The 115,343-nt window shown below is 56.8% G+C and carries 89 protein-coding genes and 1 pseudogene (2 of these 90 cut by a window edge); 49 read left to right on the top strand and 41 right to left on the bottom strand.

Annotation, left to right across the window (positions count from 1 at the left end):
* Both ABRP31_RS02875 and ABRP31_RS02870 read right to left on the bottom strand, forming a co-directional pair.
* Positions 1–72 carry the 5' portion of a response regulator transcription factor gene (locus tag ABRP31_RS02875; RefSeq protein ID WP_032624876.1) on the bottom strand. The gene continues 489 nt to the left of window position 1, outside the view, so 72 of the gene's 561 nt are visible here — the first part of the coding sequence; its start codon is at positions 70–72; its stop codon lies off the left edge, out of view.
* A complete protein-coding gene (locus ABRP31_RS02870) occupies positions 69–1,328 on the bottom strand; it encodes an ATP-binding protein (protein WP_087266588.1) in 1,260 nt (419 codons plus the stop codon). The genes ABRP31_RS02875 and ABRP31_RS02870 overlap by 4 nt, the downstream gene beginning before the upstream one ends.
* A gap of 250 nt (positions 1,329–1,578) precedes the next feature.
* Here ABRP31_RS02870 and ABRP31_RS02865 point away from each other — a divergent pair, with 250 nt between their 5' ends.
* From ABRP31_RS02865 to ABRP31_RS02810, 12 genes are all read left to right on the top strand, one after another.
* Positions 1,579–2,295 carry an SIMPL domain-containing protein gene (locus tag ABRP31_RS02865; protein WP_349971412.1) on the top strand — a complete coding sequence of 239 codons (717 nt, stop codon included), beginning with the start codon at positions 1,579–1,581 and terminating at the stop codon, positions 2,293–2,295.
* A 218-nt stretch (positions 2,296–2,513) separates the two neighbouring features.
* A complete protein-coding gene (locus ABRP31_RS02860; RefSeq protein WP_349971413.1) occupies positions 2,514–4,115 on the top strand; it encodes an HET-C-related protein in 1,602 nt (533 codons plus the stop codon).
* Positions 4,116–4,401: 286 nt separating this feature from the next.
* Positions 4,402–5,997, top strand: coding sequence for an HET-C-related protein (locus ABRP31_RS02855; RefSeq protein WP_372489327.1), 1,596 nt, complete (start codon positions 4,402–4,404; stop codon positions 5,995–5,997).
* Positions 5,998–6,082: 85 nt separating this feature from the next.
* On the top strand, positions 6,083–7,681 hold the full coding sequence (locus ABRP31_RS02850) for an ABC transporter substrate-binding protein (protein WP_087266595.1): 1,599 nt from the start codon (positions 6,083–6,085) through the stop codon (positions 7,679–7,681).
* Positions 7,682–7,963: 282 nt separating this feature from the next.
* A complete protein-coding gene (locus ABRP31_RS02845; protein WP_349971414.1) occupies positions 7,964–9,592 on the top strand; it encodes an ABC transporter substrate-binding protein in 1,629 nt (542 codons plus the stop codon).
* Between the two features lie 363 nt (positions 9,593–9,955).
* Positions 9,956–11,554, top strand: a complete 1,599-nt coding sequence (locus ABRP31_RS02840; protein WP_349971415.1) for an ABC transporter substrate-binding protein — start codon at positions 9,956–9,958, stop codon at positions 11,552–11,554.
* 174 nt (positions 11,555–11,728) lie between these two features.
* The gene (locus ABRP31_RS02835) at positions 11,729–13,111 is read left to right on the top strand and encodes an OprD family porin (RefSeq protein WP_349971416.1); all 1,383 of its coding nucleotides are present in this window, start codon (positions 11,729–11,731) and stop codon (positions 13,109–13,111) included.
* Positions 13,112–13,196: 85 nt separating this feature from the next.
* Positions 13,197–14,792, top strand: a complete 1,596-nt coding sequence (locus ABRP31_RS02830) for an ABC transporter substrate-binding protein (protein ID WP_349971417.1) — start codon at positions 13,197–13,199, stop codon at positions 14,790–14,792.
* A 72-nt stretch (positions 14,793–14,864) separates the two neighbouring features.
* Positions 14,865–15,875 (top strand): ABC transporter permease subunit, encoded by a 1,011-nt coding sequence (locus ABRP31_RS02825; RefSeq protein ID WP_087266605.1) that lies wholly within the window; start codon positions 14,865–14,867, stop codon positions 15,873–15,875.
* A gap of 11 nt (positions 15,876–15,886) precedes the next feature.
* Positions 15,887–16,798, top strand: a complete 912-nt coding sequence (locus tag ABRP31_RS02820) for an ABC transporter permease subunit (RefSeq protein ID WP_087266607.1) — start codon at positions 15,887–15,889, stop codon at positions 16,796–16,798.
* 10 nt (positions 16,799–16,808) lie between these two features.
* Positions 16,809–17,777, top strand: a complete 969-nt coding sequence (locus tag ABRP31_RS02815; protein WP_087266609.1) for an ABC transporter ATP-binding protein — start codon at positions 16,809–16,811, stop codon at positions 17,775–17,777.
* Positions 17,777–18,751 (top strand): peptide ABC transporter ATP-binding protein, encoded by a 975-nt coding sequence (locus ABRP31_RS02810; RefSeq protein WP_087266611.1) that lies wholly within the window; start codon positions 17,777–17,779, stop codon positions 18,749–18,751. The genes ABRP31_RS02815 and ABRP31_RS02810 overlap by 1 nt, the downstream gene beginning before the upstream one ends.
* 136 nt (positions 18,752–18,887) lie before the next feature.
* Here ABRP31_RS02810 and ABRP31_RS02805 read toward each other — a convergent pair whose 3' ends face one another.
* On the bottom strand, positions 18,888–21,413 hold the full coding sequence (locus tag ABRP31_RS02805; protein WP_349971442.1) for a sulfite reductase flavoprotein subunit alpha: 2,526 nt from the start codon (positions 21,411–21,413) through the stop codon (positions 18,888–18,890).
* Between the two features lie 432 nt (positions 21,414–21,845).
* On the opposite strand from ABRP31_RS02805, the gene ABRP31_RS02800 reads away from it, so the two are divergent.
* Together ABRP31_RS02800 and ABRP31_RS02795 are read left to right on the top strand one after the other, a co-directional pair.
* Positions 21,846–24,095, top strand: a complete 2,250-nt coding sequence (locus ABRP31_RS02800) for an alpha-xenorhabdolysin family binary toxin subunit A (protein WP_349971418.1) — start codon at positions 21,846–21,848, stop codon at positions 24,093–24,095.
* Positions 24,096–24,166: 71 nt separating this feature from the next.
* Positions 24,167–25,015: a hypothetical protein gene (locus ABRP31_RS02795; RefSeq protein ID WP_349971419.1), complete on the top strand. Its 849-nt coding sequence runs from the start codon at positions 24,167–24,169 to the stop codon at positions 25,013–25,015.
* A 146-nt stretch (positions 25,016–25,161) separates the two neighbouring features.
* On the opposite strand, the gene ABRP31_RS02790 is transcribed toward ABRP31_RS02795, so the two are convergent.
* On the bottom strand, positions 25,162–26,325 hold the full coding sequence (locus ABRP31_RS02790) for a type III PLP-dependent enzyme (protein ID WP_087266615.1): 1,164 nt from the start codon (positions 26,323–26,325) through the stop codon (positions 25,162–25,164).
* A gap of 803 nt (positions 26,326–27,128) precedes the next feature.
* Between ABRP31_RS02790 and ABRP31_RS02785 the strand changes: the two genes are divergently transcribed.
* Positions 27,129–27,317: a DUF6124 family protein gene (locus tag ABRP31_RS02785; protein ID WP_349971420.1), complete on the top strand. Its 189-nt coding sequence runs from the start codon at positions 27,129–27,131 to the stop codon at positions 27,315–27,317.
* A gap of 293 nt (positions 27,318–27,610) precedes the next feature.
* On the opposite strand, the gene ABRP31_RS02780 is transcribed toward ABRP31_RS02785, so the two are convergent.
* Genes ABRP31_RS02780 through ABRP31_RS02765 form a run of 4 tightly spaced genes read right to left on the bottom strand, consistent with a single transcriptional unit; the run spans position 27,611 to position 31,063 of the window.
* Complete coding sequence (locus ABRP31_RS02780) at positions 27,611–28,777, bottom strand: ABC transporter ATP-binding protein (RefSeq protein WP_349971421.1); 1,167 nt, start codon at positions 28,775–28,777, stop codon at positions 27,611–27,613.
* Positions 28,774–29,427: an ABC transporter permease gene (locus ABRP31_RS02775; RefSeq protein ID WP_087266619.1), complete on the bottom strand. Its 654-nt coding sequence runs from the start codon at positions 29,425–29,427 to the stop codon at positions 28,774–28,776. Before ABRP31_RS02775 ends, ABRP31_RS02780 begins: the two co-directional genes overlap by 4 nt.
* A gap of 13 nt (positions 29,428–29,440) precedes the next feature.
* Positions 29,441–30,334, bottom strand: coding sequence for a glycine betaine ABC transporter substrate-binding protein (locus ABRP31_RS02770; RefSeq protein WP_087266621.1), 894 nt, complete (start codon positions 30,332–30,334; stop codon positions 29,441–29,443).
* A gap of 15 nt (positions 30,335–30,349) precedes the next feature.
* Positions 30,350–31,063: an ABC transporter permease gene (locus ABRP31_RS02765; RefSeq protein ID WP_349971422.1), complete on the bottom strand. Its 714-nt coding sequence runs from the start codon at positions 31,061–31,063 to the stop codon at positions 30,350–30,352.
* Positions 31,064–31,407: 344 nt separating this feature from the next.
* On the opposite strand from ABRP31_RS02765, the gene ABRP31_RS02760 reads away from it, so the two are divergent.
* Positions 31,408–32,991 (top strand): peptide chain release factor 3, encoded by a 1,584-nt coding sequence (locus ABRP31_RS02760; RefSeq protein ID WP_349971423.1) that lies wholly within the window; start codon positions 31,408–31,410, stop codon positions 32,989–32,991.
* Positions 32,992–33,135: 144 nt separating this feature from the next.
* Here ABRP31_RS02760 and ggt read toward each other — a convergent pair whose 3' ends face one another.
* The 4 genes from ggt to ABRP31_RS02740 all read right to left on the bottom strand — a co-directional run bounded on the left by ggt (position 33,136) and on the right by ABRP31_RS02740 (position 37,565).
* A complete protein-coding gene (ggt, locus tag ABRP31_RS02755; protein WP_349971424.1) occupies positions 33,136–34,803 on the bottom strand; it encodes a gamma-glutamyltransferase in 1,668 nt (555 codons plus the stop codon).
* Between the two features lie 284 nt (positions 34,804–35,087).
* Positions 35,088–35,984 (bottom strand): LysR family transcriptional regulator, encoded by an 897-nt coding sequence (locus tag ABRP31_RS02750; RefSeq protein WP_349971425.1) that lies wholly within the window; start codon positions 35,982–35,984, stop codon positions 35,088–35,090.
* A 96-nt stretch (positions 35,985–36,080) separates the two neighbouring features.
* Complete coding sequence (locus ABRP31_RS02745) at positions 36,081–36,665, bottom strand: NAD(P)H-dependent oxidoreductase (RefSeq protein WP_349971426.1); 585 nt, start codon at positions 36,663–36,665, stop codon at positions 36,081–36,083.
* A gap of 138 nt (positions 36,666–36,803) precedes the next feature.
* Positions 36,804–37,565 carry a sulfite exporter TauE/SafE family protein gene (locus ABRP31_RS02740; RefSeq protein ID WP_349971427.1) on the bottom strand — a complete coding sequence of 254 codons (762 nt, stop codon included), beginning with the start codon at positions 37,563–37,565 and terminating at the stop codon, positions 36,804–36,806.
* 258 nt (positions 37,566–37,823) lie between these two features.
* Between ABRP31_RS02740 and ABRP31_RS02735 the strand changes: the two genes are divergently transcribed.
* Together ABRP31_RS02735 and ABRP31_RS02730 are read left to right on the top strand one after the other, a co-directional pair.
* On the top strand, positions 37,824–38,726 hold the full coding sequence (locus ABRP31_RS02735) for a LysR substrate-binding domain-containing protein (protein ID WP_349971428.1): 903 nt from the start codon (positions 37,824–37,826) through the stop codon (positions 38,724–38,726).
* Between the two features lie 241 nt (positions 38,727–38,967).
* A complete protein-coding gene (locus tag ABRP31_RS02730; RefSeq protein ID WP_349971430.1) occupies positions 38,968–39,909 on the top strand; it encodes an NAD-dependent epimerase/dehydratase family protein in 942 nt (313 codons plus the stop codon).
* Positions 39,910–39,983: 74 nt separating this feature from the next.
* Here the strand turns inward: ABRP31_RS02730 and ABRP31_RS02725 are convergent, their stop codons facing one another.
* From ABRP31_RS02725 to ABRP31_RS02715, 3 genes are all read right to left on the bottom strand, one after another.
* Positions 39,984–41,237 (bottom strand): OprD family porin, encoded by a 1,254-nt coding sequence (locus tag ABRP31_RS02725; protein WP_349971431.1) that lies wholly within the window; start codon positions 41,235–41,237, stop codon positions 39,984–39,986.
* Between the two features lie 212 nt (positions 41,238–41,449).
* The gene (locus tag ABRP31_RS02720) at positions 41,450–42,376 is read right to left on the bottom strand and encodes a glyoxylate/hydroxypyruvate reductase A (protein ID WP_349971432.1); all 927 of its coding nucleotides are present in this window, start codon (positions 42,374–42,376) and stop codon (positions 41,450–41,452) included.
* Positions 42,373–43,149 carry a class II aldolase/adducin family protein gene (locus ABRP31_RS02715; RefSeq protein ID WP_349971433.1) on the bottom strand — a complete coding sequence of 259 codons (777 nt, stop codon included), beginning with the start codon at positions 43,147–43,149 and terminating at the stop codon, positions 42,373–42,375. The genes ABRP31_RS02720 and ABRP31_RS02715 overlap by 4 nt, the downstream gene beginning before the upstream one ends.
* Before the next feature lie 120 nt (positions 43,150–43,269).
* Here ABRP31_RS02715 and ABRP31_RS02710 point away from each other — a divergent pair, with 120 nt between their 5' ends.
* The gene (locus ABRP31_RS02710; protein ID WP_087266645.1) at positions 43,270–44,241 is read left to right on the top strand and encodes a LysR family transcriptional regulator; all 972 of its coding nucleotides are present in this window, start codon (positions 43,270–43,272) and stop codon (positions 44,239–44,241) included.
* 73 nt (positions 44,242–44,314) lie between these two features.
* Here ABRP31_RS02710 and ABRP31_RS02705 read toward each other — a convergent pair whose 3' ends face one another.
* Positions 44,315–45,229: a LysR family transcriptional regulator gene (locus ABRP31_RS02705; RefSeq protein WP_349971434.1), complete on the bottom strand. Its 915-nt coding sequence runs from the start codon at positions 45,227–45,229 to the stop codon at positions 44,315–44,317.
* A 233-nt stretch (positions 45,230–45,462) separates the two neighbouring features.
* On the opposite strand from ABRP31_RS02705, the gene argH reads away from it, so the two are divergent.
* From argH to ABRP31_RS02670, 7 genes are all read left to right on the top strand, one after another.
* Positions 45,463–46,890 carry an argininosuccinate lyase gene (argH, locus tag ABRP31_RS02700; RefSeq protein WP_087266650.1) on the top strand — a complete coding sequence of 476 codons (1,428 nt, stop codon included), beginning with the start codon at positions 45,463–45,465 and terminating at the stop codon, positions 46,888–46,890.
* An 18-nt stretch (positions 46,891–46,908) separates the two neighbouring features.
* A complete protein-coding gene (locus ABRP31_RS02695) occupies positions 46,909–47,784 on the top strand; it encodes an amino acid ABC transporter permease (protein WP_087266652.1) in 876 nt (291 codons plus the stop codon).
* Between the two features lie 18 nt (positions 47,785–47,802).
* On the top strand, positions 47,803–48,567 hold the full coding sequence (locus tag ABRP31_RS02690; protein WP_087266654.1) for an amino acid ABC transporter ATP-binding protein: 765 nt from the start codon (positions 47,803–47,805) through the stop codon (positions 48,565–48,567).
* Between the two features lie 28 nt (positions 48,568–48,595).
* Entirely contained in the window at positions 48,596–49,432 is an 837-nt protein-coding gene (locus ABRP31_RS02685) for an ABC transporter substrate-binding protein (protein ID WP_372489325.1), read from the top strand.
* Between the two features lie 59 nt (positions 49,433–49,491).
* Complete coding sequence (locus ABRP31_RS02680) at positions 49,492–50,340, top strand: polysaccharide deacetylase (RefSeq protein WP_349971436.1); 849 nt, start codon at positions 49,492–49,494, stop codon at positions 50,338–50,340.
* A complete protein-coding gene (locus ABRP31_RS02675; protein ID WP_349971437.1) occupies positions 50,333–51,235 on the top strand; it encodes a polysaccharide deacetylase in 903 nt (300 codons plus the stop codon). Before ABRP31_RS02680 ends, ABRP31_RS02675 begins: the two co-directional genes overlap by 8 nt.
* Before the next feature lie 131 nt (positions 51,236–51,366).
* On the top strand, positions 51,367–52,728 hold the full coding sequence (locus ABRP31_RS02670; protein ID WP_349971438.1) for an MmgE/PrpD family protein: 1,362 nt from the start codon (positions 51,367–51,369) through the stop codon (positions 52,726–52,728).
* 151 nt (positions 52,729–52,879) lie between these two features.
* Here the strand turns inward: ABRP31_RS02670 and mmsB are convergent, their stop codons facing one another.
* From mmsB to ABRP31_RS02655, 3 genes are all read right to left on the bottom strand, one after another.
* Positions 52,880–53,767: a 3-hydroxyisobutyrate dehydrogenase gene (gene mmsB / locus ABRP31_RS02665; RefSeq protein WP_349972442.1), complete on the bottom strand. Its 888-nt coding sequence runs from the start codon at positions 53,765–53,767 to the stop codon at positions 52,880–52,882.
* 169 nt (positions 53,768–53,936) lie between these two features.
* The gene (locus ABRP31_RS02660) at positions 53,937–55,463 is read right to left on the bottom strand and encodes a CoA-acylating methylmalonate-semialdehyde dehydrogenase (protein ID WP_349972441.1); all 1,527 of its coding nucleotides are present in this window, start codon (positions 55,461–55,463) and stop codon (positions 53,937–53,939) included.
* A gap of 36 nt (positions 55,464–55,499) precedes the next feature.
* On the bottom strand, positions 55,500–56,828 hold the full coding sequence (locus ABRP31_RS02655; protein ID WP_349972440.1) for an MFS transporter: 1,329 nt from the start codon (positions 56,826–56,828) through the stop codon (positions 55,500–55,502).
* 372 nt (positions 56,829–57,200) lie between these two features.
* Between ABRP31_RS02655 and ABRP31_RS02650 the strand changes: the two genes are divergently transcribed.
* Positions 57,201–58,148, top strand: a complete 948-nt coding sequence (locus tag ABRP31_RS02650; RefSeq protein ID WP_349972439.1) for a LysR family transcriptional regulator — start codon at positions 57,201–57,203, stop codon at positions 58,146–58,148.
* A gap of 81 nt (positions 58,149–58,229) precedes the next feature.
* On the opposite strand, the gene ABRP31_RS02645 is transcribed toward ABRP31_RS02650, so the two are convergent.
* A complete protein-coding gene (locus tag ABRP31_RS02645) occupies positions 58,230–60,170 on the bottom strand; it encodes an EAL domain-containing protein (protein WP_349972437.1) in 1,941 nt (646 codons plus the stop codon).
* A gap of 166 nt (positions 60,171–60,336) precedes the next feature.
* Complete coding sequence (locus ABRP31_RS02640) at positions 60,337–62,967, bottom strand: EAL domain-containing protein (protein WP_349972435.1); 2,631 nt, start codon at positions 62,965–62,967, stop codon at positions 60,337–60,339.
* 296 nt (positions 62,968–63,263) lie between these two features.
* On the opposite strand from ABRP31_RS02640, the gene ABRP31_RS02635 reads away from it, so the two are divergent.
* The 9 genes and pseudogenes from ABRP31_RS02635 (at position 63,264) to ABRP31_RS02595 (ending at position 73,875) form a co-directional block, all read left to right on the top strand.
* Positions 63,264–63,608, top strand: a complete 345-nt coding sequence (locus ABRP31_RS02635) for a hypothetical protein (protein ID WP_349972433.1) — start codon at positions 63,264–63,266, stop codon at positions 63,606–63,608.
* Between the two features lie 395 nt (positions 63,609–64,003).
* On the top strand, positions 64,004–65,893 hold the full coding sequence (locus ABRP31_RS02630; protein ID WP_372489416.1) for a methyl-accepting chemotaxis protein: 1,890 nt from the start codon (positions 64,004–64,006) through the stop codon (positions 65,891–65,893).
* A 271-nt stretch (positions 65,894–66,164) separates the two neighbouring features.
* Positions 66,165–67,229 (top strand): annotated as a pseudogene (locus ABRP31_RS02625) (methyl-accepting chemotaxis protein); the annotation flags it as partial.
* Positions 67,221–68,084, top strand: a complete 864-nt coding sequence (locus tag ABRP31_RS02620; RefSeq protein WP_372489415.1) for a methyl-accepting chemotaxis protein — start codon at positions 67,221–67,223, stop codon at positions 68,082–68,084. The pseudogene ABRP31_RS02625 and the gene ABRP31_RS02620, both read left to right, overlap by 9 nt.
* Positions 68,085–68,331: 247 nt before the next feature.
* On the top strand, positions 68,332–68,715 hold the full coding sequence (locus tag ABRP31_RS02615) for a hypothetical protein (RefSeq protein WP_087266685.1): 384 nt from the start codon (positions 68,332–68,334) through the stop codon (positions 68,713–68,715).
* Between the two features lie 339 nt (positions 68,716–69,054).
* Positions 69,055–69,771, top strand: coding sequence for a class I SAM-dependent methyltransferase (locus ABRP31_RS02610; protein WP_349972429.1), 717 nt, complete (start codon positions 69,055–69,057; stop codon positions 69,769–69,771).
* Between the two features lie 203 nt (positions 69,772–69,974).
* On the top strand, positions 69,975–70,991 hold the full coding sequence (locus tag ABRP31_RS02605; protein ID WP_349972427.1) for a glycosyltransferase family 2 protein: 1,017 nt from the start codon (positions 69,975–69,977) through the stop codon (positions 70,989–70,991).
* Positions 70,988–71,326 carry an EamA family transporter gene (locus tag ABRP31_RS02600; protein WP_349972425.1) on the top strand — a complete coding sequence of 113 codons (339 nt, stop codon included), beginning with the start codon at positions 70,988–70,990 and terminating at the stop codon, positions 71,324–71,326. Before ABRP31_RS02605 ends, ABRP31_RS02600 begins: the two co-directional genes overlap by 4 nt.
* A complete protein-coding gene (locus ABRP31_RS02595; RefSeq protein WP_349972424.1) occupies positions 71,323–73,875 on the top strand; it encodes a hypothetical protein in 2,553 nt (850 codons plus the stop codon). The genes ABRP31_RS02600 and ABRP31_RS02595 overlap by 4 nt, the downstream gene beginning before the upstream one ends.
* Here ABRP31_RS02595 and ABRP31_RS02590 read toward each other — a convergent pair.
* Genes ABRP31_RS02590 through ABRP31_RS02575 form a run of 4 tightly spaced genes read right to left on the bottom strand, consistent with a single transcriptional unit; the run spans position 73,872 to position 81,551 of the window.
* Positions 73,872–78,239: a glycosyltransferase gene (locus ABRP31_RS02590; RefSeq protein WP_349972423.1), complete on the bottom strand. Its 4,368-nt coding sequence runs from the start codon at positions 78,237–78,239 to the stop codon at positions 73,872–73,874. The two genes, ABRP31_RS02595 and ABRP31_RS02590, sit on opposite strands and share 4 nt — an antisense overlap.
* A complete protein-coding gene (locus ABRP31_RS02585) occupies positions 78,199–79,596 on the bottom strand; it encodes an ABC transporter ATP-binding protein (RefSeq protein ID WP_349972422.1) in 1,398 nt (465 codons plus the stop codon). The genes ABRP31_RS02590 and ABRP31_RS02585 overlap by 41 nt, the downstream gene beginning before the upstream one ends.
* Complete coding sequence (locus ABRP31_RS02580; RefSeq protein WP_349972421.1) at positions 79,586–80,413, bottom strand: ABC transporter permease; 828 nt, start codon at positions 80,411–80,413, stop codon at positions 79,586–79,588. Before ABRP31_RS02580 ends, ABRP31_RS02585 begins: the two co-directional genes overlap by 11 nt.
* Positions 80,414–80,459: 46 nt before the next feature.
* A complete protein-coding gene (locus ABRP31_RS02575; protein WP_349972420.1) occupies positions 80,460–81,551 on the bottom strand; it encodes a glycosyltransferase family 2 protein in 1,092 nt (363 codons plus the stop codon).
* A 313-nt stretch (positions 81,552–81,864) separates the two neighbouring features.
* Here ABRP31_RS02575 and ABRP31_RS02570 point away from each other — a divergent pair, with 313 nt between their 5' ends.
* Complete coding sequence (locus tag ABRP31_RS02570) at positions 81,865–82,656, top strand: substrate-binding domain-containing protein (RefSeq protein ID WP_087266707.1); 792 nt, start codon at positions 81,865–81,867, stop codon at positions 82,654–82,656.
* Positions 82,657–82,792: 136 nt separating this feature from the next.
* On the opposite strand, the gene ABRP31_RS02565 is transcribed toward ABRP31_RS02570, so the two are convergent.
* Positions 82,793–83,251, bottom strand: a complete 459-nt coding sequence (locus tag ABRP31_RS02565) for a metallophosphoesterase family protein (protein WP_349972419.1) — start codon at positions 83,249–83,251, stop codon at positions 82,793–82,795.
* Between the two features lie 494 nt (positions 83,252–83,745).
* Between ABRP31_RS02565 and ABRP31_RS02560 the strand changes: the two genes are divergently transcribed.
* The 8 genes from ABRP31_RS02560 to ABRP31_RS02525 all read left to right on the top strand — a co-directional run bounded on the left by ABRP31_RS02560 (position 83,746) and on the right by ABRP31_RS02525 (position 92,015).
* Positions 83,746–84,999 carry an OprD family porin gene (locus ABRP31_RS02560; protein ID WP_349972418.1) on the top strand — a complete coding sequence of 418 codons (1,254 nt, stop codon included), beginning with the start codon at positions 83,746–83,748 and terminating at the stop codon, positions 84,997–84,999.
* 312 nt (positions 85,000–85,311) lie between these two features.
* Positions 85,312–86,139: an NAD(P)-dependent oxidoreductase gene (locus ABRP31_RS02555; protein WP_087266716.1), complete on the top strand. Its 828-nt coding sequence runs from the start codon at positions 85,312–85,314 to the stop codon at positions 86,137–86,139.
* Between the two features lie 33 nt (positions 86,140–86,172).
* Positions 86,173–87,060, top strand: a complete 888-nt coding sequence (locus ABRP31_RS02550; protein ID WP_349972417.1) for an SMP-30/gluconolactonase/LRE family protein — start codon at positions 86,173–86,175, stop codon at positions 87,058–87,060.
* A 55-nt stretch (positions 87,061–87,115) separates the two neighbouring features.
* Complete coding sequence (locus ABRP31_RS02545) at positions 87,116–88,126, top strand: TRAP transporter substrate-binding protein (protein WP_349972415.1); 1,011 nt, start codon at positions 87,116–87,118, stop codon at positions 88,124–88,126.
* A gap of 82 nt (positions 88,127–88,208) precedes the next feature.
* Positions 88,209–88,736 (top strand): TRAP transporter small permease, encoded by a 528-nt coding sequence (locus ABRP31_RS02540; protein ID WP_087266726.1) that lies wholly within the window; start codon positions 88,209–88,211, stop codon positions 88,734–88,736.
* Entirely contained in the window at positions 88,737–90,017 is a 1,281-nt protein-coding gene (locus tag ABRP31_RS02535; RefSeq protein WP_087266729.1) for a TRAP transporter large permease, read from the top strand.
* Positions 90,018–90,175: 158 nt separating this feature from the next.
* Entirely contained in the window at positions 90,176–91,090 is a 915-nt protein-coding gene (locus tag ABRP31_RS02530) for a DMT family transporter (protein WP_087266732.1), read from the top strand.
* Between the two features lie 31 nt (positions 91,091–91,121).
* Positions 91,122–92,015 (top strand): aldose 1-epimerase, encoded by an 894-nt coding sequence (locus ABRP31_RS02525; RefSeq protein WP_349972414.1) that lies wholly within the window; start codon positions 91,122–91,124, stop codon positions 92,013–92,015.
* Between the two features lie 109 nt (positions 92,016–92,124).
* Here the strand turns inward: ABRP31_RS02525 and ABRP31_RS02520 are convergent, their stop codons facing one another.
* Positions 92,125–92,838, bottom strand: a complete 714-nt coding sequence (locus ABRP31_RS02520; RefSeq protein WP_349972413.1) for a cupin domain-containing protein — start codon at positions 92,836–92,838, stop codon at positions 92,125–92,127.
* A gap of 22 nt (positions 92,839–92,860) precedes the next feature.
* Between ABRP31_RS02520 and ABRP31_RS02515 the strand changes: the two genes are divergently transcribed.
* Entirely contained in the window at positions 92,861–93,151 is a 291-nt protein-coding gene (locus tag ABRP31_RS02515) for a hypothetical protein (RefSeq protein WP_349972412.1), read from the top strand.
* A 90-nt stretch (positions 93,152–93,241) separates the two neighbouring features.
* Here the strand turns inward: ABRP31_RS02515 and aroA are convergent, their stop codons facing one another.
* The 3 genes from aroA to ABRP31_RS02500 are packed head-to-tail and all read right to left on the bottom strand — an operon-like array spanning position 93,242 to position 96,512.
* A complete protein-coding gene (gene aroA, locus ABRP31_RS02510; RefSeq protein ID WP_349972411.1) occupies positions 93,242–94,504 on the bottom strand; it encodes a 3-phosphoshikimate 1-carboxyvinyltransferase in 1,263 nt (420 codons plus the stop codon).
* Between the two features lie 52 nt (positions 94,505–94,556).
* Positions 94,557–95,510, bottom strand: coding sequence for a GGDEF domain-containing protein (locus ABRP31_RS02505; RefSeq protein WP_087266743.1), 954 nt, complete (start codon positions 95,508–95,510; stop codon positions 94,557–94,559).
* A 3-nt stretch (positions 95,511–95,513) separates the two neighbouring features.
* Complete coding sequence (locus ABRP31_RS02500) at positions 95,514–96,512, bottom strand: response regulator (RefSeq protein WP_349972410.1); 999 nt, start codon at positions 96,510–96,512, stop codon at positions 95,514–95,516.
* A gap of 492 nt (positions 96,513–97,004) precedes the next feature.
* On the opposite strand from ABRP31_RS02500, the gene ABRP31_RS02495 reads away from it, so the two are divergent.
* On the top strand, positions 97,005–98,528 hold the full coding sequence (locus ABRP31_RS02495) for an ATP-binding protein (protein ID WP_349972409.1): 1,524 nt from the start codon (positions 97,005–97,007) through the stop codon (positions 98,526–98,528).
* Positions 98,529–98,538: 10 nt separating this feature from the next.
* Complete coding sequence (locus tag ABRP31_RS02490) at positions 98,539–99,174, top strand: response regulator transcription factor (protein WP_238599561.1); 636 nt, start codon at positions 98,539–98,541, stop codon at positions 99,172–99,174.
* Between the two features lie 229 nt (positions 99,175–99,403).
* On the opposite strand, the gene ABRP31_RS02485 is transcribed toward ABRP31_RS02490, so the two are convergent.
* From ABRP31_RS02485 to bcsE, 10 genes are all read right to left on the bottom strand, one after another.
* Positions 99,404–99,775 carry a response regulator gene (locus ABRP31_RS02485; protein WP_349972408.1) on the bottom strand — a complete coding sequence of 124 codons (372 nt, stop codon included), beginning with the start codon at positions 99,773–99,775 and terminating at the stop codon, positions 99,404–99,406.
* 183 nt (positions 99,776–99,958) lie between these two features.
* A complete protein-coding gene (gene bcsC, locus ABRP31_RS02480; RefSeq protein WP_349972407.1) occupies positions 99,959–103,573 on the bottom strand; it encodes a cellulose synthase complex outer membrane protein BcsC in 3,615 nt (1,204 codons plus the stop codon).
* Positions 103,561–104,688: a cellulose synthase complex periplasmic endoglucanase BcsZ gene (bcsZ, locus tag ABRP31_RS02475; protein WP_349972406.1), complete on the bottom strand. Its 1,128-nt coding sequence runs from the start codon at positions 104,686–104,688 to the stop codon at positions 103,561–103,563. Before bcsZ ends, bcsC begins: the two co-directional genes overlap by 13 nt.
* A complete protein-coding gene (gene bcsB, locus ABRP31_RS02470) occupies positions 104,678–106,951 on the bottom strand; it encodes a cellulose biosynthesis cyclic di-GMP-binding regulatory protein BcsB (RefSeq protein WP_349972405.1) in 2,274 nt (757 codons plus the stop codon). Before bcsB ends, bcsZ begins: the two co-directional genes overlap by 11 nt.
* Positions 106,948–109,542 (bottom strand): UDP-forming cellulose synthase catalytic subunit, encoded by a 2,595-nt coding sequence (gene bcsA, locus ABRP31_RS02465; RefSeq protein ID WP_372489324.1) that lies wholly within the window; start codon positions 109,540–109,542, stop codon positions 106,948–106,950. Before bcsA ends, bcsB begins: the two co-directional genes overlap by 4 nt.
* A complete protein-coding gene (gene bcsQ / locus ABRP31_RS02460) occupies positions 109,539–110,261 on the bottom strand; it encodes a cellulose biosynthesis protein BcsQ (protein WP_349972404.1) in 723 nt (240 codons plus the stop codon). Before bcsQ ends, bcsA begins: the two co-directional genes overlap by 4 nt.
* Entirely contained in the window at positions 110,258–110,515 is a 258-nt protein-coding gene (bcsR, locus tag ABRP31_RS02455) for a cellulose biosynthesis protein BcsR (protein WP_087273997.1), read from the bottom strand. Before bcsR ends, bcsQ begins: the two co-directional genes overlap by 4 nt.
* The gene (gene bcsG, locus ABRP31_RS02450; protein WP_349972403.1) at positions 110,485–112,125 is read right to left on the bottom strand and encodes a cellulose biosynthesis protein BcsG; all 1,641 of its coding nucleotides are present in this window, start codon (positions 112,123–112,125) and stop codon (positions 110,485–110,487) included. The genes bcsR and bcsG overlap by 31 nt, the downstream gene beginning before the upstream one ends.
* A complete protein-coding gene (gene bcsF, locus ABRP31_RS02445) occupies positions 112,112–112,312 on the bottom strand; it encodes a cellulose biosynthesis protein BcsF (RefSeq protein ID WP_349972402.1) in 201 nt (66 codons plus the stop codon). Before bcsF ends, bcsG begins: the two co-directional genes overlap by 14 nt.
* A complete protein-coding gene (gene bcsE, locus ABRP31_RS02440; RefSeq protein WP_349972401.1) occupies positions 112,309–113,856 on the bottom strand; it encodes a cellulose biosynthesis protein BcsE in 1,548 nt (515 codons plus the stop codon). Before bcsE ends, bcsF begins: the two co-directional genes overlap by 4 nt.
* 57 nt (positions 113,857–113,913) lie before the next feature.
* Here bcsE and ABRP31_RS02435 point away from each other — a divergent pair, with 57 nt between their 5' ends.
* Positions 113,914–114,261 (top strand): hypothetical protein, encoded by a 348-nt coding sequence (locus tag ABRP31_RS02435; protein WP_349972400.1) that lies wholly within the window; start codon positions 113,914–113,916, stop codon positions 114,259–114,261.
* 49 nt (positions 114,262–114,310) lie between these two features.
* Here the strand turns inward: ABRP31_RS02435 and ABRP31_RS02430 are convergent, their stop codons facing one another.
* On the bottom strand, positions 114,311–115,343 hold the 3' portion of the coding sequence (locus tag ABRP31_RS02430; RefSeq protein ID WP_349972399.1) for an MltA domain-containing protein. It continues 140 nt past the right edge of the window; only the last 1,033 of its 1,173 coding nucleotides appear in the window; its start codon lies off the right edge, out of view; it ends in the stop codon at positions 114,311–114,313.

Genomic DNA, 115,343 nt, shown 5'->3' with positions numbered 1-115,343 from the left:
GAAAGTGGCGTCATCATCGACCAGCAACAAATGCGGCAGTTCTTCGCCTTCAACCTGGATTTCGTCACTCATGCATCATCTCCTCGGGCGTCACGTGGCAGGCGCAGCTCGGTGAGCGTGCCGCCGTCCTCATGACTGTAGAGTTTTACCGAGCCGCCCGCGCGGGTCACGCTGGCCTTGCTCAAGAAAAGGCCGAGGCCGAAGCCTTTGCCTTTGGTCGTAAAGAAAGGTTTACCGATTTGTTCGGCAATTGCCAGTGGCACGCCGGGGCCGTGGTCGCGGATGCTGATACAGATTTCTGTACTGTCCCAGTTCAGATTCACTTCCAGCCCCTCTGGGCAGGCATCGGCGGCATTATTAAGCAGGTTCAGCAGCGCTTGAGTCAGATCAGGCGGCGGCGCAAGCATGGGCGCTGCGTCCTTGCCGAGCAACTGAAACCGGTAGCTGGCCTCGGGACGCATCAAATGCCAGCGGTCCAGGGCTTCATTGAGCCAATGGCTGACGGTCTGCATCTCCACTGCCAGACGGCGATTGGCCTCTGCAGCGCGCACCAACTGTTGCAGTGTCTGCTTGCACTGTTTGACCTGTTCCTGCAGCACCTCCAGATCGTCCTGCAAGGCCGGGTCCTTGTGGTCCTGACGCATTTCCTTGAGCAGCACGCTCATGGTTGCCAGAGGCGTGCCCAACTCGTGGGCCGCTCCGGCGGCTTGAGTGGCAACCGCCAGTAATTGCTGATCGCGCAAGCCTTCTTCACGCCGCTCGGCCCGCAGTTGTTCCTGACGCCGCAACTCCTCGGCCATCTTCGCCGCAAAGAACGTGATAACCGCGGCAGCCAGGGCAAAGCTCAGCCACATACCGTAGATCTGCATGTTTTCACGGGAGATCGGGTAAGTGTCGAGCGGAAAGGAGTGCCCCAGCAACAAGCTGTACAGCGCCAGAGCGATCCCCGAGAGAATCAACGAATAACGCCATGGCAACGTGACGGCGGCGATCGTCAATGGCACCAGATAATAAGAAACAAAGGGGTTGGTCGAACCGCCCGAGTAATAAAGCAGCGCGCTGTGGATAAACAGATCGAACGCCAGCTGCACCGCGTATTCCTGCTCCGTTACCGGCAGCGAGGTGCGCAGACGCACCGCCGTCACCGCGCACCAGATCATCGAGAATCCGAGGGTGATCGCCAGCTGCATCCAGGGCAACGGTAATAAATGGAACAGGTACGCAATACCCACTGAACCGGCCTGGGCAGCCAGTACCAGCGTACGGATAAAGGTCAGACGCCAGAGATTCTGACGCGTAGCGGACAACAATTGGACGGGGGCGAGCATGAGCTCTCCTGATGAGTGCTCCAGGCGAATCGGTGCGAGTATAACCAAGCAACAACAAAAACTGCGCAAACTGCGGCAAACCACCACAGGTTTCATGAATAATTTATCTTTCGCCTCGGCGATCAACTTCCCCGGCAGCCATGAAGCGCCGGAACCCCACTCCCGACTCACAGTCTTACAGCTTTGCGCCCTGTCGACCTTCGTCGCGGGCCTGCTTTAAAACAGCACGCTTCATAACAAGGAGTTTCGAATGTTCAGCCTTCGCCCTACTGCCGCCCTGCTCACCCTTGGCGCCGCTGCCCTGACCAGCGTTCCTGCCATGGCAGACAGCGTTAACTACAACCAGGTTTCTGTACATGCCGAGGTCAATCAGGAAGTCACCCGAGACCTGATGAACGTGACGCTGTACAGCGAAGCGCAAAATACCGATCCGGCAAAGCTGGCGGCTGAAATCACCGAAACCCTCAACAAGGCTCTGGGCCAGGCACGCCAGGTCAAGGGCGTCACCATCCGCCAGGGCAATCGCAACAGCTACCCGATTTATGATGACAAAGGCCAGAAAATCACCGGCTGGCGTGAACGCGCAGAACTGCGCCTGGAAAGCGCCGATTTTGCTGCGTTGTCCAAGTTGACTGGTGAACTGCTTGGCGACATGAAAATGGGCGGCATGGACTTCTCGATCTCCAAACCGACTCGCAAGGCCAGTGAAGACACCCTGCTCAAAGAAGCCGTCACCGCATTCCGCGCCCGTGCCCAACTGGTCACTGAAGCGTTGGGCGGTACCGGCTACAAAGTGGTCAACCTGAACTTCAACACCACCGGTTATCCACAGCCGTACCTGCGCGCGCCGGTCATGATGATGAAAGCCGCTCGTGAAGACGCAGCAGCGCCTACGCCGGAAATCGAAGCAGGCACCAGCGATGTCACGGTAACTGCCGATGGCGTCATCGAAGTCGCTATCCCGTAGTCCCATAGGCGGCAGTCATGTGGCTGCCGCCTTTTCCCTACATGCCCGGTTACATCTCGCTCTTCCCGCGCCTCATCGCCCTACAGCAGCCAGTGGCACCGCCTGATTCCCCGCATTTCTCTCATCCGTAGAATCGACCCTGCACCATCATTATTTTTACGCACATGGCGGACCGCCAACTTCGGTCACGCTGCAGTGCCTTAATTCAGGGTTCACGGATGACACCTTCTACCAGCATCAACACACACCGTTCTACTGTCCCGGCACATCTGCTCCAGGAGGTAGACATCGATTTCGACACGTTCGACCCGGCCTCGCCTCCTTCCGCGAGGTTCGAAGCCGGTCGCGGCAGCGAGCGCAAAGACACCCACGGCTCCATCGAAGCCGTTCTCAGAGAAGCAGGCTTTATTGAGCGAGAAGTTCACGCTATTTATTTTGGCAACTGGCTGCGAGACTATTCCCAGTTGCTCGACCCCAAGATCGTGCGCGCCTCCAACATGCCAAAGAGTTTCCCGGACCTGTTGTCCCGGCACGCCCTGACGCAAATCGTCGACGTCCTGGCGGTACGGGAATTTACCGACCTGATGGCTCATTATCGGGAGCGGTTCAGGGTCACCCCTGAGAGACTCGGCGTATACCGTCCCAGCGAGCACATCGATAACCCTAAAACCGTCAATCCGGGATCGTTTGACCCCACCGACCGAGACGCGGATTTCGAGCCATGGGTACTGGCTGACGACGTGGTCGTCGGTGTTGATCCCGAGTCCTCGATGAAACGCTATCTCCAGCGTAGCGCCAATTTCATGGAGTCCGAGCTGGGCACCGCTGTCCTCGCAGGCCGCGCCTCAACTGACGGTTTGCGCGCGCTCGGTTCGGCGCTGCATGTTCTGGAAGATTTTTTCGCGCACTCCAATTTCGTCGAACTGAGCTTGATAAAAATGGGCCACAAGGATGTGTTGCCCTGGACTTCGCGCACGGATTGCAAGCATGGCCTGCCATTGGTTACCGGCAGCTTCGGGTCAACCGATGCCATTGCCAGCCTTGCAGCTCCGCTAGGCAAGATTCTGTTCTCTACCAAGGAGACGAATTTCGCGCCTATCAAGCCAGGGGTTCGCACTGAACGGGATGAGATCATTCTGATCCTGCTCAGAGAGCATCCTGACAAGGACTATCTCAAGGCTTACGACGTTTTTCTGAACGCTCGCGATAGCTGGGCTGACTTGCCGTACTCAGAATACGTACAAGCCGTAAATCACTACCTGGCGTGGCCTGGGCGGGCGGCAGGCAATGCCTTTGCCAGCGTCATGCAAGGTCTTTTTACAATACTGGGTAACAGCATCGGCAACGCGCAAACCCGCTTCGACGATGACCCCAACACCAGTGGATCGACTGACCCTTCGCACTCGCAACTGGCCAAGGATCACGCAGAGCATCCTTTGCATGGGCTGGCGGCAAGGCTGGCCCGGGAAGCAGTCCTGAACATTGGCAGGCAAATACTGGAGCAGTGGCGCTCGCCCGCTGCAAACATCGACGTGGCAAAGCTCGCCACCGATTACTTCAAGCACCCGATGGACAGCAGCTGGCAAGACGACACCGTAAAAAAATGGGCCCAGGGCAACCCGCAATCCGTCCAGATGGCCGCCAGCAAAACTACCCTCGACAACGTGGCGCTCGAACAGGCCAACCGCTCAATCGACCAGCTTGAAAAATTCCACAAAGAAGGCGGAAGTTTTCTGGAAAATTTCCTGACCGAAAAAAACCCATTACTGCAGCTCTGGAAACAGACCCCGATCGGTTCATTCCTGGGCGGCAAACGTTAACGATCTGACAACGTTGCCTTGACCCATCACCTTGAGAGTTGCCGAAGGCTTAAGACGCGGCCAGTACGTCGCGATTCGCAGCCTTGGGCAGCTCTCGCCGCTCATTCTGCCGATCATGCAAGGGCCGGCCACTTTCCCGAGTGTCCTGTCGATATTTCGCGTTGCCTGGTGTGCTGCGCCCTACAACGCTCAGTCAGCGATCTGATTCCCCTGAAAATCTGCATCCGTACACTGGGACGTGCGTCGGGCGATCCCGCTCCGGCCGCATTAACTCAAGGAATCAAGGATGAATCCGCTCATTGAAGAGTCCCCACTGGCCGCTACTCCCGTTCATAGCGGCGCCACCGAAACTGACAACACGATGGTCGGCCGTCCGCCGATCATCCAGCCACGATTTTCAGCGGGCGAAGGTGGCCCTGGCACGGCGACCCACGGCTCCATCGAGCACGTATTGAAAACCGCCGGGTTCAGGGAACATGAGGTTCGAGCCATCTACTTCGGCAATTGGTTGCGCGACTATTCACAATTGCTGGACCCCAAAATCGTGCGCGCCACGAGCATGCCCAAAAGCTTCCCGGACCTGCTGTCCAGAGACGCACTAACCAAAGTCGTCGATGTGCTGGCAATACGTGAATTCAACGACCTGATGCAGGTGGACAGGGAACGGTTTCGGGTTACTGCGCAACGGCTCGGCGTCTATCGCCCCAGCGAGCATATCGACAACCCGAAAGTCACCGCCCCCGAACCGGCCAATCCACAGAGCCGTGACAGCGATTTCGAACCGTGGGTGCTCGACGGTGATGCGTTGCTGAAGGTCGACTACCAAACCTCCATGAAGCGCTACATTCAGCGCAGCACCGCAACCATGAAGTCGCAGCTCGACTCAGCATCGAGCGCGGGCCTGGAGTCCACCGACGGTTTGCGCGCTTTTGGTTCTGCCCTCCATATACTTGAAGACTTTTTCTCGCACTCTAACTTTGCTGAACTGAGCCTGATAAAGCTGGGTTACACCGATGTTTTGCCTTGGACCTCCAAAGCCGACTGCAGCCATGGATTGCCGCTGGTGACCGGGATGTTCGGTTCAACCGACGTCATCGCCAGCCTCGCGGCCCCGATAGGCAAAATTCTGTTTTCTGTCAAAGACACGATCTTCACCCCCATTCAGTCAGGCGAACGTTACGAAAAAGACCAGATCATTCAGATCCTGCTCAGCGAGCATCCGGACGAACGTTTGCTCAGCGCCTACGAAGGCTTCCTCAAGGTGCGTGACACGTGGGCCGACCTTCCTTACTCAAGCTATCTCCAAGAGCTGAATCACCACCTTGCCTTACCGGGCCAGCTTTTCAACAACGCCATTGGCTATGTGATGCAGGCTTTGCTGACGGTGGTAGGCAACAGCATCGGGCCCGCGCAAACCCTGATAACCGGCGATCCCAACAGCAATGGCTCGACAGATCCTTCGCACTCGCAACTGGCTAAAGACCATGCCGAACATCCGCTCCACGAACTGGCCGCGCTGCTGGCGCAGGAAGCTGTCGAGCACTTGGGGTTCGTCATGCTCGAACACTGGCTGGGCAGATCAGGCGCGGGGGACCCCGGGGTCGTCGCGGCTGCTTACATAACCCACGCCAACGACAGCAGTTGGCAGGACGACATTGTCAGGAAATGGGCAGCCGAAAATCCTCAACAGGTCAAAAAGGCCGCCAGCAAAAACGAATTGGCAAACGTCGCTGAGAAAGTTCGAGGCCAAGCCATGCAGGAGCTGGAGAACCTCAATAGTCAGGGCACACACTTTCTGGAGACATTCCTTACCGAAGATAACGCACTGTTGCGCTTGTGGAAGCTCACTCCGCTTGGCTGGTACCTGACCCGACGCAAGTAACAAATTGTCGCGACCTCACGGGTGCGGCACTATCCGTTGTCTATTGCATCAGACATTCGGACTAGCCGCACTTCGCGAGGACTTCATGGGACATACGCCGTTCAAACCATTACTCCTGACCGCTGCCTTGCTGGCATGTGCGCCTTTGGCCCATGCAAGCACGCTGGTCTACTGTTCGGAAGCCAGCCCGGCAGGGTTTGATCCAAGCCAGTACACCAGCGGCACGGACTTCGATGCCTCTGCTGAAACCGTCTTCAATCGTCTGACGCAGTTCAAGCGCGGTGGCACCGAGGTTGAACCTGGGCTGGCCACACGCTGGGATGTTTCAAGCGACGGCCTGACCTATACCTTCCACCTGCGCCCCGGCGTAAAATTCCACACCACCGATTACTTCACCCCGACCAGGGACTTCAACGCCGATGACGTGCTGTTTACCTTCCAGCGGCTGCTGGACAGCAACCATCCGTTTCGCAAGGCATACCCGTCCGAATCGCCGTACTTCACTGATATGGGCATGAACACCACGATCAAGAGCGTCGAAAAAGTCGACGATCTGACCGTCAAGTTCAACCTCAACAACGTCGACGCTGCCTTTGTTCAGAACCTGGCGATGAGTTTCGCCTCCGTGCAGTCAGCTGAATATGCAGGCCAACTGCTCAAACAGGGCAAGGCCGAAGAACTCAATCAGAAGCCCATCGGCACAGGCCCCTTCGTCTTCAAGCGTTATCAGAAAGACGCCCAGATTCGTTACGACGCCAACACCGCCTACTGGAAGCCCGAGGATGTGAAACTTGATCACCTGATCTTTTCCATCAATGGCGACGCTGCAGTGAGACTGCAAAAGCTCAAGGCCGGAGAGTGCCAGGTCAGTGGTTATCCGCGCCCGCAAGACATTGAGCAGATGCAGAAGGACCCGAACCTCAAGGTCATCAGCCAGCCAGGGTTCAACCTAGGTTTCTTGGCTTACAACGTGACACATCCGCCGCTGGATCAACTCAAGGTCCGTCAGGCGCTGGACATGGCCATCGATAAACCCGCGATCATCAAGGCGGTTTATCAAAGTGCCGGGCAACTGGCACAGAACGCCATCCCGCCCGGCCAATGGAGTTATGACCCAAGCATCAAAGACGCCCCGCACGATCCGGAAAAAGCAAAGCAACTGCTGAAAGAAGCTGGCGTCGCGCCAGGTACACAGATCAACCTGTGGGCCATGACCGTCCAGCGTGCCTCAAATCCTAATGCGCGCATGTCAGCGCAGATGATTCAGGCCGACTGGGCCAAGGTCGGCATCAAGGCCAACATCGTCAGTTATGAATGGGGCGAGTACATCAAACGCGCCAAAGCCGGTGAGCACGATGCGATGATTTATGGCTGGACCGGCGACAACGGCGACCCCGACAACTGGCTTGGCGTGCTGTACAGCTGCGCAGCGGTCAAAGGCAGCAACTATGCGAAATGGTGTGATCCGGCCTACGACAAGCTGGTGCAGAAAGCCAAGCTGACCACGGATCGCGACGAGCGCATCAAGCTCTACCAACAAGCGCAGCAGATCCTCAAAACGCAGGTGCCGATCACTCCGATTGCCAATTCCAGGGTCTTCCAGCCAATGCGCAAGGAAGTGCAGGACTTCAAATTGAGCCCCTTCGGCCTGACGCCTTTCTACGGTGTAAGTCTGACCAAATAACCGAACCTTTAGAAAAATTGGTAACACTGCCGCGCCAATCGAGTGCATTCAACACGTTTGACTGCGCACGATTGGTGCGCAAAACCTTCCTGAATGCGACGCGCAAACGATCAAATGCGTCAGAAATTACACTTATGCGACATTCGTGTACGCTCGTGCCACTCTTTGATACTTCTTTGGCGCCAACGCCTTGCTTTGGGTATGGCCCCTGCATAAGTATCGGCAAGATCGGCTCACAAGGTCAGATCCTCAATTTTAAAAATGACAACAACTGAGGCCACCATGCTCAAACACGCGGTCATTCCGTTTCTACTCAGTGCAGGCTTGATCACTGCAGCTCCTTTCGCTCAAGCGGCATCGAACCTCGTGTTCTGCTCCGAAGGCAGCCCGGCCGGTTTCGACCCAGGCCAATACACCACCGGCACCGACTTTGACGCTGCCGCAGAAACCGTTTTCAACCGTCTGAGCCAGTTCGAACGTGGCGGCACCGCGGTAATTCCGGGCCTGGCCACCAAATGGGATGTGTCCCCGGACGGCTTGACTTACACCTTCCACCTGCGTGAAGGCGTCAAGTTCCACACTACTCCGTACTTCAAGCCAACCCGCGAATTCAATGCTGATGACGTGTTGTTCACGTTCAACCGCATGATCAACAAGGACGATCCGTTCCGTAAGGCGTATCCGACCGAATTCCCGTACTTCACCGACATGGCGATGGACACCAACATCACCAAGATCGAGAAGGTCGACGAGCACACCGTCAAGATGACCCTCGGCACTGTCGATGCTGCTTTCATTCAGAACCTGGCCATGAGCTTCGCCTCTATTCAGTCCGCTGAATACGCAGCCAAGCTGCTCAAGGAAGGCAAGCCTGAGCTGATCAACCAGCAGCCGATCGGCACCGGCCCGTTCGTGTTCAAGAGCTACCAGAAAGACTCCAACATCCGCTACACCGGCAACAAGGATTACTGGAAGCCTGAAGACGTCAAAATCGACAACCTGATCTTCGCCATCACCACCGATGCTTCGGTTCGTGCCCAGAAGCTCAAGAAAGGCGAATGCCAGATCACCGCTTACCCACGCCCTGCCGACCTTGCACCACTCAAGGCCGACAAGGACCTGAAGATGCCGGATCAGGCAGGCTTCAACCTGGGCTACATCGCCTACAACACGATGGACAAGATCAAGGGTAGCGATCAGCCAAACCCTCTGGCCATCAAAGAAGTTCGTCAGGCGCTGGACATGGCCGTGAACAAGCAAGGCATCATTGATGCGGTGTATCAGGGCGCGGGCCAGCTGGCTGTCAACGCCATGCCGCCGACCCAGTGGTCCTACGACACCACCATCAAAGACGCACCGTTCGACGTTGAAAAAGCCAAGGCGCTGCTCAAGCAGGCCGGCATCAAGGAAGGCACCGAAATCACCCTGTGGGCGATGCCGGTTCAGCGTCCTTACAACCCGAACGCCAAACTGATGGCCGAAATGCTCCAGTCTGACTGGAAGAAGATCGGTATCAACGTGAAGATCGTCAGCTACGAATGGGGCGAGTACATCAAGCGCGCCAAAGCGGGCGAAAACGGCGCGATGCTGATTGGCTGGAGCGGCGACAACGGTGACCCGGACAACTGGCTCGGCACCCTGTTCGGCTGTGACGCTATCAATGGCAACAACTTCGCCAAATGGTGTGACAAGCCTTTCGATACCTTGATCCATCAGGCCAAGGAAACGACAGACCCAGCCAAGCGCACCGAGCTGTACAAACAGGCACAACATCTCCTCAAAGATGCCGTTCCTATGACGCCTATCGCGCACTCAACGGTTTACCAACCGATGCGCACATCCGTACAAGACTTCAAGATCAGCCCGTTTGGTCTGAACTCGTTCTACGGAGTTAGCGTCACCGGCAAGTAAGGATCAAATAACTGCGCTGCAGTAGTGGCGCAGTTATTTCCTTTCGTCGGTTATATAAAGTTAGTTGCACAAAATATGCAGAGCTGCCGAAGGCTGCGAATTACGGTGCGTCACATACGACGTCATCGCAGCCTTCGGCAGCTCCTGCATAAACTGCGCTAACTACATACATACAGAAGTTTCCTACGCGTTTTTAGGCATTCGGTACTACATACAGTCTCGCCCGAGGGACATACCTTCGAGGGCGCGAGCCAAGCTATTTCATTTTGTTACTGAGCAGTCGAGAAGGCTTCCAGCTTGCAGGCAATGCTTTGCCTGGCAACTGCTGGGCATTTACTACTCACTTGAAGGATAAGGATCATCATGCGTAAAACCATTGCCATGTCGTCGTTGTTCAGCCTTGGCTTGCTGGCCATGCCACCCGCGGCGCAGGCCGCCAGCAATCTGGTGTTTTGCTCGGAAGGTAGCCCGGCAGGTTTCGACATCGCCCAGTACACGGCCGGCACGGATAATGATGCCGCCGAGCCGATCTACAACCGCCTGACCGAGTTCGAACAAGGCAGCACCGCTGTTATTCCAGCGCTGGCCACCAAGTGGGATGTTTCCGAAGACGGCCTGACCTACACCTTTCACTTGCGCGAAGGGGTGAAGTTCCACACCACGCCGTACTTCAAGCCAACACGCGAGTTCAATGCCGATGACGTGCTGTTCACGTTCAACCGCATGCTCAAACCAGACCATCCGTTCCGCGTCGCTTACCCGACCGAATTCCCGTATTTCAACGGCATGGGCCTGAACAAGAACATCAAGTCGGTGGAAAAAACCGATCCGATGACCGTGGTCTTCACCCTGAACAAGGTCGATGCCGCGTTCATCCAGAACGTTGCGATGAACTTCGCCTCGATTCTTTCCGCTGAATACGCAGACCAGTTGATGAAGTCCGGCAACCTGCACGACATCAACCAGAAGCCAATCGGTACTGGTGCTTTCGTCTTCCAGCGTTATCAGAAAGACTCGCAAATTCGTTACAAGGGCAACAAAGAGTTCTGGGACCCGAGCCGCGTCAAAATCGACAACCTGATTTTCGCCATCAACACTGATGCTTCGGTACGGATGCAGAAACTCAAAGCCAACGAGTGCCAGGTTTCGCTTAACCCGCGCCCTGCCGACATCCAGAAGCTCAAGGAAGACAAAGACCTCAAGGTAATGGAACAGGCTGGTTTCAACCTGGGCTATATCTCTTACAACGTGCGCCATGAGCCGTTGGGCAAACTGGAAGTCCGTCAGGCGCTGGACATGGCCGTCAACAAGCAGGCGATCATCAACGCCGTGTATCAAGGCGCAGGCCAACTGGCCGTGAACGCCATGCCGCCGACCCAATGGTCTTACGACGAAACCATCAAAGACAATCCGTACAACCCTGAAAAAGCCAAAGAGCTGCTGCGCGCAGCGGGCATCAAGGAAGGTACCGAGCTGACCCTGTGGGCAATGCCGGTTCAACGTCCTTACAACCCTAACGCCAAACTGATGGCTGAAATGCTCCAGGCCGACTGGGCCAAGGTGGGCATCAAGGTCAAGATCGTCAGCTACGAGTGGGGCGAATACCTCAAGCGCACCAAGGCGGGCGAGCATGACATCTCGCTGATTGGCTGGACTGGCGACAATGGTGATCCGGACAACTGGATGGGCACTCTGTACAGCTGCGCAGCGATTGGCGGTAACAACTATTCAATGTGGTGTGACGAGAAATACGACGCACTGGTCAAGGCCGCTGTTGCCACCGCTGACCGCGCTCAGCGCACCGACCTTTACAAACAGGCCCAGCAGTACCTGAAACAGCAAGTGCCGATCACGCCGATCGCTCACTCCACGGTTAACCAGCCGTTGCGTAAAGAAGTGCAGGGTTTCAAGGTCAGCCCATTCGGGCGTAACACATTCACCGGCGTCAGCGTCGCCGACTAAGCCAACGATCCAACAGATATTCGCTGCCCTTGACCAGGGGCGGCGAGTATCACCGTTCCAGAAATTCGATTTGTTAGCAGATGTATCTAAAAAAACGGGGCAAAAAAAGCCCCATACAACCAGAGCCAGACCAAAAAAACTGGCAACTACAAAGTAGTAAAGGGAGCTTCAATCGTGAGAAAAGTCAGTACCGCAGCAGTCGCTTTGTCCATTGCCTCTTTAAGCGCAATGGTCCAGGCAGAACCCGTCAGCCAGGCATTCGTGCCGACTCAACTGAGCTCGAAAAGTGCACAGGGTGAAGCGGGTGGTTTCATTGAGGACTCACACCTGACCGGTACGACTCGCAACTGGTATGCCAACGAACTGCGTCGTCGAGATACCCCGCCTTACAGCTATCAGGATAACGGCGTTACAAAAACCACTCCGCGTCGTATCAACTGGCAACAAGGCACCATCGTCAACTACACCTCGGGCTTCACCCAGGGCGTAGTTGGATTCTCCACTGAGCTGGCTCTGTACAACGCGATTGCGCTGGATCGTGATCAGGACCACTTCATCAGAAGCTCCAACCGTACTCTGGCTGACAGCGACGGTGACGCAGTGGGTCAATGGAGCAAAGCAGGCCTTGCCAACATCACCGCGCGTGTTTCCAACACCACGCTGACCGCAGGCCGCCAATCAGTGAACACGCCCGTGATTGCTTTCATCGGTAACCGTGCACTGCCATCCAGCTTCAACGGTGTGACGCTGAAAAGCGACGAGTTCAACAACCTGTCCTTCCAGGCGGGTAGCTACGACCGCGTATCGCCTCGTATGGAACAGAGCATGACCAAGTTCAGCTCTTCATACGCCAGTAACGGTGCGACGGCCGATCGCGTTGACATGGCAGGCGTGGACTACAAACCGTTCGAGAGCCTGACCACCAGCCTGTATGCGTCCAACGTTGAAGACTTCTGGCACCAGTACTACTTCGCGTTCACCCACGAACTGGGCGACACCGACGTACTGGGCCTGAGCTCTAACCTGAACTACTACAAAACCAAAGATTCCGGCAGCCGCAAGCTGGGCCCGATCGACAACGACACTTACAGTCTGTCGTTCACCGCGACTCACAAAGCGCACAGCTTTAGCGTTGCTTACCAGGATGTAAACGGCGACGAGTACTTTGACTACGTCAACGAAACCAACGCCATCTTCCTGGCCAACTCCCTGCTGTCGGACTTCAACGGTCCGAACGAGAAATCCCTGCAACTGAGCTATGTGTTGAACATGGCTGAATACGGCGTACCAGGTCTGAAATTCAACATTTACCAGGCTCGCGGCTGGGACATCGACGGCACCAAATACAAAGGCACTGCATATAGCGACGTGCTGGGTATGGACGGCGAAACCCACTACGAATACGGCATTGGCACTTCGTACGCTGTACAGTCCGGCCCACTCAAGGCCACCGCGATCCGCGCGACTTACACCACGCACCGTGCCAGCGAAAATCAGGCTGATGGCAACATCAACGAGTTCCGTCTGGTCACCACGATTCCATTCAACATCCTGTAACTCGCACCATGACCGATCCGACGCGGGGGCCAACACCGCGCCGGATCGGTCGCACAGGCGTTAAAAAATCAACGGAGGGTTCACATTGAAACTGTTATCGCTACGCAACTCGATCGCCCTGGCTCTGTTCAGCGCGGCGCTGAGCGTCTCCGCCAAACCCTTGGTGGTTTGCACCGAAGCCAGCCCTGAAGGCTTCGATATCGTTCAATACACCACCGCTGTCACGGCTGATGCCACCGCCGAAACCTTTCTGGACAAGTTGGTAGGCTTCAAACCAGGCACCACCGAAACTGAACCCAACCTTGCAGAAAGCTGGGATGTCAGCGACGACGGCCTGACGTACACGTTCCACCTGCGTAAAGGGGTCAAGTTCCAGACCACCGATTACTTCAAACCAAGCCGCGAGATGAACGCCGATGACGTCCTTTGGAGCTTTCAGCGTCAGCTGGACCCGAAGCACCCATGGCACGACAAGTCTCTGACCGGTTACCCGTATTTCGAAAGCATGGGCTTCAATGACCTGCTTAAAAGCATCGAAAAAGTCGACGACCACACCGTCAAATTCACTCTGACGCGTCCTGAGTCGCCATTCCTGCGTGACCTGGCGATGCCGTTCACCTCGATCTATTCCGCTGAATACGCAGATCAACTGCTCAAGGCAGGTAAAACTGCCGAATTGAACAGCAAGCCTATCGGTACAGGCCCGTTCATCCTGACTCGCTATGCCAAAGATGCCCAAGTTCGCTATAAAGCCAACCCGGATTACTGGAAGGGTGCAGTGCCCAGCGAAACATTGATTTTTGCGATCACGCTGGACAGCAATGTGCGCCTGCAAAAGCTCAAGGCCAACGAATGTCAGGTCGCGCTTTATCCAAAACCGGACGACATCGCAACCATCAAGGCAGACCCCAAGCTCAAGATCGAAGAGATGGAAGCCATGATGACCAGCTACATCGCCATCAACACTTCGCATAAATACTTGAGCGATGTGCGTGTGCGCGAGGCGATCAATCTGGCGTTCGACAAAAAGGCTTACATCAAGGCGCTGTTTGGCGAAGGTAAGGCAACAGAAGGGGTAAACCCGTATCCGCCAACCCTGCTCGGCTACGCCCACGACATCAAGAACCCGACACACGATCAGGAAAAAGCCCGGGCACTGCTTAAAGAGGCAGGCGTACCGGAGGGTCAGGAGTTCAGCCTGTTCCTGCGTAATGGCGGTGCAGTGACTAACCCGAACCCGGCTCTGGGTGCGCAAATGCTGCAGGCGGACCTGGCCAAAATCGGCTTGAAGCTGAATCTGCGCGTCATGGAGTGGGGCGAGATGCTCAAACGGGCAAAAGCCGGCGAGCACGACATGGTGTTTGCAGGCTGGGCTGGCGACAATGGCGACCCTGATAACTTCCTGACACCTAACCTGAGTTGCGAAGCGGCCAAGAATGGTGAAAATTACGCCCGCTGGTGTAACAAGGCGTTTGAAGAAGCGATCTCCAAGGCCCGGGAAAAAACCGACCCGGCTGAACGGGCCGCACTTTATGAGCAAGCCCAGCAGATTTTTGCCAAAGATGTACCTTGGCTGAGCCTGGCTTATCCAAAACTGTTTACCGCAATGCGCAGTAACGTCGAAGGCTATCAAATTAGCCCGCTGACCAATAACAACTTCGCCACTACCAGGGTGAAGTAGAAAAATAATCCGGTGGGCTCTACCCAGAGACTCGCCGGAACTCGCCTAACCGGCTGATGAGGTACCACCAGGATGTTTAGTTTTATCGCCCGCCGAGTGGGGTTGTTGATACCCACGTTTTTCGGCATCACCTTGCTGACCTTTGCCCTGATCCGCCTGATTCCGGGCGACCCGGTCGAAGTCATGATGGGTGAACGCCGGGTCGATCCGGAAATGCACGCTCAGGCCATGGAACGTCTGGGCCTGAATAAACCCCTGTACGCGCAATATCTCGACTACGTCGGCAAGCTCGCTCAAGGCGACCTCGGGGAATCCTTGCGCACGCGCACCAGCGTGTGGACGGAGTTCACCGCGCTGTTCCCCGCCACTCTGGAACTGTCGATTGCGGCACTGATCTTCGCGGGCATTATCGGCCTGCTGGCAGGCGTCATCGCGGCACTCAAACGGGGATCGTTATTCGATCACGGGGTGATGGGCATTTCCCTGGCAGGCTATTCGATGCCGATCTTCTGGTGGGGCCTGATCCTGATCATGTTCTTCTCGGTAACGCTGGGCTGGACGCCAGTGTCCGGGCGTATCGACCTGCTGTATGACATCCCGCCTGTCACCGGCTTCATGCTGATCGACACTTTACTCAGCGGTGAAGAAGGTGCGTTCCTTGATGCGCTGCATCACCTGATTCTGCCTGCCATCGTGCTCGGCACCATCCCGCTGGCGGTGATCGCCCGGATGACCCGTTCATCGATGCTGGAAGTGCTGCGAGAAGACTACGTGCGTACCGCTCGTGCCAAAGGTCTGTCGCCCGCACGCGTGGTATTTGTACATGGCCTGCGTAACGCGCTGATCCCGGTATTGACCGTGTTCGGCCTGCAAGTCGGCGCACTGCTCGCCGGTGCGGTACTGACCGAAACGATTTTCTCCTGGCCGGGCATCGGCAAGTGGCTGATCGAAGCGATCGGTGCTCGTGACTACCCTGTGGTGCAAAACGGCATTCTGCTGATCGCCTGCCTGGTGATCCTGGTCAACTTCGTGGTGGACATCCTCTACGGCTTTGCCAACCCACGCATCCGTCACCAGCGCTGAGATCAATACCTATGAGCACACCTACTCCTTCGGTAGCAGTCGATCAAAGCCTGCTTTACCCCTCGCCGTACAAAGAATTCTGGCAAGCCTTCGCAAAAAACAAAGGTGCAGTTGCCGGCCTGTTGTTCATGATCCTGATTGTGTTCTGCGCGCTGTTCGCCCCTTGGGTCGCACCGCATGACCCAAGCGAGCAGTACCGGGACTTCCTGTTGACCCCGCCAGTCTGGCTTGAAGGTGGTCAATGGCAATTCCTGCTGGGCACCGACGAACTGGGCCGTGACTTGCTGTCGCGCCTGATCAAAGGCTCACAGCTGTCGCTGCTGATCGGTTTGTCATCTGTAGTGATGTCGCTGATCCCAGGGATTTTCATGGGTCTGCTGGCCGGGTTCTTCCCGCGCATCATTGGCCCGACGATCATGCGTCTGATGGACATCATGCTCGCCCTGCCTTCGCTGCTGCTGGCTGTGGCCATTGTCGCCATCCTCGGCCCTGGCCTGATCAACACCGTGATCGCCATCGCCATCGTTTCGCTGCCTTCGTATGTTCGTCTGACCCGCGCCGCGGTAATGGGCGAGCTGAACCGCGACTACGTGACGGCTGCGCGTCTGGCTGGCGCTACCCTGCCACGCCTGATGTTCATCACCGTGCTGCCAAACTGTATGGCGCCGCTGATCGTACAGGCGACCTTGAGTTTCTCCTCGGCAATTCTCGACGCCGCGGCGTTGGGCTTCCTCGGTCTGGGCGTACAACCGCCGACACCTGAGTGGGGCACCATGCTCGCTTCGGCACGGGACTACATCGAACGCGCCTGGTGGGTGGTGAGCCTGCCTGGCTTGACCATTTTGCTCAGCGTGCTGGCAATCAACCTGATGGGCGACGGTCTGCGCGATGCGCTGGACCCGAAACTCAAAAATGCCGCCTGAGGAGATTCGCATGTCACTTTTAGAAATCAAGAATCTCAACGTCCGTTTCGGCGACGCCAGCGCAGTGCCTGTTGTCGATGGCCTGTCGCTGAGCGTCGAGAAAGGCGAAGTCATGGCTATCGTCGGCGAATCGGGTTCGGGTAAATCCGTGACCATGATGGCGTTGATGGGCCTGATCGATCACCCAGGCGTCATCACTGCTGACTCGCTGAACTTTGACGGCAAGGAGCTGCTCAAGCTCAACTCGCGCCAACGCCGCAAAATCATCGGTAAAGATCTGGCGATGGTCTTCCAGGACCCGATGACAGCCCTGAACCCGAGTTACACAGTGGGCTTCCAGATCGAAGAAGTGCTGCGTCAGCATTTGAATCTGTCTGGCAAGGCCGCACGCCAACGCGCCCTTGAGCTGCTACAAAAAGTTGAAATCCCGGGTGCTGCTTCGCGACTCAATGCGTACCCGCATCAACTGTCGGGCGGTATGAGCCAGCGCGTGGCGATTGCCATGGCCATTGCAGGCGAACCCAAGCTGCTGATCGCCGACGAACCGACCACCGCGCTGGACGTGACGATTCAGGCACAGATCATGGACCTGCTGCTGAGCCTGCAAAAAGAGCAGGACATGGCGCTGGTGCTGATTACTCACGACTTGGCCGTTGTTGCCGAAACTGCTCAGCGCGTCTGCGTGATGTACGCAGGCCAGGCGGTTGAAGTGGGTCAGGTGCCAGGCTTGTTCGACGTGCCTGCACACCCGTACAGCGAAGCACTGCTGGCGGCGATTCCGGAACACAGCATGGGTGCCGAACGCCTGGCGACATTGCCGGGCATGGTTCCAGGCCGTTATGACCGCCCGCAAGGCTGCCTGCTTTCGCCGCGCTGCCCTTACGTGCAGGACAACTGCCGCACCCAGCGCCCCGGCCTTGATCCTAAAGCCCACAGCCTGGCGCGTTGCTTCTATCCCTTGAATCAGGAGGTGGCGTAATGAGCGTCGTTCTTACCGCCCGCGACCTTACCCGTCACTACGAAGTCTCCCGTGGCCTGTTCAAGGGCCACGCGTTGGTGCGCGCCCTCAACGGTGTATCTTTTGAACTTGAAGCAGGCAAGACCCTGGCTGTGGTCGGTGAATCAGGTTGCGGCAAGTCGACCCTGGCCCGAGCACTAACCCTGATTGAAGAGCCTTCTTCCGGCTCGCTGAAAATCGCCGGTCAGGAAGTCAAAGGCGCTAGCGCGGAACAACGCAAGCAGTTGCGCAAAGACGTGCAGATGGTTTTCCAGAGCCCGTATGCGTCGCTTAACCCTCGGCAGAAAATTGGTGATCAGCTCGGCGAGCCGCTGCTGATCAACACCAATCTTTCAGCGCAGGAACGTCGCGAGAAAGTGCAGGCAATGATGGCTCAGGTCGGTTTGCGTCCCGAGCACTATCAGCGTTATCCGCACATGTTCTCCGGTGGCCAGCGTCAGCGTATCGCTTTGGCCCGCGCCATGATGCTGCAACCGAAAGTACTGGTGGCGGACGAACCGACTTCCGCACTCGACGTGTCGATTCAGGCACAGGTCCTGAACCTGTTCATGGACCTGCAGCAGGAATTCAACACGGCCTACGTGTTCATCTCCCACAACCTGTCAGTGGTGCGTCACGTTGCTGACACGGTATTGGTGATGTATCTGGGCCGCCCGGCGGAAATGGGTCCCAAGGAAGAGATCTACAACCGCCCGCTGCACCCGTACACCCAGGCACTGCTGTCGGCGACACCAACGATTCATCCGGACCCGCTGAAACCGAAGATCAAAATCGTCGGTGAACTGCCTAACCCGCTCGACCCGCCAAGCGGCTGCGCTTTCCACAAGCGCTGCCCATACGCGACCGAGCGTTGCGCCAGCGAAGAACCAGCCCTGCGTCTGGTCGACAACCGCCAGGTTGCCTGCCATTACGCTGAGCAGTTTGTGGCTGCTTAAATTTAAAGGGTGATGAAGGACCTGTGGGAGCCGAGCTTGCTCGCGATGAACGATGACACGGTATTAAGACAGACCGAGTCACCGTTCATCGCGAGCAAGCTCGGCTCCTACAGGTCCTCACTTCGGCCATAAATCTCTAATAAACATCCCTTCGATAACGTCCCTGCTCGATCAACTCCCCGACTGCCTGTGCGCCGAGGATTTCGATCAACGCCGCATCTACTCCTGCCGCCATGCCTTCCAGGCTGCCGCAGATGTAAATCGCTGCGCCGTCCGCAAGCCAACGCTTTAACTCGTCAGCGGCCTGAAGCAAGCGATCCTGCACGTAGATCTTCTCAGCCTGATCACGAGAAAACGCCAGATCCAGCCGCTCGAGCTGCTCCGCTGCCAACCATGCTTGCAGCTCACTGCCGCAGTGGAAATCATGGGCCTGATTACGCTCACCAAACAGCAACCAGTTACGCATCTGCCCCTGTGCAATACGAGCCTTCAGCAAACTGCGCAACCCGGCCAGTCCGGTGCCGTTGCCTAACAGGATCAGCGGACGCGGTTCATTGGGCAGATGAAAGCTGCTGTTACGTCTAACCCTCAAACTGACCGAATCATTAACCGCCACATGCTCCGTCAGCCAGCCGGAACCCAGCCCCAGGCTGCCATCGGGATGCAGCTCCTGTCGCACGATCAGCTCAAGGACGCCATCCTCGGCAATAGACGCAATGGAGTATTCACGCGGGGTCAACGGCACCAGCGCATCAATCAATGCCTGAGCATGCAGCCCTACCAGATGTGCCCGATGACGAGGCAGTTGCCGACTGGCCAGTGCGACCTCAATAGGCTCTTCCAGCCCGCTCACGCTGACCAAAGAGTTCACGGCGATGCCCAGGCCCGCGAGGAAGTCCTCCACGGCCTGCGAACTGTTACGTGGCATGACTTCCACCAGATCGCCGGCCTCCCACGTCAGTGAAGGTGGCGGTGTAAGGCCGAGCAGAAATACCTTCGAACCGCTGCTGCCAGGGTTGAGCAGTTCGCGCTGTGACAAAGTCCAGTTGTCATAAGCCGGTGCCTGCCAGAGCGCGGCTGGCGTGCTGCCGGTCAATTGCCCCAGCTGTTGCTGCCAGTGTTGCAAGGCAACCGGATCGGCACTGTCCACTTCAACAGCGGCGAACAGCGACTGGCCACCCCGCTCTTTCAGCCAGTCCTGCAAGCGATGGGCAAACGCGCAGAAGTGCTGATACTGCCGATCGCCAAGCCCCAACACGGCGTAATTGAGGTTCTCAAGCGACAACTCTGTGCCGAGCAGCTTGCGCTCGAACCCCCGGGCGCTGTCCGGCGCTTCACCATCGCCGAAGGTGCTCACCACGAACAACGCATTGCGGCTTTGGTTCAGGTCCTGTTCGGTTACATCGGCCAGCCGTTGGACGTTAACCGGCATCCCGGCAGCCTGCAGTTGCCCCGCGGTCTGCCAGGCCAACTGCTCGGCAAAACCGCTCTGGCTCGCAAAACCGATCAGCCAGGCGGGCCCTTCGGCATGGCTTGCGACGCCCGCACGCGCATTGCGCACATCGCGTTTCTTGCGCCGACGATCCAGATACAACAACCAGCCCGTGATGAAGAACAGCGGCATCATCAGTGACGCAACGGTCATGATGATGCGTCCGGGCATGCCGAAGTAACTGCCCACATGCAGACTGTAATTACTGACCAGCAGCTGTGCGCCGAAGCTCTTTTCAGCGTAACGCGAGACAGCACTGACGTTGCCCGTAGCGGGATCGAGGGTGATCTGGTTCAGCGCCCGAGGATGTGGCGAATCCTTGAGCAGATAGAAGATCGTTGCGGGCTGACCGGCCGCGTTGGGCAGACGGATATTGTACGAGGCCAATCCCGGACCGGCCGTCGACTGAATGCTGTTCCAGATCGCAACATAGTCCGCTTTCGGTGCGGGTTCGTTTGTGCCCGCTGGGCGCATTCCGCCGCCACGCCGTTGTTCGCCGATTGGCGCGTCGCCGAGCAAGGCATGCATGCCGTTGCTGAACCAGTCGTAAGACCAGTTCAATCCGGTAATGGCGAACAGCAGATAGAACAGCAGACACCAGGTACCGAACACCGAATGCAGATCCCAGTTGAAACTGCGGCCCTTTTTGGCCCAGTCCATAGTCAGCCAGATGCGCCAGTTCAGCGCCTTGCGCGGCCAGCGCAGATAGAGCCCGGACAGGCAAAAGAAAATCAGAATCAGCGTACAGGCTGCCGTCACCTGTTTACCGTATTCACCCATGGCCAGAAAGCGATGCAGCCGCAAGACGAAATCAAAAAAACCTGCCCCCGCAGCGTCGCCCGTGACTTCGCCGGTGTACGGATTGAAATTGCGCATCGGCCCACGCCGCTCGCCGGGGGGCGGGGTGAAATAAACCTGTGCAGCTTTATCCCCGACAGTCTGCACCCGCAAGATCGCCACGGTCAGGCCCGTTTCGGCTTCAAGCTTGCGTACCAGCTCTATCGGAGGCAGCGGCGTGCCACGCGCCTCGATAATCAAGGCATCCGGGTTGATCCACTCAAGTATTTCGTCCTCGAACGAATAGATCGCCCCGGTGATGCCCATCAACGCCAGCACCAGCCCGGCCGTGATGCCGAAGAACCAATGGATTTGAAACAGAATCTTCTTCAACACCCTTACGACCTCATGGACCCGCAATGCGGCGCATTATGCGCCTGAAAGGCATGAATTCTCATCTGTATCTGATTCTTGACAGCGCACAGCATTTATTTCGTCCACCAGCTCTGAGGTGACGCAGTATGTAGGAACGCATTCTTTACCAAAGTAACCGTCCATACAGTGTATGTAGGACGCATCGCCAACGAGTTATGGCCTTCATGAAAAAACGGCTCACTCTCAATGTTTACCGGTGTTCTGAGTAATAGGATGCAAAACCTTCGCCCTACCGTGAAACATCAATGTGTTAATCGCTACACACCTGGACTTACTTCGCGTTTTGACCCACACAAACAGCGCACCTAGCCTAGTAAGTGTGCAGCAGGAATCTGCACCGATAGATACTGACAAAGCCTCCACCAACCCATTCATTAAAGGATTAATGAAATGACTGATCACGATGATACCCCGGTGACCGATGACGTCCTCGCCGACGAGGCCAGCAGAGCGCCACAAATTCTTATGGATGCCTCCATCGGTCGAATGGAAGATTCAACTCGCGAACCAGGCTTGATTCTGACCAAAGAACAAATCAAGAACATTAAGCACTACGAAGTGGCAGGCCTTGCACTGCCGACCGAAACGGGCGCTGTGATTGGTTATTTGGGTTACAACGAAGGTGAAGGTGCTGGCAAAGGCCTGGAGCCAAGGGACTTTCAGAAAACCTTTACGTTGATAAACAGCCATGCGCGTACATGGAATCCGCTTCGGACAGACTTGATTGCCGTGACCAGCAAACTTCAGATCTTTGCCGACGACATTAAAAACAATGGCAACACCATGGAGAATATCTACGCCGATGTGAACGCGCTGAAGAAACTCGACGGGTACGATCTCAAGACACTGGAAGATGTCAAAAAACTAAAAGATGAACTCGGCGATCGACTCAGCGAGTTCAACCTGGATGCGCAAGACAAACGCACCGTCAGTCAATTCAGCTACTTCCTCGATAACATATTTGAAGCGGTCAATCGTCAGCACACTGAAGCGACAGACATCAAAAAGCGCCTGGACACTTTCAGCGGTGACCTTGCTGAAAAAGTGCTTCCCGAGATAAAAATCAAGATCGCGACTATCAATAACAGCGCCCTCGCAGACCTCATCAAGTTGTTGAGTGAAGACATCGAAGAGCGCGCCAAAAAAATCGAGGAGCTGAACAACGCCTACAAAACATCCGTGAGAGCAGCCCTAGATGCGGCATCCAAGTTGAATATCGTCGGGCTGGCGGTATCTATCTATACCGGGGTTGAAGCGGAAAAAATTCGCAAAAAGCGCAATGACTTACAAAAGGAGCAGCAAGGGAAGATCGCAGAAATGCGCACTAAAGACAAAGTTCTTGGCGCTCTGCACCGGGTCCGGTCGGACCTTCAGGACCTGGATATCATTGTCGTTGATGCAGACATCGCCACCAAAAACCTGGTGACCGTCTGGAACAAGATCACCCTCTTCATTGATCGGTCCAGAAAGGGCGTGGAGGAAATCAATGATGCGCTGAGCCTGTACCAGTTTATGGATCACTTTCGCTCAGTGGTCAGACCTTGGGAAACCATCAGTCGCGATGCTTACCGGCTGTACGAAGTCTTCGATCAGGCCGATAAAGAGTTTCGTGAAACCTATGGTCCCCAGACACTTATCCAGTCACGGAGTTTGAGATTAGCGAGCGCTATCATGATGATTGACGAGCCCGACCTGCAAGCGATGCGTGAGGCAAAAGAAACGTGTCACTCAGCAATGAGAGCTGCCACTGTGTATCACAACGCAACGGAATACTTGCCGACGCTCTATGCGAAGTTCAACCATCTGAACAGCGCACTGAGTCAAGCGCATTCAGGCCTGACGGCGTCTGCCCAACAGATATCCTACGACCTGCAGCTCAAGACGGAAGACACCGTCCGCTATCAGAAAGAACTCGCCGACACCGAGGATGAACATGATCGCGAATACATTCTCGAGCGTCTTTCCAATATCCCGATTGCAGCAACAGCCGCCACGGCAGCCGAGACCAGAAAGCTAGTTGATCATCTGGGGTTGATAAACGAGACGTTCAATCGCGAATCAACGCTGACGTCCCTCAACGGGCTCACGATTCAGGCCGCCAAACTACCTGAAGACATCGCCGCGCTCGAAGAACGCAAAAGCATGCTGGAAGGCGAACTCACTACGCTCAACAGTGCTATTCAGGCAATCGAAACCAAGGGCTTTGCCGACATTGGTGCAGAGGCCATCTTGAACGCCGAGACGCTCGCCGCACTTCAGCTTGCGGGTCCACAAGCCGCTGTGGTGAAAGCCGCGCTTGATCTGTTGCAGAAGTCGCTCGCCGACCTTGACGCGGCGCTGAACTACTTCGGCTTGTTAAGCCTGCGCAAAAACAGACATACCCGTATTGATGAGGAAACACAGAAAATCAATCGCAAGAAAGAGGAAGCCAGAACCGTCGCGCAGCGAACTGGCTTTATCGAGAATATCCACCGCTTTGACGATACCCGTCAGATTTACATTCGGGAGTACTCTAAAATTATCGCATCGCTGAAAGCGTTCACCACCAAATATGCGCTGACGCCCAATGGCAGTGAAGCGGTCGAGCAGTGGAGTAAAGACGCTAAAGAAGTCGTGACTTATCTCACAGCCGTTCAATAAAAAAACCGGACAAGAACTGCAAGTCTTTTGATAAGGCTTGCAGTTCGTGGCGCACTTTGGAACGTCAAAACGTGAATACCAAAATAACTGCCTTTATGGCCGATGAGTCTCAAGCCGTAGGGCTGAATAACTTTCGGATTTACCTTGAACGCCTCCCTGATCATCTCGATAACTTTTTAAAACTTCTCGGCCTGCCATTACTGAGCAGCGGCACCCACCCGGCCATGAGCCCTGTTGCTGCACGCGCCCAAAGGGATATCCCGCTGTGGCCGAAAATGGCGACGGAGGTCCGACAGTTTCATGTGGATGTCACACGGCTTATTGACGATGCCATCGCACTCGTTACTCAACTCAACCTTTATGAACGGCCTGATGATAGCCACAGTGCCCTTGAAAACCTCAATACCCTGCGGCTGCACGCGGCCCCCTTCACTATCAACGGGACGCTCGGCATCAGCCCTTCCAGCAAAACCTATGAAGTTACGCACACCCTGTCGGAAACGCTTATCGCGTTCGAGAACCGACTGTATATCGCCCTCCAGGATATGAAGCTGATTCAGCAAAGCACCGTCGATATCATCCCGCGCGTGGTTGATTTCATGCGGGTCAGGATTGCGGAGCATGAAGCTCGGCATCGCAAGCAAGATTCAACATTCGCCGAGCCGGTGCGCAAACAACTTGAAGCGGCCTATGCCAGCCTCGAGTCGTCGAGGACAGCGTATTTTGCTGCGGTCGAGGCCGCTAACAGGCTGCATGCCTATTGCACCCTCCAACGCGACACCCTGGCGGATTCCAGACGGCAGCTTTTAAGAATCAGTGAGGGCAGTAATGTGCGGATATTCGTGCTGCAGATGAACCTGATGAGTATCCGGCTTGATGAGGCAAACCGCATGATCAAACGGATTCGAGAACTGCTGTAAGGCTTAACTCTATGGTCCTCAGACCCTGCTGGCCACGCACCTCGGTAGCGAGGCAGCTTCAGAATGAAATCAGACCATCACGCGCCCACAAAAAAACCCGCGATCACTCGCGGGTTTTCTTTTTACCCTGCCTTGTCAGCAGGTCGTCAGATATAGAACGACTTCAGCGGCGGGAAGCCATTGAACTCTACGGCGCTATAGCTGGTGGTGTAGGCACCGGTGGACAGCCAGTACAGGCGGTCACCGATGGCCAGGTTCAGCGGCAGACCATACTTGTAGTTTTCGTACATGATGTCGGCGCTGTCGCAGGTTGGACCGGCGATAACCACTTCTTCCATCTCGCCCTTCTTCTCGGTCCAGATCGGGAACTTGATGGCTTCGTCCATGGTTTCGATCAGGCCGGAGAACTTGCCCACATCCGTGTACACCCAGCGCTCTACCGCGGTGCGGGATTTACGCGACACCAGAACCACTTCGCTGACCAGAATACCGGCGTTGGCGATCAACGAACGACCCGGCTCCAGAATGATTTCCGGCAGATCATCGCCGAAGTCTTCTTTCAGGTAGCGAATGATTTCTTCAGCGTAGGTTTCCAGGCTGTTGGTGCGGGTGATGTAGTTGGCCGGGAAGCCGCCGCCCATGTTGATCAGCTTGAGAACGATGCCGTCTTCTTCTTTCAGACGCTCGAAGATCACTTTGACCTTGGCAATCGCCGCGTCCCAGACGCTGATATCACGCTGTTGCGAACCGACGTGGAACGATAGGCCGTAAGGCACCAGGCCCAGATCACGCGCCAGGATCAGCAGATCCATCGCCATGTCGGTCTGGCAGCCGAATTTACGCGACAAAGGCCAGTCAGCCGTGGTCGAGCCTTCGGTGAGGATACGCACGTAGACTTTCGAACCCGGCGCGGCCTTGGCGATGTTACGCAAGTCAGCTTCGGAGTCGGTGGAGAACAGACGCACGCCCTTCTCGTAGAAGTAGCGAATGTCCTTGGATTTCTTGATGGTGTTGCCGTAGCTGATGCGGTCTGGAGTGACACCGCGGTCCATGACCTTGTCCAGCTCATAGATCGAGGCGATGTCGAAGCTCGAACCTTTTTCCTTGAGCAGGTCGATGATCTCGACAGCCGGGTTGGCCTTGACGGCGTAGTAAACCTTGGCGAATTCGAAGCCTGCTCGCAGGTCATCGTAGGCCTGGCTGATCATCTGGGTATCGATGACCACGAACGGGGTTTCTTGCTTGTCGGCAAACGCCTTCATTTTGTTGAAGGTGTCGCGCTGGAAATAGTCTTCGACCTGAATCGGCATGCGGAAACTCCTACTGGCAAACTGCATTAATCAATGGGTGCAAATGAACGTCCTCCGTATCCCCACTTTGGTTCGCCTACTTCCCAAGGCATGTCCGCCGAAAGCAAAAAGGCCACCAGGAAGCGCATTCCCTATGGCCTTGCTGTCTCGTCGTCAGTACTTGAGCCGGATGGATCGTTTCCAGCATGGACGTTCGGCGCGAACTGTAGGACCTGAGGGGTCAGAGATCAACAAAAAATGTCGCATTTGCAGACGTTTCTGCCGGATCGGCACCACTGCCCCATTGTAGTAACGGACACGTGTGACAGCTTGATGTTCATTTTTGAGGTAAATGGGCAATGAGCTGGCTCATTCTCGGTAGCTCTATCACCGCAGAACCTGTGGGAGCAGGGCTTGCCCGCGATAAGGTCGCCGCAGATATCAGGTCTATCGTATTCAGCCTTATCGCGGGCAAGCCCAGCTCCCACACAAGAGTCCCCTGCAAAACCCGTGTTTCCTACAAAAAATGTGACGATTACGAATGACCCGTCCCTATCTCCCGTGTGAAGTTTCCTAGAAACTCAAACCCGCTTGCGCCTGCCATTTCCCGGAACTAGCCTGCGCTCCGCCACTGAGGATTCGGTGGTCGGGTGTGAGAACTCGTTCTTTAACAGGCGCATGGTTCGTCAGTAATGGCGGCTGTGTGCAGGCAGACGTATGTCTGGCCGGATACCTGTGACCGGTTTCTCACCCTGTACATAGCTGCCACCCTTTATCGCGTGAGAACGGAAAGCGGCGGCTCCACATATCTCAGGAACCGAATCATGACCCCAACCCTCGAACAAGACCTCCAACGCGTCAGCGACCTCCTGCGCTGCGCAGCCGCCACCGCCTACGAATCCAGCGACCATCTCACCGGCCAGAAACGCGACCTGGCGTTTTCGGTGGTGCATCTGGTGGAGATTGCTCAGGGGTTGGTTGAACGATCGCTGGTTGGCGTGGAAACAATTTAATTGCGAAGCTGCGATCCATGTGGGAGCAGGGCTTGCCCGCGATAAACGATAACGCGGTGAGCCTGCTAAATCTGGCATCTGAATCGCGGGCAAGCCTCGCTCCCACAGGGGGATTGCGTTCATCCTGTAGGACTGGCTTTAGCCGGGAGGACGTCCCGACATTCGCTACATGTTCTTCGTCAGGAATAAGCACTCCCGGCTGAAGCCGGTCCTACTGGGTCGGCGCAACGGTCCGTCCGCGGGATAGGCTTCGCCGCAAGCCCCGCGCCATTGCAGCGCGGGGTTTATTGCGGTCAGGCCTGAGCGTCAGCCACGATGTCAGCTGGCGAAACGATGCTGGTCTTGCCGCCACGTGAACGGCCCGAGCTCAGGTACTCGGCAATGGATTCCTGAGTTACCTCACCCAGGAACACGTTCTCGGCATCCAGCACCGGAAGCCATGAGCGGTTGAACTCGTACATGCGCGACAGCAGGATGCGCAAGTGCTCGTCGTAGGCCGCAGTCGCGTTGAACTGACGCAAGAACGGCAGGCAGGTGCCTGTCTGGCGATGCAGGTCGCGACGGCGCACATAACCCATGGCCTTGTTCTCGGCATCTGTCACTACGATGTAGCGACGGTCGTTTTCGTCCATCACTTCCAGCGCATCAGCAACTGGGGTTTCCGGGCTGACCGATGGGGCGTTGTCCGCGGCGTCTTCGGCTTTGACCAGCAGCAAGCGTTTCAGGGTGCTGTCCTGCCCGACGAAGCTTGACACGAACTCGTCTGCCGGATGCGCCAGCAAGGTGTCCGGGTGATCGATCTGCAGCAGTTTGCCTGCACGGAAGATCGCGATCTTGTCGCCCAGCTTGATCGCTTCGTCGATGTCGTGGCTGACCATGATCACAGTCTTGTTCAGCGCACGCTGCATCTCGAAGAACTCGTTCTGGATCATCTCGCGGTTGATCGGGTCGACCGCGCCGAACGGTTCGTCCATCAACAGCAAAGGTGCATCAGCGGCCAAGGCGCGGATTACGCCGATACGCTGTTGCTGACCGCCGGACAGTTCGCGCGGGTAGCGGTGCAGATACTGCTTGGGTTCCAGCTTGATCATGCTCATCAGTTCACGAGCACGGTCGTGGCAACGTTTCGCGTCCCAGCCCAGCAGTTTCGGCACAACAACGATGTTTTCTTCGATGGTCATGTTCGGGAACAGACCGATCTGCTGAATCACATAACCGATGTTGCGACGCAGGGTTACTTCGTCCAGATCAGTCGTGTCTTCGCCGTTGATCAGCACTTTGCCGGAGGTTGGCATGATCAGGCGGTTGATCATTTTCAGCGTAGTGGACTTGCCGCAACCCGACGGGCCGAGGAAGACGCAGATCTCGCCTTCGTTGACGGTGAGGCTGACCGAATCGACAGCCTTCACTTCTTTACCGTTGCTTTGGAAAGTTTTCGAGAGGTTTTGAAGTTCGATCATTTCAGTAATCCTTTTGGAGTCAGCGCGCGTTGCAGCCATTGCAGAAGAAGGTCAGCGATGATGGCCAGAATACTGACCAGTACCGCGCCGACGATCAGCATCGACATGTCGCTGCGGCTGATTGAAGCAAGAATAAGTACACCCAGACCGCCAGCACCGATGGTGGCGGCGATGGTCATGACGCCGATGTTCATCACCACGGCCGTACGCACGCCAGCGAGGATCACCGGCACGGCGATAGGCAGTTCAACCATGCGCAGGCGCTGGCCGAAGGTCATGCCAATGCCTTTGGCGGCTTCGCGAATACCCGGCTCGACACCGGTCAGCGCCAGGTAGGTGTTACGCATGATCGGCAGCAGCGAGTACAGGAACACGGCAGTGATGGCTGGCATCGGGCCAAGGCCCTGACCAAACTTGGAGTAAAACGGCAGCAGCAGGCCGAACAGGGCAATCGACGGCACAGTCAGCAGCACGGTGGCGCTGGCTTGCAGCGGGCCAGCGAGCGCCGGGAAGCGGGTCATCAATACGCCCAGCGGAACGCCGACGACGATGGCCAGTGTTACAGCGATGCCAACCAGGGTGATGTGCTGCCAGGTCAGTTGAATGACCTGTGCCCAGTCCAGATGGGAGAAGGCGCTAAAAATACTCATATCGTCTCCTTCCTTAGTTAAGTGGGTGCTGGCGCAGGAAATCTGCGGCAACCGTGGATGGGCTTTCGTGACCAACGTCGATGCGAGCGTTGAGGTCGATCATGGTCTGGTTGTCCAGCAGATCAGCCAACGGCTTGAGCAACGTGGCGATTTCCGGGTGCTTGTCCAGATACTCCTGACGGATCACCGGGGCAGCGGTGTAGTCCGGGAAGTAGTGTTTGTCGTCTTCCAGCACTTTGAGTTTGAAAGCGTTCAAGCGACCGTCGGTGGTGTAAACCAGACCGGCAAACACCTGGCCGTTACGCAGCGCGGTGTAGACCAGTCCGGCGTCCATCTGGCGAGTATTCTCACGACCGAGATTCATGTCGTAATGCTTGACCATGCCGATCAGGCCGTCGGAACGGTTGGCGAACTCGGTGTCCAGCGCTACGACATGACCCTCTTTGGCTTCGTCTTTGAGGACTTTGGTCAGGTCGGTCATGGTGTTGACCTGCGGGTACTGGTCCGCAACTTTCTGCGGCAGCGCCAAGGCGTAGGTGTTGTTGAATTTCGACGGGGAAAGCCAGACCAGGCCTTTCTTCGCATCGACTTCTTTCACCCGTGCGTAGGTTTGTTCGCTGTCGAGCTTTTCATCGATGTGGTTATAGGCAACCAGCGAAACACCGGTGTATTCCCACAGCAGATCCAGCTGACCGCTTTCCTGTGCACTGCGCGCCAGGTTACTGCCCAGGCCGCCGGTGATTTGCACGTCGTAGTTCTTGGTACGCAGGTATTGCGCAGTGAGTTCAGCCAGCATGGTCTGCTCGGTAAACACACGAGCGCCAATGCGCAGCAGCGGTTTTTCCGCCGCTTGGGCAAGTGCCGGGAACAGCATGGCAAAGCCTAGAAACAAGCATAATTTTTTCATTGGTATTCCTTTCGCTCAGCGAGTCAGGCCACGTTCCAGCCAGGTACGACTGGCGAGTGTCACCAGACCATCAAGCAGCAACGCCAGCAGCGCGGTACACGCTGCGCCTAGCACCAGTTGCGGCTGATTGTTCAAGGCGATGCCCGGGAAGATCAGGCTGCCAAGGCTGTTGGCACCGATCAGGAAGGCCAGAGGCGCGGTACCGACGTTGATCGCCAGCGCCACACGCACACCGCCGACAATGATCGGCACGGCGTTAGGCAATTCGACCCGCCACAAAACCTGACGCGGCGTCATGCCGATACCAACCGCAGCTTCCTTGAGTGAACCCTGAACGTTTTTGAGGCCTTCGTAGGTGTTGCGCACGATGGGCAACAGCGAGGCGAGGAACAGCGCGAAGATCGCAGGCCCACTGCCGATCCCGAGAATCCCGAGGGCAATGGCCAGAACGGCGAGAGGCGGAATGGTGTTACCAATGTTGAAGATCTGCATGAAGCGTTCGGCGCGGCCAACCATACTGGGTCGGCTAAGGGCAATGCCCGCCGGGATCCCGACCACGAGGGCCGCCAACATTGAAACCAGAACCAGAATCAGGTGAGCTTGCAGATAGAACAGCAGGTCATCCTGGTATTGCTTGATAGTACTGATGCCGATCCAGTGGATCAGCAGGGCCAGGAGTGCGATGACAACCGCACCTCCAATCAGCCCCTTGCCATAGCGATTAGCCACAGGCGGACTCCTTATTTCAGTCGGCGAACGCGTTGCCGTTGACTAGCCTGAAAGGCAGCCAGGAATAACGTTCGCGAAGAGCAGCGGGTGGGTCGCCATTGAGGTTGCCCTCGGCGAAAACACAAGCCATTAGCGCAGCTTCGTCAAGCCAACATGCTGATTAATCAGCCCCTGAAGTTGGCCGTTTTACTGGCCTTGACGGGGGAATGGACGTCTCCACGATCTGAAAGGTTCCCACGTGAGACATTAATTAGCCACCGCCGATGTGCTGAACGGTTCGGTTCTTGTCCCGACTTAGGCTATAATCTGCGCCCTTTTTTGACTCACCTGCCAGGCGATTTCCCATGACCCAACAGGCCGCCGAAGTCGCGAAACGCCGCACTTTCGCCATTATTTCCCACCCGGATGCGGGTAAAACCACCATCACAGAAAAACTGCTGTTGATGGGCAAGGCCATTTCCGTCGCCGGCACGGTGAAATCTCGTAAATCAGATCGTCACGCGACTTCCGACTGGATGGAAATGGAGAAGCAACGCGGCATATCCATCACCACGTCGGTCATGCAGTTCCCGTATCGCGATCACATGATCAACCTGCTCGATACCCCGGGCCACGAAGACTTCTCCGAAGACACCTATCGCACCCTGACCGCGGTCGACTCCGCATTGATGGTGCTCGATGGCGGTAAAGGGGTTGAGCCACGGACCATCGCCCTGATGGACGTTTGCCGTCTGCGTGATACGCCAATCGTCAGCTTCATCAACAAGCTCGACCGCGACATTCGCGACCCGATCGAGTTGCTGGACGAGATCGAAGCGGTCCTGAAGATCAAGGCTGCGCCAATCACCTGGCCGATTGGTTGCTACCGCGACTTCAAGGGTGTTTATCACCTGGCTGACGACTACATCATTGTTTACACCGCCGGTCACGGCCACGAGCGCACCGACACTCGCATCATCGAGAAGCTGGATTCGGACGAAGCCCGCGCTCACCTGGGCGACGAATATGAGCGCTTTGTTGAACAACTGGAGCTGGTGCAAGGCGCCTGCCACGAGTTCAATCAGGAAGAGTTCATCAACGGCCAACTGACGCCGGTGTTCTTCGGTACTGCACTGGGTAACTTCGGGGTCGATCATGTACTCGACGCTGTCGTGAACTGGGCACCGAAGCCTTTGGCCCGTGTTGCCAACGAGCGCACCGTCGAGCCCGTGGAAGAGAAATTCAGCGGTTTCGTGTTCAAGATTCAAGCGAACATGGACCCGAAACACCGCGACCGTATCGCGTTCATGCGTATCTGTTCGGGCCGCTACGACAAGGGCATGAAAATGCGCCATGTCCGTTTGGGCAAAGACGTGCGGATTGGTGACGCGCTGACGTTCTTCTCCTCCGAGCGTGAAATGCTCGAAGAGGCCTACGCAGGCGACATCATTGGTTTGCACAACCACGGCACGATCCAGATCGGCGATACCTTTACCGAAGGCGAAAGCCTGGGCTTTACCGGTATCCCGCACTTCGCCCCGGAACTGTTCCGTCGTGTGCGCCTGAAAGATCCGCTCAAGTCCAAGCAGTTGCGTCAGGGCCTGCAGCAACTGGCCGAAGAAGGCGCCACGCAGGTGTTCTTCCCGCTGCGCAGCAACGACATCATCCTCGGTGCGGTCGGTGTGCTGCAGTTCGATGTGGTAGCGAGCCGCCTGAAGGAAGAATACAAAGTCGAATGTGCTTACGAGCCAATCACCGTGTATTCAGCCCGCTGGATCGATTGCGCGGACAAGAAGAAGCTCGAAGACTTTGAAGTCAAAGCCGTGGAAAACCTGGCCCTGGACGGCGGCGGTCACCTGACCTACCTCGCGCCAACGCGGGTTAACCTGGCCTTGATGGAAGAGCGCTGGACAGACGTGAAATTCCGCGCGACACGTGAGCATCATTAATTAGCTACAAACGCTGACCATTTGTGGGAGCAGAGCTTGCTCGCGATAAGGCTGAACGCGACCTAAAGTTAATCGCGTCCAGCCTCATCGCGAGCAAGCTCTGCTCCCACATATAAATTTCATTTCAATTCAGCAATGAGTTAATCACCGCACCACCATCCCCACTCCCCTGCCCCGCGGATCAGAGGCTGTTTCCAGCTTCGTGCCATCCACTTTGATCGCCTGCACGTTACCCATCTCCCAGCCCTGATCCTCCAGCGTGTAACCCATGGCTTTCAGCTCGTCGGCAACCTTGCCGGTCAAAGGCGCGTGGGAGTCGTAGTAAATGGTGTCTTTGGGTAATAACTGGTGATGCACCCGCTGTGCACCAACAGCCTCCTTGAGCGGCAGTTTGTAGTCATAGATGTTGTTCAGCACTTGAAAGATCGAGGTGAAGATCCGCGAACCACCGGGTGTGCCCAGCACCAGCGTTACCTGACCGTCACGCGTTACCAAGCTCGGACTCATCGACGACAGCATGCGCTTGCCCGGTTCAATGGCATTGGCGCTGCCACCGACCACACCAAACGCGTTGGCGACGCCCGGCTTGGAGCTGAAATCGTCCATCTCATCGTTGAGCAGGAAGCCCGCTCCCTTCACCACCACGCCGCTGCCGTAGTCCCAATTCAGCGTGTAGGTGTTGCTGACCGCGTTGCCTTGTTTATCAACGATGGAAAAGTGCGTGGTCTGATGCGGCTCCAATCCTGGTTTGACGTTTTCGGTCGGAGAGATGGCGGTGGGATTGATCTCATTGGCACGCTTGGCCAGATAACTCGGGTCGATCAACTCTGCAACGGGTGCTTTGGTGAAGTTGGGGTCGCCCAGATAATCCGCCCGGTCAGCAAATACGCGCTTTTCGATCTCCGCCAGCAGGTGAATGTACTTGGCGGAGTTCAGCGCCACGCCTTTGAAATCATCAGCCCGCTGTTCTTTGATGCCGATCAGTTGCGCCAGCGCGACACCGCCTGAACTGGGCAGAGGCGCGGTGTACAGGGTGTTGCCCTGCCAATTGACGTGCAGCGGCTTGCGCCAGAGTGCTTTGTATTCAGCCAGATCCTGTTTGGTCACCAGGCCCTTGTCATGCTCCATCTGCTTGACCAGCAGATCAGCGGTTTCGCCTTTATAGAACTCATCGGCACCTTTGTTGGCAATGCGCTCCAGAGTCTTGGCCAGCTCGGGCTGACGCAGAGTTTCACCAACTTTCATGCTGCCGAAATAATCGTTGAAGTTAGTGGTGCCCTTGAACAAATCCAGGGCTTCCTGACGGTACATGTACTGTTTTTCAGCAACCTTGAAGCCGTTCTGCGCGTAGCCAATGGCAGGCGTCAGTAACTCCGCCCATTTCAGCTTGCCGAACTTCTGATGGGCTTCCCACAACCCCATGACCGTGCCCGGCACGCCGACTGCGCGCGCACCGACCAGGCTCATGTTTTCGATCACCTCGCCTTTTTCGTTGAGGTACATGTTGCGGCTGGCAGCTTTAGGTGCTGTTTCGCGGTAATCGAGGAAGTACGGTTTGCCGTCCATGAACAGGGTCATGAAACCGCCACCGCCGATGTTGCCCGCCTCGGGATACGTCACGGCCAGCGTGAATGCGGTAGCCACCGCAGCGTCCACCGCATTACCCCCTTTGCGCAGCACATCGGCCGCGACCTTGGCGCCGTATTCATCGGGCGACGCCACCGCGCCACCTTCCAGCGTGACGGCAAATACGGAAGAAGAACTGAATATTGCCACTGACAAAGCCAGTGTCTTGAACATAACCACTCGCATGAGGCTTCCTTAATGTGAAGGTCAGACGAGATTGATTAATGACCAGTGAGGCCGTAAACGCAAATGAAGGTAATCATCGGGGCCGCCGGTGTTTGACTGATACCGCACTGTCAATGGGGACCTGTAGGAGCGCACGAGCACCGCGAGGCCGCGATAGCGATGGATCAGACAGACCGCCATCGCTGCCTCGCGGTGCTCGTGAGTTCCTACAGGGATGCGTTTTAATTTGGTAAGTGGTGTTGTTTGATAAGAGTTTCAGTCGCAAGACAGCCTGTGCGATCACGCTAAACCACATACCCCGCCATCTTTTCCTGAATGAAATCCAGGAAGCATTGAATCCTCAGCGCCAGCTGCGAGTTGCGGTAATACACCGCGTGAATCGGTTGGCGATGACCGCTGTTGGCACTGGCGAGGATGACTTTGAGGCGGCCCATGCGAATGTCTTCGTGGGTCATGAAATGCGACAGGCAGACGATGCCCTCACCGGCCAGCGCTAACTGACGCAAGGTTTCGCCACTGGAGCCCGCGATGGCAGGCTTGATCAGCAGGCGATCGCCTTCGGCATGACGCAGCGGCCAATGATTAAGGGTTTCAGTGTGGGTAAAGCCCAGCAGCACATGGCTTGCGAGCGCGCTCACGGTTTTGGGGTGACCATGACGCTCAAGGTAAGCCGGGCTGGCCAGAATGTTCAGCGGGCTACTGCCTAAAAAACGAGCATGCAGCGTGGAATCAGCCAGCGCACCGATGCGAATGGCGACGTCGGTGCTTTGCTCCAGCAGATCGATAATCAGATCATTGCTGTTGAGTTCCAGCTGAATTTCCGGATAACGCTGACGAAACTCGGCCACGTAGGGCACGATCGAATGCAGCATGAACGGGAATGCGGCGTTGATCCGCAAACGTCCAGCCGGAGTTTGGTGGCGCAAGGTCAGGCGTTCCTCGAGATCCTCCATTTGCGCAAGGATCTGCCGAGCCTGCTCAAGGAAGTACTTGCCCTCCTCAGTCAGGTCCATACGCCGCGTGGTGCGGTTGATCAGGGTGGTTTCAAGCTTGGCTTCAAGCCGCGAAAGTGTGCGACTGATGGCCGATGGCGTTTGCCCGATATGCTCGGCAGCGGCAGAAATCGAACCGCTTTCGATGACCGAAACAAAGACCTGTAATTCGTCAGACCGGGCTTTCATCCATGTACTCCGCTCAAAATAGCGCTGGATATTAGCGCTATTTTGAGCGGGGAACTCAATCTCCCACAGGTTTCCGCGCCCCCTTCAGACCTGCGCTTACACCCCAAACACCTGCGCCAGGTGCGCTTCATAGCGCTTAACGTCAGCTTCAACATTCGGCATTTTCATCACGTCGACGGCCAGGAAGGTCGGCAAGGCGGTCATGTCGAGGAATTGGTTGGCCTTGTGGAACGGGAAGTAAACCGCATCCACACCTTTGCCTTCGAAGAAGTCAGTCGGGTCTTCAAACGCTTGCTGTGGCGCGTTCCAGGTCGCGGAAATCATGTACTGCTTACCCTTGAGCAAACCGCCACTGCCATATTTTTGCGACGCATCGGAGCGGGTCCGACCATCGTTGGCGTACAGCGAGCCGTGGCCTTCAGTGAAGACTTCGTCGATGTATTTTTTCACGGTCCACGGCGCGCCCATCCACCAGCCTGGCATTTGATAAATGATCACGTCCGCCCACAGGTACTTCTGCACTTCGTCGATGATGTTGTAACCACCGTCGATAAAGGTCTGTTTGACGTCAAACCCGGAGCGATCCAGGTAAGCCACCGCCGCTTCGTGCAGGGTGGCGTTGTAACGACCATCGGAGTGAGCGAATTGTTTGCCGCCGTTCAACAACAGAATCTTTTTCATGTATTGCCCCATCAAGATAAGGAGGGTCATTAAATTTGATGGGCGAAAGATACAGGCTCAACATTCATGGAATAAGCGCTCTACCGGCAAATGACCTTTGACTCAAAGGCACGAATCTCTATTCCATTATTGACTCACTCAACTGACCAGCAGGTACAAACCCAGCGCCCCCATTCCGACAAAGAACAAGCGCCTGAACGTCTGCGCACTGATCCGCTGACGCAGATATTGCCCAAACCACATGCCGAGCAATGCAGGAATCAGCGCCAGCAGGGAGGCGCCCAGTTCAGCGCCCCCCAGCGCGTCATTCCAGAACAGACCGCCCGCCAATGCCAGGGTCGATATCGTGAAAGACAACCCCAGCGCCTGCACCAGTTGGTTGCGCTCAAGTCCCAGAGCCTGCAGGTACGGCACGGCCGGGATGACAAATACGCCAGTCGCCGAGGTAATAATGCCGGTGACAAAACCGCACGCCGGGCCAAGCCAGACTTCATGACGTGGCGCAATACGCAGGGTCGGTAAAAAAAGACCACTCAAGGCATAAAGCGACAAGGCCGCGCCTAACGCCCGGGTCATCAATGGACCGCTGCTGATGCCAATGACCATGGACCCCAAGACCGTGCCTGAAGCGATCATCAGCAACATGGGCCAAAGCCGCTTGAGCAGCAGTGTCAGATGACCGCCAGTCATCAGTTGCCAGACATTGGTCACGGTCGACGGAATGATCAGCAACGCGGCAGCCTGCGTCGGAAGCATAGCCATCCCGAGCAATCCCATGGCCACGGTCGGCAAGCCAAGGCCGATCACGCCCTTCACGGTTCCGGCGAGTAGAAAAGCCGCCATCACCAGTATTGATAGGGCCCAGCCTAGTATTTGATAGTGGTCGATAATGTCGTTCATGGCGTTATATTGGCAGCAAAGGCCGTATTGGAAAATTCGCCATATACTGAGCCAGCCTTAGGCAGAACCGGAGGCTGTTCTGATAGTGCTTCAGCCCCGCGCTGTCTTCTGGCAACCAACGAACCTGTAGGAGTGAGCTTGCTCGCGATAGCATCTTGTCAGTCACAAGATATGTGACTGGCAGACCGCTATCGCGAGCAAGCTCACTCCTACAGGGGCGGCGCTGGGCATCTGACCGCGCACACTGGAAAAACCCACATGCACTTCGATCTGATTGATCTACGCCTGTTTCTGAATGTGCTGGAAAGCGGCAACATCACCGCCGGTGCGGCGCGCAGTCATCTGTCGCTGGCCTCGGCGAGTGCGCGCATTCGCGGGCTTGAAACCTCGCTGAATATCCCGCTGCTGGAGCGCGGTCGTCGTGGAGTGACGCCCACGCCAGCGGGCAAGGCGCTGGCGCAGCACGCACGGCTGATTCTGCAACAGGTCGAGCGCATGCAGTTTGATCTGGCTGATTACGCCAAAGGCTTCAAGGGGCAGGTACGCCTGCTCTGCAACAGCTCGACCCTGAGCGAGCATCTACCGGAGCTACTCGCAGACTTTCTGGTCAATCATCCGAACATCGACATCGATGTCGAAGAACAACCCAGCCTGCGCATCCTCCAGGCGCTGCGCCACGGCACCGCCGACATCGGCGTTATTACCGATGCCGTCGACGCCAGTGATCTACAGACCCGACCGTTTCGGGCAGACCCACTGAGCCTGATCATGCCGCCGGATCATCCATTGGCCCGCGAGACACAAGTGCATTTCAATCAGGCGCTGGATTACGACTTCGTCGGCCTGTCGGTCGACAGTGCCCTGGCCCTGCACCTGGAAGCACAGGCGCTGCATATCGGTAAACGACTGCGCATCAGGGTACGGGCTGAAGGTTTTGACTCAGCGATCCGGATGGTCAGCCATGGCGCGGGATTGAGCATCGTGCCACAAGCAGCAATCGAGCGCTGGCAAGGGCTGCGCAACTTCAGCAGCGTGCCATTAAGCGACGCATGGGCCGACCGTCAATTGCTTCTGTGCGCGGCGGATTTTGATGCGTTGCCGGGCTATGCGGCAGTGCTGCTGGCAGCGTTGAGTATGAAAGGCGAACAGGCCCCGAATTGAAGTGCACTTCAGGCAGGAGGTGCTGCCCTACGGAAAACACTGGATCTGTAGGGGCGCACGAGCACCGCGAGGCCGCGATGGCGGCCTGTCTGAGACACCGCAATCGCGGCCTCGCGGTGCTCGTGCGCTCCTACAGTTCTTTGTAGCAGGCTCAATCGTGTCTTTTTCCTTCAACCGTCAGCATTACCCGATCCGCCGACTATCCTGCTTGCAGCAATTGTTAATGACAGTCAGGAAGGCCATGAAAATTCTCGTCACAGGCGCAACCGGTTTTATCGGCAAAGGGCTGCTGCAGAGGCTGACCACCGTGCCTGAATACCAAGTGACAGGTTCGACCCGTCAGCAAAGTCCGGAGCCGTCAATCGCGCCCCTCATTCAGGTAGGCACATCCACCGCAACGACCGACTGGTCCGCCGCTCTGCAAGGTGTCGATGTCGTCATCCATGTTGCAGCCCATCTCGCTACCCGCGGCAGTTCGCTGAACGCACTCAGAAGCACCAACGTCGAAGGCACCCTGGCCTTGGCGCGGCAGGCGTTATCGGCAGGTACCCGGCGTTTCATTTTCATCAGCTCGGTCGGCGTCAATGGCTCGACCACTCACCACGTACCGTTCAACGAAATGTCGCTGCCCGCTCCGTCGGATGACTACGCACGGTCAAAACTTGAAGCCGAACAAGCGTTGCAAAAGCTTTTGCAGGGCACCGCCATGGAGCTGGTAATAATCCGTCCACCGCTGGTGTACGCAGGCCACGCACCGAGGAATTTCTCGCGTTTGATGGACTGGGTTCGCTCGGGCGTCCCCATGCCGTTTGCCGCCATCCATAACCGGCGCAGCATGATTGCCCTGGAGAATCTGGTGGACTTCATCGCGCTATGCATCGAGCACCCGGCGGCGGCCAACGAGCTCTTTCTGGTGTCCGACGGCGCTGACATGTCGACTGCACAAATGGTGACGCACCTGGCGAATGGAATGGGTTCCACAGCCCGGTTAGTGCCGGTGCCTGAGTCGTTGTTGCGTCACGGAGCCAGGTTGTTAGGTAAGGGGCCGATGTATTCGACGCTATGTGCGTCACTGGTGGTCGACTCGGATAAGGCGCGTCGATTGCTCGGCTGGACGCCGCCCGTGACAAGCATTGATGCGCTGATCAAAAGCGGCCGTGACTACCGCGCATTGAACACGTGAAATTGAGCCCATAAAAAAGCCCGCCCCGGGGGATGAAACCGGGGCGGGCTACATTTCGATGGGGTCGAAACGGCTTACAGGATGCTGATCGGGTACTCGATGATCAGACGCGTGTCATCGACTTTACCGGCGCCGTCAGAAGACGGGCTACGGTAGCTGGCTGCACGCACACGCAAACTCAGATCCTTGGCTGGGCCGGACTGGAAGACGTATTTGACTTCAACATCACGTTCCCAGGCCTTGGCATCATCACTGGTTGCGGTTTTGAAGTCGGTGCCTTTCACATAACGGGTCATGAAGGTCAGACCCGGCACGCCATAGGTCGCCATGTTCAAGTCGTAACGTGCCTGCCAGGACTTCTCGTCTTCATGGTTGAAGTCGGAGTACTGCACGGAGTTGCCGAGGAAAATAGTGCTGTTCCCGTCAATGCCGTAGTCATAACCTCTGGTGCCGTTAACCACCTGACGCCCCACCTGGAAGGTGTGTGCACCCAGCGTGTAAGAAGCGGTCAGGCTCCAGATAGTGTTGTCGTATTCACCCAACTCTTCCTTGCCAATGCTCTTGGTGTCGTAAGCGTTGAGGTCAAACTTCACAACATCCTGAGGTGACAACGCGAGGCCGTAGGTCAGGCTGCCGTAGTATTTGCGCCAGACATCTTCAACGTTCGAGTAGTAAGCACTGGTCGACAGGTTCTTGTTGAATTTGTACGAACCACCGCCGAAGTTGATGACATCCAGACCCGCATTGTCGTGCGAGCTCTGGTTACGGCTTCTCAGTGCGGTGAAGTGACCACCTTGCAGGGTCAGCTTGTCGATTTCGTTGCTGGTGACCAACAGACCTTGAGCTGTTTCCGGCAACAGACGGCTGTCAGAGGTGGCGAAAACCGGGTTGTTGACGACCTGGTCACCAAACTTGAGTACGGTTTGGGAGATGCGCATTTTGACCGCTGCGCCTGCATAACCGTAATCGTCTTTAACGTACTGACCGTCTTTGGTTGGCTGCAGCAAACCAGTACCGCCACCGAAACGACCACGGCCGGTGTCCAGCTTCATGCCGTACAGGCCAATAGCGTCCAGACCGAAACCTACGGTGCCTTGAGTGAAGCCGGATTCGAAGTTACCGATGAAGCCCTGCGCCCACTCTTCGCCATAAGCCTTGGTGGCATTGGTCGCGCGGTTATCACGGTTCATGTACATGTTGCGCGCCTTGACGTTCAACTTGGCGCCTTCCAGAAAACCCGTAGCGTCTGCCTGCGAATCAGCAAAAACCGGCTGCACAGATCCCGCTGCCACTGCCAGGGCAATGACACTTAGTTTGCAAACATTCATTACTGCTGCTCCGTTGATTATCGCATCCGCCTGCCTTCGTTGGGCGAGCGGATATTTATTGGCAGATTCAGAAGGGATGTTTCTTTTGCCAATACATACGCGATGGCATTTCTTATTTGGATAGCAGCTTCTAACGACACACTAAAAACCAGACCCCGGCTTCCTCTCCCCAGGAAGCCCCCCACTCCAGGTCTGGTTTGTTACTACTCTCCCTAGTAGCCCTGTTCCGGGTTCACCTGATTCGCCAAGGGTAAATCCGCATCAAGGCGCTTCAGGTTTCCCAGAATCTGTTCAGCTATCACTTCGTAGGAAGCGGATGAAGCAATGTGCGGCGTCACGCATATCTGCGGATGGCGCCAGAATGAGTCGTCCGTGGGTAAGGGTTCCTGCTCGAATACATCCAGCAAAGCGCCACGCAATTGACCGCTGTCCAGCGCGGCTAACAAGTCGTCACGGCGCAGGTGTTCGCCACGACCGCAGTTGATGATCACCGAGCCTTTCGTCATGGGCGCGAAGGTCTCGCTATTCAGAATGCCGACTGTCTCCGTGGTAAGAGGCAATAAACAGACCAAGATGTCCAAATCCTGCAAAAACTCATTGAATTCAGCCAATTGAAAAGTTTTAACCCCTTCAACTTGCTGCGCACGGCGGGCCCAGCCGCGTGTATCGAACCCCAGCCCGGCCAGTTGCACCGCAACGGCGCGCCCCAACTCCCCAAGCCCCATAACGCCCACTCTGGTTTGCTTGGCAGGTTGTTGCCCGGGGCGATGCCAAACTACGCGGGCCTGATTTTGCAGCATCTGATCAAAGCCACGGTGGTAGTGCAGAACACCCCACAACACGTACTCGATCATGCCCAGCCGATGGTCTGGATCGATAATTCGGCAGACCGGAACATGCGCGGGCCGACTCGGATCCTTGAAGATCTGGTCAGCACCGGCAGCAATCGAGTGAATCAGACGCAAGTTGGGGAACATCCCCAAATCACCCGGTGAAGGATTCCAACAGAGTGCAACGTCGGCCTCCTGCGCACCGGCCTCGCCGGGCCGCAGAATCGTCAGCGACGAATCCAGCGCCAGCAGATTTTCACGAACACGGCCCAATCCACCGCCCGTTCCAAGCAACACCAGAGGCTTCATGAGCAGTACTCGTTACGCTGGCTGGCGATCAGTTCCAAGGCCGCTTCCCAGGCCAGTTCGGTAATACCGTCGCTGTCGTCGGCTTCGAACTGCTGTGCGGTGTGCTCACAGACTTGTGGGTCGGGTTGTACGAGTTCGACTCCACCGGCCAGCGCCTGAACCTGCGCCTGACAGGCGCGCTCCAGGAAGTAGATATTCGAGAACGCTTCGGCCGCCGAACCACCTGCGACCAGCAGGCCGTGATTACGCAGAATCATCGCATTGGTATTGCCCAGATCGGCCACTAGACGCGCGCGCTCGGCGAGGTCCAACGCGATGCCTTCATAGGTGTGATAACTCAGGCGGTTATAGAACTTCAGCGCGTGCTGACTCAACGGCAGCAAACCTGCGCGTTGCGCCGCCACTGCCATACCGGCCGCCGTATGGGTATGAATCACACAATGCGCATCGGGGCGCGCCGCATGAATCGCAGAATGGATCACGAAGCCCGCACGGTTGACGCGGTGCTCGGGATAAAACTCGTCGACGACGTTACCCTCGCTATCAATCTTCACCAGCGTGCTGGCGCTCATGCGCTCGAACAGCGTGCCATAGCGGTTGATCAGAAAGTGGCCGCTGTCGCCCGGCAGCCGCAGGGAAATATGCGTATCGATCAGGTCGGTCATGCGGTAGTGAGCCAGCAAACGGTAGAGCGCAGCGAGTTCGCAGCGTGCTTTGCGTTCGGTCTCGGGCATGTGCGGCGGTAGCTGATCGTGGCTGGCGAAAGCGGACATCATGGGTTCCATCAAAAGGTCATGGCGCAATTTGTGCAGCCTTTTTAAGAGCAAAGGGCAAAGCAGTTCAATTCGCCATTGCTTATATTCATTATTTTTTTCACCAATAAAGGCTGTGCAGTGACTCAATCGACTAGCCCGGTAGCCATTCCCCGCCCCTCTTCGCGACCGTTGGGCGAGCGACTGGACTGGAATCTGTTGCGTACCTTTCAAGTGGTCGCGCAGGAGCTGAGTATCAGTCGCGCCGCCGCACGCTTGCACTTGTCTCAGCCCGCCGTCAGCCAGGCAATCAAACGTCTTGAAGAGCAGCTTGGCGCAGCGCTGATAGAACGCCGTGGGCCGCGTTTTCTGTTGACCCAGTCGGGCATTGAAACACTGCGCGTAGCGGCGGAAGTGCAGAGCCATTTCACGCAACTGGACGCAGCTCTCGAACGCAGCAGCGATCAGGTGGTGGGCAAGGTGCGAATGCTGACGGTGAGCGGCATTCGCTGCCCGGCCTACGATAAATTTCTTTCGCAACTGCACCGTGACTATCCCGGTATCACCCTGGAAATCGACGTGCAATCCAGCGACGCAATCCTCAGTTCGCTGTCTCAGAAAACCGCCAGCTTCGGCCTGGCAGTCAACCGCACCGCTCCCGCCTGGCTCGGCCAGCAATGCCTGACTCAAGAGCACTACGCGTTCTATTGCAGCGACGAGCACCCTTTATATGGGCGTAAAGATTTAAGCCTCGCCGACCTGCGCAACGAGCAGCTGATTATTTTCACCGGGGATTTGCTGGGCGGCACGCTGTCGTCCCTGGCCGAGTTTCGCGACCTGCATAAACTCACCGGACAAATCGTCGCCTCGTCTGCCAATACCCAGGAAGTCTTGCGTCTGGTGCTGGCCGGCTTTGGCATCGCATGCCTGCCGCAACACATCTGCCAAGGCGAATTAGCGGCTGGCCGTTTGTGGCGCTTGCCGCCTGAGGAAGGCGTGGGTTCGGTGGATATCAACCTGCTATGGAATGTGGAGCAACGCCTGACCAAAGCCGAATCGGTGTTCCTTCAGCGCTTGCGCGAAACCACCACTGACGGGCAGTCTGCGCCTTAATGTTCCGTTCCGGTGCACGCTGACCGGGTACTTCCGTAACATGCACCGGTAGCGCGCATTAGTTGATTACTTATTAGTTCTGGTTATTAGCAGTGGAACTTTCCTGCATTATTTCGAGAAAAACATCCAATAACGGGTTGCGTGGAACCTGTTGCTTGTACAACAGTTTCACCGGTGTGGCTATGGCAAATTTCTGCCTCTTTATAGAGCGCATTTCGCCCCGCTCGACATAACTTCTGGCCCAATGAACCGGTAAGTAACCCAGATAACGTCCGGTCTTTATCATGATCGCCACGGCTTCAACCTGAGTGGCCACGGCAGTCACTTCACGCTGACTCATCAATGTCGACTTACCCGCATGAACGGCATAAGCGTGCTCGACAAATTCGGCTTCTGCCAGGCACTTCTCATCGACACTTTCATCGTTCATGGCAAAAAATGGATGGCTGTTCGAGCAGTAAAGCTCTGACACTTCGTCGTACAGCGGCATGACTTGAAATTCATCTTTACCGCTGTAAACGGGTACGATGCCTACTGCAAAACGGCCTTTGAGGATGCCTTGTTCGATCTCGTCCAAAGGCGCCACATTGAGCCGTACCTTTGCCTTGGGGGCCTTTATTTGCAGGGCTTTCAGGGCATCAACCAAAGGCGAATCAGGGTCTGAAACGGTGTTATCGATGACGGCGATGTTCAAATCGCCGAGCAACTCGCCACGCACATTACCGAGGCGGTCACGAAAGTTATCCAGCGCCATGAACAGGTCAAGACTGGCGTCGTAAATGATCTTGCCTTGTTCGGTCAGGCAGAACTTTTCCCGCCCTCGCGTACATAGGCGCATGCCCAGTCTAATTTCAAGATCCGATATCTGCTTACTGATTGCCGCCAGGCTGATATTCAGTTCTACCTGTGCTGCGGTAAATCCCCCCGCTTCAACCACTGCCCTAAAAACCTTGAAGAGTTTCAAGTCCATGGCGCTGGCCATTGACATCGCCGCTTCACCACTTCTTTTTGGCAGGTTTCCAGTTTCAGTAAGTTGACTTGCCATTTAAAACATTTCCCCGCGCGTTGGTTTTTTCTAGCATCCCTCTCCATTGATCGATTCAACGTTAAGTGTAAGACCACTTATTCCTTGCTCGCCCTGCGATCTTCACATCGCAGTTCATATCGCACAACACGCTGTTGTTCAGGGTGGAGCAATCAACGTGCCAACGGAGAATTTACATGTCTGACGCCACTGATCGCCTTTGGGGCGCACGTTTCAAGACCGGCCCTGCTGAAGCCATGGCCAACCTGTCCCGCTCACCGCGCGCCTACTTTCGCCTGACGCCGTATGACATCGCGGGCTCCAAGGCACATGCCAATGAATTGAACCGTGCCGGCCTGCTGGATGCCGACGAAACCGCACGCATCATTGAAGCCTTGCGCACCATTGATGTGGACTTCGCCGCAGGCAGCATCGAGCCAATCGCTGCGGATGAAGACGTGCACACTTTCATCGAGCGCCTGCTGACTGAACGCCTCGGCACTCTGGGCGGCAAACTGCGCGCCGGCCGTTCACGCAACGATCAGTCGGCCAATGACATGCGGCTGTTCCTGCGTGATCAGGTGCGGGTCATGACCCTGGCGATTCTCGAATTGCAGAAGGCACTGGTCTCGCAAGCCGAGCAACACATCAACACCATCGCGCCGGGCTTCACTCATCTGCAACAGGCGCAACCGATTGTGTTCGCCCACCACCTGATGGCCCATGCCCAGGCGATTCACCGTGACATCCAGCGCCTGCAGGACTGGGACACCCGTTTCAACCTGTCGCCACTGGGCGCAGCCGCACTGGCGGGTTCAGCCATCGCTCGCGACCCGCAACGTTCAGCCGCCGAGATGGGCTACAGCGGCCCGTGCGAAAACTCCATCGACGCCGTCGCCAGCCGCGACCATGTCGCTGAATTCCTGTTCTGCAGCAGCATGCTGGGCATTAACATTTCGCGACTGGCCGAAGAGTTTTGCCTGTGGACTTCCCGTCAGTTCCGCTGGGTCGAACTGGACGACGGTTACGCCACCGGCAGCTCGATCATGCCGCAGAAAAAGAACCCGGATATCGCCGAACTGGCCCGTGGTAAGTCAGGCCGATTGATCGGCAGCCTGACCGGCATTCTGGCCGTGCTCAAGGCTCAGCCGCTGTCTTACAACCGCGATTTGAGCGAAGACAAACACGCGATTCTCGACAGCCTGGAAACCGTGCATCTGGTGCTGCCTGCCTTCGCGGGCATGGTCCAGACCATGAAAGTGCGTGCTGACGAATTGCTGCGTCAGGCACCACTGGGCTTCACCCTCGCCACCGAAGTGGCTGACTGGCTGGCCGTGCGCGGCGTGCCTTTCAAAGAGGCGCACGAGATCACCGGCAAGCTGGTGCAGCTCTGCGAAGAAAACAATATCGGCCTGGAAGAACTCACCACCCAGCAACTGGCGGCGACTGATTCGCGCCTTACGCCGCAAGTGCTCGATGCGCTGACGCTGGAAGCAGCATTGGCCGCACGCAGTGGTTGGGGCGGTACTTCGCCGGTACGGGTGGCCGAGCAGATCGAGCGCTTCAAGCAGCAACTGGTCGCACAGGAAAAATGGGCACTCGACTACGCGGGTCCACGCGGCTGATTCAACGGAGGGTATTCCATGTCAAAGCCTCAAGCTTCAGCCAGCGCCGAGCGCGCTTCACTCGCGGCCAAGTACGACATCTCGACCTACAAGGTCGTGCCACGTCGTTACTACGGTCGTTACGCCGCCGCGACACTGATCGTGGTGCTGTTGATCGGGCTGGTTCACGCCTTTATCAACGGCAATATCGAATGGGGTTTCGTACGGCAGTTTCTGACCGCCGAATCGATCATGTTCGGCCTGTTGAACACCATCATCATGTCGATCCTGGCGATGGCGCTGGGCGTGGTACTCGGGGTGATCGTGGCGGTGATGCGCATGTCGCAGAACCCGCTGTTGCGCTATGTGGCGCAAGGTTACACCTGGCTGTTTCGCGGTACGCCGCTGATCCTGCAATTGCTGCTGTGGTTCAACCTGGCGTTGATCTTCCCGACACTGGGCATCCCCGGTCTGTTCGAGTTCAAGACCGTTGAAGTGATCACGCCGTTTGCCGCTGCACTGCTGGGGCTTGGCATCAATCAGGGCGCCTACACCGCCGAAGTGGTGCGTGCCGGTCTGCTCTCAGTGGACAGCGGTCAGTACGAAGCCGCCAAGTCCATCGGCATGCCGCGTCTGCAAGCACTGCGCCGCATCATCCTGCCGCAGGCCATGCGCATCATCATCCCGCCGGTCAGCAACGAGTTCATCGGCATGGTGAAAATGACCAGCCTGGCCAGCGTCATTCAGTACTCGGAACTGCTGCACAACGCACAGAACATTTACTACGCCAACGCCCGCGTCATGGAGCTGCTGATCGTGGCAGGCATCTGGTATCTGGCGGTCGTGACCATCCTGACGTTTGGTCAGAGCCGACTGGAAAAACGCTTCGCCCGCGGCGCTGGCAAACGTAACTGAGCCTCAGGAGGCGCAACCATGTTGAACATCGTCAAAGCAGTAGACGTCAACAAGTTCTTCGGCGACTTCCAGGCGCTCAAGAACGTGAATCTGGAAATCCCCCACGGCGAAGTGCTGTGCATCATCGGCCCGTCGGGGTCCGGCAAAAGCACCCTGCTGCGTTGCATCAACCAGCTGGAAAAGGTCGACGCAGGCGGCTTGTGGGTGGATGAAGAAATTCTCGGTTTCCGTACCGACGGCCACAAACTGGTTGAGCTGAGCGACGTACAGATCGCAAAGCAGCGGCTCAAGACCGGCATGGTGTTCCAGCGATTCAACCTGTTCGCACACATGACGGTACTGGAAAACATCATTGAAGGGCCCTCGCAGGTGTTGCGCCAGCCCATCGAAGATTGTCGGGAACTGGCCATGGAACTGCTCAAGCGAGTAGGCCTGGAAGCCAAGGCCAATGCGTATCCCATCGAGCTTTCGGGTGGTCAGCAACAACGTGTCGCCATCGCTCGCGCATTAGCCATGCGTCCCAAGCTGATGTTGTTCGATGAGCCGACTTCGGCCCTCGACCCCGAGCTGGTAGGTGAAGTGCTCTCGGTCATGCGTGACCTGGCCAAAAGCGGCATGACCATGATCGTGGTCACCCACGAACTGGGCTTTGCCCGGGAAGTGGCTAACCGCGTGGTGTTTATGGATGCGGGGCAAATCATAGAGACGGGTGCACCGGAAGACGTGCTGATGAACCCGCGCAACCCACGCACCCAGGATTTTATCGCTGCCGTTTTGAACTGAACTCAAACCCTTGCTGAGGATGTCCGATTTGAAAACTTTCGCGCTTACCGCTACCGCCGTACTGTCCGCTCTGATTTCGGTTTCGAGCTGGGCAGCCGACACTCACGTGTTGCCAAAATCCATCAAGGACAAGGGCTACATTACCGCCGGCATCGCCCCGAACTATCCACCGATGGACTTCAAGGATCCGGCCACCGGCAAACTGACCGGCGTCGATTACGACCTGGGCACCGAAATCGCCAAGCGTCTGGGTGTCGAGATCAAGTGGCAGGAAACCGCTTTCGAACAAATGGTCAGCGGCCTGGCAACCAACCGCATCGACATCGTGCTGTCGGGCATGACTGATACCCCTGAGCGCCAGCAGACCGTGGACTTCGTTGATTACTTCAGCACCGGCCCGCAGTTCTACACCCTCGAATCCCAGAAGGATTTGAACACCACCGCGGACATGTGCGGCAAGAAAATCGGCACCAGCCGCCGTACGACATTCCCGGTGGAAATCGCCAAGTGGAGTGAAGTGAACTGCGTTGCCATCGGCAAACCGGCAATCACTGTGGTTGGCACCGAAGGCAGCGCCGATGCCCGTGCGCAACTGCGCCAGTCGCGTCTGGACGCCGCCGTGCAAGGCAGCGAAACCCTGCCGTACATTCAGGGCCAGGAGCCTGGTGTGTTCAAAGTGATCGGTGAGCCATTGTCTCGTCAATTGACCGGTCTGGGCGTCGCCAAACACAACGCCGAGTTGAGCACAGCGATCATCGCGACCCTCAACGACATGATCAAAGACGGTACTTACGAGCAGATCCTGGGCAAGTGGCAGCTCAAGAACGGCGCAGTCGAACAAGCTGTCCTGAACGGCGCCAAGTAAGCAGGCTTGCACTCGCCCAGGGACCGGGCGGGTGATATTCACACTGGCGGAGACTCCCCATGTTTGCCTCTAACGATCTGCGCTGGCCGAACAACGCCCGCGCCAGTGTCGCCCTGGCCTTCGATCTGGACGGCCCGACCGGTGCCGCCATGCTCGACGGCTCGATCTGGCAGAAACCGGAATACTTCACCTTCGGCGGCTACGGCCCCTATCGCGCATTGCCACGTTTGCTGGACATGCTCAAAGCCCACGCGACACCGGCGACGTTTTTTGTCCCGGCCTGGGTCGTGGAGAACTGGCCAAAACAGTGTCAGGCAATCATCGAACACGGCCACGAGGTGGCATATCACGGCTATCGTCATGAATCGTTTTTCGCCCTGGACCTGCAAGCCCAGCGCGAGGTCATGAAGATCAGCGCCGACATTTTCAAGCGTTACCTGGGCATCACTGCCACGGGTTTCCGCACGCCTTCGGGCGACTGGCACAGCGAAACACCCGCCTTGCTCATGGACTGCGGCGTGACTTACTCCAGCAGCATGCGCGGCGATGACCGCCCTTACTTCATCGAAGTCCCCGGCCAGCCAAACGGACTGGTGGAAATCCCCGGCCGTTGGGAACTGGACGACTACGCCTCGCTGGCCTACACCCGTGCGCCGAATTACCCGGCCGGGCTGGACCGCATCGCCAGTTATGACCAGACGCTGGACAACTGGTGTCGCGAGTTCGACGGCACCTATCGCGAAGGTCTGTGCATGACCACGCTGTTCCATCCCAAGATCAGCGGCAAGCCGGGACGCATCGGGATTCTGGAGGGTTTTCTGGAGCACATGCACAGTCATCCGGACGTCTGGTTTGCGACCTGCAACGACGTCGCCACCTTCTGGCTCAAGGAGCATCGCCATGACTGAATCCAGGTCTGTCTGGCCCGCGCCTTACCGTTGCGCGGTAGTCATCACGTTTGATTACAACGACATTCACGGCATTCTGACTCAGGTCCCGGCGATTGCCGGGCGCGATAAGAGCCTGTCGGTCTGGCGCTACGGCACCACACGCGGCGTACAGCGGGTACTGGAAATTCTGGCTGATCAGAACCTGCCATCGACCTGGTGCATTCCCGGCATTGTTGCCGAAGAGAACCCGCAAGTGATTCAGGCCATTCATGCCGCAGGCCACGAGATCGCCTGCGCGGGATATCGCCATGAAGACTTTTCAACACTGGATTTAGCTGGGCAACACGCGTCTCTGAAACAAGGCTGCCAAGTGATTGCCGAAATGACCGGTCAGCGTCCCAGCGGCTTTCGAGCGCCCGCGGGCAGTTATGCGCCAGGCTTTGTTGATGCCTTGCGTGCAGAAAATATCGCGTGGTCTTCGTCGTGGTCTGGCGATGACCTGCCGTACTTGCACCCGGCGAGTCAGATTGATTCGGCACCGTTAGTTGAGCTGCCACTGCATTGCGAACTGGAGGACGAGCCGTATTTCGCCTTTAACCTCGCGCCTGCAGTGCCGGTCAGCCAGGCGCGCATTGGTTCCAGTGCCGAGGTGCTGAAAAACTGGCAGCATGACTTCAATGGCTTCCACCGTTTCGGCCTGTGCTACGTGCTGCGCCTGCATCCCGAAACCCTCGGCACCGTGGGCCGCAGTGGTTTGCTGCTGGAGCTGCTGACCTGGCTCAAGGCGCAACCGGACGTGTGGTTCGCCACGGCGGAGGAAGTCGCGGACTGGTGGAGTGGGAATCACAGCAAGGTGCCGGAAGATCACCCGGCTGCGGTGTTTGAGCGGCACAACAAAGTCCAGAACGCCTGACAATCTGACGCCTGACATTGATCCTGTAGGAGCTGCCGAAGGCTGCGAATGGGTGGGTCAGGAAAAAGCCATCGCAGCCTTCGGCAGCTCCTACAGAAATCGCGGTAACGTGCACTTATGAGCCTCTCTTTATGACCAACGCCGTCGCAACCCTCAGCCAATTCATCTGCCGCACCTCATTCGATGAGCTGCCCGAATCGCTGGTCGTCAAAGCCAAGCAGCATCTGCTCGACACGCTGGGCGCGGCGCTGGCCGGGTCGCAAGCACCACTGACCCAGAATGCGTTGCGAGCGATGAATGCCAGCGAGGCAGAAGGTGCGTCGGTGATCTGGGGCGCGGATTACGGCTTGTCGGCGCGCAACGCAGCGTTGATCAATGGCATCGCGGCGCATGCGCTGGAGCTGGATGATTCCGGTGGCTGCGATCACTCAGGCGCAGTCGTCGTTCCGGCCATGCTGGCAATACTGCCCTTGTGCGAGCCAATGCCCGACGGCCAGGAATTACTCACCGCCATGGTGCTCGGTTACGACGTGGCGCGCCGGGTACTGGAAGCCTGTGGCGGGTATTCCCCACACAACGAAGCAGGCTGGCATTCAACCGGGACCTGCGGCGTATTCGGCGCAGCGGCGGCCTGCGCTCGCTTGCTCAAACTGGACGAGCAACAGACCGGCTCGACGCTGGGTCTGGCGGCGAGCATGAGTGGCGGTTTGTGGGCGTTTATCCACGACGGTGCTGACAGCAAGAAACTCCATGCCGGACGCCCGGCCGAGGGCGGTGTGCTGGCGGCGTTGCTGGCGCGTGAAGGCATCACCGGGCCGACACAGGTATTCGACGACGTGTGGGGCGGATTCCTGCGCACACTCGCTCGCGACACGGCCCAACCTCAGGCGCTGACCGAAGATCTCGGCGTGGTCTGGAAGCTGGCTCGTTGTTCGATCAAACCGTATGCGGCATGCCGTGGCACTCACTCGGCCATCGATGCCATTGGCCAGTTGCTGAGCGAGATGCAGATCAACGCCGATCAAGTCGCCTCCATCCAGGTCAACGCCAGCGCCTTTCTTGTAGACATGTGCGCGGGGATCGACACGCAGACACTGGCCGCCGCACAAATGAGCTTGCCCTATGCGTTAGCGGTGCGCTGCATGCTGGGTAACGCGGGGCTGGATGCGTACGAAGAGAAAAAGCGCACATCACCCGCCGTGTCGGGTTTTATGCAGAAGATTCAGATGCAGGTCGATACGTCCCTCGCGCCGCTGGATGAACCGCATCTCACCCTCCTCAGCGACGATGGACGCAGCGCTACCCTGCAAATCAAAACTCCTTTGGGCGGCCCGCTGAACCCCATCGGCGATGGCGAACTGTGGGCGAAATACAGCTCGCTGGCCACCCGCGCCCTGCCCGCCATACAGGCCGAACACTTGGGCGAACTGTGTTTGAACCTGCAGCACATTAATGATCTGCAGGAGATGCTGGATTTGTTGCGCGCGCCTTGAGGCGAACCATGCTGCGCTTAACGATCTAGGGCTGGGATGCAACCATCTGTGGGAGCAGAGCTTGCTCGCGATAAGGTTGACGCGATCTAAAGTGAACCGCGTCCAACCTTATCGCGAGCAAGCTCTGCTCCCACATTGAATAGCATCAGTTTCATACCTTCTTGCGATACCCCTCAACAATCGCCGAGAAATCCTTGCCGCCTTCGCCGCGCAGGCTCATCGCTTGATAGAGCTGTTGCGCCACCGCGCCGAGGATCACCGGTTGATGGGCGACGCGCGCCGCTTCGGTCGCCAGGCCCAGATCCTTGAGCATCAACTCGGCACCAAAACCGCCGGTATAACCTCGCGAAGCAGGCGCGGTATCGACGATGCCTGGCCATGGGTTGTAGATCTCTGAACTCCAGCAGCGACCGGTCGAGGTGTTGATGATTTTCGCCAGCACTTCGGTGTCGATGCCCAACGTGTCTCCCAGCGCCATGGCTTCTGCGACGCCGATCATGGTGATCCCCAGCAGCATGTTGTTGCAGATTTTGGCGATCTGCCCGGTGCCGATGTCCCCGCAGTGGACGATGTTCTTGCCCATCTGCGCCAGCACCGGTTTAAGCGTTTCGAAATGCTTGTCGCTGGCACCCACCATGAACGTCAGAGTGCCCGCTTGCGCACCACCGGTGCCGCCCGAAACCGGCGCATCACCGAGGCTCACGCCTTGCTTCGCCGCGATGGCTGCAACGTCGCGAATGGTTTGCGGGTCGATGGTGCTGCAATCCACAGCCGGGACGCCGGAACCGATGCCTGCGAGCACGCCGTCATCCCCCAGGTAAACGCTGCGCACGTGAGCGGCGGCGGGCAGCATAGTGATCACCAGTTCAGCACCCTGAGCGGCATGTTTAGGCGATTCGCTGATGCGCCCGCCCAAAGCAGCCAGCTCATTGAGGATGGTGGTGTTGAGGTCGAACAGGTGCAGCTGATGCCCAGCCTTGAGCAGATTACGGGCCATCGGCGCGCCCATGTTACCCAAGCCGATGAAGGCGATTTTCATTGTTGTTCTCCTTGTGTTTCAAACTCACCGCAATCTATTGTGGGGGCCGAGCTTGCTTGCGATAAACGATAACGCGGTATGTCGTCTGGCCGCGTCTTATGCATCGCGGGCAAGCCCAGCTCCCACAGGGATTGAGTTGTGTCAGCAGCACCGCGATGCCCTGTCAGCACTATTTCAAACTTATGGTGGTATTCACCCCGTCGTTAACGCTGTCGTCATCAAACCAGCGACTGGTGACGGTCTTGGTCTGTGTGTAGAACTGCACCACCTGTTTGCCGTACGGGCCGAGGTCGCCGAGTTTAGAGCCGCGTGAACCGGTGAAGCTGAAGAATGGCACGGGCACTGGAATCGGGATGTTGATCCCCACTTGCCCAACGTCGATTTCACTCTGAAACTTGCGCGCCGCCGCACCGCTCTGGGTGAACAGGCCGGTGCCGTTGCCAAACGGATTGGCATTGACCAGCGCGATGGCTTGATCGAGGGTGTCGACTTCCAGCACCACCAATACAGGCCCGAAGATTTCCTGGGTGTAGATCTGCATGTCGGTGGTGACGCCGGAGAACAGCGTCGGCCCGACAAAGTTGCCATCTTCAAAACCCGGCACCTTGATGTCGCGGCCATCCAGTTCCAGCTTCGCGCCTTCGCGCACGCCGCTTTCGATCAGGTCCAGAATCCGCTGTTTGGCGCGCCTGGAAATCACTGGCCCGACATCGGTGCCCGCTTCGCTGCCGGCATTGACCTTGAGCTGCTGCGCCAGCGCTTTGAGGTCCGGCAGCCACTGCTTCGCGGCACCGACCAGTACGACCACTGAAGTGGCCATGCAACGTTGACCCGCAGCGCCGAAACCGGCACCGACCAAGGCATTCAGGGTTTGCTGACGATTAGCATCGGGCAGCACCACCGCATGGTTTTTGGCGCCCATCATCGACTGCACGCGCTTACCGTGTTGACCGGCCAGGTTGTAGACGTGAGTGCCGACGGCGGTAGAGCCAACAAAGGACACGGCTTTGATGTCCTTGTGGGTGCAAATGGCATCCACGACCTCTTTACCGCCATGCACCACGTTAAGCACGCCCGGCGGAACGCCCGCCTCAACGGCCAGTTCAACCAGCAACATGGTCGACATCGGGTCCTGCTCGGAAGGCTTGAGCACGAAGGTATTACCGCAGGCAATGGCCATCGGGAACATCCATAACGGGATCATTGCCGGGAAGTTGAACGGTGTGATGCCTGCGCAGACACCCAAGGGTTGGCGCAAGGTATAGGTATCAACACCACCCGCAACGTTCTCGGAGAACTCGCCCATTTGCAGGCTGCCAATGGAACAGGCGTGTTCCACCACTTCCAGACCGCGAAAGATATCGCCCTCGGCATCCGCGATGGTCTTGCCCTGTTCGGCGCTTAGCACTGCCGCAATGCGCGACGAGTGTTCACGAATCAACGCCTGCAACTTGAGCATGATGCGCATCCGTGCACCAATCGGCGTATGACGCCAGGTCTGAAACGCTTTCTGCGCGGCGGCCACGGCGGCATCGACTTCACCGGATGTGGCAAACGGCACCTGAGCCAGCACTTGCTGGGTCGCCGGGTTGATGATGTCGTGCCATTCGGCGCTTTGCGATTCAACCCATTCGCCATCGATCAGCAGTTTGACTCGATCCACGGTGTTGTCCTTTTTATTCGGGGAAGCGTTCATCGAAATCTCCTAATCAAACAATTATTCAGCTCTCAGTCAGGACGCCTTGATCCGGGGCGGATCACGCTTCATCAGCGCCGTGCAGACCAACGCCACAACGCCCATGCCCACCAGATAAACGATCACGTAATGCGGGCTGCCGTCGGCGTAAGCCAGTAGTTTGGTGGCGATCATCGGCGCGAACCCGCCGCCCAATACCCCCGCCAATTGCACCGACACCGAGATGCCGCTGTAGCGGATTTCTGCCGGGAACTGTCGGGCAAACAGCAGTGATTCCGGCGCATACAGAATGGGGAACACCACGCCCACCGCCAACACCATCGCCCACCAGACCAACAGCGGTTCGCGGGTGCCGAGCATGGCGAAGAACGGGTAGGCGAACGCGCACAGCAGTAGCAAGCCGGCGAAGTACAAACGACGCTGGCCGACCTTGTCCGAGAGGTAGCCGCAGAACGGCATGGTGATCAGTGACAGCGCTGCACCCGCAGTAATCGCGTTGAGGACGTCGGCACGGGGGATCTGCAGTTGATTGGCCGCGTAGGCCAGGGCGAAGGTCACCGACATGTAGAACCAGGCGTTCTCGGCAGTGCGCGCGCCAATGATCGTCAGGGTTTCCCGTGGGTGTTCACGCAGCACCTTGAGCAACGGCACCTTGACTGCGATTTTGTCTTTCTTGAGCTTTTCGAAATCCGGCGATTCCGGCACTTTCAGGCGAATCAGCCAGCCCACGCCGAGCAGCACGATGCTGGCAATGAACGGCAGGCGCCAGCCCCAACTGAGCATGTCTTCTTCGGGCAGTTTGGCGACCATTCCCATGGCCAGTGTTGCCAGCACAAGGCCTGCGCCCACACCGGTTTGCGGCAGGCTGCCGTAAAAGCCTTTTTTGCCTTCGGGTGCATGTTCGACGGCCATCAAGACGGCACCGCCCCACTCGCCACCTACGGCCATGCCTTGCAGAAAACGCATGACTACCAGAATCAGCGCCGCCCAATAGCCGATCTGTTCATAGGTGGGGATCAGGCCAATGATGATGGTCGGAATCCCCATCATCATCAGGGTCATCAGCAGCATGGACTTGCGCCCGATGCGGTCGCCGAAATGCCCAAAAATGATCCCGCCCAGCGGCCGCCCGAGAAAGCCCACAGCGTAGGTGGCAAATGCCGCCAGAACGCCGGTGATCGGGTCCAGTGCAGGGAAAAAGATTTTGTTGAAGATCAGCGCGGCAGCCGTGCCGTACAGGAAAAAGTCGTACCACTCAATGGTCGTGCCCGCCATGCTCGCGGCACCGGCAAGACGATAGGATTTGGCTTTTTTCGCGGGCCGGGCATCGAGTGCGCCAGCGTCCGCCGTGAGTGCATCCTTCATAAACTCCTCCGCTTATTTATTGTTGTGCAGGGTGTTATGTCGTGGGGTGTTGCCTGGGATTTTGTAGCTACGGTTCAGGGCAATTTGATCCTGCTGTTGACCCCTTTAAACAAATACAAACCTCCGGTTTAAACCTGTTCCCGTAGGAGCTGACGAGCACCGCGAGGCAGCGATGGCGTCCTGCCTGATACACCGCTATCGCGGCCTCGCGATGCTCGTGCGCTCCTACAGGTTCAATGTTTGCTACAAGACGCAGTGGCGTCAGCAGCAACGGAAATCTGAGGCGCTGCCAACAGGCTCTGTGTTTACCGGCTGCATCGGAGTATAGATGTGCAAACTTCTAACAAGAACGCACATAAAAGCAGGATCAACATGCAAAAAAACATCACCTCCCGGAGCGCTCTGAACTGGGATGACCTGAAGTTTTTCCTTGAGGTGGCCCGTACCCGCAAGGTCAGCAGCGCCGCCAAACGACTCGCAGTGGATTACACCACCGTGTCGCGGCGCATTACGTCGCTGGAAAATTCGCTAGGCACGCTGCTGTTCGAGAAATCGCGTGGCAACGGTTTCATCCTGACCGCCGAAGGCCAGCGATTGCTGGGTTATGCGGAGTCCATTGAAAGCACGCTGCATCTGGCTTGCGAGCAGGTTTCGGGATCAGGCCTGGCGTTATCCGGGCATATCCGCATCGGCTGTACCGAAGGCTTCGGCAGTTTTTTTATCACGCCGCAGCTCAGCCACTTCCTGGATGACTACCCCGATATCTCGGTGGATATCCTGCCGCTGCCGCACTTCATCAGCCTGTCCAAACGCGAAGCCGATATCGTCATTGCCCTGGAGCGACCGGAGCACGGGCCTTATGTGTGCTGCAAATTGTGCGACTACAACCTGCGGCTGTACGCGACTCAGGAATACCTGGACAACCACGCACCGCTCAACAGCTCCGCTGACCTGGCCGAACATAAATTCATCAGTTACGTAGACGACCTGGCCTTCAGCTCGGAGCTGCTTTACCTCAGCAACTTGCTGCCCGGCGCGCAAGCACAACTGCGCAGCACCAGCGTCATCGCCCAGTACCTCGCTGCGCTGCAAGGCCGTGCGGTGGCGATTTTGCCGTGCTTTCTTGCCGCTCAGGATTCACGGTTGATACCGGTGTTGGCAGATGAAGTGAACATCACAAGGCATTTCTGGATGTACTGCCGCGAGGACCTGCGCAAGCTCAAGCGGATTACGGTGTTGTGGGATTACATTCGGGAGGTGACGGAGTTGAATCAGGGGTTGCTGCTGGGTAGTTCGCGGGAGGTGAAGTTTGCGGGATAGCAATACTCCCCCCGTAGGAGCTACCGAAGGCTGCGAAGCATTTTGCCTGACACGCCGCCAGCTCCTACAGAGGCCTTCAAATCAGGCCGCAGAAACCTGCTCGTGCTCGAACCAGCCCCCAATCTCTTCCAGTGGAATCGGCCGTGAGAACAGATAGCCCTGCGCGGACATGCAGCCCAGGCTTTTCAGCGCGGACAGCTCTGCCTCGGTTTCTACCCCTTCGACGATGCATTCGAGCTGCATGTCCTGGCACAGGGCGATCAGCGATTTGACGATTTTGAAGCTTGCCGGGTTGAGGTGGATGTCGGTGACGAAGGTACGGTCGACCTTGAGTTTAGTCAGCGACAGCGCGTGAATCTGGCTCAGGCTCGAGTACCCGGTGCCGAAGTCGTCCAGGGAAATACCACAGCCCAGGCTGCGGAAAAGAGCGATGGCCCGTTGAGTCTGGGCCAGGTCCTGAATAACGGCCGTCTCGGTGATTTCCAGATCCAGATACGAAGGGGCGAACCCGCTGTCCTTTATGACCTGAACGATCACTTGCGCAGCCTCTTCTGAACCACAGTCATGGGCGGAGAGATTGAATGACAAGCGAGTACCGGCAGGCCAGGACGCGGCGGCGTGCAACGCCTTGCTCAGCAGCGGCACTGTCAGACGGTTAACCATACCGATGCGTTCGGCGATGGGGATGAACTCACTGGGCGGCACATTCCCCAATTCAGGGCTCTGCCAACGCGCCAGGGCCTCGAACGCTATGGTTCGCTGGCTGTGAATGTCGACGATAGGCTGGAAGACCACGTGAAACTCTTCATGCAGGTTCGCCCTGCGCAGCGCTTGCTCAGTCAGCCCTTGTCGGCTGAGTTGCTGACGATGCTCGGCGGAGAACATGCAGACTGTACCCGGCCGGTTGCGCTTGCTTTGATACAGCGCGTAATCGGCGTACTCGTACACTTCAGTTTCGCTGGCTGCCAGATCCGGAAAAGTCGCGATGCCCATCGATGCGCTGATCTGGATCGGAATATCCACCAGTGTGAAAGGCTCACGCATTTGCGCGCAGACCCGTTCACCAAAGGCCCGCAACTGCTCGTCGCTTTTGGCGTCTGTCATGATCAATGCGAATTCATCCCCGCCCAGTCGGGCCAGGTGCACGCCATCATCGAGCAACCCAGTCAAACGCTGACCCACCTGATACAGCAGTTTGTCGCCAATACTGTGCCCGTAAAGGTCATTGACCGGTTTAAAGCCATCGAGGTCGATTAAACCTACCGCCAGACGCACATCCTGAGCCCGCGCGTTTGCCAGCAAAGCTTCCAGTTGAGAAAAAAACTGTCGACGGTTGGCTAGGCCGGTCAGGCTGTCCATGTTGGCAAGACGGCGGTTCTCGTTACTCAGCCTTTCGGTACTGGCCTGCATGTTCACCAAACGCGTGAAGTCCCCGTACTGGGCCTTGAGAATCGTGAGCATCGCAATGGAGACCAGCAGGACGTCGATTGCGGTGGCAATAAACGTGATGTTGTTGGTCGAAGCGAAAAACACCACGAATGCAGTGTTCACCACAACCGTGGTCGCCAGCGCCGCCGGAAGCAAATGCATCATGCAAAAGATGCAGCCGATCACCGTAATCGCCATATAAAACGCAACATGGGCCTGCCCATAACTGTCGCCATAAGGAAACAGCGCCAGCGACCAGGCGGTAAAGCCTGCGGCCACAAATGGAGCCAGGCGATTAGTGCGTTTCAGAGCGGCAAGCATCTGTGCCGGGCTGGGTATGCGATTGCGCGTACGCCACCATTCTGCCGCACGGATAACGCCGAACAGAGTCATGATCAGCGGGCAGTAGACCGCCAGCCAGGGCGGTGCCGCGGAATAGTGAGTACCCGCCAGCACCAGCGTATTGATCAGCAGGATGAAGTACATCATCGGCAGTTGCCGAGACAACGCGATGTATTGGGCTTTGACCAAGCCGGGGTTGTCGTGAGGCACGGACATGAGCGCTCGCAAATTGGCGAGCAACGTTTTTTTCATCAGGCGTGGCTCTGAAAGTTCATCCAGTTATAAGCCGACCAGATATCCGTTCCAGTTGGGGCCAAGTGCATCAATGGACAGTGCGCTTACTCATTCGTGTCGGCCGGTGCGCAGGATTATGAACACCTTCCGATGAATGGTGGCTATTTGATTGTAGATCATGATTTCAAGTTGCGTCGGTGACTGCCAGCAATGCCTCGAACTCATCCACAGGCACCGGTCGGCTGATCAAGTACCCTTGGCCAGTGTCACAACCGGCGTTGCGCAGGAACGCCAGTTGCTCCTGCGTTTCGATACCCTCGGCGGTGACGGTAAAGCCCAGGGCGTGCCCCAACTCGATGACGGCTTGGGTAATGGCGACGTAAGCCTTGTCATGCGGCAGGCCGGAAATGAACGTGCGATCAATCTTCAGATTGTCGATGGGCAAGTCTTTCAGATAGGCCAGCGACGAGTAGCCGGTGCCGAAATCATCGACAGCAACGGTCAAACCCATGCTGCGTAATTGGCTCAGCACCGTATGCGCCAACTCCTTTCGATTCATGACCAGGCTTTCGGTGACTTCAATTTCCAATGCCTGAGCGGGCAGCTCATAGCGCTGCAACGCCAGCCGGACATCTTCGACAAAATCGCCGCGTTCTATTTGCAGCACTGCCACGTTGATGGCTACGTGCTGGGTGAACAATCCACTGTCCCGCCAACGCCGGACCTGGCTGCATACATGGTCCAGAAGCCAATGGCCGATCGACACGATCAAGCCGGTGCGCTCTGCCAGAGGGATGAAGTCCGCCGGCGATACCAACCCCAGTGTAGGGCTACGCCAACGAATCAAGGCTTCTGCGCCAGCGACCTTGCCGGTGTTCAAATCGAGCTTGGACTGGTACCAGACCTCGAATTCATTACGCTCAAGTGCCTGCCTTATGGCAGCTTCCAGAGCGACTCGAGCCTGAATCTGCGTGGTCATATGCGACTGATAAAAACAGAAGTCATTTCGACCGGCTTCTTTGGCTGCGTACATCGCCGTATCCGCCTGGGTCAGCAATGCCTGGGCCGTCGCACCGTTTTGTGGGTACAGCGTGACACCGATACTGGCGGTCACTAACGCGGCAGTGCCATCGAGGAAAAACGGCTGCTGCAGCGCCGCCAGGATTTTCCCCACCACCGGAACGACGTCCGCCTCGCATTCAAGCCCATCGAGGATGAAGCCGAATTCATCTCCCCCCAACCGAGCGACAACATCCCCCTGCCGTACTGCGTCGACAAAGCGATGGGTCGCGTGCTGCAACAACAGATCCCCCATGGGGTGGCCGAGGCTGTCATTGACCAGCTTGAAACCATCCAGGTCCAGCATGAGCACGGCCATGCAGTTGTTCTGATGTCTGGCCTGGTCAATACCCTCAATCAACTGCTTGTGGAACAGCACCCGATTGGGCAGCCCGGTCACCGAGTCGAAATGGGCGAGGTATTCAAGCCCTCGTTCAGCCTCTTTGCGGGCAGTGATATCGCGCACGACCGCGTAGGTCACCAGCTCATGCGCCAGTTGTATGGTGCATAACGTCACCTCGGTCGGGAACACACTGCCATCCACACGCTTGTGATCCCACTCGAAACGCAATGACCCCTCACGCTCGACTTCGATTCGCAGGGCAGCGGCCTTGTCTACCGAAGACTGCCCGTCAGGCTGGAATTCAGGGGATATATCCGCCACCGTGACACTCGGGAATTCCGGCCCCTTGAATCCCAAGGCTCGAAGCCCCGCAGAGTTACCCAGATTGATTCGTCCGTCCTGGCCCCTGATCCAGATCGGATCAGGAGAACGCTCGAACAATGTGCGAAAGCGATCCTCGCTTTGCATCAGCGAAGACGAAATGAACTCTCGCTCGGCAATCTCCTTGCGCAAATCAGCATTGCGCCGACGAATCAGCCGATGGTTCAGGCTTGCCTGAAAAATGAAGAGACTCAACAGCAGCGACGTGGATATCGCGAGAAGAAAAAGCGAGGAGTCGATGACTGAAGGCGTTGACCAGCCACGCCTCGGTTGCGCTGCCAGTTGCCAGTAGCCACCGGGAATACTCACGTCGACCACAACCGGGGCACCGTCGAATAACGCTGAGTCGCCGTAGATCATTGCGCCCTCGGCGCCCAGCCCATCCTGACCACGCAGCGCGACTGTCAGCCCCTCCTCCTCTTCAAGCCCCCCGGCCTTCAGCAACGCCTCGGTACCGGCGACCACCGAAACAAGGCCCCAGTAGGCGTCGCGCTCGGAATGGGCTGACAGGAAAACCGGACGGCGATAAATCACTTCCCGGCCGCCCTGATACAAGGCCACCGGCCCGGCCAGCAACGCCGTGGCTGAACGGCGGGCCTTTTCGATCAGTGGGAACTGGTTCGGCCGGGTTCGATAGTCCAGGCCGATGATGCCCTCGTTACCCGCCAGAGGGTACGTATCCACAATGACGTCATCAGGGGCGATGACAATGTGGCGAATGTAGGGAACGGCCTCGATTGCGCTTTGGGCCATGCGCCTGAAATGCTGCGGTGAAATACTGCCATCGATGCTGATGAGCTGCGCGATGCCTTCAGTACCACTGAAAGCAAAGCGCACACGCTCCGCCAATCGGGTGCCCAGGCTGCTGAGTTGCAGCGCGACAGCGGCCCGCTCAGTGTCTCGTTGACGCGCGTTATCCAGTGCTCCCAGCCCAAAGGAAAGCAATGCGCCAATGACCAGCACTCCAACAGGCAATATGAAGGTGCTGTATGAGCCCTTGAAACGACTCACTTTTATTTGGGCGTCATGCACATGCTGCCCCTCGTTTTGCGGCGATAAAGAGGATCCGGATATGAAGCAAGAACCGCAAAAAATGATTCAGATCTCATAATGGCTGCGCAACCACCTTGGCAGTGACCACTGTCTCGGGAAAAGTATCGAAACTGCCCCCCTCATGAATCGACCCGAACGGGAGATCCTTGAGGAGCATTTTCAACTATCAATTTCGCCAATGATGGGTAGCAATCGCATTGAGTTCTCATTAAATCCCAGCGGCGTAGCATTGCCTCCATACCGAGTTAACAACTAACCGATCTGGAGCAACAATCATGAAAACTTCACAACTGATCTTCGGCCTTACCTTCTCCGTTCTGGCTTCAAGTGTTTTCGCTTCCCCACAGTTGCCAAGCCTTCCAGGCAATGACAACACCAACCTGATCGACCCAACTCCGGCCACTATTGTCGTAGCTGAAGGTGGCACTGCTCATACCAACGTCGGTGCAAGCCGCCTGGCTGCTGATGGTGCTGATCGCGTCGGTGCAAACCGTGTAGCTGCTGATGGCGCTGATCACGTGGGTGCAAACCGTGTAGCTGCTGATGGTGCGGACCACGTCGGTGCAAACCGTGTAGCTGCTGATGGTGCTGATCACGTGGGTGCAAATCGTCTGAGCTGATTACACTCTGCTCTTCAAACAGCCCGGCTATTGCCGGGCTTAATTTTGCCTGTCATAAAGCCTTTCCGTTTATCGGGATATATAACCTGCATAATCAAGATGAGCGTCCTGTAAATAATTGGATCCAATCATTGGTATAACAATTATCTACACAAATATGATGTCCGACCTCCACTTATACTTTCCCCGATTAAAACAGCTGATCAAACAACTGCTTGAAACTGTGCGCTACTTTTTGACCATCGGCCATTCAGCTTCGCAAACCATTGCCGATAGGGTGTTGTACAGATGCCTCGCCGCCAAAAAAAACAACGCTCCGGCTGTGAATGATCTTCAAAGCAAAACATTCGTGGAGAAACACAATGAACAGCTGGTTTGCCAATATCAGCGTCAACATGAAGCTCGCCCTCGGTTTTGGGCTGGTGCTTATTTTTACTGCCTTTCTCGCTCTGACTGGCTGGAACAGCCTGAGTAAACTCATTGACCGCAGCAACTGGATGAGCGACATCACCGAGCTCAATGCCCAGTTGACCAAGCTGCGGGTGGCGCGCCTGCAATACATGGTGGCCGACGGTGACGACACCGTGGCTCAGACCGTTCAGGTCGCGCTGGACGGTTTTAAAGCGCAGCAGGAAAAACTGCTGAAAAGCTTCAAGAGCCCTGCAAACATAGAGCTCTTAAAACAATTGAGCACTGTTATTGCCGAATACGAAAAAGGCCTCGCCGAAATGCGCGCTGGTTACAAAGCCACTAACAGCGCACGCGAGGCAATGGGCGTCCACGCCGATAAAGGCAACGCGCTGGTCGATCAGCTTTACGCCGATGTGTTGACCCTGGGCGCAGAAGATGAGCGCCGCTTCGAACAGTATCAAGCCATCAGCAAGGTCAAACAGGACCTGATGCTCGCGCGCTACGAGACGCGTGGCTACACCGGCAATACCACACCTGAAAATGAGCAAAAGGCGCTGAGCCAGATCGAAAATGCGATCAAAGGCCTGCAAGCCACTCAGTCGACTTTCAGTGGCGCACAAGCTGACCGTCTCAAACAACTGGAAGCCGAACTGAGTGAGTACCGCACCTCGCTGCTGGGGTTCAAGACCACCATCGGTAACCTGGCTGTATTGCGCAAAAACATGACGACCCAGGGCGCGACCATCGTCAAGCTCAGCGATGACATGTACAAAATCCAATTGGAACGTCGTGACATCGAAAGCTCCGAAGCACGCAACATGCAGTTGATTTGCACCTTCCTGGCTCTGATTCTGGGCGTGTTCGCGGCAGTGATCATCACTCGCCAGATTACTCGTCCCCTGAAAGAAACCCTGGAAGTTGTAGAGCGCATTGGCTCCGGCGACCTGTCGCACACGATGGTCGTGACGCGTCGCGACGAACTGGGCGAGCTGCAACAAGGCATTCAGCGCATGGGTACAACGCTGCGCGACCTGATCGGCAATATTCGTGACAGCGTTGTGCAGATTGCCAGCGCCGCCGAAGAACTGTCTGCCGTCACCGAGCAAACCAGCGCAGGCGTGAACAGTCAGAAGGTCGAGACTGATCAGGTGGCTACCGCCATGCACGAGATGTCGGCCACGGTGCAGGAAGTTGCGCGTAACGCTGAACAGGCTTCGCAAGCAGCCTCCGCAGCAGATAAAGAAGCCCGTGACGGTGACAAAGTCGTCGGTGAGGCCATTGTGCAGATCGAGCGCCTGGCCGCTGAAGTCGTCCGCTCCACAGACGCGATGACCCAGCTTGAGCAGGAAAGCGACAAGATCGGCAAGGTCATGGATGTGATCAAGGCTGTTGCCGAGCAAACCAACCTGCTGGCGCTCAACGCTGCGATCGAAGCGGCACGTGCCGGTGAAGCCGGTCGTGGTTTTGCGGTAGTGGCTGATGAAGTACGCGGCCTTGCGCAGCGTACACAAAAATCTACCGAAGAAATCGAATCGCTGGTCGCCGGCTTGCAGAACGGTACGCGTCAGGTTTCGAGCATCATGCTGAGCAGTCGCGAATTGACTGAAAGCAGCGTGACCCTGACCCGCAAAGCCGGTACATCACTGGAAAGCATCACGCTGACGGTTTCCAACATTCAGGCGATGAACCAGCAAATCGCTGCGGCAGCGGAAGAACAGAGTGCAGTCGCTGAAGAAATCAGCCGCAGCATCATCAACGTGCGCGATGTTTCCGAGCAGACCGCTTCTGCCAGCGAAGAAACCGCTGCGTCCAGCGTTGAACTCGCCCGCCTGGGCAATCAGCTGCAAATGCTGGTCAGCCACTTCAAGGTCTGACCGTCCAGGCCAGCGCCTCGCAATACACCTCAAGCCCGGCTAACTACCGGGCTTGAGCGTTTCTGAAGCACATTTTTACAAGACCCTCCTCCGCCCACCGATAAAATGACGCCAAAAAAATGGTGGCCAACAGCCATATTTATTTGGTATTCATACATTCATATATATCAATTTGTTTCAGGCTATCGCCCTATTCAGCGATCAGCGTTGTCCGCTCATCGCGGTCGCTACCTTCCTAGCTCCAGCTCTGGCAAGAATTCCAAGGAGAGTCATGAATACATGGTTTGCAAATATCAGCGTCAAAATGAAACTGGCGCTGGGCTTCGGCATCGTGCTGATTCTGACTGCCGTGCTTGCCGCGACTGGCTGGAGCAGCGTCAGCAAGCTCATCGAGCGCAGCGACAGGATGGTCGACATCACGCAACTCAATGCACTGCTGGACGACGTGAACTCCGCTCGCTTGCAATATGTAGTGGATAAGGGCGACGAGAAAAGCGCGGCCGTGGCACAAACCGCACTGGATGAGTTCGACGCGCAACAAAAGCGTCTCGCAACAGTGTTTGCCAGCGCAACCAACCTGGGCAGCCTGCAGAAGATCAACAGCTTGACCGCTGATTATCAGAAGTCGCTGAGCAAGATGCGCGAGGCTTACAAAACCGACGCTGCCGTACGTAAAGAGATGGGTGTGTATGCCGTCAAGGGTGCGGAGCTGATTGGACAGATTCTGGATGACGTGATGCAGATGCCTTCCGGCGATGAGCGCTTCGCGGCCTATCAGGACATCATGAAGGCCAAGGAAAACCTGGCGCTGGTGCGCTATGAAGTCCGCGGTTATACCGGTAACGCAACGACGACCACCAAGGACAACGCTTTCCGTCAGCTCGAGACGGCACTCCAAGGCATGGAGCAGCTCAACGCTACATTCGGCACTAAACATGGCGACAAGCTCAAGCAGCTCGAAACTTCGTTGATCGGCTACCGCGCCGCTGTGCAGCGCTTTACTGCAGCCAACGCGGATATCACCGAAGCCACGAAAGAAACCCTTGAGCAAGGGCGCGCGATCACTCAGGCCAGTGACGCAATGTACGATTTCCAGCTCAATGCTCGCGAACAGAACACCAGTCAGGCGCGCACGCTGCAAATCACCTGCACACTATTGGCGCTGGTATTGGGCACACTTGCGGCAGCAGTCATCACTCAACAGATTAACCGTCCGCTGCGAGACACCCTTAACGTGGTCGAGCGCATTGCTTCCGGTGATCTCACACACAGCGCCGTCGTAACCCGTCGCGATGAATTGGGCGAATTGCAGCAAGGTATTCAACGCATGGGCAGCACGCTGCGCGACTTGATCGGCGGTATTCGTGATGGCGTCACACAGATCGCCAGCGCTGCCGAAGAACTTTCCGCAGTGACCGAACAGACCAGCGCTGGGGTTAACAGCCAGAAGGTCGAGACCGATCAGGTTGCCACCGCCATGAACGAAATGTCGGCCACGGTTCAGGAAGTTGCCCGCAACGCAGAGCAAGCTTCTCAGGCTGCCTCGGCAGCCGACAGCGAAGCCCGCGCGGGTGACAAAGTTGTTGGTGAAGCCATTGCACAAATCGAACGCCTGGCCACTGAAGTGGTGCGTTCCGCCGACGCGATGACTCAACTGGAACAGGAAAGCGACAAGATCGGCAAGGTCATGGACGTGATCAAGGCCGTTGCCGAACAAACCAACCTGCTGGCCCTCAACGCCGCCATTGAAGCCGCGCGAGCAGGTGAAGCCGGTCGTGGATTTGCCGTCGTGGCCGACGAAGTTCGTGGCTTGGCGCAACGGACCCAGCAATCCACCGAAGAAATCGAAAACCTGGTCAGCGGACTGCAAAACGGCACCCGCCAAGTGTCCAGCATCATGCTCAGCAGCCGCGAACTGACCGACAGCAGCGTCGCCCTGACCCGCAAAGCCGGTACTTCGCTGGGCAGCATTACCCAGACGGTTTCCAGCATTCAGGCCATGAACCAGCAGATCGCTGCGGCTGCCGAGCAGCAAAGCTCAGTCGCCGAAGAGATCAGCCGCAGCATCATCAGCGTACGTGACATCTCCGAGCAGACCGCTTCGGCCAGTGAGGAAACCGCAGCGTCCAGCGTTGAGTTGGCGCGGTTGGGTAATCAGTTACAGACGATGGTGAGTCATTTCAGGATTTAACCCAGTCAGTGGCACCGTATGTATCCGGGAAGGCCGGTACAGCCGACACAGTTTTGTCGGTTGTACCGTCTTCAATCCGGTCCCGCAGAAGTCCCGCTCGCGGTGTTATGCATTGAAAAACATCAACTTTTGCGACTATCAATTTGAGCAATGATCGGTAGCAATCGCATTGAGTTCTCATTAAATCCCAGCGGCGTAGCATTGCCTCCATACCGAGTTAACAACTAACCGATCTGGAGCAACTACCATGAAAACTTCACAACTGATCTTCGGCCTTACCTTCTCCGTTCTGGCTTCAAGTGTTTTCGCTTCCCCACAGTTGCCAAGCCTTCCAGGCAATGACAACACCAACCTGATCGACCCAACTCCGGCCACTATTGTCGTAGCTGAAGGTGGCACTGCTCATACCAACGTCGGTGCAAGCCGCCTGGCTGCTGATGGTGCTGATCGCGTTGGTGCAAACCGCGTAGCTGCTGATGGCGCTGACCACGTGGGTGCAAACCGCGTAGCTGCTGATGGCGCTGATCACGTGGGTGCAAACCGCGTAGCTGCTGATGGTGCCGACCACGTGGGTGCAAACCGTGTAGCTGCTGATGGTGCTGATCACGTGGGTGCTAATCGTCTGAGCTAATGTGTAAAAGCTCTTCCTCCAGCCCGGCTTTTGCCGGGCTTAGTTTTTTCTGCGGAACAGGCAGCTCAATCCTTGCGTGCGATCAGATAGATGATGTCGCTTGGGAACAACTTCAAAATGGGTAGCGAGATACCTGCTGCGCAGTAGATGAAAGCGGTCGACAGCCACCCCAATTTTCCTTTGTAAGAAATCCAGAATCCCAGGCAGATACCTCCCGGCGCCTGAACATTTCGTCGCTCCAACAATGCCGAGATCCATCCTGTCTACTATATTGACGGGCCTGTGTAATGACGCGATGAAGTATCCGCTCGATGACACTTTCATTCGTGGAGAAAAAAAGTGCAGACAGAAAACGAAGATCAGGCCTGGACCGAATACAGAGAGCGCTTTTCTGAAGTTTACGATGACGCCAATTACGTGAGCCCCTTGCAGGCGTTTGTGATGCGCGCCAGCCACCGGCTCGTAGAAAAAGACTTTACCTGCGCAGACTATTTCTCAAAGGTGCTCGAGATTGGAGCTGGTACCGGAGAGCACCTGCCGTTCGTCAAGCATGGATTTGGCGAGTACACACTCAGCGATATGGATCACAAAACGCTTGAGGTGGCAAAAGCGAAGACTACAGCGTTAGCTCGAGGAAAGCTGTTATTCGAAGTGCAAAAAGGCGGTCAATTAGACTATTCGGACAATACATTTGATCGTGTGATTGCCACCCATGTGCTGGAACATATTTATCAACCCCATCTCGCCCTCAAGGAGTGGATAAGGGTGTTGAAACCCGGAGGGACATTGTCCATTTTGATACCCACCGATCCAGGCATGGCATGGCGACTCGGCCGCCATCTGGGGCCTCGAAAAAATGCGATTGCTCAGGGGATTGCATACGATTACGTCATGGCACGTGAGCATGTCAACGCTTGTAATAATCTTATCGCGATCCTTCGTCACTACTTCAATCGCGCTCAAGAGCATTGGTGGCCGCTGCCCGTCCCTTCCATTGATTTAAATCTTTTCTTTTCATTCAACACGACTATCAAAAAACCTCTGACAGCAGCCTGATTGTAACAACTGCTTAACACCTCAGGAGTGTAAATAAAACAGACACTCTTGTGGATGAATTAATTCCCCATCGGGTTCGATGCGTGCTTCCCCCAAGATGATGTATAGTGAAAACGCCCCCACAGATTAGCGCTCATTGGTAGTAGCGTTTGTTTTTCTGAATCAATTAAACATGATTTTAGGAACAGAAGGCTGCCAATCAAATGACGTCAAACCTGGTCTACCTGGAACCCAAAGTCGCTGTCGTAATTCCATGCTTCAAGGTCTGCCGACACATACTTTCAGTCATAAAATTAATTGGTCGTGAAGTTACTCGCATCTATGTGGTCGATGACAAATGCCCGGAAGGGACTGGGCTTTTCGTCAAGGAGCATTGCACAGATCCGCGTGTGAAAGTCATTTTCAACCCTGAGAATAGGGGCGTGGGTGGCGCTGTGATGGCCGGTTATGTGGCGGCGTTGGCCGAAAGCATGAGCATCATTGTCAAAGTCGATGGCGACGGCCAAATGAACCCGGCTTTGATACCTGACTTCATCGCACCTATCTTGTCTGGCGAAGCAGACTATACAAAAGGAAATCGATTTTATAATCTCGAAGAAATTCGGCAAATGCCCACGACGCGTTTGTTAGGTAACACCGCGCTGTCTTTCATGACCAAACTGTCCTCTGGTTATTGGGACCTATTCGATCCCACCAATGGCTATACCGCTATTCATCTGAACGTGGTGAAAATTTTACCGCTGGGCAAAATAAGCAGTCGCTACTTCTTCGAAACCGACATGCTATTTCGACTCAATACGCTGCGCGCAGTCGTCATTGATATTCCCATGGACGCCCAGTACGCCGACGAAATCAGCAACTTGAAAATCTCCCGAATTGCGAGCGAGTTCCTGGTGAAGAATATTCGTAACACCGCTAAACGCATCTTCTATAACTACTACTTACGCGACATGTCACTGGCCTCCTTTGAGCTCCCTCTGGGGATCATTCTGTTGCTATTCGGTACAGTTTTCGGCCTTTGGCACTGGATGGATTCTATTCATACCGGGACGGTTACCTCAGCAGGGACCGTCATGCTTTCCGCCTTGCCTGTTTTGTTGGGTACTCAGCTTATCCTTGCCTTTATCGGGTACGACGTCCAATCGATTCCAAAACGCCCACTGCATTTAAAGCACCACTACGTCGATAATTCAGGCTCGAAAAGAACCCTCAACTCATGACCTATTTCATTGCATTGATTTGCGTACTCGGCCTGGCGGCGGGGCAAATACTTTTCAAGCTCAGCGCCACATCACTGCACAAAGCTGGCACCTTTTTCGATATGTCCGCAATGGTCTATTTCTTTATCGCACTGGCACTGTACGGCCTCACGACTCTTGGCTGGGTATGGATACTGCAAAAGGTAGAGCTCGGCAAAATATATCCATTAATGGCCCTGGCTTTTGTCATCGTCCCCATGGCCAGTCATTTGCTACTGGGTGAGAAATTCCAACCTCAATACTTTGTCGGTGTTGCGCTGATCATCGCAGGTATTGTCATCGCGGTGAGAGCATGAAAGGGGCACAGAAAGTGCGGACGATAACCTTTTTGACCCGATCGATCAGTCGTCAGCTCATGCCATTCCACAGACTGCTTGTCATCTTAATCGGAGCATTTCTGGCCGCCAGTGTGTGGGCGGGTTCCTCGCCAAGCGGGACGATTATCGACGCAAAGGGGCACGTAGACACAATCTCGTTTGACGGTCAACGCGTGAACGTACTTGGCTGGGCCGCAACCAACCAGCCCAACATGACGCTCACGACGGTCAGCATCTCATTCAACGGAAAACCGGTATATGAAGGTGGCTTCGAAAATTTTCCCAGACCTGACGTCGTCGGCAGCACAGGCCGTGCCGACTGGCTGAACTCCGGCTGGAAGGTGTCCTTCGAGTTGCCGGATGAGGTCAAAGCAGGACACTACACCGTGTCAGCCGATGCAAAAACCGCGTCGGGACACACAATCAGGCTGGCAACCTCAGACGCCTCGCAAACCGTTTCTATAGAGGCGACTCACCGAGAAGAGAAAAGCCTTATACGGACTGTAAAGATAAGCATCGCCTGCGCGCTGATATTTCTGGTGACGTGCTTCATGAAGTCAGCTCATCTGACCGACCTGATTAGAAGTCGGTTCGGAATCAGGGTATCTGAACCATCTTTCTTCAGTCTAGCAGTACTGCTGGTTTCGTTGTTGTTCGTGAGCATGGGGCTAACGGGTTCATCTTTACAGCTGGGCCAGGCCAGCGCGCCGTTCATCCAGGTCGACAGCATTAATGTCATGGCCAGCAATCAGGCAATAAGAAGTGATGAATGGCTGGTTATTACGCCACTGGCAATCGCCCAATACAACCATGAACCCCGATTTCCCGTTGTGAACAAAAATATAGGTGAAGATGGGCAGAACATGCTGGTTGTGGGCATGACGGGGGCCCCGGTTGCTCATGTTTCAGCCGTAGCGAAACCCGCGACCTGGGGGTTCTTTCTGTTTGATTTGAAGCGAGCACTTTCGTGGAATTGGTGCTTTCCAATTGTGGGCTGTTTCCTCGCCCTGGCCTATGTGCTCAACCGGCTTTCAGACGCTCACTGGAAGCAAGGTTTTCTGTTTTCAGGACTTTTCTGCTGCGCGCCTTACATCGTGGGGTGGTCAAACTGGCCGGCTTACACAGTTTTCTTTCCCTGCATTATTTTTCTATCTGCCCTACGGATATTCCACACCTCATCAGCCTTCGCATTATTTGTATTCGGTCTTTTGCTCGGTATCGCAGGAGCCGGATTCGTCTTCGTGCTCTACCCCGCCTGGCAGATTACTGTGGGCTACGTGTTCGTCGCGCTGACGATTGGCATTCTGATCAAAGAGAAATCATACCGGGCGTTCACAACCCGCAGGGTCATCACTTTTATCGGTGCGCTCAGTATTGCCGGGGTAATCGTCGGCGCATGGTGGATGGATGCCAGTCATGCCATTCACACCATGGCTCAGACAGTTTATCCAGGCCAACGTCTGGCGACTGGAGGAGGGATGACGCTGCCTGTACTGTTGCGCGGTTTTACCAATATTTCGACGCTGACCCACTTGAGCAGTACTTTTAGTAACCAGAGCGAGATCGCTTCATTCTATTACCTGCTACTGCCCCTAGGCGTCCTGCTAATGCTTCGCGCTATCTATCAGCCGCTAAATGCTCTGGAATGGTCGATCACCCTGATTACCGGCTTTATCCTTTTTTACATGTTCGTCGGACTGCCTGCCGGTCTGTCGAAGATCCTGCTGTGGAGCCATGTCCCCGCGCCGCGCGCTGACCTTGCCTTGGGACTAGCGACGTTAGTGCTGACGCACCAGCTATTTTCGGGCAGGTGGCAAGATGGACGAAATGCACCCACAGCTACCGTGTCAGTGCTCGCGGCCGGTGCGGCCTTGGCCTGGGTATACATCGTTTACCGAAACATCAGGCAGTTGGATAGCTCACTCCTGACCGGGCTCACGCCCGGCATCATGACCGCAATGCTCTTTACCGTTGCCGCAATAAGTTACTTTTTGATCACGCGAAATTTGAAAAGCTTCATCGTCACGAGCCTGGGCCTTTCCTTGGCGACCACTGTAATGTTCAATCCGGTGAACATAGCGCCTCGATCAATAAAAATAGCGGGCGGTCCCGAGACCAACGTCAAATTGGCCGACGCGCTCAAACATAAAAAAATCCTGATGATCGATAACCCTGTCGGCCCCATGTTTCTGGCTGCCGCAGGGATGCCGATCGTGAACGGTGTTTTTTATTACCCGCAGAAATCCCTGTGGTCACGCCTCGATCCCTCAAGCAGTCAATCAAAGGCCTACAACCGATATCAACATGTTTTATACACAGGGACGCAGGGCGCTGGCGAAAATGTCGTAATCGATAATCCGAGTCTCGATCTCGTGAGGGTTACGATAAAACTCCAGAGCTTTGATTTTCGCCTGTCAGGCGCACAGTTGGTGCTCGCGACGGATGCCCAGAAGACAGCGTTAGCCGCCAATGCAAGCCTGTCATTCATGACATCGTTAAATGGCTGGAGCGCGTTCACAGTCAACTAAACACGCGGCGGCCACGCAAGGCCGAAGTCTTCATGGTCCAGGGTCAGGTTGGGGTTGTAGGCGTAATCCATCTTGATCGCTGGCCACCTTGAGAGCATGTAGTCGATCTCACCCTTGAAGCGCTTTTTCTTGCGTCGCGTGTCTTCCGCCCCACGAGTCGCCGACTCGTGGTGATACAGCTCAGCAAACGGCGTATACACATTCACGTAACCTGCTTCCCGAACGCGTAAACAGAAATCGACATCGTTGAAGGCGACTTTGAGGTTGACCTCATCCAGGCCGTTGACCTGCTCGAAGACTGACTTTCTGATGACCATGCATGCAGCCGTGACAGCGGACATTTCCTGGATCAATGAAGCACGACAAAAATAGCCGTACTCTCCTTTGGGCAGGTACTTGTGTGAGTGTCCGGCGACTCCGCCTACCCCGATGATGACACCAGCATGCTGGAGCCGGTCATCGGGATACCAGAGCCGAGCGCCCACAGCCCCCACCTCCGGCAGCAGTGCCAGCGACACCATTTCCTCCAGCCAATCCGGGCTGATGACTTCAATATCGTTATTGATCAGCGCTACCAATTCGCCGTTGGCCTGACTCACTGCGAGATTATTCAGCGCCGAATAATTGAAAGGTCGGTCATCGCGTATCACCCGCACATCAGTCTCGCTTTCCAGCCCAGCGAAATAGCGAAGCGACTCATCGTCGTCAGAGCCGTTATCCACGAGAATGATTTCGTAGTTTTCATAGGTCGTCAGTTGTCGAATGCTTTCGATGCATTGTTTGACCAATGCATGCGCATTGCGCGTTGGAATGATGAGACTCACCAGTGGCAAAACATCGGGCAACCGATGACGAACCCGATACATGCCCATGGGCAGTAATTCTGCGTGAGCAGCCATGGATTGCCGTTGCAGATGCTCGTTCAGCGCTTTGACGCCAGCCTCTGCCGCATACGGCTTCTGATCGCCCCCTTGAGCGGTGCTGCCCTCGTGAATTCGCCAGTGATAAAGCACGCGGGGGATGTGCACGATCTGGCTCGGCGTCAGCAGTTCAATACAGCGCATGGCCAAGTCGTAATCCTGCGCGCCCTCGAACCCCAGACGAAAACCTCCGGCTTGCTCAACAATATCGCGTCGGTATACGCCCAAGTGGCAAATCATGTTCTGCGAGCGAAACAGAAACGCATTCCAGTCCGGCTTGAAATAAGCACTGCTGCGTTTGCCCTGCAGATCGACTTTGTCTTCATCCGAGTAGATAAGACCAACGCCTGGGGTTTCCACGATGGCCCGTGCCACCCAGTACAAGGCGTGCTCGGCAATCAGGTCATCGTTATCCATAAGCGCCAGGTATTCCCCGGTGGCGAGCGCAATGGCTGAGTTACTGGCTGCACAGATATGACCGTTGTGTTCGCGGAACACCACTTTGATCTGCTGGTCGTCGTGCTGGAGTTGGTCAAGGTAGTGTCGAACATCCGCGTTGGTAGAGCCGTCATCGGCAATACACAGCTCCCAATGGGGATATAGCTGATAACGCACGCTGTCGATGGCGGCCCGAAGTAGGTCCAGTGGAGGATCGAACACCGGCATGATGATGGAAATCAGCGGTTTTTTTTCCCAGGTGCGGATATGTTCGGTTATCTCCCAACGCGACGGGACGCTCAACGTGTCATAGCGCTTGATCCAGGCCTCATAGTCGTGGCGGCTGGGTACCTCTGGATCCAGTGGTTTTTCGTCCTGGTCATGATCGGTGCCGCTGAACCAGCGCACCCGGTCGACGAGTCCCTTTACGCCGTGTTGCTTGAGAACTCGAACCGTCCGGCCGATAGTTTCCGTCAACCCGCCACCACGCTGGACCATCGAGGGGACCATTGCCGAGAGGCGTTTGACACGCCTGATCGCACCGATCGATTTACGTATGGGCGCTGCAAGCCTGCGGCTGTATGAAGCCTCTAGCGCGATGATGTGCAGGTTCAAACGATGGATCAAGGTGTCTTTGTCGACCTGCTGCGTCAGCAAAGCGTGCCTCAGAAGCTCGATCTGCGCGTCGCGCTGACTGACAATTTCATGCTGATCGTTCAGCAGGCGCTCGATGGTCTCAATAGTTTCATGATCAGTTTCAGCAACGCTTTCGGCCAGGCCATTGGTGACCCGCCCCAGATCTCCCACACTTCGGCTCAGCGTCTGGATTTGCTCGGCCAGCGGTGCCAATGAACTCTGGAGCGCCTGTTGATACTGAGTGACGGTATTAAGCTCAACGCTGACCAACCGCGCCATGACCTCATCGGTGTAGAGCACCAGGTCAAGGTGCAGACTGAGATGCTGGACGTCATCAATGAAAGACAGATCGACCGGTAACTCCAGGTAAGGATCGTCGTCCAGACTCAGGAAGAAGACCGGAGTACCGGACTTGTCGACCCTCATCAGCCCGGAGGTAGCAATGAGACTCTCGACATTACGATCCCACGCCCAGACTTCGTTGCCCCCCCTGAGCAGGCGGACGTTATCCAGCGCGAACGATACCTTCTGGTCCACCGGATCAAGTCTTAACCGCCGGAGCCGCACGGGGATTTTTGAAAACGAAAACTGCAGCCGTTGATGCCCGGGAATCAACTGCCGTGCGAGGCAGGCGGATTCTTTGAACTCACCATCGCCATTACTGTAATAAAGCTTGGTGTGCAGCGGTGCCTGCACAGGCACCACCTTCTGATTGATCGGCTCATCGGGCTTCCAATCAAGGAACTCACTGGCCGAACGTCCCGTTACAAAAGCTTGAAACTGTGCCTCACGGCCGATATAGCGGGTCAGGTCATCGTCTGAAACCAGGATGCCCGCTCTACGCAGACTTTCCTCGACAAAAAAACGGCGACTGGGCGGCATGATGCTAGGGTGGAATGGAGTGGCATTGGCAATCAGCAACAACAGTGCTCGCAGCAGGAGATGGCCCAACTCCACGCCACCGGATATTTCCCATTCAACATCGATCAGTGATGGTGTGCCATTTTCAGCAATCAGGATGTTGTGGGGCACGGCATCAATGAATGTATCAGGGAGCCTTTCACATGCCTGAGTCAGTGCAAATGGCTGATTTTCCATGCCGAGCAAAGTTCTCAATACGCACAGGTATTGATTCAGAAACAAGCCAAAGTCATGGATATTCCAATCAGGTGTGGTCGCGATGTTAAGGAATCGCTGACTCAACGGTTTGCCTTTGACGTAGGCATCTACCTGTGAAAGACATTGCCGAAAATCGCCCTGATGCACCTCCTCTACAGAGCTGACCAAAGAGACATGACGCACTTCTATCTCGGTGGCCGTCCTGACAAAACGCGTTTCCTTACAGAAGGCCGGTCTTCGACCGGTATTGTAGTGGTACGCCAAAACATCGGGGGTCAGCATTATCGAAGCTGTGCGGCTAGCCGCGATCAAAAAGGAGTTGGCCAGGGCTGAACCCAGCCCGTTTTCAATCACCACAGGCCATGTTCGCTCCAGATTGAAGCCGGTCACACCGGGTAGTTGGGGATCCTTTTTGACGTTCTGCGATGCTAGCGCTGCTGCGTCGAATGACACCAACTCAAAGCCCTGCTCAGTAGTTATCGAGCTGGGGAGTTTGTAGTCCGGCGCTGGGTAGAGAAACTCCGCATGACCAAAGCCGGCTATTCGAAGCAGGTTTTCCAGCTTTTTACGGCCAAAGGTTTGCGGTTGCCCCTTAACGTATCTGCCCTCAATGCCATACATAGGCACGTTAATATGGTCTTCGGGAGCACCAGCGAAATACTTCAAGCCCAATTGGTTCTCGATGGCCAGAATCAGCTTGCCCTCCGGCGACAGAAAATCGTGAACACGTCTGAGCATGCTGAGCGCGGCATCTTCGTCGCGGCTGAACACACTGGCATATTCCAGTACGCCTATTAGTGTGATGACGTCGAATTTTTCATCACTTACAAAATCATCGAAGCGCTCGGCAAAAACCCTCACATTCGGCAGGTCCCGGGTACGGCTTGATGCTATACGCGCACGGCGAACGCTGCCCTCCAGACTCAAAACTGAACCGCCGCACTCTCCAAGATAGCGAGTAATGGCACCGCAACCGGCACCAATTTCAAGTACGCGCCCCGAAAAAAACGCTTCAAAAGGACGAAGAATGTTGCCTCGCGCCGTCCCGAGGTGATAAAGCGACGCCCAATCAGTGCAATGCTGGCTGAGCTCTGTGGATAACACTGAAAGGTCATAGGCGTCGCGAATGATTTGAGCAAGGCGCTCCTCGCTTTCGTCACCATCGCTATAAGCAAGCCCCTGATAATCGTCACGCACCCATATGCCGGTTTCAGGGTTGAAGCGGTATCCCTTCTCTTGAAGCTTGATCATGTTCAGGCACCTGATCGATATCCATAGTGACGGCCAGATCTATAAGGCCAAGCGCTTGCGGGGTTGAAGGCACAACGAAATGAATGGAGTCGTAACGACGATCATGGGGAACGATGTCCTCACCGTTCCGAGAGGCAACGCCAATGGAGATGAAGTAGTCGCCGCTGGCGAGTCGGTTAACGAACCTCAGACAGGCAATGGCATGGGAGCCGGGCGAGCCAAGTGTCTGCGTGGTGGAACACGCGAGCAGCAAAGAGTTGGTGCCATAAACGGTCACGCCCTCCTTGGTCTTTATCGTAAAACCAAGAATCGGATTGATGACCATTCGGTGGAAACGAATAGCCAGATGTAACGTCACTTCGGCTCCAGGTTCGATAAGCGTGGGGAACCGCTGACCATTGGCGAAAAGTTGAAAATCCAGCACGCTGGCAGCGCCGTCCCCCCATCGATATTCATGCGGGTTGAACCCGTCACGCGAGGCATAGGCATTACGCTCAAAAAGAAGCGTCGCTGAAGGTGTGCCGGATAAGCCAGGGTCGGAAACAGGCAACGATTTCGACGGAGAAATCTCAAGCACATCCGCAGGTTTATCGCGGCCAAAGAGGATATCCAGATAACGATTGATCACCGGCCTGGCTGGGCCGAGCATCTCAATTCGTCCTTGCTCCAACAGAACGGCACGATCGCAGTGAGTGACCACCTGCTCGCTGGCATGAGTCACCAACAGAATGCTGGTGCCATTGTTTTTCAACTGCCGCAGCCGCTTGAAGCATTTGGCCTGGAATCGCGCATCACCGACCGAAAGCGCCTCGTCGACGACCAGAATGTCGGGGTCCACCTGAGCCTGTACCGCGAAAGCAAGACGGACCACCATGCCACTGGAATATGCCTTGACCGGCTGATCGATGAACTCACCAATATCCGCAAAGCTGGCAATGGCATCAAAGCGCTGATCGACCTCTTCATGGTCCAGACCGAGCACCGCAGCATTCAGATAGACATTTTCTCGCCCGGTGAACTCCGGGTTGAAGCCGGACCCCAACTCAAGCAACGCCGCGACCCGACCCTGGGTGTGTATGACCCCACTCGATGGCGTCAAAGTCCCACAGATAATCTGCAGCAACGTGGACTTTCCTGAGCCATTGCGCCCAACGATGCCGACGGTTTCACCGCGCCGAACGTCAAAATCGATGTTGCGCAGTGCCCAGAATTCTCGGCCATAAGACGTTACAGGGGATCCGAGTTTGCGTTGCAGGCGGGGAATGATGGAGTGCTTGAGTCGATCAAAAGGTTTTTCGTAGGTATGAAAGCATTTTGAAATATCGCGTACGCTGATGACATTTTCTTCAGATGACATCGGCGAACCCCTTGCGGGTTTTCTGGAAAAACCAAAACCCCGCTGCGGCAATCGCCAGCGCTATCAACATCGCTGTCGCCAGACTGTCCCACTGCGGAAACTTTCCGAGCAGTAGCACATTGCGACTTTCCTCGATGATGTATGTCAGCGGATTTAGTTTCAGCCAGGGTTGGTAGGCTGCTGGCAATGCCGCTACGGGATAAAGTACCGGTGATAAAAACAGCAACACCGTGGTGAGAACCACGATAACTTGCCCCACATCACGCAGATAAACACCCAGTGCAGACAGCCCCCAACTGACACCTGACGTCGCGATGACCAAGGGCAGTAGTATCAATGGAAAAAACAGTGCGCTGACTTGCAACTGTTGAGTCAATAAAAACTGCGCAACCAGCAAAACTACCAAGCTGATGAAGGTATGAAACAGGGCAGATCCCAAGGTAACGATCGTGAGGATTTCCAGCGGAAAAACGACCTTCTTTACGTAATTGCTGTTTGAAATAATCAGCGCGGGTGAGCGGTTGGCGCACTCGGAAAACAGTCCATGCACAATCATCCCTACGAATAGAAGGATCGTAAAACCACCTCTGCCGGTCTCTTGACCAACCCAGCGCGCTTGAAAGATTTCCGAGAAAACAAAGGTATAAACAGCAAGCATCAGGACAGGATTAAAGAAAGACCAGGCCAACCCCATTACCGAGCCGCGATAACGGCCTATGACTTCTCGCTTGGTCATGACAGCAATAAGTTGACGATAATGCCACAGGCTGCGAATAAGACTCAGGGGGTCGGCCCCAGGCGTAAGATGGGGGTTCACGTTAATACGAAGCTCCTTATAAAAATCAGTCTTGAAGCAACGCCAGTCAGATTTCGTTAATAACGCTGGCAAACAACAAGCCGAGATTACCGAGTAACGTCTGGCGATAAACTCCGGAGCGGCGCAGGCCAAGTAGCCGACCGAGGAAATGCTGACCACGCAGCGCTTTGAATTTTTCCAGGATGAGACGATTTTCGTCTGTAAGGCTGTGCTGGATCGTTTCCAGACCTGCGATATTGGCGGCGTTCCAGTGTCGGAAGCGGCCTTGAAACAACATGCGTATCCGAACCAATCGGGCTGACCAGCCGGAATTCGAGCCGACCAGATTGGCGCCGTGCTGCCGGTAATGAACGTACGGCGTGGCATCGTAAAAAACGTTGCCACCCACTCCCGTGATCAACAAGTACGCCCACCAATCGTGGGAGACAATGTCCAGATTTTGTCCGGCTTCTTCAAGGAGCAGGCGCGCGGCATGATTCAAGACCATGGTATTGCCGCCACCGATGTTCTGAACCAGTGCGTTGGCAAACGAAGGCGGACGCCGAAACAGCGGTGAATAACCCAATGCTTCACCGCGCTGATCAACTAACTCTGTGCGGCCAAAATACAATGCGGGCACATCCTGCGGGACGCTGTTCAACCACGTCAGAGCAGCTTGTAACTTGTGCACATCCCACACATCATCCTGATCACACCAGGCGTAGTAACTTGCCGACAGGTTTTTATTACAGACGGTTGAAATAAAGTTTCGCGCAAAGCCTCGTTCAGGCCCGCGCCAGAGGCTGACTTTATCTTCACCCCACAGGTACCGGTATCTGTTGATAATGTTGACGGTCGCGTCCTCCGAGCCATCATCTGAAACAGCGACGTGCCAGTGATGACAGGTTTGATCCTTGATCGATTGTAACTGTTTCTCCAGAAACGCCTGCCCGTTATAGGTACACATCAGTATCAGAACTGAAACACTAATAAACGGCAGATCAGTATCGGTATGATTGCGATGGGTTATTGACGCCATCGCTACCGCCCCGCAATTGTCAGACGTGCCTGTTTTGTTCAAGGAACACTCAGATCTTTCATCTACACGCGAACTGCCATGAATACTGCACGAGGTTCCAGGCAAATGATCGTTGATCATTGTCGGATTACCTTGGCAAAGGATAGTGCTTGGTTGTGTAAACCAGTGTGGCAGTCAAAAGAGAATTAAGTCTGACGGGGCGATGAATGGTCATTTACTCCCCAAGTCTTTGAAGCCATGAGTAAAAACAATAAACGCTAGAAACTTAGATACTCACAGGTGTTACATATTTGAAACACAAACCGTATCACTTACTTAACTTCTACGGATATTAAAGCCGTCTACGGTTCGAGAGTCCTCTCTCGATAACCGCGCAATGTTGTCGGCTTTGCCACATAATCGTCGGGTCTTACTCTGCAAGGTCTATCTTCACATGCAAAAAATTCTTTCCTGCCTGCTTGGCGCTGTCCTTTCCCTTTCTCCCGTGGCGCTGGTCAGCGCTGCGACGGCGGCCAAGCCTGTTTCTCTGATCGTCCTCAGTTCCGGCGGCATCATGGGCGCGTTCAACGCTATCAGCAGCGATTATGAGCAACGCACAGGTGTGCGCCTGGTGGCGGAGGCTGCTCCGTCTATGGGCGCTACGCCGCAAGCCATCCCTAACCGTCTGGCCCGCAATGAACCTGCCGATGTTGTACTGATGGTCGGCTCTGCGCTGGATAAGCTGATGAAGAACGGCCAGATCGACCCCAAGAGTCGTGTCGACCTGGGTAAGTCCTACATCGCCATGGCTGTCCGTCACGGGGCGCCCAAGCCTGATATCAGCACCATGGAAGCATTCAAAAAGACGTTGATTGATGCCACGTCTATCGCCTATTCGGACAGTGCAAGCGGTGTCTACTTGTCCCGCGTGCTGTTCAATCAGATGCACATCGGCGAGCTGATGCAGACCAAGAGCCGGATGATCCCCGCCACGCCTGTAGGTGAAGTGGTCGCTCGTGGAGAGGCGCAGCTTGGCTTCCAGCAGTTGAGTGAACTCAAGCAGGTTGAAGGAATAGATATCGTTGGCTTGATTCCGGATCAGGCGCAGCAAATGACCTTGTATTCGGGGGCCATTTCATCGCGTAGCAATCATCCGGAACAGGCTAAACAGCTGTTGGAGTACTTGAGTTCGCTAGCCGCAGCCGACGCAATCAAAAAAAGCGGGCTGGATCCGGTGACAAAGTAGCTGCTCATGATTATCTGAGCCAACTTGATGCTGTAGGAGCTGCGGAAGACTGCGAGGCGGCGGGTCAGGAAAAACACATCGCAGCCTTCGGCAGCTCCTACAAGATACGTTCCAGCAAACGGCTTAGAGGTCCGCTTCACACCGCCAGCTCAATCAACTCGGCCCTGAAGCCTTGTTCGTCGATGTGCAGCACAGCAACCGAAATCGGCAATTTGAAACGCCGAGGTCCGGCGCTGCCCGGGTTAATGAACAACACCCCGGCTCGGTGTTCGATCAGCGGCTTGTGGGAGTGCCCGACGACAACAATCTGGATGTCGTCAGGCAATGGGTGTGGAACATCTGCCGGGATGTGGGTGACGTAAATCCCGATGCCTGCCACGCGCAGCACCGCCGAATACGGAACATCGCTAGCCCATGCATCATCCTGATCGTTGTTGCCACGCACGACGGTCAACGGCGCGATGGCTCGTAAAGCGTCCAGAATCGATGCCTTGCCAATGTCACCGGCATGAATCAGTTGCTCACAGCCCTCAAATGCTTCCAGAGCTTGCGGGCGTAACAGGCCGTGGGTGTCGGAAATCAGGCCGATTTTCATAATGGCTGCTCGGGTTTCTTAATCATGGAGGTCTGAGCATATCGTTAATCAGCCTCATGGCACATCTACCGAAATACAGGGCCTTGGGGCTGTTCTGCCATTCTTGACGCACGTCCGAAAGGCTTATTGACAAACCCATGACGGACTGCAAATATCGCGAAAAGTTGTACGACAACGGATAACAACAATAACAATAATCAGGGAAGCACACGTATGACGAACCTCGTTCGCACCCCGCAATGCCCGCGCTCTAAGCAGCCAGTACACCGAGTGTCCTGTAAAAGCTTGTATTCGCGCTCCCGATCAAGCCCGGGATAAATACACTCTCTTTTCGAATTCGCTGACGGTTATTCCGTTTCGAAGTAAAGGCTCGTCCGCATTGGCGGTTCGGGTCTTAAGCCCCGGCATGGGGGCGCCTTGCATTCCTCCACACTACAGGCCGTTCAAGGGTCGCAGGAGGAGTGCTTTGTCAAAAAAATGGGAGCACAACAATAATGAGATCTCAAAACAAACGTTCGCTGGCGCTTATCGGGCTGAGCACTATGGGCCTGACGTTCCCGCTAACGGGCATGGCCGAAGGCTTTGTAGACGACACCAAAGCGACCCTGACTTTTCGTAATGCCTACTTCAATCGTAACTTCGTCAACCCGGCGAACGCACAGGGCAAGGCGGAAGAGTGGACGCAAAACTTTATTCTTGATGCCAAGTCCGGCTTCACTCAAGGCGTAGTTGGCTTTGGGGTCGATGTGCTGGGCATGTACTCGGTAAAACTCGATGGCGGCAAGGGCACAGGCGGTACTCAGCTGCTACCTATCCACCAGGATGGCCGCCCGGCCGATGACTTTGGACGCCTGGGTGTCGCGGCCAAAGCCAAGGTTTCCAAAACTGAATTGAAAGTCGGCGAGTGGATGCCGGTTCTGCCGATCCTGCGCTCGGACGACGGTCGCTCGCTGCCGCAGACCTTCCAGGGCGGACAGATCACCTCCAAGGAAATCGATGGCCTGACCTTGTATGGCGGTCAGTTCAGGGGCAACAGCCCGCGTAACGATGCAAGCATGGAAGACATGTCGCTCAACGGCCGGGGCGCTTTCCTGTCTGACCGTTTCAACTTTGGTGGCGGCGAATACGCTTTCAATGAAAAGCGCACACAGGTCGGCCTGTGGTACGCCCAACTTGAAGACATCTACAACCAGAAGTTCGTCAACGTCATCCATAGCCAGCCCGTTGGCGACGTGACGCTCGGCGCCAACCTGGGTTACTTCTGGGGTAAAGAAGACGGCAACCAACTGGCTGGCGACCTGGATAACAAAACCGCGTACGCCCTGCTGTCGGCCAAATACAAGGGCAACACCTTGTACGTGGGCTTGCAGAAAGTCAGTGGTGATGACGGCTGGTTCCGGGTCAACGGCACCAGTGGCGGCACGCTGGCAAACGATAGCTACAACGCCAGCTACGACAACGCCAAGGAAAAATCCTGGCAGCTGCGTCACGACCTGGACTTCGCCATCTTCGGCGTACCGGGCATGACCCTGATGAACCGCTACATCAGCGGTGACAACGTGCACACCGGTGCTATCACTGATGGTAAAGAGTGGGGCCGCGAATCGGAGCTGGCGTATACCGTACAAAGCGGCACGTTCAAGAGCTTGAACTTCCGGTGGCGCAACTCTTCCATTCGTCGCGATTTCAGCACCAACGAGTTCGACGAAAACCGGATCTTCATCAGCTATCCGCTTTCGTTGCTTTAAGTAAAAAACGCTACCTCCTGTAGGAGCTCACCGAGGTTACGAGGCCAGCGATAGCGATTTGCCTGACACTCCGCTATCGCTGGCCTCGTAACCTCGGTGAGCTCCTACAGGGTAGGGTTCAATATGGAAGGTTGCAGTTGTTTGCTGAGAGGCCGCGTGATGTCATGGACGCCGGGGCGGTTCCTGACGATCCAGTGACAACCAGCCATCATTTCGACCTAAGTCGCGTTGACAAAGCCACCGGCGACTGCAAATAATCGCGGCAAGTCATACGACGACAGATGACAATTATAAAAACTGTAAGGGACTCTCATGACAACGACTCACACCGCCCAAAATCCCTTCAACCGCCTGCTACTCACGGGCGCGGCAGGCGGTTTGGGCAAGGTTCTACGACAAAGTCTGCGGCCTTATGCGAAGGTCCTGCGGCTTTCCGACATCAGCGAAATGGCACCGCCTGTAGATGCCAGCGAAGAAGTGCAAACCTGCGATCTCTCCGATAAACAAGCCGTTCACCAACTGGTTGAAGGCGTAGACGCGATCCTGCATTTCGGTGGCGTCTCGGTAGAACGCCCGTTCGAAGAAATCCTCGGCGCGAATATCAGTGGCGTGTTCCACATTTATGAAGCTGCTCGCCGCCATGGCGTGAAGCGCATCATTTTCGCCAGCTCCAACCACGTCATCGGTTTCTACAAACAGGATGAAACCATCGACGCGCTCTCCCCTCGCCGCCCGGACAGCTACTACGGCCTGTCCAAATCCTACGGCGAAGACATGGCCAGCTTTTACTTCGATCGCTACGGCATTGAAACCGTGAGCATCCGCATCGGCTCATCGTTCCCGGAACCACAAAACCGTCGAATGATGAGTACCTGGCTAAGCTTCGACGACCTGACGCAGCTCATCGAACGCTCGCTGTATACGCCGAATGTCGGCCACACGATTGTCTACGGCGCTTCGGCCAACCGTGATGTCTGGTGGGACAACCGTTACGCAGCGCACCTTGGCTATCATCCCAAGGACAGCTCTGAGCAGTTTCGCGACAAGGTCGAAGCGCAACCGATGCCGGCCGCCGACGACCCGGCAATGGTTTATCAAGGCGGCGCTTTCGTCGCATCAGGTCCTTTTGGCGACAACTGAGTACCGATAAAAACAATAAGGGAGCCGAGCAACATGGATGCTGAATTGATTCTCGACGCACAGAACGCTACGGGTGAAAGCCCGGTGTGGAGCGCCAGGGAAAAAGCTCTTTATTGGGTTGATATCCCGGCGGGGAAGCTTCACCGCTGGGACTCAGTCAATGACAGCACCCAAAGCTGGAAAGCGCCGCAAATGCTCGCCTGCATTGCCCGTTACGATAACGGCGACTGGATTGCCGGTATGGAAAATGGCCTGTTCCGTCTGACCGAGCGTGATGACGGCACGCTGGGCAGCACTGCACTGGCAAGCGTTGAGCATCCCCTGCCGGGAATGCGTTTCAATGATGGACGCTGCGACCGTCAGGGACGCTTCTGGGCCGGCACCATGTTGATGGACATGGCCGCAGGCGCCTCCGTTGGCGCGATGTATCGTTACAGCGCCGGGCAAAGCGGAGCGCTCACCGCACAACTCAGTGACTTCATCGTGCCTAACGGTCTGGCGTTCAGCCCGGACGGCAAGACCCTGTACTTGTCCGACTCGCACCCCAGCGTGCAAAAAATCTGGGCGTTCGATTACGACACTGACAGCGGTACGCCGCACAACCGCCGTCTGTTCGTGGACATGAACCACTATCTGGGTCGCCCCGATGGCGCGGCTGTCGATGCCGAAGGCTGTTACTGGATCTGCGGCAACGATGCCGGGCTGATCCACCGTTTCACGCCAGCCGGAAAGCTCGATCAGTCACTCAATGTCCCTGTGAAGAAACCCACCATGTGCGCCTTCGGCGGATCGAATCTGGACACGCTGTTCGTGACCTCGATTCGCCCGGGGGGCGATATCAGCGACCAACCCCTGGCCGGGGGCGTCTTTGCCCTGAGACCCGGAGTCAAAGGCTTGGAGGAGCCTGGCTTCAAGGGCTAACGAATCACACACAAAATCCACCAGCACCACAAAAACAACAAAACTGGAGTTATCCATGGATTTCAAACGCAAGCTTCTCATCGCAGCACTTCCGCTGGCTTTCTGCATGTCGGGCCTGGCCCAGGCTGAAGTCAAAATCAAATTCGCTGAAGTTCACCCCGCCGGTTATGCCCCGGTAGTGGCCGAACAGAACATGGGCAAAAAGCTCGAAGAGCAGTCCAAAGGCGAGATCAGCTTTAAGATGTACGCCGGTGGCGTGCTGGGTTCCGAGAAAGAAGTGGTTGAGCAGGTACAGAGCAACGCCATTCAGATGACCCGCGTCAGCCTGGGCATCGTTGGCCCTGTAGTGCCTGACGTGAACGTCTTCAACCTGCCTTTCGTATTCCGCGATCAGGCGCACATGCGCACGATTATCGACGGCGAAATCGGTCAGGAAATTCTCGACAAGATCACCAACTCCAACTTCAACATGGTCGCGCTGGCCTGGATGGATGGCGGCACTCGCAACCTGTACACCAAGAAGCCGGTACGCCAGCTCTCCGACCTCAAGGGTATGAAGATCCGTGTTCAAGGCAACCCGGTGTTCATCGATACCATCAATGATATGGGCGGTAACGGTATCGCCATGGCAACCGGCGAGATCTTCAGCGCCTTGCAGACTGGCGTAATCGATGGCGCAGAGAACAACCCGCCGACCTACTTCCAGCACAACCACTATCAGAACGCCAAGTTCTTCACCATGACCGAGCACTTGATCCTGCCTGAGCCAATCGTGATGGCCAAGGACACCTGGAACAAGCTCAAGCCTGAACAACAGGCGCTGGTGAAAAAGCTGGCCCGTGAAGCACAGGCCGAAGAGCGCGTGCTGTGGGACAAGTCTTCTGCAGATGCGGAAACCAAACTCAAGGCCGCTGGCGTGGAATTCATCACGCTGACGCCTGAGCAGAAGAAAGCTTTCTATGACGCCACCCAGCCGGTTCGCGACAAGTTCGGTGCGCCATACAAAGACTTGATCAGCCGCATCGAGGCCGTGCAAACCGATCCGTCCCTGGCCGCAGCCAAGTAACAACCAAGCAGCCCTATAAGCCAGTCCGATAACGCCGCGGGGGCGAGCGCAAGCTCGTTCGCCGCCGCAGTGGTGAGCCTCCATGAAAAATACGCTGCTAAGTCTCAACGATGTTCTTTATCGGGTCTGCATCGGAATCGCCGGTATGTCGATTCTGATCATGACGCTGATCATTCCGTGGGGCATTTTTGCCCGTTACGTACTGGGCAGCGGATCTAGCTGGCCTGAACCCACCGCCATTCTGTTGATGGTGGTATTCACCTTCTTCGGTGCAGCAGCCAGCTACCGTGCCGGTGCGCACATGGCCGTCTCCATGGCCGTCGATCGTATGCCTGCTCAGGTGCGCAAAATTGCCGCCGTAGTTGTGCAAGTGCTGATGGCTATCGTCGCGCTGTTCATGATTATCAAAGGTTTCAAGCTGTGCGGCACGACCTGGAATCAATACATCGGGGAGCTGCCGTTCCTGCGTGTTGGTATCTCGTATCTGCCCATTCCGATTGGCGGCATCGTGACCCTGATTTTCGTCCTTGAAAGACTTTTTCTGGGCGACCAAAGCCACCGGGCTGTCATGCGGTTCGACGTGATTGAAGAAAGTGAAGGTGCCGCATAAATGGACGCTCTAATACTGTTAGGCAGCTTTATCGCACTGATCCTGATCGGCATGCCGGTCGCTTACGCGCTGGGTCTTTCCGCGCTGATTGGTGCATGGTGGATTGATATTCCAGCGGACGCGCTGATGATCCAGATCGCAGGCGGCGTGAACAAATTCTCGCTGTTGGCGATCCCGTTCTTCGTCCTCGCGGGCGCGATCATGGCCGAAGGCGGCATGTCACGAAGGCTGGTGGCGTTTGCTGCGGTACTGGTCGGTTTCGTACGCGGCGGTCTGTCTCTGGTGAACATCGTTGCTTCGACGTTCTTCGGCGCCATCTCCGGCTCCTCGGTAGCGGACACCGCCTCGGTAGGTTCGGTACTGATTCCGGAAATGGAGCGCGCTGGCTATCCACGTGACTACTCCACGGCGGTCACGGTCAGCGGCTCGGTTCAAGCCTTGCTGACACCGCCGAGCCACAACTCGGTGCTGTACTCGCTGGCGGCTGGTGGCACGGTCTCCATTGCGTCGCTGTTCATGGCCGGTATCGGGCCGGGCCTGTTGCTCAGCGCTGTGATGATGGGCCTGTGCATGATCTTCGCCCGCAAGCGCAACTACCCGAAAGGTGAAGTGATCCCGCTGCGTCAGGCGATCAAAATCGCCGGTGAAGCGCTCTGGGGTCTGATGGCCATGGTCATCATCCTCGGCGGTATCCTGTCGGGTATTTTCACGGCGACCGAGTCGGCAGCCATTGCTGTGGTCTGGTCATTCTTCGTCACCATGTTCATCTACCGCGACTACAAATGGCGCGACCTGCCCAAACTGATGCACCGGGCGGCGCGTACCATTTCCATCGTGATGATTCTGATCGGTTTCGCCGCCAGCTTCGGTTACATCCTGACGCTGATGGAAATCCCGATGAAGATCACCACAGCGTTCCTGACGCTGTCGGATAACCGTTACGTAATCCTGATGTGCATCAACGTCATGTTGCTGCTGCTGGGTACCGTGATGGACATGGCGCCGCTGATCCTGATCCTGACCCCAATCCTGTTGCCCGTGATCGTGGGCGTGGGCGTGGACCCTGTGCACTTCGGCATGATCATGCTGGTGAACCTGGGTATCGGGCTCATCACACCGCCGGTTGGCGCCGTGCTGTTCGTCGGTGCTGCGGTGGGTAAAGTCACCATCGAAGCCACTGTGAAAGCCCTGCTGCCGTTTTACCTGGCACTGTTCCTGGTGCTGATGCTGGTGACCTATATCCCTGCAATCTCCCTGTGGTTGCCGAGTGTGGTGTTGTAAGGCCTCGAGATAGCAGCAAAAACTGTAGGAGTGAGCTCGCTCGCGATTTGATATGTCATTCAAAAATCTTTGAAAGATCTGACGCCATCGCGAGCAAGCTCACTCCTACAGATCATCTGCGCCTGCCTTTGTTGTCCAGCCAAGGAGGCTGGTTGCTCATGTCTGCTCCTGCTTTGTTTCCACGCCACATCGCTGTATTGCTCCTCGCCCTTCTCGCCTGTGCTTTCGCAGGCAACCACATTGCCGCGCGTATCGCCTTCGACCATGACACCGGCTTGCTGCTGGCGATTCTCTGTCGCTCGGGCGTAACTTTGCTGGTCCTGACGGGCCTGGTGCTCTGGCAGCGCGAACGTCCGAACCTGACCGCCAGAACCTGGCGCTGGCAATTGCTGCTGGGCTTGCTGATCGCGGCACAAAGTTTCTGCATCTACTCGGCTGTTGCCCGAATTCCGGTAGCGCTGGCATTGCTGATCGCCAACGTTGCTCCCATCCTGCTGGCCTTGCTCACCTGGGCGTTAGGCGGCGCCAGGCCGACCGCTCGTGCCGCCCTGCTGATGGGTTTTATTCTGATCGGTCTGGTCTTTGCGCTGGACGTACCAGAGCGCCTGTCGAGCCAACACAGCACCGAAGCTCAATGGCTCGAAGGCATCGCTTTTGGCTTCGGCGCGGCGGGTGTTTTCGCCTGCGCGCTGTGGATCACCGACCATAAACTCTCGTCGCTGCGCGGCACCGTGCGCAGCATGCTGACCATGTTGATTGTATTCAGCGCCGCTGCGTTGGCGGGTTTCAGCGGCGTGCTGCCGGGCGGCGTGTCATTGCCCTCCAGCGCCACCGGCTGGACCGCCCTGGCCTGTCTGGTCACGCTTTACGGCGTGGGTTTTTCCCTGCTGTTCATTTGCGTAAACCGTCTGGACATGGCCCGCAACGCACCGGTGATGAACATCGAACCGGTGGCGAGTCTGTTGTTTGGCTGGTTGATTCTTGATCAATTGCTCAGCGGCGGCCAGATCATTGGCGGCCTGATTGTGGTCACCGGCATTGTGCTGCTGACCTGGCGTCGCAAAACGGCTTGAGCCCTAACCTGTACTCATACGGCGGATCATCATGCACCCGGCAATCCTGACGCTCGAAGATGGCATCACCCGACTGACGCTCGCCCCGCAAACCGGCGGCAGCATCGTTAACTGGAGTGTGATCGCCAGCGGTCAGCCGCTGCTGCGCCCCAGCAACGACGAAGCCCTGAGCGCCGGAACTGCACGCAAACTGGCCTGCTATCCGCTGGCGCCCTGGTCAAACCGAATCAGCGACGGGGGCTTTGAAAGCCCTGATGGCTGGTTCGCGCTTGAGCCCAACAGCGCCAACGATGCTTTACCAATTCATGGCAGCGCCTGGCAACAGCCATGGGAGGTAATCGAGCAAAGCCCGCAGCATGCCTGCCTGCAACTGGAAAGCAGCATCCCCTTCGCTTATCGCGCGCAGTTACGTTTCAGCTTGCAGGACGGCACGCTGAGCATCACTTTAAAGGTGACTCATCTGGACCCGCGCGCCGCCTGGCACGGGTTGGGTCTGCATCCTTACCTGCCGCGTACGGCCAATACCCGGTTACAGGCCAAAGCTTCGCAGGTCTGGCTGACCGATGAAGACGGGCTGCCCACGCAACTTGAAAATCTACCAGCCGAATGGGACTTCAATTCGCTGAACAGCCTGCCAAAGGCCCGACTCGATAACGGCTTTACCGAATGGGATGGCAATGGCCTGATCAGCCAGCCGGACCTGGGTTATGAGCTTGAATGCCGGGCCACCGGTAGTGAATTCTTTCTGGTGTTCTGCCCGCCCGGACTGGATTTTTTCTGCTTTGAGCCCGTCAGCCATCCGGTAAATGCCCACCATCTGCCGGAGCATCCAGGGTTGCGGTTGTTGCAACAGGGAGAGGCGGCTGAGCTGGGGTTCAGTTTGAGTTACCGGGCGATTCAAGGGATCAAACACAGATCCCTGTAGAAGCGCACGAGCACCGCGAGGCCGCGATATCGGTCTGCCTGACACGCCGCTATCGCGGCCTCGCGGTGCTCGTGCGCTCCTACAGGGGATGCGGTGCATTCAAATCCAATCAAACCACCACGTAGTACTTACGCACATACACATCGCTCTGCCACGCACAGCTCGCGCCTTGCGGAACGAATACAGTCTCTCCGGTGTTGACGGTCAGCGCCGTTCCGTCTGCGTCGGTAAGCGTCACCTGCCCTTCGATCAAATGCATCAACTCATGCACTTTGTGAGGTCGGCCGCCACGGGCATAAGGCGTCGAATCCCAGACGCCGATGCGCAGTGAACTGTTCGGGTCTTCGTAGGTAGTGTGTGAACGGCACTGAGGCGTCGGGCCAATCAGAATGCTCGCCTCGGGGGCTGCTGCCGGTTCAAGCGCGACTTGCCTGTCGATCCAGGTCAGCGCTGGCTGCGTCGATGGCGCGGAGCTAATGACGGCGCAAAAAGCCCAAAGGCTGCCCTCTGCTGCATCTATCCGACAGGCACTTCCCTGTCCGATAACCACGCTTTCGCCGGGGCCGATTTCGAGCGTTTTACCATTAGCGCGCAAGCTGACGTGACCACGATGAACCACGAGCATTTCAGTGAATGGGTAGGCCTCGCAGCTCCAAGCGCCGCTGGAGTTGATCACACCAGCACTGACACCGTCAGCGCCTGCGCAGGCGATTTCACGCACATCCGCAAATGGATCACCGACGCTCAAGGAACCGCACGTTAAAAAGGTCCCCGTTTGGCTGCCGTCAGCACGGACCAACAGCAAAGCTTTTAGCTGTGACATTAAACATTCTCCGGATTAGCCAATGGCCTGTGACAAGGGCAAACGGTACAACACCCTGCAGTGGCCTGCGGCGCTCCGGATAGACACACTAATCGATATCCGGAGCCTGTTCGGCAAACAGTGCCTTCCACTGCTCACCTTTGCGGGATCAGCTTTAGGAAGCGACGACATGCTGAACATTAAGGGGTTGTTCATGATGCCAGAGCGGCAAAAGCAGCATTGGCTGAAAGCGCCGTGGCAACGGCGTAGCGTGCTGTTAGCAGGAGATTACGCGACAGATTCCTTCGACGACAGGCAGACGCCGAACTTGTAGGAGCTGCCGAAGGCTGCGATTGCGGTCTGTCTGGCAACAGCTTCGCAGCCTTCGGCAGCTCCTACAGGACATGCATTCCAAACCTGAGGATCAATCCTGCCGCTGAACCTTGACGCCCAGCGACTGCAGCGCATCCCAGTAACCGGGATAGGTCTTGCCGACGCAATCCGGATCCTGAATCCTGATACCGGCGATTTTCAGCCCGGCGAGGGCAAAGGACATCGCGATGCGGTGGTCAGCGTGAGTGTCGATCAATGCATCCACAGTGCGACCTGCCAACTGTGGATCGGCGTGGACGATCAAGTCGTCGCCTTCTTCCACCGCCAGCCCCGGCGCAATGGCACACAGGCCCTGGGACAACGCGGAAATACGGTCACATTCCTTGACCCGCAGGTTCGCGATGCCCACAAAACGTACTGGCTGATTGTTGAAGGCGGCAAGCACGGCCAGAGTCGGGATCGCGTCCTGCATTTGCGAACCATCGATGACTGACGGCATGTTCGGGAAACGCTCGATCAACTGGCTGGCCAAGGCGTCAGGCTGAGTGAAGTCTTCAGTTGCCACGCCCAGATCAATAGCGCCGCCGGTAATTGCCTGCGCCGCCCACAAGTAAGTGGCTGCAGAGGCATCCGGCTCGATGTGGAAGTCCGTCGCTTTGTACCCGGTGGCCGACACTTTCCAGGCGGTATCGCTGAGCGCTTCGACTTCAGCACCAAACGCCTTCATCGCAGCCAGCGTCAGATCGACATAGCCACGCGCGCCGATATCGCTGCCGGTCAACGCCACTTCAATCGGGCCTTTGCCACAGGCCCCGGCCATCAACAGGGCCGAAACGTATTGGCTGGAGAGGTTGCCGTCGATTTCAATACGACCCGCCGCCAGACCACCCTGCCCTTTGATTGCGACAGGAGGGCAGCCCGTCGGCGAGCTGACCTCGACGCCCATGCGCTGCAAGGCATCGACCAGAGGGCCGATCGGACGCTTGCGCATGTACTCGTCGCCATCAACGACAAAGTCACCCTGGAAGTTGGCCAGCGCCGCCGTCAGAAAACGCGTCGCGGTGCCTGCGTTACCCAGAAAAAGCGCTTGCCGAGGCGCAAGCCACTGGCCGGTGCTGGTGACCACAAATGTGCTGTCATCCGGTTCATCCACCTGCACGCCCATCAGGCGCAAGGCTTCAGACATCACGCGCGTGTCGTCACTCTTGAGCGCGCCGCTCAAACGGCTGGTGCCTTTGGCCAGGCCAGCCAGCAGCAACGCGCGATTAGTGATGGATTTCGAGCCGGGCGGGCTCACACGCCCGATCAGTGGCTGGTCGACAGGGGTTACGGTGAGTGTGGATTGAGGTCGCATGATGTCCGTGATCGTCGCCGGAAAAACGTCGATCCTACCAGCAATCGGCGGCTTATTCGTCCACCGAAACCTGATTGCGACCGTTTTTCTTCGACTGATAAAGCGCTTGCTCAGCCCATGCAATGACCGTCTTGTAATCGCTGGTCGGCTTGGAAAGGTCGGCAACGCCCAGGCTGATTGTGCATTTGATCGCCTGTCCCTCGTGCTGCACGGTCTCGGCCTCCACCGCTTTGCGCAGACGCTCGCAGAACACCGAAGCACCGGCTTTGGTGGTAGCAGGCAGAAGCACGGCGAACTCTTCGCCACCGTAACGCCCGGCAATGTCAGCATCACGCACATGGCTGCGCATAACCTCGGTGACACGCTGAATCACCTTGTCACCCGCCTGATGCCCGAACGTATCGTTAATGTGCTTGAAGTGATCGATATCGCACATCACCAGCGATGACACCGCGCCGTAGCGGCTATGGCGTGCGTATTCGAGTTTGAGCAGCTCTTCCCAATGACCCCGGTTGTACAGGCCCGTGAGGCGATCGGTACTGGAAAGCTTCTGCAATTCGTTGTTGGCGGTTTGTAATAAATGCCGGTTGGTGGCGACGTCTGTCACGTCGTAGATCACCAGACAGATATGAGTGATTTCGCTGGTGGTCGAGCGCAGCGGGAACATGGTGGTGTTCTGGTACATGAAGTCTTCCCGCCCGGTAATAGGCTGGTAGTTCTTGAACCGCACCAGGTAAGGACGCTGCTCCCAGATAGTGAATGCTGGAGTTCCCAGAGTAATTACGTTGTCGACTTTCTTGCTGAACCACATCGGGTTGAGTTCAGGGAACAACTTGAAGATCGACTGCCCGGCCGCGTCATACGGCACCACGCCGGAGCGGTTCTCCATGAACGTGTTCCAGACCTGTACGCGATAGTCGCGGTCGAGCACGACGATACCCACGTCGATGTTCTGGGTGACCGTCAGCAACCAATGAAGCTCTTTGATATCGATCTGATTACTCATGGGTCAGCTCATCAAGTACGCAAGTTTTTTCGTCAGGCGATCTACCGAGTCTTCGGTGAACAGCATGAGCAAGTCGAAGTTGATGCTATGCCCCTCAACGCTGTAGCTGATCTCTACAGCAAGGGTTTTCTGCCAGCGGGTCTGGTTGATACGGATCAGGTCGTCAATGCCGCCTTGCGAACCCAACATCTGCGGATGCCCTTGGGAGAACTCCACGTCGATTTGCTCGGCGATGCCGCTCAGGCATGCACCAATCAGGATCGTGGACAGGTCCAGGAGCATTTCTTCGTCGGTGTAGTCCGACGAGTCGCGGTGCATCAGCGTGCCCATGTCGGCAATGTCAGAGTCATGGAAGATCAACAACGCTTCGCCCGCGATACCGCCGCCGATGTAGCCCTGACAGATGGCGGTCAACCGATCACTGCTGTGCGCGTCCGCCAACGCCATGTGCAGTTCACCCACTTCGAACATGTTGACGGTAGGCACCGGCAACTGCACGAACACGCCCAATACCTTGGCCAGCAATGCGGCGGCGCGGCCCATGGCAACGTTGATGGTTTCGCGGAACGCATCCTGAAAACTGATAATCGCGCCAGTCATCGCAGGCTCGATGGACGGCACTGCGGCAGGCTCACCCAACAACCCCAAGCGGGTCAGCGTATCCTTCAGTTCATCGGGATCAGCCGGCTTTTTGATAAACGCCAGCGCACCCAACTCCATGACCCGACGCACGGCCTCATCCTGAACGTCACCGGAGACAACAATGATCCTGGCGTCGAGATTCTCTTTGCGAATGGCCGCCAGCGTCTCGTAGCCATCCATGACCGGCATGGTCAAATCCAGCAACATGACCTCACCCAGCCCGCGACGCACCGCATCCAGGCCTTCGAGCCCGTTGGTCGCCTGCGTGACCGACACGCCCCACTCAGCAGGTAACGCCCTCAGCAATTGCTTGCGGGCCATGTTTGAGTCGTCGCAAATCACCAAGGGAATCATCGGCATTGCATTGTTTCTCACTGCAAAAGAGTTCTGGCGCAAGTATCAGCGGGTTTCATTTTATTGGCGAGAAAATCGAACCTTATTGAACACATGCCTTATTAAACAATCGTTTAGACCACTTAACTGGCGTCAAATAAATACGTTCGCTCACTCGCTCAGCATTACAACTGCTGCAATATCCATGCTCATGTGTTCATACATCGGCAGTGGCTGATAATTCTACAATTGACTATGAGCGAAACAGTTCGCGTAAACGCTCGACTATTTGAGTTTTCGACCGGGTCTTCATGGAGCATTGCTGCCCACTGAAGCACAAGCAAAAGCACAAACGTTCCAAAAATAACCACTCTGGCTATAGGTTGAAACAACTGCACCGCTTAAAATTCGCCCCACACCGGCACGCGGTTGTTCGTTGTTTACCGCTATGCCCATTCAAGGATCAGAAGCTGTTCAGTGCGGTTGTCGGGCAGCCATCAAGGGCATGAAGCATTCAGCATGAATACACCCGTTTCGCTGTCTGCCGGGCACACCGGCTCAGGTCTCAACGCTCGCTCCTCATCTTTACTGCTTCGTCTGGTCGCTGTCGCCATCACCACTGTGGTGTTCATCATCGATACCGTGACGTCGCTGGACGTTGCGGTGGCGGTGCTTTACGTCGCGGTCATTCTGTTGTCGGTGAATATCTTCAGCCGACATGGCCTGACGATCGTGGCCCTGAGTTGTCTGTCGCTGACGATCATTTCCTTTTTGCTGACCCACGGCCAGGACGCCGAGCTGCCTGCTGTTGCCCGTTGTCTGGTGAGTATCGCTGCGATTGGGATCACCACGGTACTGGCGCGCAGCAACAAGGCCGTGAATGACCGTTTGCAGGAGCAAGTCTGCCTGCTCGCCGAGGCTCATGAAGCCTTGCGGCGCAGCGAAGCCTTCCTGATCGACGCTCAGCGTCTCAGCCGTACCGGCAGCATCGGCTTTCGTGTTCCGGATCTGGAAATGCACTGGTCCGAAGAAACCCAGCGGATCTTCGAGTATGAGTCCGGCTCTCACGCGTCCATGGACCGGGTTCTGCAAAGAACGCATCCCGATGACCTGGTGCTGGTGCTGGACGCTATTGCCCAGGCCCGCAACCTGACTCCGGATCTCAGTGTGGAACATCGTCTGTTGATGCCTGACGGGCGCATCAAACATTTGCACATGCTCGCGCACCTGACCCACGATCAGGACGGTAATTGCGAGTACGTCGGGGCGTTGATGGACGTAACGGCCTCCAAGCAGGCCGAAGAAGCGCTGCACCGCTCACAGGCCGAGCTGGCTCACGTTACCCGGGTCACGACGCTGGGCGAACTGGCTGCATCGATTGCGCATGAAGTGAACCAACCTCTGGCGGCGGTAACGACCAACGCTGAAGCTTCGCTACGCTGGCTTAATCGCCGCGAGCCGGATATCAACGAAGCCGCTCAGGCGCTAGAGCGCATTCTCAGCGAAACCTTCAGGGCCAGTGAAGTGATCCGGCGTATTCGGGCTCTGTCGCGTAAAGCCGATCCGCAATGGGTGCCGGTGGACTTGCGCGAAGTCATTGAGGACTCCGTCAGTCTGGTCGCTCGGGAGATTCAACGCGCCCGGGTCGAACTGGTGCAGGACATTGCCATCGACGCCCCGAGTGTCATGGGCGACCGGATTCAGTTGCAGCAAGTGCTGATCAACTTGCTGATCAATGGCATGCAGGCCATGGTCGGCAGCCAGGGTTCGCCGCGCAAGATGCACCTGCTATTGCGCCACGATGCGCAAAACGAAATAGTCGTAGAGGTGCGCGACACCGGACCGGGTATCAAGCCCGACGACATGGGTCGTCTGTTCAATGCATTTTTCACTACGAAACCTGAAGGCATGGGTATGGGGTTGTCGATCTGTCGCTCGATCATCGAAGCGCACGGTGGTCGGATCTGGGCCCAGAGCCAGCCTGGTGAAGGAGCCACGCTGCTCTTCGCCCTCCCCCGACAAGCAGAGACAACTCATGAATGATGATCATCCGATGAACCGAAGCGCTGTCAAAGTCAGCCACGATCCGATCGTGTTCATTGTCGATGACGACGCCGCCCTGCGCGACGCTTTGAGCAGCTTGCTGCGTTCCATTGGCCTGCGGGTCGAGACGTTTCCTTCGGTGGCAGACTTCACTCAGTTCCAGCGACCTGACGTGCCCAGTTGCCTGGTGCTTGACGTTCGGCTGCAAGGCACCAGCGGCCTGGACTTTCAGAACGAACTGGTCCGCGCCAACGTCAACCTGCCCATTGTGTTCATGACGGGCCACGGTGACATCGCCATGACCGTACGCGCCATGAAGGCCGGCGCTGTGGACTTCCTCGCCAAACCTTTTCGCGAACAGGACTTGCTGGATGCGGTGACCTCGGCACTGGAAAAAGATAAAAGCAGTCGGCAAGCCAACAAGAACGCCCATGAAGTACGCACACGCTTCGAGACCCTGACCCCTCGAGAGAAAGAGATCATGGCCTTGGCGGCGTCAGGCCTGATGAACAAACAGATTGCCGGAGAAATCGGCCTGAGCGAAATCACCGTCAAAATCCACCGCGGTCATGCCATGAAGAAAATGAACGCCAAGTCATTTGCAGAACTGGTGCGCATGGCCGAGGCGCTGGAATTGGGGAAGTAACCTGCATCTCTGAATGCGCACCATTCATCCAGGCGTCGCACTGTCGCGCAACAAACATCGAATTTGTAGGCGCTAACGGGGGTCGCGAAAGCGGAGTTCTTGATAGTGTCGGTTCAGGCGATACATTCGTCGACCAATAGACCGAATCGCGAGCAAGCTCACTCCTACATGACCCGTGTTTGCTGTACGACTGCGCGGTGTCACTGCTGCAATTCGTTTACAGCGAGACTCAAACCACCGGGAAAGCCGATTCGATGCAATCGATCAGCACCTGGGCATTGAAGGGTTTGCTCAGGAAGCCCACGGCGCTGCCGGTCATTGCGCGTCTGCGCACGGATTCTTCAGGGAAGGCGGTAATGAAGATGGTTGGGATCTGCAGGCCCTGACGGCTCAGATGCTCATGCAATTCAACGCCACTCATGCCGGGCATTTGCACGTCGGTGATGAGGCAATCAGCCTTTTGCAGAAAGGGCGATATCAGGAACTCCTCGGCCGAAGCGAACAGGCAGGCGACGAACCCCAGAGAGCGAACAAGACTGTCGATGCCAGTGCGGACTGCTGTGTCGTCGTCGACGACCGCGATCACCGGGGATTTAGCCAAAACCAGTTACCTTCGATACCAATGAGTAAAAGTGCCGATGATCTGCGCACTCATGGCCTGCACGGTAACCAGCCCAGAGCGATCGTGAAATCATACCCACGTATAAAGCCCGGTTTTAAGCGACCGACGGGCGAAAAGCTGACCGCTCGGACAGCCGTCTCGCCCTGCCCTCCCCATCCGGCCTTAACGCATGTCCGCATAAGGCGTTACCGCTTCGATCGGCATCGGCAGATTGCCTTGCCACTCATCAAACGTGTAGCGCAGATAAAGCATCGCGCGACTCGGCGCGTAGCCTTCGCTATGTTGCAGGGCGATGCCCGAGCCGAGCACCAGATGATCGCTCAGGCGTCGCTCCAGAGAAGCTTGCAAACGTACACTTGCGCCAGTGCTGCTGCTCGCGTCTTTGGTCAGGGTAGTGCTGCCATCGATATCCAGCCCGGCGGCTGCCGCCTGGCTGAAGAACTTGCCAGCAGGTCCGTCCAGAGGATACAGATCGCTGCTGTCGGTCTTGGAGAAAGACCAGCCCACTGAACTGTCCAGCTGGACCGACCAGTCAGCGTTGCGCCAGGCATAGCTGAACGGTACGCCAATCGAATAGTACTGTTGCGGGCTGTAGTAACCGCCTTGCCCCAGCGTGTATTCACTGAGGTCCTTGTCGTAGCCCCAGTACATCAGCGTCAGACCGGTACGCATGCGCTCGTTGGCGCGGTCCATCAGCCGATAGTAATAGCCGGTCATGGCAGAGAGCCGCTGATTGTCGACCACGTTTGTGCCACGCAACCAATGGCTGCCAAAGCTGGCCCATACGCCATCCACGCCGCCCTCGTCATGACTCAGACTCAACGTCAGGCCGTTACTGGTCACGCCGCCCCAACGGGTGCCGGTTACAGGATCAACAGCGCCCGCATAGGACACCACCGAGTTGCTCACCGGGCGGCGCGAAGCCGTCAGCGTCCAGCCGATGGATCGCCAGTCACTGCTGTAGGCGATACCGCCCAACCAGTTGCCCACTTCAAAACCTTGCGGTGTATGGCCCAGGTCCACAGCCCACTGGGCGTTTTTCCAGCCCACGGCCAGGCCCGGCCCGGAAGTGCTTTGCGAGGTACTGCGACAGCCATTCGCAGCCAGTGCACCCGTGGTTCGGTCACGGAACTGGACGGCACAGGTGCCGAATGTTTCCCGATGCAGACCGTCGGCGTCGGTGTCGAAGGCACTCGCGTCAAGGTCGACCTGTTCGGCCTGCACAAACCCCTGCCCCTCGGCAAACGGCGCGTCGATACGCAAAATAGTGGTCTGGGTGTTGAGGTCGGAAATCCCCGGCGCGGTGTTATCCGTGCGCCAGGCAAAATCGCGGTACAGATTGACTGTCGGATTCTGGCTTTTGTACAGCTCATCGACATCGCTGCGCAGACTTCGCGGCAGCCAGTCGTCGCCGTCCTTGGCACGACTGGCCTCGGTCATGGCGACGTTATCTCGAGGGCTGGCCTGAGCACTGGAGATCAACCCGGCCGAGGCCATGCTCAGGGCGTAGTTATCCAGCGCCTGTTGTGGGTGTTCCCTGGCCATAAGACGCGCGGCATCGCGGTACAACAATGGGTCGGTCTGCGGGGTTTTCAGCAACTGGGCAAAGATCGCATTGGCCTTGTCCTTTTCACCCACCGCCGACCAGGCATTGGCCAGACGTCGCTGCCAGCCCACCGGAGCGGAAGGCGCCACGACCATGTTCTTCAGTGCCGCATGCGCCTGAGGCATACGTCCTGTCGCAATCTGCACTTCGATCAGACCCAACTGAGCTTCGGCGTTCTGCGGATCCTCTCTGAGCACCTTGCGGTACTCGCTCTCGGCCTCGGGGTAATCAGCCCGTTGCATGGCCCAGTCGGCCAGCGTGGCGAAATCGTCCGGTGTCGGATTATTTGCCCGCAGCAAGGCTATCGCCTGCGGTTCACGCCCGGCATCACGCAACTGTTGGGCCTGGGCGAGCAATTGCCTGCGTTTGATCCGTGCTGCCAGTTCGCGCATGTTGTCCGTCCATGCGCTGGACGGAATTTGACCAAGACTGTTCAGCACATCGTGATCACGATTGACGTTGGCCAGGTACAGGCCATGTGCGTAACGCGCTTCGGGATTATTACCTTGACGCGCCAACAGTTGGCTAAATGCGTCATCGGCTTGTGCAGGTCTACCCAAGGCTATCTCGGCAGCGGCCAGACGATACGTCAGCCAGGGATTATCCGGGTCCAACTGACGGATCTTTTTCAGCAGCGGCACCAGTTGCACCCAGTCAGAGCGCTCGCTGAGCAAGTCGGCTTGCAGGTTCAAACGCTCCAGCTCGAAGCTCTGACGCAAGGCTGCAAATTCAGCCTGGTTACTGGCTGGCAAACCATCAAGAAAGGCTTCGGCCTTGGCACTGGACTGCCCGCGGTACAAGCGCACCAAGGCACGCAGCACGCTGGTGTTGTTCGGCTCAACCTTGCGCGCTTGCAATAGCAGCGCTTCGGCGCCGATGTCATCAGCTTCGCCAAGGGCCACACCGGATAGACCGATCAATGGCGCGGCAGCATTTGGATTCAGGGTTCGGGCCTGCTGATACGCCTTGCGCGCCTTGGCGTAATCCTTGCGCTGCAAGGCTTCGTCGCCCTGTTGAAGGATCAACCAGTTGCGGGTCAGCTGCTGCAGGTCTTGCCACTTACTGATGTAGTAAGTGTCTTGCTCCTTGGTCAGCGCAACAGAAAACGCTTCAAGGGCTGCCGGGTATTTATCCTGGCGCATCAAAGCGGTACCCAAAGCGCCATAGAAGCTTGAGTCCTGCGGATAGGCTTTAACTGCGCGACGCAATAGCGCTTCCGCCTGAGGATTGTCGGCGGGGTTGTCGCGCTCGAGCAGACGCTTGCCCTGAGCACCCGCCTGCCACGCAGGATCGGCGAGCAGACGTTGCTGTTCAGCCAGCCGCTGGGCAGCATCCTTCTTGAACGTGGAAAACGGGTAGTAGCCGAGAAAAGCCTGCCACCTGCCAACCGTTTCAGTGCTTACCGGCAAAGTGCTCAGATAGATGAACTCGCGCTCGGCCGCGTTGTTGCTCGCCTGCGGATCGGCCGCCAACTGATGCAGCACCGCCAGCGCCTGGTCATTACGCCCCTCCGCAAACAGCAGGCCAACCAACATCTGGCGCACGCTGGCATTGCCCGGATAGTCGCGATCAAGGCTCTGCAGATGCTCGATCACCACAGGCCGCTGACCGCTGATGCGACTGCGCGCACTCCAGTATTCCAGCGCTGAAGGCAGGTCCGGCGGCTCGTTGCCAAACAACTGCTCGAAGGCCTCGCTCGCCTGATCGAAACGTCCGGCGGCAGCCAGTAAACGCGCCTGTTGCAGCTGTCGCAGACCTTCCGGGCTGTTAAGCCGGATCAGCGCCGTAGCCTGACGCAATGCCGCAGTGTCTGGCCCCTGCTGACGCAGACGAGCCATCAGTTGCTCGATCCAGGCGGTGTTGAGTGGCGCGCTTTTGTCGGCCAGCGCCTGGCGGATTTTCCCCACCAGCACTTGAGGGTGATTGGGCGCAATCAGCTCCAGTCGCGCCATGGCATCGCTGACCAGATCTTCGCGATACAACGCCTCGCCCACGCGTGCCTGTTGCAGCAGCCACTGTTGTTGGTCCTGAGGCGTAACCGGCGCGTTGGCACTGAATGCCGCACCGCTCAAGCCGGACAGGGACAAAGCACTGCACAGCGCCAAAGCCTTGAGTGTTGCGTTGGGTAAGCGCCGGCAAGCCGAAGTGGGTAGAGGACTCACTTTTTGCATGACGCTGCCCAGTTCGGTTGCAAGCGCCCATCCTTGTCGAATTGATAGCGCTGTTCATCCCAGCCCTGTCCGAACATCAGCAGCGACTGATTGTAATAAGCATCAGCCAAGGGCGGGTTCAGGCGCAGACGCTCGCGCTGGGTAGACAACGCAGCGCTGTCGTTGGCAAGCAGCGGCAAGAGCGCCGCCGAGAACCCCACAGCGCCGGTGCCGGTTTGCTCGCCGGTTGCGGTGGCTACCTGTTCGGGCACGAAGCCCAACCTCGCCGTTGCTTCGGCCATGGGTTTGAGGTGCGCCAGCAGCGAGGCTCGCTCTGGCGCATCGGGCGCCAACATGCCTGACCAGAGATAGACGCGAATGGCGTCGTAGCTGCCTTTGGCGTTTTGCCCTTCAATGATCCCGCCCTGCCCGGCCTGCCATATCAGCCAGTCCGGGGCGAAGCCTTTAGGAGAACTATCGATCAACAGACGACGGGAGTTTTTCGCCACTTCGGACCATATCGGGGCGATCAAAGCAAAGCGGGCAAACAGTTGCGGCGGCACATAGCTGGGGTTCAAACGCCAGCCCTGAGCGGACTCGAACCCTACGTCTCCAGGCAACAGCATCAGGCCCAGCTCCGGCAGTTTGCGCAAGGTCTGGGCGGCACTGCGCCAAAGCACGTGATTGCCCAGTTGCAAGTAATCCGGCCTGCGCCAGAGACGCCCCGCCTCCAGCAGGCTGTAGGCGATCCACAGATCAGCATCACTGGCATTGTTGGGATCGAGCACCTGCCACTGGCCAGTCTTATCCAGCCCCCATTGCCAGGCAGGCAAGCGACTCGCGAGGTCGCCGCCGGCGAGGTTATCGCGGGTCCAGTTCAGTAAGCGTTCAAAGCTGTCCCGGTCGTTGGCCACCAGCGCAAAAAACAGGCCGTAGCTCTGCCCTTCAGACGTGGTGATCTGCTGCTGGGTGGAGCGGTCGATAACCCGCCCTTCAGGGCTGACCATATGCTGCTTGTAGCTTTCCCACGCAGGCCAGTTACACGCGGGCGCACCCTGCGCTTGCTGTGTCAGAAACGACAAGGCAACCGTGAACAGCGATAACCCCAGGATATTCACCGACGACTTACTCTTCATAAGCCAGACGGCGACGAGCCGCCCACTGCAGCAAGCGCCAGATCAGAAACGCACTGAGCAACACCCCGCCGACCGCCATGAATGCCAGCAGGACAGGATGATTGGAAAGCTTGAACCAGAGCATCAGCCACCACGGCAGTTCGCCGACAAAGTAATGATCGCCGACCACTTGGCTACTGACGCCACTGCTGCGGATCAACGCGACCGAACCGGCGACCGCATCCATCTTGCCGCTGTCGCCGAGCGTCTCACGTAGCAAGCCGTAGTCGGCGTCGGTGGTCGCCAGCAGCGCGACGACGCTGCGCTGATCATGGTTGGGCGACTGCAAGCCAACGATCGCAGCAATCGGGCCTTGGGCCGAAACCTCGACTCGGTTACCCACCGGGCTGCCTTCACCCTTGATGACCGAGGCGTAGCCCGGCCCTTGCTGGTTGGCTTTGAGTAGCCAGTTACGGGAGCGATCCAGGAGTAGATTCATGTCGCGGTTATCGCGCATGTCTGGGGCGAAAGCACCGAGCACCAGCAGGTCCGCGTCGTATTTGGACGCCTCGGCCCAGTTATCGCTGACCTTGAGGTTCATCGCCGGTAATCCGGAGCGGGCCGAGATGCCCGCGACGGCCTCAAGGTAAGTGCTCAGTTGCACGGCACTGGCTTGAGATGGCAGCAACACGACGCTTTCGGAGAGGTCTGCCATGCGGCTGTACGGGAAACCGCTGCGCGCGAAGGCAGCCAGATCAGGCATGGCCATGTAGTGGTGATAGCCCGACATATCAATGCTCGATTGGTCATCGATCACTGCTTGCGTGTCTACCGGCAATGACGTCTGGCAGCGATCGCGCTGTGAGCCGCTGTTGGTCGTGGCGAAACTGAAGTTGAAGCGCAGGTTGTTACGGTCACCAATTTTCAGCGCCGGCACCGACAGGTTTTCGTTGACGTTAGCTGACTCGCTGGACGTCACCGCAAGGCGCAACTCTTCAAGCCGGTCATTACTGTTGACCTGCAATGGCAGGCTGGTAATGAACTGGTTGTTGAGGCTGATGTTGAGACGCGAACCATCGTTGTACGCGGGCGGCGTGTAGCGGTATTTGGTTTGCAGCGGAATGCCCTGGTTGCGCCAGACAAACAGGTCCGGCGGCAGATTGATGTCCAGGCTGATCGGCAGTGGCTGCAGACCGCTGACACGCAACTGCTCCGGGTACTTGATCAGCTCGGCGAAGCGCACCGGACGATCAGTGCGCATCCAGTTCGGCGCATCGTAGGGCTTGCGCGGCTGGATCTGCTGCAGTTTGTCGATGACGACACGGTCACCACGAAACAGATCCCCGCCCAATGCCAGGGCCTGAGCGGCAGTGACCAGATCGGTCTCATCACGCCCCAGCACCAGCAGCACTTTGCTGAAACGGTCGTTAGGGTTATCAATGATCTGCACCACCGGCGCATCGACTGCGGGATAGCGTTGCATATCCGCCAGGAACGCCGGGCGATGGGCATTGGTGGCAAAGACAACGGATGACGTGACCTGATCGGTCGCTGCCGCAGGCAACTGATCGAACAGCACCGGGAAGGTCATGGCGCGCCATGCCGCGAGGCTGCCGAAATACGAGGCCAGAATCCCGGCGGCCTGCTGCTCGCCCAGTGTCGGCGAGGCTGCAAACACCATGTTGAGCACAGGCTTGTCATAACCGCGAGCATCGAAGAAAGGCATCGGGAAAAACGCGAGGTCGTTCTTGATGATCAACGCCTGCTCTTTCAGCGCAATCTGGCTGGTGCGGCCGATGTTGACCCACAACGCGCTATTGGAAGGCTCTTCGCAGATGTCGGTGTAATGCCCGACAAACTCCAGCCGTACCCGGTTGAAGTCGCTGATCAAACGAGGATCAAGCTGCACCGGGCGGACGACTTTCTTGCCCAACTGATCCTTTTCAATCGGGATGACGCTCATCAACACTTCGTTGAGGTAAACCCGCAGGTGCGACAGCGTGGGCAGTAACGCCGGTGAAGGGGTGTATTCCAGTTGCAGCGTGGCATCACTGGCGATGCGGTCGCGGCGCATGGTGAACTCAAACTGATCGGTATTGTGCGTACCCAGCAACAGACTGTCCGAAGGCCGACCCAATTGCGAAAAATTACGGGTGACATTCCAGCTTGGCGTAATGCCAGAAACCGTGGCTTCAGGGCCGGCAACCACTGCTGTCTGGGCGTGAGCACAGGTCATGGCCACCAACAGCAGACTCGCCAGGGTTAAGTTAAATGAGCGACTCATGGGGCACATACCGATCGGGAGGATGAGGAATAAGGTTCAGGTTTGGCGAAGCGCGGCACATAGCCGAGCAGCCAGGCACACACGCGTACAAAGGGCCGAGCCAAGGTACGCAGCCAGGCAGGCAAGTACTGGTAAAGGCGGTAATAGCCGCGCAAGCCCAGCCCGAGCACGTCAATGAAACTGTGCAGTGGGCGATCCGGGACGAAATCCTCGCTCCAGTTCAACCAGGCATCGGCACGGGCGAAGGTGCATTGCACGTAGTCGATTTTCTGTTGCGCAGACAGTTCGTTCAGCGAGATACCGACGAAGTTCTTGTGGCTACGGCTGACAATTCCGGAAAACAGAAACTCGCGTTCACCACGCTGCATCAACAGGCTGATCCGTTCGCCCATTGGCAAACTCAAGTGCGCATCCAGTTCGATACCTGCGCCACCATCTGAGTAGTCCACCAGCATGCCGGGGTAGAAACGCCCGTTCGGCAGACGCACGGCGGCAGGCAAGCGGGCCTGGACACGGTGGGTTTCACGCACCTGACGGACCTCGGCAGCAATCGCCACCGCGGCCCCCACAATCAGCAGGTTGTAAGACACCCACAGCATGCTGACCAGAATGGTGCCGATTTCGTTGGTGGGGCCGTTGAACAGCCGCCATACCGCAAACCCCAACCCCAGAACGTTGAGTGCGGCCAGTACCAGATAGGGTCTGGCGATTGCCCAGTCGAACTGGTTCTCGCTCATCAGGCCGCCCTTGGCGGTGACGTTGAACTTGCCTTTCTTTGGATTGAACAACGCCACGGTGGTGGGTCGGGCGATGTACCAGGCGAGGACCGTTTCATAGACCTCGCCCCAGAACGTCAGGCGATGCTCGCCCTGCATTCTGGAGTTGGTCAGGCTGGCGTGAACCATGTGCGGAATCACGTACAGGACAATCATCAGTGCCGGCGCATAGATGATGTAGGCGTGCAGCAGCAGAAAAGCCAAAGGCGCAGTGAGAAACACCAGACGCGGCAGGCCTGCCAGAAAGTGCAGCATCGCGTTGGCGTAGCAGATGCGTTGAAAGATCGTCAGGCCTTTGCCGAGCAGCGGGTTATCGGTACGGAAAATCTGCGCCATACCTCGCGCCCAGCGAATCCGTTGCCCAATGTGCGCCGACAGGCTTTCAGTGGCCAAGCCCGCGGCCTGGGGGATCCGCACGTAGGCAGAATTCCAGCCACGACGGTGCAGACGCAATGCGGTGTGCGCATCCTCGGTCACGGTTTCCACGGCGAAGCCGCCGATATCATCAAGCGCAGAGCGACGCAGCACGGCGCATGAGCCGCAAAAGAACGCGGCGTTCCACATGTCGTTACCGTCCTGTACCAGACCGTAGAACAACTCGCCTTCGTTGGGACGCTGCCGGAAGGTGTCGAGGTTGCGCTCAAAAGGGTCCGGGGACAGGAAGTGATGCGGTGTCTGCACCAGCGCCAGCTTCGGATCGCGCAGGAACCAGCCCACGGTCAACTGCAGGAATGAGCGCACCGGCACGTGGTCGCAGTCGAAAATCGCCACCAACTCGCCATCGAGTTGCTGCAACGCATGGTTCAGGTTACCGGCCTTGGCGTGCTTATTATCGGAGCGGGTGATGTAGTTGACCCCGGCCTGCTCGGCAAACAGTCGAAAGGCTTGGCGCTTGCCATCATCGAGAATCGAGATGCGCAGTTTGTCGTGCGGCCAGTCGATGCCCAGCGCGGCATATACCGTGCCGCGCACGATGGACAAATCTTCGTTGTAGGTCGGGATCAATAGATCCACGGTAGGCCACAGGCGCGTGTCCCGGGGCAATTGCGCCGGAGGTCGTTGCAATGGCCAGCAGGTCTGAATGTAACCGAGCAACAGGACCAGCCAGGAGTAAGTTTCGGCGATCAGCAGCATGATCCCGCAAGCCAGGTCCAGCGGGCTGTCCCAGTTCAAGGTCGCGGTATAACGCCACCATAGATAACGGCACGAAACGATGATCGACAGCATGATCAACAGCAGGGTCGGAAAACGCCCCGGCACGCGTCGAATCAGCATTGCCACCGCCCACAGCAGAATCACGAACAACATCTGCGAGAAGTAGCTGAAGGGTTCGGTGATGCACACCACCACCAGAAGCAGGGCGACGGAGGCGCAGATATAACTCAAATAGCGCTGCTGCCGAGGACTCAGGGTTTGCCACCATTTGGCACTGTCATGCACAGACCGACTCTGCGTCAGCCGGACAGGCAAGCTATCAAACAGCATCCCGAGACGTGTCCAGACGCTCCGGTTGATCTGTACGCCGGTGCGCAGCCATTGCGGCACCGCTCGGCGGCGATAGCTCGGCCAGGGTCGAAACACCAGCAGCCAGATGCTTTGCAAGGCAATACGCAAAGGATCTCCGGCACGCGGCGGCTGGCCAGCCAGATGCGGATACCAGCGTTGGCGCTGCTCCAGCAGCCGCTGCCAGACCGGAGATTCCAGACGCAAAAAAAGCCAGCCCAGACAGATCAGCGACGCCAGCAACATCGCCGTCGGGGGGTAACAGTCGTATTGGCGACGCAGCCGCATGTAGGGGAAGTAACGAGCGATCATTCCAGCTCACCGCGGCGAGTCAGACACCAGGTCGCCAGGCTCAGCGCGTCCTGCGCGGCAAGACTGTCAGGGGCGTATTGGCCGACAGGCTGTTTGCACGCCAACGACTCGCTCAGCGCTTCATCGGCATGCACCGTCAGCGGCAATAGACGCGACGCGTGATGCTTACGCCAGATCAACAGCAAATCACGCTGCAACTGGCTGCCGGGATCGAAGCGATTGACCAGCACTGGCGTGGTATCGGCAGATGGCTGGAGCAGCAGTACATGGCAGGCGGCATCCGCCTGAGCCACCCGGATCGGGAACAGACACGGGCCAATTGTCGCGTGCCCACTCAGGCGTTGCGGAACATCGAACAGAAGCCAGTCGTAATGCGCCGACAGACTCGCCTGACGTCGACTCCAGATAAGCGGGTCGTCGCTCAGTTGCGCCTCGATGAGCATGCTTTCGTCTTGGGTCAGTTGCCCGTAAGGCAAGAGCTGCAGTGAGGGCGTCACGCTCCAGGCCTGGGCGGACCAATCCTCGCCATCCAGCATGGCCCGAGCCCAGCCAGCGGACTCTGCGGCAGGCAGATTGAAATGCAGGCGCAGCATGTTTTCCGGGCACATATCGATCATCAATACCCGCTCGCCCAGACTTTCCAGCGCGTAGCCCACGGCCGCCAGCAACGAGCTGACGCCCACGCCGCCACGCACGCCGCGCAAGCTCAGCGTTGTCACGATTGCGCTCCGAACCTGTTTTTGCGCATCGGCTGGTTCACCGGCAAGCCCTGCGACAGCTCGCTGCCCGCCGCCAGATCAACCAGCAATGGCCAACGCTGCAGGGCGCGGCTCAGCTCCAGCTGTGCCGAGATATCAATGTACTCAAGGCTCGGCAGACTCAGCTCGACTTTGAGTCGAGCGATGTCATCCGCACGTTCATTGCGCGACAGCGCCTGATTTCTCACTTGAACCTTTGCGGGTATGGCAGCCATGCGCCCTTCTCCTTGATCCGAACGTAAGGCTTGCCGGCGTAGTCGAGAACCACGGTTCCAGAGTTTTCCGAGACCATCGGGGTCTGTGGCAAATTGGCCAGCAAGACTTGCCAGTCAGGTGCCAGGCCGTCCCCTTGAGGCGGGGCGGCATACAAGCGCGAGATAATTTCCGAGACCGCCAGATAGCTGCTCGGCTCGGCGATGTGCAGCGGCTCCGAGCGTGGATTTTTGCCCATACCGATCAGCTTGATGCCCACCGGTACATGGGTAATCGACGGGCTCGGGATCTCCCGCATGCCATCGATCTGCATACGGTCGCCGTGCAGGGCCGCACCGTGCTCAGGCACGATCACGACAGCGACACGCCGCCCGCTCTTTTCCAGCGCTTTGAGGAATGCGCTGAGGTCGTCGACCAGGTTCTGCGCACGCGGCTTGTACTCGGCGCTTTTAGTCCCACCATCGGCAGTCAGGGCCCGGTTGCCGTCATGCAGTGTCGTGGTGTTGTAAAACAGCGCCACGCGGGCGTCTTTTTGCCCTTCACGGTGCTGCCACCATTTATCCAGTACGTCGCGGTCACGCCAGATCGGCGAACCGTCGAAGGCGACCAGCGAACGCTGCAAACCGGTGGTACTGACGGCGGGACCAGGCAAGGATCCCTGGGCGCGAACCTCGTCGATAAAACCTTCGAACTGTCCGGTGTGATTGAGCATGACTTCACTGTCGAAACCCAGCTTGCGCAGGTCATCCATCAACAGACATTGCTCGGGCGCCACGCCATACAATTTGTTGTGCGGTTGCTGGCCGCAGCTTGCACGCAACAGTCGAATTGCAGCGGGGCCACTGTAGGAAGTAGCCGAGTTGAAGTTGTCGAACACCACGTCCATCTGCTGCAACAATTTGTTGTCGCGCATGCCGACGGCGTCCAGATCATCCCAGGCCATCGAGCAGATATTGATCAGCAGCAGATCGAAGGGTTGAGCTGCCGACTCTGAGGGCAGAAAAGCAACCTGACGCCCTGCCTCGGTGCTGTAGAACTTTTGCAGATAAGCATCCAGCGTCGAGCTATCCGGTTCGCCAGCGCTGGTCGTACTCGTAACACCGGCCACCTGATTGACTGGCTGCTGAACGGGGGCATGCATCGCCAACAGACCCGAACCACCCAGCCAGGCAAACCCGGCCAGCGTCAGGGTGGTCAGGCGCAGCCATTGGCGTACAAAGAAATACCCCACAACCAGCACCAGCAAAGCGCCGCACAGGTTCCAGTCAATGAAACGTCCAGCCAGCTCAAGCAGGTAATCGCCGGTGAAATTCAAGACACCCGGTTGATCCAGCAAACGGCTGAAAGGCGGCAGCCACGTATCCTGATAGAACAACGCCACGCCCAGCGGTATCGCGATCAAGGTGCGCAGCAGCGCCAGATATCGATGACGCAACGGCACCAGCAGTACCGCCGCGAACACCAGATTCGGCAGGATCTGCAAGTTCAGATAACCGCCCCACAGCAAGGCCAGCTTGATGATGAAATACAGGTTCCACAGACCCAGCCCAGGCCAGACCCAGACATCACGGGCGTGCGCAGGTGCGCCGTTGACGCTTTCAGGTTGGGTCATGAGCGTCACTCGCAGAGGCCGGAGCAGGCACGCGTCGACGTACGCCACGAGGCTTCAGATAGCGTGGCGGCAAGTAGCGCTGGAACCACAGTTTGAGGCTCTGTTGGAAAAGGTGCAGCGCCAGCATGAACGCCACGGTCAACAGGCAACTGACGGCAATCACCTGCAGCAGCTCGGTAAAGTTCATGAGCAGTGCTCCGACAGGGTCAGTCTGACGCGTTGCGGTGTAAAGCCAACCTGGGTGATTGCCTGATTCAGGTCTGCCGTCACCTGCTCAGTCGCCAGTCGCGAAGTTTCCAGAAGCTCAGATGCGTCGATAAAATCCTGACGTGGCAGCATGTCTGCCGCTGAAAGTGTCTTGCAGTCACTGAACAGGTCTCGCCAGGGCAAGCGGCAAATGTTCCCCAGTGCCGGCTCCAGACCGTCACCTCGGCAGGCGAACAGGAACAAGTAGAAAACTCCGTTGACCACACAAGCCACATCGCCAAAACGCCGCAAGCTGATCTGATTCAGGTATTGCTCGATTTTTAAATCGCCCCGAGGTCGCAAGCTCAGCAACTGGTGTACCAGCTCGCCGGAAGCGCCGTTGTAGACTTGATCGAGCAAGGCGATGAATTCACGCGGCGGCAGAAGCCCGCGTTGGGCTGGAGGACGCAGACGTTCGAACAGCGACTGAAAGTCAGGCGCCTGGCGGTACTGCCAGAGCTGCCCCTGCACACTGTCCACCATGCTGATGAAGCTCGCCAGTTGCGTGTTGGCGGGCACAATCAGGTTGGCACCACATGCCAGCAGCAAACGCTCGTCCCGGTAGCGCAGACAAGGCTCCATCTCGCGGACGATGATTTTGAGAGCCACACCGCAATGCTCACGCAGTTGATGCAACTGGCGTGCGAGTGGTTCTACTTCGTTGTTGCTTTCCAGCGCCAGAATGACGCTGGCTGCACGAGCGTGAGCGGCCTGTTCGAGCAAGTCACTGCGCTTTTCAAACAGACGCCACTGCTCGGACAACGGTGCAGCCCCCTCAAGGACCACACGCTGCGTGAGGTAAATACGCTGGTCGTCCGTGCGCACCTGCCCCGGGCCGGACAGCTGTGACTTGCTCAAGGCAAAAGCTCCGTCGGCCACGTTCAGGTCGAATGCTTGCGCGGCACAAACACCCAGCTCGCTGTGCCAGAAATTCAGCTGATAACGCACACCTCCATCCTGACGGAATAACTGCGCCAGACCGGAAATCTGCTCATTGAGGCTCAGTAACTTTTCATGCAACTGGGGCGCCTGATCACTGCACAGCACCAGCAACGTACAGTTGCGCTTGACCAGCCATTGACGGGTACTCTCACACCAGCGTTGCAGGTCCACCGGATCGGTGAACTGCGCAAGGCTGGCAGCGGACAACATCAATACCAGATAGCTGTCGCGAGCCAGGTTGACGCGGTGCAGGTCGGACGTCAGCGAAGTTAGAAATTTGTACCCGTGGGCCTGGCCGGGAACAGCGAACAGACGCAATGCCGAAGGTCCGCAGTCTGCCTCCATGGGCTCGATGACGGCTTGAGGATCACCCACAGTGCTCACCAGGGTGGCGAGGTGTTGTTCGGTCAAGCCGGACAAGAACTGCCGAGCCAGCATGTCCGCATCTGATGCCAGGTCCAGGGCGATCCAATACAAACCACCCTGGCGCAGCAACATGTTCTCATCCTGCAACTGCCGGATGGCTAACGTGACATGACCCAACTTTCTACCCCATCAATCCGAATGCATAGGCAACCCTCAGACCTGAACGGCTGAGCAGTGCAGAACTACCAAAACTTTCAACAACAAAACTGTGGGGGAAAGGCTCTTGAAGACGTCGCGTTGATACGCGGTCGCCTGAGTGCTCAGAGCACTTTAATGATGCGAGTCATCCCCACCGCGCGATCTGATTCATCCAACAAACCAGCCATGGCGGTGAAAAGTCAGCCCGTCGAGGCGCGCATGATGTGCCATCAAAGTGACACTGTCAATAATTTGGAAAGGGGCTTTATACAAGCAGACGAACGGTCAGAAGATGGCATTTTTTTGGCGATAAAAAAACGTTACAAACCATTGCAGCGGTTGGCGGAAATCGCTGCAGGCCTCGCATCTGCTGCCTTTAGATAATCACAGACCAGGGCGCTGTTAGCGCCATGGTCTGTCGAGCGATTGGTGATCAGCCCTCAGGCAAGGCCATGCCTTTGGGCCATAGCAGCCAGATATTGCCTTTCTGTTTCATATCACCAGCCAGATGCCCCGCATCGTCGCCGGTGCCCCAGAACAAATCAGCCCGCACTTCACCGGCAATGGCGCCACCCGTGTCCTGAGCCGCCACCGGGCGCACCAGCGCGGTACCATCCGGCCGGGTCGTGGACAGCCAGAGCAAACTGCCCAGCGGGATCACTTTGCGGTCGATCGCAACGCTGTAACCGGCCGTCAATGGCACATTCAGTGAGCCACGAGGCCCTTCATTGCTATCCGGATTACGTGTGAAAAACACGTAACTGGGGTTGCTGCCCAATAACTCGGGGATACGCGTTGGATTAGCCTTGGCCCATGCAGCAATGCTGCCCATGGTGACCTCCTCCTTCGGGATCGCCCCCTGCTCAACCAGCCAGCGGCCAATGGCACGGTAAGGTCGGCCGTTCTGGTCGGCGTAAGCGATACGCAACTGCTTGCCGTTCTCCAGACGAACCCGGCCAGAACCCTGGATTTGCAGGAACTGCAGATCCATCGGGTCGGTCAGCCAGGCAACAACAGGCGCGTTCAGGCCTTGGGCGTTGATCGTCGCAGCATCATCGTAGGGCTTGAGCACACGCCCCTCGAGACGTCCGCGCAAGCGCTTGCCCTTGAGCTCCGGATAGATGCTTTCCAGGTTGACGATGATCAGGTCGTCGGGCACGCCATAGATCGGTACTGACGCTTTGGGCGTCTTGGTCAGGCTGCCGGGATAAACCGGCTCGTAGTAGCCGGTGATCAACCCGTCAGCGCTGCCGGTAGCCGAGCGCATGCTGTAGACCTGCAGGTTTTCCTGCAGGAAGCTGCGAATCTGCGGCGCGGCTGCATTGGCGGGAATTGCAGCCGCCGCGGCACAGGTCGCACCCCAGACTGAATCGGCCTTGAGTCGCACACAAGCGCTCCGCCACGAGGCGAAACCGGCTTGCAAGTCTGCATCGGACACAGCAGGCAGGGCATCCCAGGTCGCCTGG

This window comes from Pseudomonas caspiana (assembly GCF_040224095.2).
Classification (GTDB): domain Bacteria; phylum Pseudomonadota; class Gammaproteobacteria; order Pseudomonadales; family Pseudomonadaceae; genus Aquipseudomonas; species Aquipseudomonas caspiana.
Note: the sequence above shows the minus strand (reverse complement) of the source record. Positions and strands in the feature narration are given on the sequence as shown.

Bases quoted from the DNA above. Each gene is read 5' to 3' on its own strand.
- ABRP31_RS02870 (WP_087266588.1), bottom strand. From the start codon at position 1,328: ATGCTCGCCCCCGTCCAATTGTTGTCCGCTACGCGTCAGAATCTCTGG.
- ABRP31_RS02865 (WP_349971412.1), top strand. From the start codon at position 1,579: ATGTTCAGCCTTCGCCCTACTGCCGCCCTGCTCACCCTTGGCGCCGCT.
- ABRP31_RS02860 (WP_349971413.1), top strand. From the start codon at position 2,514: ATGACACCTTCTACCAGCATCAACACACACCGTTCTACTGTCCCGGCA.
- ABRP31_RS02855 (WP_372489327.1), top strand. From the start codon at position 4,402: ATGAATCCGCTCATTGAAGAGTCCCCACTGGCCGCTACTCCCGTTCAT.
- ABRP31_RS02850 (WP_087266595.1), top strand. From the start codon at position 6,083: ATGGGACATACGCCGTTCAAACCATTACTCCTGACCGCTGCCTTGCTG.
- ABRP31_RS02845 (WP_349971414.1), top strand. From the start codon at position 7,964: ATGCTCAAACACGCGGTCATTCCGTTTCTACTCAGTGCAGGCTTGATC.
- ABRP31_RS02840 (WP_349971415.1), top strand. From the start codon at position 9,956: ATGCGTAAAACCATTGCCATGTCGTCGTTGTTCAGCCTTGGCTTGCTG.
- ABRP31_RS02825 (WP_087266605.1), top strand. From the start codon at position 14,865: ATGTTTAGTTTTATCGCCCGCCGAGTGGGGTTGTTGATACCCACGTTT.
- ABRP31_RS02820 (WP_087266607.1), top strand. From the start codon at position 15,887: ATGAGCACACCTACTCCTTCGGTAGCAGTCGATCAAAGCCTGCTTTAC.
- ABRP31_RS02815 (WP_087266609.1), top strand. From the start codon at position 16,809: ATGTCACTTTTAGAAATCAAGAATCTCAACGTCCGTTTCGGCGACGCC.
- ABRP31_RS02810 (WP_087266611.1), top strand. From the start codon at position 17,777: ATGAGCGTCGTTCTTACCGCCCGCGACCTTACCCGTCACTACGAAGTC.
- ABRP31_RS02800 (WP_349971418.1), top strand. From the start codon at position 21,846: ATGACTGATCACGATGATACCCCGGTGACCGATGACGTCCTCGCCGAC.
- ABRP31_RS02790 (WP_087266615.1), bottom strand. From the start codon at position 26,325: ATGCCGATTCAGGTCGAAGACTATTTCCAGCGCGACACCTTCAACAAA.
- ABRP31_RS02785 (WP_349971420.1), top strand. From the start codon at position 27,129: ATGACCCCAACCCTCGAACAAGACCTCCAACGCGTCAGCGACCTCCTG.
- ABRP31_RS02780 (WP_349971421.1), bottom strand. From the start codon at position 28,777: ATGATCGAACTTCAAAACCTCTCGAAAACTTTCCAAAGCAACGGTAAA.
- ABRP31_RS02775 (WP_087266619.1), bottom strand. From the start codon at position 29,427: ATGAGTATTTTTAGCGCCTTCTCCCATCTGGACTGGGCACAGGTCATT.
- ABRP31_RS02770 (WP_087266621.1), bottom strand. From the start codon at position 30,334: ATGAAAAAATTATGCTTGTTTCTAGGCTTTGCCATGCTGTTCCCGGCA.
- ABRP31_RS02760 (WP_349971423.1), top strand. From the start codon at position 31,408: ATGACCCAACAGGCCGCCGAAGTCGCGAAACGCCGCACTTTCGCCATT.
- ggt (WP_349971424.1), bottom strand. From the start codon at position 34,803: ATGCGAGTGGTTATGTTCAAGACACTGGCTTTGTCAGTGGCAATATTC.
- ABRP31_RS02750 (WP_349971425.1), bottom strand. From the start codon at position 35,984: ATGAAAGCCCGGTCTGACGAATTACAGGTCTTTGTTTCGGTCATCGAA.
- ABRP31_RS02745 (WP_349971426.1), bottom strand. From the start codon at position 36,665: ATGAAAAAGATTCTGTTGTTGAACGGCGGCAAACAATTCGCTCACTCC.
- ABRP31_RS02740 (WP_349971427.1), bottom strand. From the start codon at position 37,565: ATGAACGACATTATCGACCACTATCAAATACTAGGCTGGGCCCTATCA.
- ABRP31_RS02735 (WP_349971428.1), top strand. From the start codon at position 37,824: ATGCACTTCGATCTGATTGATCTACGCCTGTTTCTGAATGTGCTGGAA.
- ABRP31_RS02730 (WP_349971430.1), top strand. From the start codon at position 38,968: ATGAAAATTCTCGTCACAGGCGCAACCGGTTTTATCGGCAAAGGGCTG.
- ABRP31_RS02725 (WP_349971431.1), bottom strand. From the start codon at position 41,237: ATGAATGTTTGCAAACTAAGTGTCATTGCCCTGGCAGTGGCAGCGGGA.
- ABRP31_RS02720 (WP_349971432.1), bottom strand. From the start codon at position 42,376: ATGAAGCCTCTGGTGTTGCTTGGAACGGGCGGTGGATTGGGCCGTGTT.
- ABRP31_RS02715 (WP_349971433.1), bottom strand. From the start codon at position 43,149: ATGTCCGCTTTCGCCAGCCACGATCAGCTACCGCCGCACATGCCCGAG.
- ABRP31_RS02705 (WP_349971434.1), bottom strand. From the start codon at position 45,229: ATGTCAATGGCCAGCGCCATGGACTTGAAACTCTTCAAGGTTTTTAGG.
- argH (WP_087266650.1), top strand. From the start codon at position 45,463: ATGTCTGACGCCACTGATCGCCTTTGGGGCGCACGTTTCAAGACCGGC.
- ABRP31_RS02695 (WP_087266652.1), top strand. From the start codon at position 46,909: ATGTCAAAGCCTCAAGCTTCAGCCAGCGCCGAGCGCGCTTCACTCGCG.
- ABRP31_RS02690 (WP_087266654.1), top strand. From the start codon at position 47,803: ATGTTGAACATCGTCAAAGCAGTAGACGTCAACAAGTTCTTCGGCGAC.
- ABRP31_RS02680 (WP_349971436.1), top strand. From the start codon at position 49,492: ATGTTTGCCTCTAACGATCTGCGCTGGCCGAACAACGCCCGCGCCAGT.
- ABRP31_RS02675 (WP_349971437.1), top strand. From the start codon at position 50,333: ATGACTGAATCCAGGTCTGTCTGGCCCGCGCCTTACCGTTGCGCGGTA.
- ABRP31_RS02670 (WP_349971438.1), top strand. From the start codon at position 51,367: ATGACCAACGCCGTCGCAACCCTCAGCCAATTCATCTGCCGCACCTCA.
- mmsB (WP_349972442.1), bottom strand. From the start codon at position 53,767: ATGAAAATCGCCTTCATCGGCTTGGGTAACATGGGCGCGCCGATGGCC.
- ABRP31_RS02660 (WP_349972441.1), bottom strand. From the start codon at position 55,463: ATGAACGCTTCCCCGAATAAAAAGGACAACACCGTGGATCGAGTCAAA.
- ABRP31_RS02655 (WP_349972440.1), bottom strand. From the start codon at position 56,828: ATGAAGGATGCACTCACGGCGGACGCTGGCGCACTCGATGCCCGGCCC.
- ABRP31_RS02650 (WP_349972439.1), top strand. From the start codon at position 57,201: ATGCAAAAAAACATCACCTCCCGGAGCGCTCTGAACTGGGATGACCTG.
- ABRP31_RS02645 (WP_349972437.1), bottom strand. From the start codon at position 60,170: ATGAAAAAAACGTTGCTCGCCAATTTGCGAGCGCTCATGTCCGTGCCT.
- ABRP31_RS02635 (WP_349972433.1), top strand. From the start codon at position 63,264: ATGAAAACTTCACAACTGATCTTCGGCCTTACCTTCTCCGTTCTGGCT.
- ABRP31_RS02630 (WP_372489416.1), top strand. From the start codon at position 64,004: ATGAAGCTCGCCCTCGGTTTTGGGCTGGTGCTTATTTTTACTGCCTTT.
- ABRP31_RS02620 (WP_372489415.1), top strand. From the start codon at position 67,221: ATGGGCAGCACGCTGCGCGACTTGATCGGCGGTATTCGTGATGGCGTC.
- ABRP31_RS02615 (WP_087266685.1), top strand. From the start codon at position 68,332: ATGAAAACTTCACAACTGATCTTCGGCCTTACCTTCTCCGTTCTGGCT.
- ABRP31_RS02605 (WP_349972427.1), top strand. From the start codon at position 69,975: ATGACGTCAAACCTGGTCTACCTGGAACCCAAAGTCGCTGTCGTAATT.
- ABRP31_RS02600 (WP_349972425.1), top strand. From the start codon at position 70,988: ATGACCTATTTCATTGCATTGATTTGCGTACTCGGCCTGGCGGCGGGG.
- ABRP31_RS02595 (WP_349972424.1), top strand. From the start codon at position 71,323: ATGAAAGGGGCACAGAAAGTGCGGACGATAACCTTTTTGACCCGATCG.
- ABRP31_RS02590 (WP_349972423.1), bottom strand. From the start codon at position 78,239: ATGATCAAGCTTCAAGAGAAGGGATACCGCTTCAACCCTGAAACCGGC.
- ABRP31_RS02585 (WP_349972422.1), bottom strand. From the start codon at position 79,596: ATGTCATCTGAAGAAAATGTCATCAGCGTACGCGATATTTCAAAATGC.
- ABRP31_RS02575 (WP_349972420.1), bottom strand. From the start codon at position 81,551: ATGATCAACGATCATTTGCCTGGAACCTCGTGCAGTATTCATGGCAGT.
- ABRP31_RS02570 (WP_087266707.1), top strand. From the start codon at position 81,865: ATGCAAAAAATTCTTTCCTGCCTGCTTGGCGCTGTCCTTTCCCTTTCT.
- ABRP31_RS02565 (WP_349972419.1), bottom strand. From the start codon at position 83,251: ATGAAAATCGGCCTGATTTCCGACACCCACGGCCTGTTACGCCCGCAA.
- ABRP31_RS02560 (WP_349972418.1), top strand. From the start codon at position 83,746: ATGAGATCTCAAAACAAACGTTCGCTGGCGCTTATCGGGCTGAGCACT.
- ABRP31_RS02555 (WP_087266716.1), top strand. From the start codon at position 85,312: ATGACAACGACTCACACCGCCCAAAATCCCTTCAACCGCCTGCTACTC.
- ABRP31_RS02550 (WP_349972417.1), top strand. From the start codon at position 86,173: ATGGATGCTGAATTGATTCTCGACGCACAGAACGCTACGGGTGAAAGC.
- ABRP31_RS02545 (WP_349972415.1), top strand. From the start codon at position 87,116: ATGGATTTCAAACGCAAGCTTCTCATCGCAGCACTTCCGCTGGCTTTC.
- ABRP31_RS02540 (WP_087266726.1), top strand. From the start codon at position 88,209: ATGAAAAATACGCTGCTAAGTCTCAACGATGTTCTTTATCGGGTCTGC.
- ABRP31_RS02535 (WP_087266729.1), top strand. From the start codon at position 88,737: ATGGACGCTCTAATACTGTTAGGCAGCTTTATCGCACTGATCCTGATC.
- ABRP31_RS02530 (WP_087266732.1), top strand. From the start codon at position 90,176: ATGTCTGCTCCTGCTTTGTTTCCACGCCACATCGCTGTATTGCTCCTC.
- ABRP31_RS02525 (WP_349972414.1), top strand. From the start codon at position 91,122: ATGCACCCGGCAATCCTGACGCTCGAAGATGGCATCACCCGACTGACG.
- ABRP31_RS02520 (WP_349972413.1), bottom strand. From the start codon at position 92,838: ATGTCACAGCTAAAAGCTTTGCTGTTGGTCCGTGCTGACGGCAGCCAA.
- ABRP31_RS02515 (WP_349972412.1), top strand. From the start codon at position 92,861: ATGGCCTGTGACAAGGGCAAACGGTACAACACCCTGCAGTGGCCTGCG.
- aroA (WP_349972411.1), bottom strand. From the start codon at position 94,504: ATGCGACCTCAATCCACACTCACCGTAACCCCTGTCGACCAGCCACTG.
- ABRP31_RS02505 (WP_087266743.1), bottom strand. From the start codon at position 95,510: ATGAGTAATCAGATCGATATCAAAGAGCTTCATTGGTTGCTGACGGTC.
- ABRP31_RS02500 (WP_349972410.1), bottom strand. From the start codon at position 96,512: ATGCCGATGATTCCCTTGGTGATTTGCGACGACTCAAACATGGCCCGC.
- ABRP31_RS02495 (WP_349972409.1), top strand. From the start codon at position 97,005: ATGAATACACCCGTTTCGCTGTCTGCCGGGCACACCGGCTCAGGTCTC.
- ABRP31_RS02490 (WP_238599561.1), top strand. From the start codon at position 98,539: ATGAACCGAAGCGCTGTCAAAGTCAGCCACGATCCGATCGTGTTCATT.
- bcsC (WP_349972407.1), bottom strand. From the start codon at position 103,573: ATGCAAAAAGTGAGTCCTCTACCCACTTCGGCTTGCCGGCGCTTACCC.
- bcsZ (WP_349972406.1), bottom strand. From the start codon at position 104,688: ATGAAGAGTAAGTCGTCGGTGAATATCCTGGGGTTATCGCTGTTCACG.
- bcsB (WP_349972405.1), bottom strand. From the start codon at position 106,951: ATGAGTCGCTCATTTAACTTAACCCTGGCGAGTCTGCTGTTGGTGGCC.
- bcsA (WP_372489324.1), bottom strand. From the start codon at position 109,542: ATGATCGCTCGTTACTTCCCCTACATGCGGCTGCGTCGCCAATACGAC.
- bcsR (WP_087273997.1), bottom strand. From the start codon at position 110,515: ATGGCTGCCATACCCGCAAAGGTTCAAGTGAGAAATCAGGCGCTGTCG.
- bcsG (WP_349972403.1), bottom strand. From the start codon at position 112,125: ATGACCCAACCTGAAAGCGTCAACGGCGCACCTGCGCACGCCCGTGAT.
- bcsF (WP_349972402.1), bottom strand. From the start codon at position 112,312: ATGAACTTTACCGAGCTGCTGCAGGTGATTGCCGTCAGTTGCCTGTTG.